The sequence below is a fragment of the Undibacterium sp. TC9W genome (assembly GCF_049339865.1).
GTDB lineage: Bacteria > Pseudomonadota > Gammaproteobacteria > Burkholderiales > Burkholderiaceae_D > Undibacterium.
Map to the genome: position 1 here is coordinate 230008 of NZ_JBMPPJ010000001.1, position 115343 is coordinate 345350.

General features: G+C 49.8%; 101 protein-coding genes and 1 other RNA gene (2 of these 102 only partly in view). 57 read left to right on the top strand and 45 right to left on the bottom strand.

What is annotated here, in order from left to right:
- Both ACO0LN_RS01080 and aceA read left to right on the top strand, forming a co-directional pair.
- Positions 1-1606, top strand: partial view of a capsular biosynthesis protein gene (locus ACO0LN_RS01080; RefSeq protein ID WP_422970555.1) — the 3' portion only. It extends 710 nt beyond the left edge of the window; 1606 of the gene's 2316 nt are visible here — the last part of the coding sequence; its start codon lies beyond the left edge, outside the window; it ends in the stop codon at positions 1604-1606.
- Positions 1607-1994: 388 nt separating this feature from the next.
- Positions 1995-3293 (top strand): isocitrate lyase, encoded by a 1299-nt coding sequence (gene aceA, locus ACO0LN_RS01085; RefSeq protein WP_422970556.1) that lies wholly within the window; start codon positions 1995-1997, stop codon positions 3291-3293.
- Positions 3294-3413: 120 nt separating this feature from the next.
- Here the strand turns inward: aceA and ACO0LN_RS01090 are convergent, their stop codons facing one another.
- A complete protein-coding gene (locus tag ACO0LN_RS01090; RefSeq protein WP_422970557.1) occupies positions 3414-4145 on the bottom strand; it encodes a WecB/TagA/CpsF family glycosyltransferase in 732 nt (243 codons plus the stop codon).
- 287 nt (positions 4146-4432) lie between these two features.
- Between ACO0LN_RS01090 and ACO0LN_RS01095 the strand changes: the two genes are divergently transcribed.
- The 20 genes from ACO0LN_RS01095 to bamC all read left to right on the top strand — a co-directional run bounded on the left by ACO0LN_RS01095 (position 4433) and on the right by bamC (position 24904).
- Complete coding sequence (locus ACO0LN_RS01095) at positions 4433-4702, top strand: hypothetical protein (RefSeq protein WP_422970558.1); 270 nt, start codon at positions 4433-4435, stop codon at positions 4700-4702.
- Between the two features lie 45 nt (positions 4703-4747).
- Positions 4748-5011 carry a hypothetical protein gene (locus ACO0LN_RS01100; protein ID WP_422970559.1) on the top strand — a complete coding sequence of 88 codons (264 nt, stop codon included), beginning with the start codon at positions 4748-4750 and terminating at the stop codon, positions 5009-5011.
- Positions 5012-5099: 88 nt separating this feature from the next.
- Positions 5100-5765, top strand: coding sequence for a phosphoribosylanthranilate isomerase (locus ACO0LN_RS01105; protein WP_422970560.1), 666 nt, complete (start codon positions 5100-5102; stop codon positions 5763-5765).
- A gap of 60 nt (positions 5766-5825) precedes the next feature.
- Positions 5826-7094: a tryptophan synthase subunit beta gene (gene trpB / locus ACO0LN_RS01110; protein ID WP_422970561.1), complete on the top strand. Its 1269-nt coding sequence runs from the start codon at positions 5826-5828 to the stop codon at positions 7092-7094.
- A gap of 138 nt (positions 7095-7232) precedes the next feature.
- The gene (gene trpA, locus ACO0LN_RS01115; protein WP_422970562.1) at positions 7233-8039 is read left to right on the top strand and encodes a tryptophan synthase subunit alpha; all 807 of its coding nucleotides are present in this window, start codon (positions 7233-7235) and stop codon (positions 8037-8039) included.
- Between the two features lie 85 nt (positions 8040-8124).
- Positions 8125-9000, top strand: a complete 876-nt coding sequence (accD, locus tag ACO0LN_RS01120; protein WP_422970563.1) for an acetyl-CoA carboxylase, carboxyltransferase subunit beta — start codon at positions 8125-8127, stop codon at positions 8998-9000.
- Between the two features lie 55 nt (positions 9001-9055).
- Complete coding sequence (folC, locus tag ACO0LN_RS01125) at positions 9056-10345, top strand: bifunctional tetrahydrofolate synthase/dihydrofolate synthase (RefSeq protein WP_422970564.1); 1290 nt, start codon at positions 9056-9058, stop codon at positions 10343-10345.
- 62 nt (positions 10346-10407) lie between these two features.
- The gene (locus ACO0LN_RS01130) at positions 10408-11487 is read left to right on the top strand and encodes an SPOR domain-containing protein (protein ID WP_422970565.1); all 1080 of its coding nucleotides are present in this window, start codon (positions 10408-10410) and stop codon (positions 11485-11487) included.
- Between the two features lie 19 nt (positions 11488-11506).
- Positions 11507-11995 (top strand): CvpA family protein, encoded by a 489-nt coding sequence (locus tag ACO0LN_RS01135; protein ID WP_422970566.1) that lies wholly within the window; start codon positions 11507-11509, stop codon positions 11993-11995.
- 22 nt (positions 11996-12017) lie between these two features.
- A complete protein-coding gene (gene purF / locus ACO0LN_RS01140) occupies positions 12018-13538 on the top strand; it encodes an amidophosphoribosyltransferase (RefSeq protein ID WP_422970567.1) in 1521 nt (506 codons plus the stop codon).
- Positions 13539-13762: 224 nt separating this feature from the next.
- Entirely contained in the window at positions 13763-14710 is a 948-nt protein-coding gene (locus ACO0LN_RS01145; protein WP_422970568.1) for an ABC transporter ATP-binding protein, read from the top strand.
- A gap of 62 nt (positions 14711-14772) precedes the next feature.
- Positions 14773-16137, top strand: coding sequence for an ABC transporter permease (locus ACO0LN_RS01150; protein ID WP_422970569.1), 1365 nt, complete (start codon positions 14773-14775; stop codon positions 16135-16137).
- A gap of 176 nt (positions 16138-16313) precedes the next feature.
- A complete protein-coding gene (locus ACO0LN_RS01155; RefSeq protein WP_422970570.1) occupies positions 16314-18677 on the top strand; it encodes a TonB-dependent receptor plug domain-containing protein in 2364 nt (787 codons plus the stop codon).
- Positions 18678-18858: 181 nt separating this feature from the next.
- Positions 18859-19713: a 3',5'-nucleoside bisphosphate phosphatase gene (locus ACO0LN_RS01160; protein ID WP_422970571.1), complete on the top strand. Its 855-nt coding sequence runs from the start codon at positions 18859-18861 to the stop codon at positions 19711-19713.
- 74 nt (positions 19714-19787) lie between these two features.
- Entirely contained in the window at positions 19788-20663 is an 876-nt protein-coding gene (htpX, locus tag ACO0LN_RS01165) for a protease HtpX (protein ID WP_422970572.1), read from the top strand.
- Between the two features lie 50 nt (positions 20664-20713).
- Positions 20714-21337: an L-threonylcarbamoyladenylate synthase gene (locus ACO0LN_RS01170; RefSeq protein WP_422970573.1), complete on the top strand. Its 624-nt coding sequence runs from the start codon at positions 20714-20716 to the stop codon at positions 21335-21337.
- Positions 21338-21387: 50 nt separating this feature from the next.
- Entirely contained in the window at positions 21388-22083 is a 696-nt protein-coding gene (locus ACO0LN_RS01175) for a site-2 protease family protein (RefSeq protein WP_422970574.1), read from the top strand.
- Between the two features lie 31 nt (positions 22084-22114).
- Complete coding sequence (locus tag ACO0LN_RS01180; protein ID WP_422970575.1) at positions 22115-22672, top strand: class I SAM-dependent methyltransferase; 558 nt, start codon at positions 22115-22117, stop codon at positions 22670-22672.
- 99 nt (positions 22673-22771) lie between these two features.
- Positions 22772-23656 carry a 4-hydroxy-tetrahydrodipicolinate synthase gene (dapA, locus tag ACO0LN_RS01185; protein WP_422970576.1) on the top strand — a complete coding sequence of 295 codons (885 nt, stop codon included), beginning with the start codon at positions 22772-22774 and terminating at the stop codon, positions 23654-23656.
- Positions 23657-23740: 84 nt separating this feature from the next.
- On the top strand, positions 23741-24904 hold the full coding sequence (gene bamC, locus ACO0LN_RS01190; protein ID WP_422970577.1) for an outer membrane protein assembly factor BamC: 1164 nt from the start codon (positions 23741-23743) through the stop codon (positions 24902-24904).
- A 164-nt stretch (positions 24905-25068) separates the two neighbouring features.
- Here bamC and ACO0LN_RS01195 read toward each other — a convergent pair whose 3' ends face one another.
- Positions 25069-25497, bottom strand: coding sequence for a DUF1841 family protein (locus tag ACO0LN_RS01195; RefSeq protein WP_422970578.1), 429 nt, complete (start codon positions 25495-25497; stop codon positions 25069-25071).
- A 109-nt stretch (positions 25498-25606) separates the two neighbouring features.
- On the opposite strand from ACO0LN_RS01195, the gene ACO0LN_RS01200 reads away from it, so the two are divergent.
- Positions 25607-26188 (top strand): malonic semialdehyde reductase, encoded by a 582-nt coding sequence (locus ACO0LN_RS01200; RefSeq protein WP_422970579.1) that lies wholly within the window; start codon positions 25607-25609, stop codon positions 26186-26188.
- 70 nt (positions 26189-26258) lie between these two features.
- Here the strand turns inward: ACO0LN_RS01200 and nth are convergent, their stop codons facing one another.
- From nth to ACO0LN_RS01215, 3 genes are all read right to left on the bottom strand, one after another.
- Positions 26259-26906 (bottom strand): endonuclease III, encoded by a 648-nt coding sequence (gene nth, locus ACO0LN_RS01205; protein WP_422970580.1) that lies wholly within the window; start codon positions 26904-26906, stop codon positions 26259-26261.
- Entirely contained in the window at positions 26906-27607 is a 702-nt protein-coding gene (gene rsxB / locus ACO0LN_RS01210) for an electron transport complex subunit RsxB (RefSeq protein WP_422970581.1), read from the bottom strand. Before rsxB ends, nth begins: the two co-directional genes overlap by 1 nt.
- A 113-nt stretch (positions 27608-27720) precedes the next feature.
- On the bottom strand, positions 27721-28956 hold the full coding sequence (locus ACO0LN_RS01215; RefSeq protein WP_422970582.1) for a polyhydroxyalkanoate depolymerase: 1236 nt from the start codon (positions 28954-28956) through the stop codon (positions 27721-27723).
- Between the two features lie 510 nt (positions 28957-29466).
- Between ACO0LN_RS01215 and ACO0LN_RS01220 the strand changes: the two genes are divergently transcribed.
- Positions 29467-33759 carry a response regulator gene (locus ACO0LN_RS01220; protein WP_422970583.1) on the top strand — a complete coding sequence of 1431 codons (4293 nt, stop codon included), beginning with the start codon at positions 29467-29469 and terminating at the stop codon, positions 33757-33759.
- A gap of 71 nt (positions 33760-33830) precedes the next feature.
- On the top strand, positions 33831-34955 hold the full coding sequence (locus tag ACO0LN_RS01225) for a response regulator (protein WP_422970584.1): 1125 nt from the start codon (positions 33831-33833) through the stop codon (positions 34953-34955).
- Positions 34956-35021: 66 nt separating this feature from the next.
- On the opposite strand, the gene ACO0LN_RS01230 is transcribed toward ACO0LN_RS01225, so the two are convergent.
- Positions 35022-36092 carry an NAD(P)/FAD-dependent oxidoreductase gene (locus ACO0LN_RS01230; protein ID WP_422970585.1) on the bottom strand — a complete coding sequence of 357 codons (1071 nt, stop codon included), beginning with the start codon at positions 36090-36092 and terminating at the stop codon, positions 35022-35024.
- A 74-nt stretch (positions 36093-36166) separates the two neighbouring features.
- Positions 36167-36490 carry a ferredoxin FdxA gene (gene fdxA / locus ACO0LN_RS01235; RefSeq protein ID WP_162041671.1) on the bottom strand — a complete coding sequence of 108 codons (324 nt, stop codon included), beginning with the start codon at positions 36488-36490 and terminating at the stop codon, positions 36167-36169.
- 407 nt (positions 36491-36897) lie between these two features.
- Here fdxA and ACO0LN_RS01240 point away from each other — a divergent pair, with 407 nt between their 5' ends.
- Positions 36898-37869: a 2-hydroxyacid dehydrogenase gene (locus ACO0LN_RS01240; RefSeq protein ID WP_422970586.1), complete on the top strand. Its 972-nt coding sequence runs from the start codon at positions 36898-36900 to the stop codon at positions 37867-37869.
- Between the two features lie 37 nt (positions 37870-37906).
- On the opposite strand, the gene ACO0LN_RS01245 is transcribed toward ACO0LN_RS01240, so the two are convergent.
- Together ACO0LN_RS01245 and ACO0LN_RS01250 are read right to left on the bottom strand one after the other, a co-directional pair.
- The gene (locus tag ACO0LN_RS01245; RefSeq protein WP_422970587.1) at positions 37907-38161 is read right to left on the bottom strand and encodes an acyl-CoA-binding protein; all 255 of its coding nucleotides are present in this window, start codon (positions 38159-38161) and stop codon (positions 37907-37909) included.
- Between the two features lie 100 nt (positions 38162-38261).
- Positions 38262-38966 carry a UPF0149 family protein gene (locus ACO0LN_RS01250; protein ID WP_422970588.1) on the bottom strand — a complete coding sequence of 235 codons (705 nt, stop codon included), beginning with the start codon at positions 38964-38966 and terminating at the stop codon, positions 38262-38264.
- Between the two features lie 113 nt (positions 38967-39079).
- Here ACO0LN_RS01250 and ACO0LN_RS01255 point away from each other — a divergent pair, with 113 nt between their 5' ends.
- The 3 genes from ACO0LN_RS01255 (at position 39080) to ACO0LN_RS01265 (ending at position 41698) form a co-directional block, all read left to right on the top strand.
- On the top strand, positions 39080-40087 hold the full coding sequence (locus tag ACO0LN_RS01255) for a serine/threonine protein kinase (protein WP_422970589.1): 1008 nt from the start codon (positions 39080-39082) through the stop codon (positions 40085-40087).
- A 90-nt stretch (positions 40088-40177) separates the two neighbouring features.
- Complete coding sequence (gene rpiA / locus ACO0LN_RS01260) at positions 40178-40849, top strand: ribose-5-phosphate isomerase RpiA (RefSeq protein WP_422970590.1); 672 nt, start codon at positions 40178-40180, stop codon at positions 40847-40849.
- 96 nt (positions 40850-40945) lie between these two features.
- The gene (locus ACO0LN_RS01265; protein ID WP_422970591.1) at positions 40946-41698 is read left to right on the top strand and encodes a carbonic anhydrase family protein; all 753 of its coding nucleotides are present in this window, start codon (positions 40946-40948) and stop codon (positions 41696-41698) included.
- Positions 41699-41786: 88 nt separating this feature from the next.
- Here the strand turns inward: ACO0LN_RS01265 and ACO0LN_RS01270 are convergent, their stop codons facing one another.
- The 3 genes from ACO0LN_RS01270 to ACO0LN_RS01280 all read right to left on the bottom strand — a co-directional run bounded on the left by ACO0LN_RS01270 (position 41787) and on the right by ACO0LN_RS01280 (position 44775).
- Positions 41787-42059 carry an oxidative damage protection protein gene (locus ACO0LN_RS01270; RefSeq protein ID WP_422970592.1) on the bottom strand — a complete coding sequence of 91 codons (273 nt, stop codon included), beginning with the start codon at positions 42057-42059 and terminating at the stop codon, positions 41787-41789.
- 65 nt (positions 42060-42124) lie between these two features.
- Positions 42125-43435, bottom strand: coding sequence for an amino-acid N-acetyltransferase (gene argA, locus ACO0LN_RS01275; protein WP_422970593.1), 1311 nt, complete (start codon positions 43433-43435; stop codon positions 42125-42127).
- A 185-nt stretch (positions 43436-43620) separates the two neighbouring features.
- Positions 43621-44775 carry a tetratricopeptide repeat protein gene (locus tag ACO0LN_RS01280; RefSeq protein ID WP_422970594.1) on the bottom strand — a complete coding sequence of 385 codons (1155 nt, stop codon included), beginning with the start codon at positions 44773-44775 and terminating at the stop codon, positions 43621-43623.
- 202 nt (positions 44776-44977) lie between these two features.
- On the opposite strand from ACO0LN_RS01280, the gene hrpA reads away from it, so the two are divergent.
- Positions 44978-49144 (top strand): ATP-dependent RNA helicase HrpA, encoded by a 4167-nt coding sequence (hrpA, locus tag ACO0LN_RS01285; RefSeq protein ID WP_422970595.1) that lies wholly within the window; start codon positions 44978-44980, stop codon positions 49142-49144.
- A 120-nt stretch (positions 49145-49264) separates the two neighbouring features.
- A complete protein-coding gene (locus ACO0LN_RS01290; protein ID WP_422970596.1) occupies positions 49265-50161 on the top strand; it encodes a DMT family transporter in 897 nt (298 codons plus the stop codon).
- A gap of 22 nt (positions 50162-50183) precedes the next feature.
- On the opposite strand, the gene ACO0LN_RS01295 is transcribed toward ACO0LN_RS01290, so the two are convergent.
- The 5 genes from ACO0LN_RS01295 to ACO0LN_RS01315 all read right to left on the bottom strand — a co-directional run bounded on the left by ACO0LN_RS01295 (position 50184) and on the right by ACO0LN_RS01315 (position 59760).
- Positions 50184-50783: a hemerythrin domain-containing protein gene (locus tag ACO0LN_RS01295; RefSeq protein WP_422970597.1), complete on the bottom strand. Its 600-nt coding sequence runs from the start codon at positions 50781-50783 to the stop codon at positions 50184-50186.
- A 154-nt stretch (positions 50784-50937) separates the two neighbouring features.
- Entirely contained in the window at positions 50938-52992 is a 2055-nt protein-coding gene (locus ACO0LN_RS01300; protein WP_422970598.1) for a S46 family peptidase, read from the bottom strand.
- A gap of 119 nt (positions 52993-53111) precedes the next feature.
- A complete protein-coding gene (gene pepF / locus ACO0LN_RS01305; RefSeq protein ID WP_422970599.1) occupies positions 53112-54974 on the bottom strand; it encodes an oligoendopeptidase F in 1863 nt (620 codons plus the stop codon).
- A 298-nt stretch (positions 54975-55272) separates the two neighbouring features.
- The gene (locus ACO0LN_RS01310) at positions 55273-58842 is read right to left on the bottom strand and encodes an ABC transporter permease/M1 family aminopeptidase (RefSeq protein ID WP_422970600.1); all 3570 of its coding nucleotides are present in this window, start codon (positions 58840-58842) and stop codon (positions 55273-55275) included.
- 9 nt (positions 58843-58851) lie between these two features.
- A complete protein-coding gene (locus tag ACO0LN_RS01315) occupies positions 58852-59760 on the bottom strand; it encodes an ABC transporter ATP-binding protein (RefSeq protein WP_422970601.1) in 909 nt (302 codons plus the stop codon).
- A gap of 250 nt (positions 59761-60010) precedes the next feature.
- Between ACO0LN_RS01315 and ffs the strand changes: the two genes are divergently transcribed.
- An RNA gene (gene ffs, locus ACO0LN_RS01320) (signal recognition particle sRNA small type) lies at positions 60011-60109 on the top strand.
- Between the two features lie 66 nt (positions 60110-60175).
- Here the strand turns inward: ffs and ACO0LN_RS01325 are convergent.
- From ACO0LN_RS01325 to ACO0LN_RS01355, 7 genes are all read right to left on the bottom strand, one after another.
- The gene (locus ACO0LN_RS01325; RefSeq protein WP_422970602.1) at positions 60176-62449 is read right to left on the bottom strand and encodes an ATP-binding protein; all 2274 of its coding nucleotides are present in this window, start codon (positions 62447-62449) and stop codon (positions 60176-60178) included.
- Between the two features lie 82 nt (positions 62450-62531).
- Entirely contained in the window at positions 62532-63014 is a 483-nt protein-coding gene (locus tag ACO0LN_RS01330; protein ID WP_422970603.1) for a cache domain-containing protein, read from the bottom strand.
- A gap of 279 nt (positions 63015-63293) precedes the next feature.
- Positions 63294-64607, bottom strand: a complete 1314-nt coding sequence (locus tag ACO0LN_RS01335; RefSeq protein ID WP_422970604.1) for an MFS transporter — start codon at positions 64605-64607, stop codon at positions 63294-63296.
- An 11-nt stretch (positions 64608-64618) separates the two neighbouring features.
- Positions 64619-65665 (bottom strand): MerR family transcriptional regulator, encoded by a 1047-nt coding sequence (locus ACO0LN_RS01340; RefSeq protein WP_422970605.1) that lies wholly within the window; start codon positions 65663-65665, stop codon positions 64619-64621.
- 86 nt (positions 65666-65751) lie between these two features.
- Positions 65752-66129 carry a DoxX family protein gene (locus tag ACO0LN_RS01345; protein ID WP_422970606.1) on the bottom strand — a complete coding sequence of 126 codons (378 nt, stop codon included), beginning with the start codon at positions 66127-66129 and terminating at the stop codon, positions 65752-65754.
- Between the two features lie 225 nt (positions 66130-66354).
- A complete protein-coding gene (gene hslO / locus ACO0LN_RS01350) occupies positions 66355-67281 on the bottom strand; it encodes an Hsp33 family molecular chaperone HslO (protein WP_422970607.1) in 927 nt (308 codons plus the stop codon).
- Between the two features lie 13 nt (positions 67282-67294).
- Positions 67295-67819: a gamma carbonic anhydrase family protein gene (locus ACO0LN_RS01355; RefSeq protein ID WP_422970608.1), complete on the bottom strand. Its 525-nt coding sequence runs from the start codon at positions 67817-67819 to the stop codon at positions 67295-67297.
- A gap of 82 nt (positions 67820-67901) precedes the next feature.
- Between ACO0LN_RS01355 and ACO0LN_RS01360 the strand changes: the two genes are divergently transcribed.
- Complete coding sequence (locus ACO0LN_RS01360; RefSeq protein ID WP_422970609.1) at positions 67902-68708, top strand: ferritin-like domain-containing protein; 807 nt, start codon at positions 67902-67904, stop codon at positions 68706-68708.
- Here the strand turns inward: ACO0LN_RS01360 and ACO0LN_RS01365 are convergent.
- Both ACO0LN_RS01365 and ACO0LN_RS01370 read right to left on the bottom strand, forming a co-directional pair.
- Positions 68705-69325, bottom strand: coding sequence for a GIN domain-containing protein (locus ACO0LN_RS01365; protein ID WP_422970610.1), 621 nt, complete (start codon positions 69323-69325; stop codon positions 68705-68707). The two genes, ACO0LN_RS01360 and ACO0LN_RS01365, sit on opposite strands and share 4 nt — an antisense overlap.
- 107 nt (positions 69326-69432) lie before the next feature.
- Positions 69433-69966, bottom strand: coding sequence for a GNAT family N-acetyltransferase (locus ACO0LN_RS01370; protein ID WP_422970611.1), 534 nt, complete (start codon positions 69964-69966; stop codon positions 69433-69435).
- 199 nt (positions 69967-70165) lie between these two features.
- Between ACO0LN_RS01370 and ACO0LN_RS01375 the strand changes: the two genes are divergently transcribed.
- Positions 70166-70720 carry a flagella assembly protein FlgT middle domain-containing protein gene (locus ACO0LN_RS01375; RefSeq protein ID WP_422970612.1) on the top strand — a complete coding sequence of 185 codons (555 nt, stop codon included), beginning with the start codon at positions 70166-70168 and terminating at the stop codon, positions 70718-70720.
- A 19-nt stretch (positions 70721-70739) separates the two neighbouring features.
- Here ACO0LN_RS01375 and ACO0LN_RS01380 read toward each other — a convergent pair whose 3' ends face one another.
- Complete coding sequence (locus ACO0LN_RS01380; RefSeq protein ID WP_422970613.1) at positions 70740-72455, bottom strand: acyl-CoA synthetase; 1716 nt, start codon at positions 72453-72455, stop codon at positions 70740-70742.
- A 145-nt stretch (positions 72456-72600) separates the two neighbouring features.
- Here ACO0LN_RS01380 and ACO0LN_RS01385 point away from each other — a divergent pair, with 145 nt between their 5' ends.
- The 6 genes from ACO0LN_RS01385 (at position 72601) to ACO0LN_RS01410 (ending at position 80114) form a co-directional block, all read left to right on the top strand.
- Complete coding sequence (locus ACO0LN_RS01385) at positions 72601-73494, top strand: alpha/beta fold hydrolase (protein ID WP_422970614.1); 894 nt, start codon at positions 72601-72603, stop codon at positions 73492-73494.
- Between the two features lie 111 nt (positions 73495-73605).
- On the top strand, positions 73606-74859 hold the full coding sequence (locus ACO0LN_RS01390; protein ID WP_422970615.1) for a cystathionine gamma-synthase family protein: 1254 nt from the start codon (positions 73606-73608) through the stop codon (positions 74857-74859).
- Positions 74860-74974: 115 nt separating this feature from the next.
- Entirely contained in the window at positions 74975-77473 is a 2499-nt protein-coding gene (locus tag ACO0LN_RS01395) for an ABC transporter permease (RefSeq protein WP_422970616.1), read from the top strand.
- A 38-nt stretch (positions 77474-77511) separates the two neighbouring features.
- The gene (gene yfcF, locus ACO0LN_RS01400; RefSeq protein ID WP_422970617.1) at positions 77512-78144 is read left to right on the top strand and encodes a glutathione transferase; all 633 of its coding nucleotides are present in this window, start codon (positions 77512-77514) and stop codon (positions 78142-78144) included.
- Between the two features lie 34 nt (positions 78145-78178).
- Positions 78179-78592, top strand: a complete 414-nt coding sequence (locus ACO0LN_RS01405) for a group II truncated hemoglobin (RefSeq protein ID WP_422970618.1) — start codon at positions 78179-78181, stop codon at positions 78590-78592.
- Positions 78593-78635: 43 nt separating this feature from the next.
- A complete protein-coding gene (locus ACO0LN_RS01410) occupies positions 78636-80114 on the top strand; it encodes a DNA recombination protein RmuC (protein ID WP_422970619.1) in 1479 nt (492 codons plus the stop codon).
- 16 nt (positions 80115-80130) lie between these two features.
- Here ACO0LN_RS01410 and soxR read toward each other — a convergent pair whose 3' ends face one another.
- Complete coding sequence (gene soxR, locus ACO0LN_RS01415) at positions 80131-80601, bottom strand: redox-sensitive transcriptional activator SoxR (RefSeq protein ID WP_422970620.1); 471 nt, start codon at positions 80599-80601, stop codon at positions 80131-80133.
- Between the two features lie 91 nt (positions 80602-80692).
- Here soxR and ACO0LN_RS01420 point away from each other — a divergent pair, with 91 nt between their 5' ends.
- On the top strand, positions 80693-81754 hold the full coding sequence (locus tag ACO0LN_RS01420) for a questin oxidase family protein (protein WP_422970621.1): 1062 nt from the start codon (positions 80693-80695) through the stop codon (positions 81752-81754).
- On the opposite strand, the gene ACO0LN_RS01425 is transcribed toward ACO0LN_RS01420, so the two are convergent.
- The 10 genes from ACO0LN_RS01425 to ACO0LN_RS01470 all read right to left on the bottom strand — a co-directional run bounded on the left by ACO0LN_RS01425 (position 81730) and on the right by ACO0LN_RS01470 (position 94260).
- A complete protein-coding gene (locus ACO0LN_RS01425) occupies positions 81730-83382 on the bottom strand; it encodes a diguanylate cyclase domain-containing protein (protein WP_422970622.1) in 1653 nt (550 codons plus the stop codon). The two genes, ACO0LN_RS01420 and ACO0LN_RS01425, sit on opposite strands and share 25 nt — an antisense overlap.
- 11 nt (positions 83383-83393) lie before the next feature.
- Positions 83394-83822 carry a hypothetical protein gene (locus ACO0LN_RS01430; protein WP_422970623.1) on the bottom strand — a complete coding sequence of 143 codons (429 nt, stop codon included), beginning with the start codon at positions 83820-83822 and terminating at the stop codon, positions 83394-83396.
- Between the two features lie 9 nt (positions 83823-83831).
- Positions 83832-85040 carry a hypothetical protein gene (locus ACO0LN_RS01435; protein ID WP_422970624.1) on the bottom strand — a complete coding sequence of 403 codons (1209 nt, stop codon included), beginning with the start codon at positions 85038-85040 and terminating at the stop codon, positions 83832-83834.
- Between the two features lie 159 nt (positions 85041-85199).
- Positions 85200-85565, bottom strand: a complete 366-nt coding sequence (locus ACO0LN_RS01440) for a ComEA family DNA-binding protein (RefSeq protein ID WP_422970625.1) — start codon at positions 85563-85565, stop codon at positions 85200-85202.
- An 88-nt stretch (positions 85566-85653) separates the two neighbouring features.
- Entirely contained in the window at positions 85654-86496 is an 843-nt protein-coding gene (locus ACO0LN_RS01445; protein ID WP_422970626.1) for a peptidylprolyl isomerase, read from the bottom strand.
- A gap of 108 nt (positions 86497-86604) precedes the next feature.
- A complete protein-coding gene (glp, locus tag ACO0LN_RS01450; protein WP_422970627.1) occupies positions 86605-87906 on the bottom strand; it encodes a gephyrin-like molybdotransferase Glp in 1302 nt (433 codons plus the stop codon).
- 1 nt (position 87907) lies between these two features.
- Positions 87908-88531: a molybdenum cofactor guanylyltransferase MobA gene (gene mobA / locus ACO0LN_RS01455; RefSeq protein ID WP_422970628.1), complete on the bottom strand. Its 624-nt coding sequence runs from the start codon at positions 88529-88531 to the stop codon at positions 87908-87910.
- Between the two features lie 43 nt (positions 88532-88574).
- The gene (gene moaA / locus ACO0LN_RS01460) at positions 88575-89702 is read right to left on the bottom strand and encodes a GTP 3',8-cyclase MoaA (protein WP_422970629.1); all 1128 of its coding nucleotides are present in this window, start codon (positions 89700-89702) and stop codon (positions 88575-88577) included.
- Between the two features lie 84 nt (positions 89703-89786).
- Positions 89787-91094 carry a chromate efflux transporter gene (gene chrA / locus ACO0LN_RS01465; protein WP_422970630.1) on the bottom strand — a complete coding sequence of 436 codons (1308 nt, stop codon included), beginning with the start codon at positions 91092-91094 and terminating at the stop codon, positions 89787-89789.
- A gap of 148 nt (positions 91095-91242) precedes the next feature.
- The gene (locus tag ACO0LN_RS01470) at positions 91243-94260 is read right to left on the bottom strand and encodes an Rne/Rng family ribonuclease (protein ID WP_422970631.1); all 3018 of its coding nucleotides are present in this window, start codon (positions 94258-94260) and stop codon (positions 91243-91245) included.
- Positions 94261-94899: 639 nt separating this feature from the next.
- Between ACO0LN_RS01470 and ACO0LN_RS01475 the strand changes: the two genes are divergently transcribed.
- The 7 genes from ACO0LN_RS01475 (at position 94900) to ccoS (ending at position 101208) form a co-directional block, all read left to right on the top strand.
- Positions 94900-95907 carry an RluA family pseudouridine synthase gene (locus ACO0LN_RS01475; protein ID WP_422970632.1) on the top strand — a complete coding sequence of 336 codons (1008 nt, stop codon included), beginning with the start codon at positions 94900-94902 and terminating at the stop codon, positions 95905-95907.
- A 101-nt stretch (positions 95908-96008) separates the two neighbouring features.
- Complete coding sequence (locus ACO0LN_RS01480; RefSeq protein WP_422970633.1) at positions 96009-96668, top strand: HAD-IIIA family hydrolase; 660 nt, start codon at positions 96009-96011, stop codon at positions 96666-96668.
- Between the two features lie 36 nt (positions 96669-96704).
- A complete protein-coding gene (locus ACO0LN_RS01485) occupies positions 96705-97070 on the top strand; it encodes a Rieske (2Fe-2S) protein (RefSeq protein WP_422970634.1) in 366 nt (121 codons plus the stop codon).
- Positions 97070-98068 carry a S49 family peptidase gene (locus ACO0LN_RS01490; protein ID WP_422970770.1) on the top strand — a complete coding sequence of 333 codons (999 nt, stop codon included), beginning with the start codon at positions 97070-97072 and terminating at the stop codon, positions 98066-98068. Before ACO0LN_RS01485 ends, ACO0LN_RS01490 begins: the two co-directional genes overlap by 1 nt.
- Before the next feature lie 467 nt (positions 98069-98535).
- Positions 98536-98778, top strand: a complete 243-nt coding sequence (locus tag ACO0LN_RS01495; protein WP_422970635.1) for a heavy metal translocating P-type ATPase metal-binding domain-containing protein — start codon at positions 98536-98538, stop codon at positions 98776-98778.
- 4 nt (positions 98779-98782) lie between these two features.
- A complete protein-coding gene (locus ACO0LN_RS01500) occupies positions 98783-101029 on the top strand; it encodes a heavy metal translocating P-type ATPase (RefSeq protein ID WP_422970636.1) in 2247 nt (748 codons plus the stop codon).
- A gap of 35 nt (positions 101030-101064) precedes the next feature.
- Positions 101065-101208 (top strand): cbb3-type cytochrome oxidase assembly protein CcoS, encoded by a 144-nt coding sequence (gene ccoS / locus ACO0LN_RS01505; RefSeq protein WP_162041624.1) that lies wholly within the window; start codon positions 101065-101067, stop codon positions 101206-101208.
- Between the two features lie 14 nt (positions 101209-101222).
- Here ccoS and mnmH read toward each other — a convergent pair whose 3' ends face one another.
- Positions 101223-102305, bottom strand: coding sequence for a tRNA 2-selenouridine(34) synthase MnmH (mnmH, locus tag ACO0LN_RS01510; RefSeq protein ID WP_422970637.1), 1083 nt, complete (start codon positions 102303-102305; stop codon positions 101223-101225).
- Positions 102306-102309: 4 nt separating this feature from the next.
- Positions 102310-102915 (bottom strand): arylesterase, encoded by a 606-nt coding sequence (locus tag ACO0LN_RS01515; protein WP_422951106.1) that lies wholly within the window; start codon positions 102913-102915, stop codon positions 102310-102312.
- Between the two features lie 76 nt (positions 102916-102991).
- Here ACO0LN_RS01515 and ACO0LN_RS01520 point away from each other — a divergent pair, with 76 nt between their 5' ends.
- Entirely contained in the window at positions 102992-103684 is a 693-nt protein-coding gene (locus ACO0LN_RS01520) for an ABC transporter ATP-binding protein (RefSeq protein WP_162041622.1), read from the top strand.
- A gap of 35 nt (positions 103685-103719) precedes the next feature.
- Here ACO0LN_RS01520 and ACO0LN_RS01525 read toward each other — a convergent pair whose 3' ends face one another.
- The 5 genes from ACO0LN_RS01525 to ACO0LN_RS01545 are packed head-to-tail and all read right to left on the bottom strand — an operon-like array spanning position 103720 to position 108055.
- Entirely contained in the window at positions 103720-104505 is a 786-nt protein-coding gene (locus ACO0LN_RS01525; RefSeq protein ID WP_422970638.1) for a UDP-2,3-diacylglucosamine diphosphatase, read from the bottom strand.
- A 27-nt stretch (positions 104506-104532) separates the two neighbouring features.
- Positions 104533-105021 carry a peptidylprolyl isomerase gene (locus tag ACO0LN_RS01530; RefSeq protein WP_162041620.1) on the bottom strand — a complete coding sequence of 163 codons (489 nt, stop codon included), beginning with the start codon at positions 105019-105021 and terminating at the stop codon, positions 104533-104535.
- A 35-nt stretch (positions 105022-105056) separates the two neighbouring features.
- Positions 105057-105719, bottom strand: coding sequence for a peptidylprolyl isomerase (locus ACO0LN_RS01535; protein WP_422970639.1), 663 nt, complete (start codon positions 105717-105719; stop codon positions 105057-105059).
- A 45-nt stretch (positions 105720-105764) separates the two neighbouring features.
- The gene (locus ACO0LN_RS01540) at positions 105765-107033 is read right to left on the bottom strand and encodes a L,D-transpeptidase family protein (RefSeq protein WP_422970640.1); all 1269 of its coding nucleotides are present in this window, start codon (positions 107031-107033) and stop codon (positions 105765-105767) included.
- Positions 107033-108055 (bottom strand): L,D-transpeptidase Cds6 family protein, encoded by a 1023-nt coding sequence (locus ACO0LN_RS01545; protein ID WP_422970641.1) that lies wholly within the window; start codon positions 108053-108055, stop codon positions 107033-107035. Before ACO0LN_RS01545 ends, ACO0LN_RS01540 begins: the two co-directional genes overlap by 1 nt.
- Before the next feature lie 490 nt (positions 108056-108545).
- Between ACO0LN_RS01545 and ACO0LN_RS01550 the strand changes: the two genes are divergently transcribed.
- The 8 genes from ACO0LN_RS01550 to motB all read left to right on the top strand — a co-directional run.
- Complete coding sequence (locus tag ACO0LN_RS01550) at positions 108546-109520, top strand: acetyl-CoA carboxylase carboxyltransferase subunit alpha (protein WP_422951067.1); 975 nt, start codon at positions 108546-108548, stop codon at positions 109518-109520.
- Positions 109517-110908: a tRNA lysidine(34) synthetase TilS gene (tilS, locus tag ACO0LN_RS01555; protein WP_422970642.1), complete on the top strand. Its 1392-nt coding sequence runs from the start codon at positions 109517-109519 to the stop codon at positions 110906-110908. Before ACO0LN_RS01550 ends, tilS begins: the two co-directional genes overlap by 4 nt.
- A 33-nt stretch (positions 110909-110941) precedes the next feature.
- Entirely contained in the window at positions 110942-111649 is a 708-nt protein-coding gene (gene dnaQ / locus ACO0LN_RS01560) for a DNA polymerase III subunit epsilon (protein WP_422970643.1), read from the top strand.
- 536 nt (positions 111650-112185) lie between these two features.
- Positions 112186-112503: a flagellar transcriptional regulator FlhD gene (gene flhD, locus ACO0LN_RS01565; RefSeq protein ID WP_110254236.1), complete on the top strand. Its 318-nt coding sequence runs from the start codon at positions 112186-112188 to the stop codon at positions 112501-112503.
- Positions 112504-112541: 38 nt separating this feature from the next.
- Entirely contained in the window at positions 112542-113096 is a 555-nt protein-coding gene (gene flhC, locus ACO0LN_RS01570) for a flagellar transcriptional regulator FlhC (protein ID WP_422970644.1), read from the top strand.
- Positions 113097-113121: 25 nt separating this feature from the next.
- Positions 113122-113928 carry a class I SAM-dependent methyltransferase gene (locus ACO0LN_RS01575; protein ID WP_422970645.1) on the top strand — a complete coding sequence of 269 codons (807 nt, stop codon included), beginning with the start codon at positions 113122-113124 and terminating at the stop codon, positions 113926-113928.
- A 117-nt stretch (positions 113929-114045) separates the two neighbouring features.
- On the top strand, positions 114046-114906 hold the full coding sequence (motA, locus tag ACO0LN_RS01580; RefSeq protein WP_422970646.1) for a flagellar motor stator protein MotA: 861 nt from the start codon (positions 114046-114048) through the stop codon (positions 114904-114906).
- Positions 114907-114923: 17 nt separating this feature from the next.
- Positions 114924-115343 carry the 5' portion of a flagellar motor protein MotB gene (gene motB / locus ACO0LN_RS01585; protein WP_162059160.1) on the top strand. The gene runs 504 nt beyond the window's last position, so 420 of the gene's 924 nt are visible here — the first part of the coding sequence; the start codon lies at positions 114924-114926; its stop codon lies beyond the right edge, outside the window.

The window sequence follows — 115343 nt, forward strand, 5'->3', positions numbered from 1 at the left end:
AGCCTTGCAGCAGCATTGGCAAAAATGGGTACTGCGTCAACATGGGCATGCAGACAACGCCTGCAAGCTATGGGATAGCTGTTCAATGCCGCGCAAAGGCGTGATCAATGTCAAGTCATCCGAGGCCAGCATACTTGAATATGGAGAAGGATGGGTCGCGGGTGTGCAGCGTTTTTCGCGACGCGCAATCAATAAACTGGGTTGGGAAACGCCGGCATCGTTGCAGCAGCAATACCACCCACATCAAAAGGGCAATGGCCGCAGGGTACTCGACTATGTGCGGTTTTTGTCTGATCTTGATCAGCAATATTTGAATCTGATCCGCAAGACTGTAAGGCAGGAAGCAGGGGATTTATTGCCTGTGACTGGTACGCAAATGTATTTCGGTGGAGTAGCACTGGCCGATGCGCAGCAGCAGATGGATTATGTTGATGAACACTTCTATGTAGATCACTATGATTTTCCGCATAAAGAGTGGGACAGGAATGACTGGCGCATACGCAATAATTCCGTCTTGCGCGAGGGTTGGCAATCGCTGTTGCAGCGTGCATATGTGCGCGATGCGCGCAAGCCCTTTGTGGTCAGTGAATTCAATCAGGCTTTTCCAAATCGGCAGTCGGCAGAAATTCTGCCTGTCATGAGTGCGTTTGCCAGCGCCCAGGACTGGGATGGGCTGTTTCTGTTTCATTACATTGATGGTGATGTATGGCGGTCCGTGCCGGACAGTTTTGGGCTTAGTGGCCACAGTGGACAACTCGTGGTCAGCGGCATGGCGGCGGCTCTGTTCAGACAATACCAGGTGCAGCCATTACCAACACAGATGAATATCAACCTGGCACCTGAAGAGCGCACCATGCTGGGCGCTTTGCGTGATGGCGTCAGTGGCGGTGGAATGCCTGCCTGGCTACAGGCGCAATACGGTATTGATTACCGGCATGCTTTTTATACCCGAGTAGCCATGATGTATGGCACGCAAGCCAAACAGGTCGGGCCGGTGCAGCATACTGCCAGGTTATGGCATGAAGATGATATGACCTGGGCCGCAGCCGGGGGACAATTACGTTACGGTGAATCTGGCCCCTGGCTGGCAGCAGAAACTGCTTATACGCGCCTGTTCGCGGGGCACAAAGCGCCGGGCTCTGTCATTATGGAAGCAGATAAATACCTGCCTGTGTTTTCAGAAAAAGGGCGGCAATATGGCGTCATTATGCTGAGCAGCCGCGATGCTTTGCCTTTGAAGCATAGTCGCCACCTGTTGCTGGTATTGAGTGGTGCCACGACGACTACGCAAGCTGGCGTCCAACCTGAACGTCCTAAACAATTGTTGAATTACGAGGGGCAATCTGGATGGTGGACGCTGGAGCCTGACCTGGCAACAGCCAGAAAACCTTCCGGTTCGCTGAAAGGCCTTGCGCCAGTATGGCTGGAGCGTATCCCGGTCAAGTTATTTCATGCCAGCAAAAGCAAAAAGATGACGGTGTATCCGCTGGATGGAAATGGTGTACGCATGAAAGCACTGGCCAGTTCTGCCATCAGGAAAAAGCCAGATGGTTTTGAGCTTGACTTTGACTTTCCGTCGCCCTGGTATGAGATTGTGCTCGAATAAGCCTGCTGCTGCCGTGGGTGGTGATGTCAACAATGACAGCAATATGGACCCATATATGTATCCATATAAGTTCTGCGCAAAAAACTTCCAGTTTCCTCTGGGAATTTGAAACTTAATTTTCTTTGTGTAAAAAACTGAATTGCCAAATTTTATGATGTGAAATCAATTTTTCATATTGTGAAAAATCTCTGTCTCGCCGCACAAATTATTTTTCTCATTCTAAGAAATATAATTTCATATCGCAAAAAATGAATTTTAAGTATTTGATTTTAAACGATTAAATATTTGTCATATGTCTTATATAAGACCTTGTTGCTCCGCAAAAAATACTCTATTATTTCTCTCAACGGATGCACCTTTTCATTTGATTTGCCCACAGGAGAGAAATATGACAACTCGCGCACAACAAGTAGCAGAATTGCAAAAAGACTGGGATACCAATCCACGCTGGAATGGTATCAAGCGTAATTACACGGCAGAAGACGTAGTTCGCCTGCGTGGCTCCATGAAGGTTGAGCACACTATCGCCAAAAATGGCGCGATCAAATTGTGGGATCTGGTCAATAACGAACCTTTCATCAATGCTCTGGGCGCGCTGACTGGTAACCAGGCCATGCAACAGGTTAAAGCTGGCTTGAAAGCCATCTACCTGTCTGGCTGGCAAGTTGCTGGCGACGCTAACGTTGCCGGCGAAATGTATCCTGACCAATCCCTGTACCCAGCCAATTCTGTACCACTGGTTGTCAAACGCATCAACAACACACTGACACGCGCTGACCAGATCCAATGGTCTGAAGGCAAAGATGACATCGACTTCTTCGCCCCTATCGTGGCTGATGCTGAAGCCGGTTTTGGTGGCGTATTGAATGCCTTTGAATTGATGAAAGCCATGATCGAAGCAGGCGCATCAGGCGTTCACTTTGAAGATCAACTGGCTTCTGTTAAAAAATGCGGCCACATGGGCGGCAAGGTTCTGGTTCCTACTCGTGAAGCGATTGAAAAACTGAACGCAGCACGTCTGGCTGCTGACATCATGGGCACATCCACCGTGATTTTGGCTCGTACCGATGCTGAAGCTGCTGATTTGCTGACATCTGACGTTGATCCTAACGACCAGCCTTTCTGCACAGGTGAGCGCACAGTTGAAGGCTTCTACAAAACCAAACCAGGTCTGGATCAAGCGATTTCCCGTGGCCTGGCCTATGCAGAATATGCAGATTTGATCTGGTGTGAAACTGGCAAACCTGACCTGGAATTTGCCAAAGCATTTGCTGACGCTATCCATGCCAAGTTCCCAGGCAAATTGCTGTCCTATAACTGCTCACCCTCTTTCAACTGGAAGAAAAATCTGGACGATGCAACGATCGCCAAATTCCAGAAAGAACTGGGCGCAATGGGCTACAAATTCCAGTTCATCACACTGGCAGGCTTCCATGCATTGAACTACGGCATGTTTAACTTGGCACATGGCTACGCACGTCGCCAGATGTCTGCCTTCGTTGAATTGCAGGAAGCTGAATTCGCAGCGGCAGAAAAAGGCTTTACCGCAGTTAAACATCAACGTGAAGTTGGTACTGGTTACTTTGATGCAGTGACACAAACTATCCAGCAAGGTAAATCTTCTACAACAGCTTTGCATGGCTCTACTGAAGATGAACAATTCTTCGATGCAAAAAAAGTAGCGTAAGTTTGTAAAGATAAGCAGTAGCTAAGCTCCCAAGAAAAAACCGCACAGATTGTTATCTGTGCGGTTTTTTTTATTGTTTTACCTAAACTTAGAGTACAGCTTGCTGGAATTTTTTTGGATTCAGCGCATTTGCTTTTGTATCTTTCTCTCACGCAGCAAGAGTCCAACAAAGCGCCAGGCTTGTGTTGTGTAGCGTTGCCATAAACGGCGTGGCTCGCTGGCAAGACGCCAGAACCATTCCATACCTATCTTTTGCATCCATAGGGGCGCACGTTTTTTCTGGCCCAATGCAAATTCCATGGCTGCACCTACACACAATATTAATGGCACGTTGTCAGTGATGAATTGCGCGCGATAGCGAAATGCCAGTCTTTCCTGTTTGGGCATGCCCAGGCAAATGAAAAGGATATTCGGTTTCGCAGCCTGTATTCGCTGTATTGCCATATCACTTTCTGCACCATCTGCAGTGAGCTGCATGGACGGGCAAAAAATATCGACTTTCAATCCAGGGTAAGTCTTGGCGAATGATTCCAGTAACAGGCTTTCTTGCCCTGGCATGCCACCCAAAACAAAAATCGACAAATCTTTTTCTATGCAGCCTCGACATAGTGATACGAACAGGTCCGCGCCAGTCACTCGTTCCGGCAAGGGCAGGGCGCACATCTTGCTGGCCCAGATAATGGGCATGCCATCGGCGAAAATATAATCTGAAGTCCCATACAAGGTTTTGAACTCAGGCTCATACTCGAGCTTGGTCATATGATCCACATTCGGCGTCACCACCACGCGGCTCGCATGGTCACGGCTGCTGGCAACTTCCAGCAAATGCTGGTTGGCCTCTGCAAAACGCATATTGCAGATGTCCAATCCGAATAGCCGGGTAATGAGTGGTTTTGTCGCAGGTGAATTCATGGCGTCTATGAATGAAATGGTAATCGATTATCGCATGCTTCAATCAAGTATTTGCCTCTATATATGCTCAAGCGCTGGAAGGTTACATGTGTCAATTTTCATTCCCAGTTTTTTTATAAGTGAGCACTTTTCAGAATATCCTGATATTGTGATAATTGATGGGTAACATTCTACTTTGTAGTGTCAATCGCTTGTGCTTGGCTTGTTGATGGCACTAAGGGAGACTTATGGAATATATGCAGGTCAAACAGCGATTAAGTTTGGAAAGAAAACTAATTATCTGTTTGGGAATTATTGGTTTTGTAATTAGCATCTTGGCTGAGCCTTGTGCTGAAACTCATTTGTCTGCAGTTGCAGCGCAAATCCTGAAGATATTCTGTGTGGCGTTTGGATTTACTACTTATGCGGTTGTAATTAACCCAAAAAATAAGAGGAGTCATGTGCTCATACTGTTTGTCGCTACCGTAGTATCGTATCTGGTGTTGGTTTTCAGTTAATGCTTAGTGATGATTTTTAGCCCTTCAACCTAAAGAAGTCTGACCATGTTCGACGATATAAATGCTCTAAATTTCCTGATTGTATTGGCAGTTTTATTTCCTCCGGCTTGGCTAGCATATCGTTCCCGTCAGGGCAGTAACGCTGCTTGGTATATTTTATATGCTTGGCTGGCTGGTTCTGCTATCAATGCCTGCTTAGGTTTGACATATTTTATGGTGGCATTGATAGGGTTTGTTCTTATTGGATTTGTGTACAGACAAAAATTAATGCTGCTTCAATTTTTCAAGAATAATACCGAAGCGAAGTAAGCTGCCACTGTTTGATGCTGGCGATTACGGAGTGCGACAAAAATTTGTATTGGTTTGAATTGGAAAAGTTTTTACATTAGGAAGTGCCATGCTTCACAGAACCAGAATCAAAATTTGCGGTTTAACTCTTACAGAAGATGTTCGCTTTGTTGTTGCGGCTGGCGCTGATGCCCTGGGTTTTGTGTTTTATCCGCCAAGCCCGCGCTATGTCACGCCGGAGCTAGCTGGGGCCTTGCTCCTCGATATTCCTCCCTTTGTCATGTCGGTTGGCCTTTTCGTTAATATCGACGAGGCAGGTTTGCAAGACGTGATCAGTAAGGCTCCTGTGCAACTGTTGCAATTCCACGGCGATGAAACACCTGAGCAATGCGCCAGCCTAGCGGCCAGTGTCAATCGTCCTTTTATTCGTGCTTATCGCGTCAAAGCTGACACAAAGCCTGAGGATTTGTTAGAATGCGAGCAGTCTTATCGTAAGGCTAGTCCTTTATTCAGTGGTTTATTGCTAGATACCCATGTTGATGGGTATGGCGGTAGTGGAAAGGTTTTTGATTGGTCTCTCATTCCAAAAGAGCTCGCGCCTCGGGTCGTTTTAAGTGGTGGCTTGAGCGTACAGAACGCGACTGGCGCAGTTAGTCAGGTTCGCCCGTTTGCGGTCGATATCAGCAGTGGTGTCGAGGCGGCAAAGGGTATCAAGGATGAGGCTAGCGTGCGCGCGTTTATTGCTGCGGTGCGTCTGGCAGACAATCAGGAATAGTGATGTTGTGTGGGGTATATCCCTGGTGCATCGCTTTCAAGCCAGTTTGAAGGAAAGAAAATGAAAGAACTCCAGTCTTTGAATGCTCAGTTCGAGCATCAACCTATCGCCAACCAGGCAATTTACCAGTCAGCCGGATACCATTTACCCGATGTGCGTGGCCATTTTGGTCAGTTCGGTGGTACGTTTGTGTCCGAAACCTTGACACATGCGCTGACAGAACTCAAAGAAGCCTATGCTAAATACCAAAATGATCCTGAGTTTTTGGCCGAGTTTCGTAATGAATTAAAGTATTTCGTTGGTCGCCCATCCCCTGTGTACCACGCCAAACGCTGGTCTGATTTGATGGGTGGGGCACAAATCTATTTTAAGCGTGAAGATCTGAATCACACCGGTGCACACAAGATCAATAATGTCATTGGCCAGGCTTTGCTGGCCAAGCGTATGGGTAAGCCGCGTGTGATTGCAGAAACCGGTGCCGGTCAGCATGGTGTTGCGACTGCTACCATTTGCGCCCGTTTTGGACTCGAATGTATAGTCTACATGGGGTCGGAAGACGTCAAGCGTCAGGCGCAGAATGTGTACCGCATGAAGCTGTTGGGTGCCAGTGTGGTCCCAGTGGAATCTGGTTCGAAAACCCTGAAGGATGCGTTGAACGAAGCCATGCGTGACTGGGTGGCGAATGTGGATAATACGTTTTACATCATAGGCACAGTGGCTGGCCCACACCCGTACCCGATGATGGTCAGGGACTTCCAGTCCGTTATCGGTGAGGAATGCCTATGGCAGATGCCTGAGCAAACCGGACGTCAGCCTGACCATGTCGTGGCTTGCGTAGGTGGTGGCTCAAATGCCATGGGTATTTTTTATCCTTACATTGATCATGAGCAAGTCAGACTCATCGGTGTGGAAGCGGCAGGGGAGGGGCTGGAAAGCGGCAAGCATTCAGCCTCGCTGACAGCAGGTTCACCTGGCGTACTACATGGTAACCGTACTTATTTACTGCAGGATGATAATGGTCAGGTCATAGAAACGCATTCTGTGTCGGCTGGCCTGGATTACCCAGGTGTAGGCCCTGAACATGCATGGTTAAAAGAAAGTGGCCGTGCGCAATATGTGACTATTACCGATGATGAGGCGCTTAAGGCTTTTCATGATTGCTGCCGCATTGAGGGCATCATCCCTGCACTGGAATCCAGTCATGCTTTGGCCTATGCAGCCAAACTGGCAGCGACTTTGCCCAAAGAGCAGATAATCCTCGCAAATCTGTCGGGCCGTGGTGACAAGGACATGCATACCGTGGCCGAACGTGCCGGGTTGAAGTTCTGACCGGCCATTGAGTAAACATGCAGGCGCATGCATATAGGAATGCGGCCTGCATGTCTTCCCTATCAAGAATTGAGACTGATGCCATCGCAGGATTGATGTCCTGGACAGCGCATAGCGCATCAAATAAGGACCAACAAGATGTCAAGAATTCAAAATACCATGGCTGCTTTGGCGGCCAGCAATAAAAAAGGTTTGATCCCTTTCATCACAGCAGGTGACCCAGCGCCTGAATTAACTGTGCCGCTGATGCATGCTTTAGTCGAGGGCGGGGCCGATATTATCGAGCTGGGCGTGCCGTTTTCTGACCCCATGGCAGATGGCCCTGTCATACAGCGTGCTTCTGAAAGAGCGCTGCAATTTGGAGTTGGCTTGCGGGATGTATTACAATTCGTCCGCGAATTCCGGCAAAGTAATCAAAAGACACCAGTTGTGCTCATGGGTTATGCCAACCCTATAGAGCGCATGGGACAGGATGCGTTCATCGCCAAGGCAGCTGAGGTTGGGGTGGATGGTGTGCTGGTAGTGGATTACCCGCCGGAAGAATGTGAAGAATTTGCAAGTAAAATGCAGCAACAGGGGATGGATACCATTTTCTTGCTGGCACCGACATCGACTGATGAGCGCATAGCGCAAGTTGGTAAAATTGCCAGTGGTTATGTATATTATGTGTCACTGAAGGGTGTTACCGGTTCTGGTGCACTGGATCTGGATGCGGTTGCCGCCATGATCCCGCGTATCAAAAAGCATGTCAAAGTACCAGTAGGCGTGGGCTTTGGCATACGTGACGGGGCGACGGCGCGAGCTATTTCTACGGTATCGGATGCCGTGGTAATAGGTTCGCGTATCATCCAGGAACTGGAAAATACCCCGCGTGGAGACGTAATTGCCGCAGTTGCTGCAGTGAAAAGCTTTATTTCTGGTGTCAGACAGGCTTTGGACGAGTAAAATACGCGCCTGACTGGTTCTTTTACCAGAATGAACCTGATGCCGGGTTGTTAAAAAGACAGCCTGGCGGCCATAAGGAGAAAACATGAGTTGGTTAGAAAAACTGTTGCCGCCGCGTATACAACGCTCGGAATCTGCAAATCGTAAGTCGATTCCTGAAGGTTTGTGGGTCAAGTGCCCCTCTTGCGAAGCGGTGCTGTATCGTTCTGATCTGGAAGCCAATATCCATGTTTGCCCAAAATGTAGCCATCATTTGCGTATAGGCGCACGTGAACGTCTGGATGCCTTGCTTGATGCGGGTGGTCGTTATGAAATCGGCCAGGAAGTCTTGCCGATCGATACACTGAAATTCAAAGACAGCAAAAAATACCCTGATCGCCTCAAAGATGCGCTGGAAACTACGGGTGAGACTGATGCCCTGGTTGTCATGGGTGGCTCCATCATGGCTGTGCCTGTCGTTGCTGCTTGTTTCGAGTTTGAATTCATGGGTGGTTCCATGGGTTCTGTCGTTGGTGAGCGGTTCGTGCGTGGTGCGCAAGCGGCACTGGAGCAAAAAGTACCTTTCATTTGCTTTACCGCTACCGGTGGTGCACGTATGCAAGAGGGTTTGTTGTCCCTGATGCAGATGGCAAAAACCACGTCCATGCTGACCAAATTGTCTGAAAAGAAACTGCCTTTCATTTCTGTTTTGACCGACCCTACCATGGGGGGTGTATCTGCTTCCTTCGCCTTCCTCGGTGACGTAGTGATTGCCGAGCCCAAAGCTTTGATCGGTTTTGCTGGCCCGCGCGTGATTGAAAATACCGTGCGTGAAAAATTGCCAGAAGGCTTCCAGCGTTCTGAATTCTTGCTGCAAAAAGGCGCGATCGACATGATCGTCGATCGCCGCAAGATGCGTGAAGAAATCGCGCGTTTGCTGGCTTTGTTGCAAAACCAGCCTGCTGAAGCAGTATCCACCTGATATATATTGAATACCTAATAAGCCCGAAGCATTTTGTTCGGGCTTTTTTTATCTTATGACAAATTTACCTGCCACCCTGGCTGACTGGCTGGCCGTACTTGAAACCCGCCATTCCAAAGAAATCGACATGGGCCTGGACCGCGTTGCTGCGGTCAAGAACAAGCTGGCGATCCACTATGATTGCCCCGTCATCATGGTCGCTGGCACCAATGGCAAGGGTTCTACCTGCGCCATGCTGGAAGCCGTGCTGATGCAGGCTGGTTACCGTGTTGGTCTGTACAGCAAGCCGCATTTCCTCGACTTCAATGAGCGTGCCCGCATCAATGGCGAGATGGTCAAGGACGATGTCTTTGTCTCTACTTTCAATGCTGTTGAAGAGGCTCGTGGCGATATTTCGCTGACCTACTTTGAATTTACTACGCTGGCAATTTGCAAATTGCTGGCTGATGCCAAGCTTGACGTGGTGATTCTCGAAGTTGGTCTCGGAGGTCGCCTGGATGCGGTGAATGTCATTGATGCCGATGTCTCCATCGTCACCAGCATTGATATCGACCATATTGACTACCTTGGTGATACCCGCGAAAAGATAGGCTTTGAAAAAGCTGGCATCTTCCGCCCGGGCAAGGCAGCGATTTGTGGTGATCCTTTACCACCCCAGTCCCTGATAGACCATGCCAATGCCATCGGTGCTGACTTGTGGTTGTTTGGCCGCGATTTCAATTACAACGGTGACAAGCAGCAATGGAATTTTGCGGGCCGCAGCCAGCGCCGTAATTCCCTGGGTTATCCGAGTTTGCGTGGTGCCAACCAGCTCTTGAATGCGTCCGCCGTGCTGGCAGCGCTGGAAGCTTTGAAGCTTGAATTGCCAGTCGGTGCCCAAGAAGTGCGTACTGGTCTGGTCATGGTGGATTTGCCGGGTCGCTTCCAGGTCATGCCAGGTCGCCCGACCGTGGTGCTGGATGTGGCACATAATCCGCACGCCGCCGCTACGTTGGCACAAAATCTCGACAATATGGGTTTTCATGCCTATACCTACGCAGTATTTGGTTCCATGCTCGACAAGGATATTGACGGCGTCATTGCTCAATTGAAAGAAAAAGTCGATCACTGGTGCGTCACGGCCTTGCCTTTGCCGCGAGCGGCCCCAGTTGAGGTATTGAAAGACAAATTGGTCGCCGCTGGCGTGCTGGCAGATACTGAAAAAACCGTCACCAGTTTTGATACGCCAGAGAAGGCATATGCAGACGCCGTCAGCAAGGCGGGCGAAAATGATAGAATAGTGGTCTTTGGATCCTTTCTGACGGTGGCAGGTGTGATGCGCGCCCGTCGTTCTGCTCTCCATTGATGTTTTTTGCAAGCTGGTTTGTTGCTGACGGACCCGCTTGCTAACCAACCAGAAATTTGCACATGGGTTTGCTCTCGCGTTTTACACAGAAGCAAGAAACTTCCGATACTCAGGATAGCGGTGAATTCCGTTCCCGCGCTGAAGAAGAGAGTATCGAAACTCGTTCCAGGACAAAAAAGGCCGAGCCCAGAAGGCGCTCCAAGGTCGATGATCCCATATTGCCTGAGAAAAAACGTGCCAGGCGCCGCCTGATAGGTGCCGTTGCACTGGCACTGGCTGCCATCATAGGCTTGCCTATGATCCTCGATTCTGATCCCAAGCCTTTGCCGGATGATATTAATATCCGCATTCCCTCCAAGGATAAAACGCCGGACATCGCTGCCGATGCTGTCGCGCCAAAATCCAAAAAACAGCTGCCAGATGAGCCGCCTGAAGAAATAATAGAAGTACCAGCGACGCCAAAAAACAAAGTCGCTGCCAATGATGGCGCCGACAGACAGGTCAAGTCCATGACCACTGCGGGCGCTACTACGCTAGCCCAGACTGCGCCAGCCACAGCCAAGCCAGTCAAGCCTGAAGTAAAGACAGAAGCAAAACCCGAAACAAAGACAGAAACCAAACCTGTAGTAAAAGCAGAAAGCAAACCTGAACCAAAAGTTGAGGTAAAGCCAGTTCCAGCTCCAGTCAAAGCGGTGGAGAAGGATGTGGCTACGGCAAAAAATGAGCCTAAAGCTGAAGCCAAGCCTGCTAAGCCTGAAAAAACTGAAAAAACTGATGTCAAACCAGTTGTCGCCAAACCTGGTAATGCCGATGATGATGCCGCCCGTGCGCTGGCCATACTCGAAGGTAAAACTCCACCAGCTACCAAGCCGGTAGTCAGCAAGCCAGAAACCGCGGACAAACCTGCAGAAAAATCATCTTACACGGTGCAGGCAGGCGCCTTTTCTACACAATCCAAAGTGGATGAAGTGCAAGCCAAGCTGAACGCGGCGAATATACGTTCATATACGCAAAAGATCATCACCACGAATGGTGAAGTGACAAGGATCAGGGTGGGCCCCTTTGCTTCCAAAGAAGAGGCAGATAAAATGCGCGCCAAATTAAGCAAGCTGGGCCTGAGCGCCAGCCTGCCACCTAACTAATGAGTAAGGAATATCTGGCGTGACATTGTTTGATTATCTCGTGCTGCTGATCCTGGTTTGTTCTATCGTGATCAGTACGCTGCGCGGTTTAATTAAAGAAATTTTGTCGCTGGTTAGCTGGGTGGTCGCATTTGTGGTTGCCAATGCCTATAGTGATATTTTGGCGACCTGGTTGCCATCCATGGTGCCCGGCCAGATGCTGCGCCTGATCGTTGCCTTTATTGCCCTGTTTATCGGTGTGCGCCTGTTAATGGCGCTGATCATGCTGGCGGTGGATGCCATGATCAAGGCCAGCGGTCTGACATTGGCAGATCGGGGTCTTGGTGGTCTGTTTGGTCTGGCGCGTGGTTGCATACTGGTGTTGGCTGCCGTGTTGGTGTGCGGTATGACATCCATACCGCAGCAGCCGTTCTGGACCCATGCATGGCTTAGTCCTCTTGCAGAAACCGCAGCGCGCACGGTGATCCCGCTGTTGCCAGTCTCGGTTTCGGAGCATGTAAAGTTTTAATTGTTTTTTTTAGGAGTCCACCATGTGTGGCATCGTAGGCGTATTCTCAAATAATCCTGTTAATCAATTGCTTTATGATGCGCTGCTGTTGTTGCAGCACCGCGGTCAGGACGCAGCTGGTATCGCAACAAATCATGGCAATAAATTCGCCATGCATAAAGCGAATGGGCTCGTGCGTGACGTATTCCGTACCCGCAATATGCGTTCTTTGCCTGGTAATGTCGGTATTGGGCAAGTACGTTATCCAACTGCCGGTTCCACCAGCGAAGAAGAAGCGCAACCCTTTTATGTCAATGCACCATTTGGTATCGTGCTGGCGCACAACGGCAACCTGACCAATGCGGTAGAGCTGAAAATAGAGCTGTTCAAAAATGACCGTCGTCATTTGAATACCGATTCTGACTCTGAAGTCTTGCTCAACATCCTGGCGCATCAGATACAGGAAGTCACCAGCGGCTACTCACTCGATCCTGAAGGCTTGTTCCGTGCGGTATCCATGCTGCACAGGCGTGTACGTGGTTCTTACGCCGTTGTTGCACAAATCTCTGGCTATGGCTTGCTGGCTTTCCGTGATCCATTTGGTATTCGCCCTTTGTGTGTCGGTGTTTCACAGACCGAAAGCGGCACTGAATACATGATCGCCAGCGAATCAGTTGCACTCGAAGGCCTGGGCTTCAAGTTCCTGCGTGACGTAGAACCGGGTGAGGCTCTGTTCGTCGATATGGATGGCAAATTGCATACCCAGCAATGTGCTGATAATCCTAGCTTGAACCCATGCGCATTTGAATATGTGTATCTGGCCCGTCCTGATTCCATCATCGATGGTGCCTCGGTGTATCTGACCCGCCTGAAAATGGGTGAGTATCTGGCCGACAAGGTACGTAATCAATTCCGCGATGGTGAAATCGATGTCGTCATGCCTATCCCAGATTCTTCCCGTCCATCGGCAATGGAATTGGCGCAAAAATTGAATCTTGATTATCGCGAAGGCTTTATCAAGAATCGCTATATAGGCCGTACGTTCATGATGCCAGGCCAGGCTGTGCGTCGTAAGTCTGTGCGTCAAAAGTTGAATGCCATTGGTTCGGAATTCAAGGGCAAGAGTGTCTTGCTGGTCGATGATTCCATCGTCCGCGGCACAACCAGCCGTGAAATCGTGCAAATGGCGCGTGAATCTGGTGCAAGGCGTGTGATTTTTGCTTCTGCAGCGCCACCGGTGCAATTCCCTAACGTCTATGGCATCGATATGCCTACCCGCAGCGAATTGATCGCCTATGGCCGTAGTGAAGAAGAAGTCTGCCGTGAAATCACTGCTGACGCCTTGGTGTATCAGGATGTGGCGGCGATGAAGCGTTCGATTTCTGATGTTAACCCGCTGTTGAAAAACATAGAAGCATCCTGCTTTGATGGTTTTTACATCACGGGTGATGTCACGTCTGGTTATCTCGACAAGCTGGAAACAGCGCGTAATAGCCCGCGTCCAGATACTGAAGACTTGCTGCGTTCTCAATTGAACCTGAACCTGGCAGATCGCGCCGACTGATCATGAAGATCAAAGCCCGCCTGAAAACGGCTGGCTGAATTTATAAACCTGCTTACTTCAAATAGGCAGGTTTTTTTTATGTCTTTGGCCTTGGTATTGCCCCATCTGTTGCAAACTCGCGCATAGTCAGGATTCTTGTTTGCTGTAAAAGCATTGTTTGAATTACCATTGCTGACACTGGTTCTTTAAATTGTGTTCAATTGTTCTCCATTAAGGCAAATCCCATGGCTAGCACGCTGCTGGATGTACAGAACTTGACTAAATCATATGGCGCACGCAAGGTCGTTGATGATGTTTCATTTACTATTGAACGCGGGCAAACCCTGGGTTTGCTGGGGCCAAACGGAGCGGGCAAATCAACCACAGTCAGCATGATTTGCGGCTTGTTACAGCCTGAGCAGGGCAAGGTATTGCTGGATGGGCAGACCATGGGGGCGGGTAATAATGCGGTTAAATTCAAGATAGGGCTGGTACCGCAAGACCTGGCGCTGTATGACGAATTACCAGCACGGGAAAACCTCAAGCTGTTTGGTGCCTTGTATGGCCTGTCTGGCAGCAAGTTGCAACAGCGCTGTGATGCGGTGCTGGAGCTGGTCAATCTGGCGGACAGGGCAAATGACAAGCCATCGACTTTCTCTGGTGGTATGAAACGTCGTCTGAATATTGCTGCCGCACTTTTGCATGACCCGGAATTATTGATACTGGATGAGCCTACCGTGGGTGTTGATCCACAAAGCCGCAATGCGATTTTTGACAGTCTGGAAGTGCTCAAGGCACAAGGCCGCACGCTTATCTATACCAGTCACTATATGGAAGAGGTTGAGCGTCTGGCTGACCATATCGTCATTATCGATCATGGCAAAGTCATTGCCAATGAAACCCCGGCAGATTTGTATCGCCGTTTGCCTGCCAAGGCAGCGTTGCAACTGGATTTGAATACGCAGATCACTGAAACAGATGTTGCTGCCCTGAGTGTCTTGCCAGGTGTCGATAGTGTGCACATGTCAGACCAGGGCAAGCATCTGGATGTGACGCTGACTGAGCATGAGGTAGCTTTTGGTTTGCTGAGTTGGCTGGCAAAAAACGGCTACAAGACCAATCACTTTGCGACTGCAAAAACCAATCTTGAAGCGGTATTCCTGACCCTGACCGGGCGTAGTTTGCGCGATTGATTTTGTTTCCGATTTATTCCTGAAGTCTCTCTAATAAGAATACGAAATACTAAGGAACCATAATGACTGCCCTGATCGCACTGATACGAAAAGACCTGATCTTGTTCCTGGCTGACCGCCGCGCTTTATTGCTTAATCTGGTGATGCCCATACTGTTGGGGGCATTCTTTGGATTTGTCACTGGTGGCAGAGAGGCTAAAGATGCGGCCAAGATAGAGATCGCCGTTATCAGTCAGGATGATCATGTGATCAGCCAGAAAATAGTAAAGGGCTTGAAGGAGGAGGCCACTTTGTCGGTCAAGGAATTACCCCTGGAAGAGGCCAAGGCTCTGGTGCTGAAAGGCAAGCTCAATATGGCAGTCCTGATACCTGAGAAATTTGGTGACCAGGCTGGCGGAGCCTTGTTTGGTGGTAAGGAAAAACCAGAGCTGCTTATTTTTTACGACCCCTCGCAAACCGCAGTGCTGGCCATGGTCAAGGGCATGCTGACGCAGCAAGTCATGCAAAGTGTCAGTGCCGAAATGTTTGGTGGCAAGTCAGGCACCAAGTTCATAGACCAGAGCCTGCAAGAGCTGGGAAAGATGGATGAAGCCAATAAAAATAAAGGTGAGCTGCATGACTTTCTTGGTAGCCTGAAAAAATTCCAGCTCAGTCAGCAGAAAACTGAGGTTGCAGATACTGCTGCAACTGCTGATTCATCAAGCGCACTTGCTGCAAAATCAACAGATGCAGCAAAGTCAGCAAATGCCGCAAAGGCCGCAAATACTGGCTTGAGCATGCCGTTTGTTACCAAGGATCAGGCCATGACCGCAGGTGACCCGGTCACCAATAAATACAATGGTTATGCTCATTCATTTGCAGGCATGAGTGTGCAGTTTATTTTATTCATGGCGATAGATGCGGGCATAGGCATACTGCTGGCGAGGCGGCTGGGTTTGTGGAGCCGCTTGCTGGCCGCGCCAGTTGGCTTGAACACGGTGTTAATCGCCAGGGCCTTGTCATGTGCCCTGATTGCCTGTGGCCTCATGTGTTTTATTTTTCTGGTCGCAGTTTTTGTATTTAATGTGCATATAGCGGGAAGTCTGCCTGGCTTTATCGGTGTAGTCATTTCTTTCTCCTTGATGACTGCCAGCTTTGGTTTATTGATTGCTGCCTTTGGCAAAACCCCTGAGGCGGCGCGTGGCATATCGGTGTTTGCGACCCTGATCATGGTCATGCTCAGCGGTGCCTGGATGCCGTCTTTCATGTTTCCGCAATGGTTGCAAAGCCTGACCCTGATCGTACCCACACGCTGGGCTGTGGATGGTCTCGATGCCATGACCTGGCGCGGCCTTGGTTTGGATGCAGCTTTGCCTGCCATAGGTGTGCAACTGGCTTTTGCGGCTGTTTTTGGGGTAATTGCACTATGGCGCTTTCGTAAAAACTGAAAGCCATAGTTTTTGTCTGGTATCACAAAGTAACCATCACCGGCCCACTGTTTCAATTCTATACAAATATGAACCTGTGTTTGCTGGTATTCAAGCTTGCTTAAAAATACAATCTTGGCATGAGAGTACAGGTATGCCTGTGCTCATGCAGTTTTGTATTTTCTTGTTTGACGCCTATGTATCCAAAATTTAGATTGCGTACCCTGACACTGGCGGTTGCCAGTGTTTTCTCAGTGACCACGTTTGCTTATGCGCAAACTACTCCACCAGAAACCGTAAAAAGCACTGAAGAAAATTCTCAGGATGCGAAGGCCAAGGCCAGGACGGGCGACAAAAAAACTGAAGCAGCCAGCAAGGACAATATACAAAAAGTCACCATCAGTGGTGGCCGTACTGACCAGGAAGAGCGCCGCCAATCGACTGCAGCTAAAATTATTTTCGGCAGGGAAGAGCTGGACAGGAATGGTGACAGCAATCTCGGCGAGGTGTTGAAACGCCTGCCCGGCGTCACGGTCGGTGGCAGGCCAGGACGCGGCGGTGATATACGCATGCGCGGCATGGGCAATGGCTATACCCAGATCCTGCTCAATGGTGAACGTGCACCACGTGGGTTTTCCATGGATAGCCTGACGCCTGATCAGGTGGAGCGTATAGAAATCATCCGCGGAACTGTGGCTGAATACAGTACCCAGGCGATTGCCGGCACCATCAACATTGTGTTGCGGGAAGAGTACAAGCAAAAAGATATCGACCTGAAATTATCCATGGGCTATGAACAGGGCAGGCTGGCGCCGAATGTGTCGCTGACGGTGCCAGGAGAAATTGGTAATTTGTCGTACGCATTGAGTGGCTCTGTTTTTCAGAATCGCCAGCATGACGACGGCAGTACTTTTACGAGTTCTTATGATCATGGTCCACAGCGAGATCCTCAGACTTTATCTGAAACTTTAATTCAGAATCAATATGATCAAACTAACCGTAGGACGATAGGCATTCATTTGACGCCGCGTTTTAACTATAGGTTTGAAAATGGTGACACTTTGATGGTGCAGCCATTCCTGATGAATTCGCGCAGTGATTCCAGCACCCGAAGTGACGTTAATTTGATCGATCACTATGTGATTAAATCAAATAACCCGACTGACCCTAATAGCTCGAATAACTTTAAAGAATCTGTCACTAACGGGGATTTCGCAGTAGCAACCGGAACTGCACACGCAGAGACAACATTCTTGCGCGGCTTCGGTAACTGGCAGCATAAGTTTGAAGGTAATTCCAAACTGAACATCAAATTTGGTGGTGGCCTGGGTAAGATGGATAGCAATTCCTTGCGCTATCAGTTTGATAAAAATGGTAACCAGATCGACATGTTCAGCGATGTCAATAACACCCGGGACAGCAGTATCAATACTGGCGGTAAGTTCACCATGCCTTATGGCGAAGGACATACACTGGCGGCAGGTTGGGACATGGAAATGGGCAAGCGCAGCCAGACCCGTATTTCTCTCGATAATGGTAAGCCGCAGTTTGCCGAATCCGGTGACAACCTGGATGCCAATACTCGTCGCCTGGCAGTTTTTGCGCAGGACGAATTTGATATCAATCCACAATTCTCTGCTTATGCAGGTTTGCGTTGGGAAGGCATCAAGACTAGCAGCACGGTGGGTGGTAATGCGATAGAAAATACCAGTAGCGTCTGGAGCCCGGTTTTGCATGGCGTCTGGCGTATTCCTGGTGCTGGCAAGGATCAGATCAGAGCCAGTTTGACTCAAAGTTACCGTGCGCCAGCATTGAGTGATTTGATCGCTGTGACTAGTATTTCCAATCAAAACAGTTTTTATCGCCCTGACCGCACGGGCAATCCATTCTTGAAGCCGGAGTTATCCAAAGGTATTGATCTCGCTTTTGAACATTATTTGACGCGCGCAGGTATTATCAGTGCTAACTTTTTTGTTCGCGATATCAATAATCTGATACGCAGAAGCACAGATCCGGTCCAGGTTTTGGATTTGGCAGATGGTTTGTACAAGACGCGCCAGATTTCCAAGCCTGTGAATATCGGTCACGCAACGACCAAAGGCATAGAATTGGAAGCAAAATTCCAGTTGCAGGAATTCTTCCCTGATGGCCCGGCTATTGATGTGCGCAGCAACTATAGCCATTTCTGGTCCACTGTGGATGATATCAAGGGGCCGAATAATCGCCTTGACCAGCAACCTACACAAACTGCCAATTTTGGCCTTGATTATCGTCCGGCAGGTATCCCGCTGACTGTTGGCGGTAATATCAACTGGACGCCAGCCTATGAAATACAAAGCAGTAACGTCCAGATCAACCAGACGGGTATCAAACGTCAAGTAGATCTGTATGGTTTGTGGAAATTCAATCCAAACTTGCAAGTGCGCCTGTCCGCCAATAATCTGCGGGCGAATGATTATCTGAGTGGCAGCATAGTGAACTCGGACACACTTAACCGTATTGACTACAACACATCCAAAACCTATACCACCTGGACATTGCGTATAGAGATGAAGCTGTAAGTCATGCCATAAAAACAAAGGATCGTGCAGTGCAGCACGATCCTGTCCTGGAGAGTACAATACTTCAGTAGGGCGGTGTAGAGGTGCGCGATGTATAGATGCATACAGAAGTAATTCCTGGCTAAAACAGGCAGTCTGGAAAAAATTAACACCGCCAGCCTGATTTTCCACCGTACTCATCATGTTATCTCCAGAATTGAATGCCGATTTACATAGCCACTCCGTCGTCTCTGATGGTGTGTTGACACCGTCGCAACTGGCGGAGCGCGCCAAGTTAAATGGGGTGGATGTCTGGGCGCTGACTGATCATGATGAGGTGCGTGGCATCCCTGAGGCGCGTGCTGCTGCCCTGGACCTGGGTATGGGATATATTCCCGGGGTAGAAATCTCGATTACCTGGGCTGGCAAGACTATCCACATTGTTGGCCTCAATATTGATGAAACCAACCCTGACCTGGTCAATGGTCTGGCGCAAACACGCTCAGGCCGTGAGCGTCGTGCACGCGACATGGCGGCAGAGCTGCTGAGCAAGGCAGGTATAGCCAATAGCTATGAAGGTGCGCTCAAATATGTCGGCAACCCTGACCTGATTTCGCGTTCGCATTTTGCCCGTTACCTGGTGGAGATAGGTGCCTGTGCCACAGTGTCAGATGTATTCAGGCATTATCTGGCAGATGGCAAGCCGGGTTTTGTTCCTCATCGCTGGGCGACACTGGCAGAAGCAGTGGGCTGGATACGTGGTGCCGGTGGTGTGGCCGTGGTGGCGCACCCGGGGCGCTATGATCTTAGTCCGCTGGCTTACGATGCCTTTTTTACTGAATTCAAGAATCTTGGCGGCCTGGCAATAGAAACTGTGACAGGTAGCCATAAGGTGGATCAGTATGAGGAATACACCAGGATTGCGGCCCATTATGGCTTCTTGTCTTCACGTGGTTCTGATTTTCACTCTCCCCAGGATGCCGAGGTCGATATTGGGCGTTTGCCCCCTTTGCCAAAAATAGCCAGGCCTGTATGGGAGCAATGGTCTCTGGCTTGAAGAAGCTGCCTTGAAAACGCGGGTTTAAGCCATATGTAACAAGGCATGATCGTGTGTTCATTTGGGAGGTGTTCATGAAGCGCATAGTCCTGTTCTTGCTGACAAATCTGGCGGTGATTGCCGTCATGTCGGTTGTGCTATCCGTGTTGGGCGTTAATCGGTTTTTGACGGCAAACGGCCTGCAATTATCGACCTTGCTGGCATTTTCCCTGGTTGTCGGTTTTACCGGAGCTATATTCTCGTTGTTGATCAGCAAGCCCATGGCGAAATGGTCAACGGGTGCCAGGGTCATTGAATCTCCATCTACATCAACCGAGCTCTGGCTGGTCAATACTGTCAAGGCCCTGTCTGAAAAGGCGGGCATCGGTATGCCTGAGGTGGCGATCTATAATGGTGAGGCCAATGCATTTGCAACGGGTGCTTTCAAGAATTCTGCACTGGTTGCTGTTTCCACTGGCTTGCTGGAGGGTATGACGCGGGAAGAGGTAGAAGCCGTACTCGGTCATGAAGTGGCGCATATCGCCAATGGCGACATGGTGACCATGGCGCTGATACAGGGTGTGGTGAATACTTTTGTGGTATTCCTGGCCCGGGTAGTTGGCTACGCGGTGGATAAGGCAGTATTTCGCAATAATGATAATGACAGGCCAGGCATAGGCTATATGATCACGGTATTTGTATGTGAGATACTGTTGGGTATTGCTGCATCCATGATCGTGAACTGGTTTTCGCGCCAGCGTGAATTTCGTGCAGATGCCGGTTCGGCGAACTTGCTGGGTAACCGTCTGCCCATGATGCATGCCTTGGCAAGATTGGGTGGTTTGCAACCGGGTGAGTTGCCAAAATCGATGGCTGCATCTGGCATTAGTGATAAACCTGGCTGGAGTGCTTTATTCTCTTCCCATCCGCCACTAGAGCAACGTATTGCCGCATTGCAGAACGTGCGTTAATTTTATAATTATTTTGCGGCGGTAGCTGAGCTACCGCCTTTCTTCTTTTTATGAGCCAATTTTTTCAAATTCACCCTGATAATCCCCAACTGAGATTGATCAGGCAGGCCGTACAAATTATTGATGATGGCGGCATCGTTGCCTTGCCTACCGATTCTTGCTATGCCCTGGTTTGTCATCTGGATGATAAGGATGCTGTTACGCGACTGCGCAAAATTCGTGGCGTTGATGAAAAACACCATCTGACCTTGCTGTGCCGCGACTTGTCTGAAATTGCGCAATACGCCAAGGTTGATAACAGCCAGTACCGCATGTTGAAGGCAGCGACGCCAGGGCCATATACCTTCATCCTGGAAGCAACCAAGGAAGTGCCTCGCCGCCTGAGCCACCCCTCGCGCAAAACCATAGGCTTGCGCGTACCGGAAAACTCCATCACTCATGCCTTGCTGGAAGAGCTGAAGCAACCCTTGCTGGGTACCACGCTGATCTTGCCTGATGAAGAAGAACCCTTGACTGATCCCGAGCAGGTCAGAGACAGGCTTTCAAAACTCGTCGATCTGGTCATTGATGGCGGGGCTTGCAGCCTGGTACCTACAACCGTGATAGACATGACCGGCGGTGCTCCGGAACTGGTGCGTCAGGGACGTGGTGATGCTGCTTTGTTCGGATTGTGATGGCAGGGGGCAGTTTTCTCCTAAACGACAGACTTAAATAGAAATACTCAATGGACCTGATAATCCAAACAATTAGCATTTATGCGCTACCAGTTATTTTTGCAATTACCTTGCACGAGGCAGCGCATGCCTATGCCGCCAAGTACTTTGGCGATTTAACAGCATATAGCCAGGGGAGGGTAAGCTTAAATCCCATGGTGCATATAGACCCAGTAGGTACCATACTGATTCCTGTTGTTCTGGCCGTCATTTATATTTCTACCGGGACTGGATTTTTATTTGGTTACGCAAAACCGGTGCCAGTAAATTATTCCAATCTGAAAAAACCTAAGCGTGATATGGCATGGGTTGCTTTAGCAGGGCCCTTGGCTAATTTAATCATGGCATTTGGGTGGCTGGTACTTGCTGCGTTGATTCAGGGATTACAGGTGCAGGACGAGCTGTTACTGAGCATGTCTGAGTTTTTCGTGAAAATGGCAAATGCAGGTTTGATTGTTAACCTGATGATGTTTGCCTTCAATCTGTTTCCTGTGCCACCTTTGGATGGCGGACGCATACTTTTTAGTCTGCTGCCACATAATCTGGCCTATAAGTATGCACAGATCGAGCCTTATGGTTTCTTTATCGTCATGGGGCTGGCGATGATGAACATATTGAAATTCTGGATGGTACCAGTCATGCTGGCGGCGAATTTTGTCTTGTCGCTGTGCATGTATCCATTCGCTGTTTTATTTGGCGCAGGTTGATGTTCGCCTTTTGTTACCGGGAGGTTTTCTTTTGACTTTGTCTTCAGCCTGGCTACAGCGCTTCCATCATTTGTTCAACACAGCTTCCGGACAAATACTTGATCTTGCCTGTGGAACAGGCAGAAATAGCTTCTACCTGCACCCCCTTGGTTTGACTTTGCTGGCTCTGGATAAAGATGTTCAGGTTCTGGCTGGCTTGCAGGCTAAGGGCGTAGAAACTAAAGTACACGATCTGGAAGCTGGTGAGTCTGGTTACGACTGGCCTTTTGCCGAACATAGTTTTGCCGCCATCATCGTCTGCAACTACCTGCACCGGCCATTATTCCCGCATATACTCGCCAGCCTGAAACCGGATGGTTTGCTGATTTATGAAACCTTTGCTGCCGGGAATGAGAATTTTGGTAAACCCTCTAATCCTGCATTTTTGTTACGACCAGGCGAACTTCTGGCGCAAATGCAGTCTAATCCCGAAGTGACTATGTCCATCATCGCTTACGAAGATGGCTATGTCGAGCAGCCTAAGCCAGCCATGGTGCAGCGTATTTGCGCCAGGAAAACTGGAAAAATCAGTGTTTTGGATAAGCTTTGAAGCAAATGCTCACAAGTTTAGAGCCTTATTCCAGCTATTTGCGCCCCGTTTAGCAGCGTATCCGCTACAATCAGGGTTTTACTTTTTTCTTGCATTAACATGACAAAGATTCAGGGTAGTCTGGTTGCGATCGTAACCCCCATGCATGCAGATGGCAGTCTTGATTTGCCTTGTTTGCGCAAATTGATAGACTGGCATATCGCCGAAGGCACAGACGGCATCGTCATCGTTGGTACGACAGGTGAGTCTCCCACTGTTTCTGTCGAGGAACATTGCGAATTAATACGTGTGGCGGTTGAGCATGCCAATAAGCGCATCCCTATCATTGCCGGTTCTGGTGGTAACTCGACTGAAGAAGCAATCAACCTGACCAAGTTTGCCAAGCAGGCTGGTGCTGATGCTTCTTTGCAAGTCGTGCCTTATTACAACCGTCCTACTCAGGAAGGCATGTACCAGCATTTCAAAAAGATTGCTGAATCTGTTGATATTCCTATTATCCTGTACAACGTACCTGGCCGTACTGTTGCAGACATGTCGAATGAGACTATACTGCGTCTGGCGCAACTTCCTGGCATTATTGGTGTCAAGGATGCAACAGGCAATATCGCCAGAGGTACAGACCTGATACGTCTGGCCCCAGCTTCTTTCGCTGTATATTCTGGTGATGATGCGACGGCAGTAGCGCTGATGCTTTACGGCGGCAAAGGCAATATCTCGGTGACTGCCAACGTTGCTCCCAAAGCCATGCATGAATTGTGTGCAGCTGCCATGCGCGGCGATGTCAAGGAAGCCGTTGCCATCAATAACCGCATGATTCCTTTGCACAATAAATTGTTTATCGAACCCAATCCTTTGCCCGTGAAATGGGCGATGGTAGAAATGGGATTGATACCAACTGGTATTCGTTTGCCTTTGGTAACGATGGCTGAGCAATATCATGAAACCGTTCGCGCAGCAATGCGTGAGGCGGGTGTATTACAATGACTCCCCCTGAACGGCTTGGAAACTTGCACGTTTGCTTCACGCAGTTTTAATTGATACTCGATACTAATACGTAGGGACTTTCACATGGCAAAAAGCTTTGTTGCTAAAAACGGCATCATAGGCGCGCTGGCGCTGGCAGGTTTGACTGGCTGTAGTTCGATCGGCAATATCCTCGAACCTAACAAGATCGACTATAGAAGTGCCAGTAAGGCAACGACTGCATCCCTGGAGGTGCCACCAGATTTGACGCAAATTCGACGCGATAGTCGTTTTTCCATTCCTGAAGCAAACAAAAGCAGTGCTACAGCATCCAGCTACAACCTGGAAAAAGGAAATAAAGTCGCCACTAATTCCGGCGTAGTTGCGATTAAGCAAGTCCAGAACATGCGTATAGAACGCAATGGCAATGCCCGCTGGCTGGTCGTCAAAGACACGCCTGAAGCCCTGTGGCCACAATTGAAAGATTTTTGGCAAGAACTGGGTTTCCTGATCAATGTGGAAAACCAGGAAGCTGGCGTCATGGAAACCGATTGGGCAGAAAACCGTGCGAAGATTCCTCAGGATATTATTCGCAGTACTCTGGGCAAGGTGCTTGATTCTTTGTACTCCACGGGTGAGCGTGATAAATTCCGTACCCGCATTGAGCGTAGTGCCAATGGTGAAGTAGAGATTTATATCAGCCATCGCGGCGCACAAGAGGTACTGGTTGGTGCGCAAAAAGATGGCACGGTATGGACACCTCGCCCAGCTGATCCTGGCCTGGAAGCCGAGTTCCTGTCACGCCTGATGGTACGTCTGGGTTCTGACGGTGAAAAAGCCAAAACTGCTGTGGCATCACCTGCAGCAACAGGCAAGCCGCATGCTCAATTGCTGAAGGTTGATGGCAAAACTTTTGTTGAAGTGGATGAGGCCTTTGACCGGTCATGGCGCAGGGTAGGTCTGGCGCTGGACCGCATAGGCTTTACAGTGGAAGACCGTGACCGTTCCCAGGGCTTGTACTTTGTCCGTTATGTTGATCAGGACATCGATGCCAAGACCAAGGGTGCCAGCGAAGGCTTCTTCTCACGTCTGTTCTCGTTTGGTTCATCCAGCGATGCAGCCAAGAATGCGCAGAAATACCGCATCCTGGTCAAGAATACGACGACTGGCGAAACCAGCCAGGTATCCGTACATGGCAGCGACGGCAAGGTTGAATCTTCACCAGTGGCAGACAAGATCCTGCAACTCTTGAACGATCAGCTGAAATAATCGTTGGTTTAGTAAAAAAAGCGAGGCTCAGCCTCGCTTTTTTCCTTTGTGTCGACAGAATCTATAGTGCCTATGAGCGGCGCAGTGGACGGTTTAAGATGTGGAGGGAGCTCGCTCGATTAACCGTAAATGAATTTGTGTAGATTCAGTCGATAATAAGCAGCTTAGCTGCAGCGCATCTTCAGCGATTCAATATACGCTTGTCCATCTGGCGGCAAGCCTGTCCTTTGTGAATTCCATATCATCTCCCCCAGACATTCCATGATTTCATGGTGTGCTTCGTGTTCAGACTGATGTTTTCTTGCCAGTATCTGAAACGCCTGTTTGATGCCGGGTGGCTGATCAACCGAGATTTGCTCGGCTATCGATAAATGCATGGACAAGTGCAGGAAGGGATTGGTCTGACCCTGATCCACACTGTAGTTGGCTTCAAGGGCTTGCTCTATATCTGCAAGCTCAGTGTCGTACTCGGGATGCTGCCTGATCCAGTCAGAGGCAATGATTTCTATTGGTGTCAGTATCAGGTTTTCGCGGGTTTTTCTGTAGGTTTCACAAAAAAAACGGCGTACGTCGTGCTGGCTAGGTGTGAACATGGCTGGTCCAAATTAAAAAGTGCGCCTATTGTAAAAGGTATTTTCTTTTGCTGCCCTGAAGCTTTTGGCGACTTGGGTTATTATCCTCCGATTATTTGAAAGGACGCCCATGTTATCCAAAGAAGCTCTCGACACCCTGTTTACCAATGCACGTACTCATAATGCCTGGTTGGACAAGCCGGTGACTGATGCACAATTGCAAGAAATATATGATCTGATGAAGTGGGGTTCCACTTCTGCCAATTGTTCGCCAGCCCGTATCGTATTTGTCAGGTCTGATGCCGAAAAACAAAAATTACTGGGCTGTGTTTCCCAGGGCAATTTTGAAAAAACCAAAGCGGCACCAGTGACCGCCATCATAGGCATGGACATGGAGTTTTTTGAAAAACTGCCGCAATTATTCCCGCATGCAGATGCTCGCTCATGGTTCGTTGGCAACCAGGCCAACATCGATGCAACGGCTTTCCGTAACTCATCGCTGCAAGGGGCTTACTTCATGCTCGCCGCCCGCGCTGTGGGCCTGGATTGTGGTCCTATGTCGGGTTTTGATGCAGACAAGCTCAATGCGGCCTTTTTTGCCGGCACTACGGTTAAAGTCAATTTCATCTGCAATCTTGGTTATGGCGATGCACAGCAATTGTTCCCACGTTCCCCGCGTCTGAGTTTTGATGAGGCGTGCAAGATAGTCTGAATCTTTTGATGCTCCGTTAAAGAATGAAAGCCTGCACAATTGCAGGCTTTTGTTTTTGCGTGAATGCTTTTTAAACTGAATCCGGCAAGGGCGTCTTTTGCTTGAATTCACACAAGTCGGCGATCATGCAGTTCCAGCACTTGGGTTTTCTGGCGATACAGGTGTAACGGCCATGCAGTATCAGCCAGTGATGTGCATCCTGTTTGAATTCTGCCGGTACGAATTTCATGAGTTTTTGCTCGACGATATCGACATTTTTGCCTGGTGCAATGCCAGTGCGGTTCGATACCCGGAAGATATGCGTATCCACCGCGATAGTCGGTTCACCAAAAGCGGTATTCATGACGACATTGGCAGTTTTTCTGCCTACACCGGGCAATGCTTCCAGTGCTTCGCGCTGACGTGGTACTTCACCACCATGCTCAGCCATCAGGATGCGGCAAGTTTCGATCACATTCTTTGCCTTGGTGCGGAACAGACCTATGGTTTGTATGTAGGGGATCAAGCCATCAACACCCAAAGCATGGAGTTTCTTGGGTGTATTCGCGACCGGATAAAGTAATCTAGTAGCTTTATTGACTGACACATCCGTGGCCTGCGCTGATAGCAGGACTGCGATCAGTAACTCAAAGGGCGTGGTGTATTCGAGCTCTGTAGTCGGATGTGGATTTTGTTCTCGCAAGCGTTCAAAAATGGCCTGGCGTTTTGCTGCATTCATTACTTGTCACCTTTTGCTGAGTCTTTTTGTGCTTGCAGTTTTTTGATGCGCGCTCTTTCTATGGCTGCCGTAATGATGGTTTTCTTGCGTTCCTTGCTGGCAATTTCTTCTGCGCTGAGTGCTGGCTCTGCTTCGAGTGCGACGAGTTTGGCCGCTGCCTTGGCCGCGAGTCGCTCATCATTCTCCTGTTTTTCGCGTATCAGGCGCTGATTGCGCAAAGTATAGAGTTGGCGCGATTTATCCGCTTGGGACTGACTCCAGGCATCCCAGCCGGTTTGCCCTTTCGTGACAGGCAACATGCTGATGCAATCGACAGGGCAGGGGGCAACGCAGAGGTCACAGCCTGTGCATAGCTCGCTGATGATGCTGTGCATTTGCTTGGGGGCACCGATAATCGCATCGACCGGGCAGGCTTGTATACACAGGGTGCAGCCTATGCAATAGGCCTCTTCTATCTTCGCTACCGGTCTTTCGCGCTCAAGCCCGTGACTGATGTCCAGTGGAATGACAGTCTTGCCGAGTATGCTGGCAAGCCGCACTACACCTTCCTGCCCACCTGGCGGGCATTGATTATAGTTGGCCGTGCCGTTGGCAATGGCTTCAGCATAAGGGCGGCAAGCAGGGTAACCGCACTTGGTGCACTGGGTTTGCGGCAAGGCGTTTTCAAGCTGATCTGCTAGAGATTGTGACACGGTGATCATAAAAGACAATGGAGAGCCGTGATTATCCCCCTAAACATCAACGCCCACAAACAAAAAAGCCACGAGGCCTTGAGCGTCGTGGCTTTTGTTGGAGCTGAATTGATCTGTATGGATCAGGAGTGCTGTTTGATGAATTCGCCGATTTTTGGGCAAATGATATCGCGCCAGCGACGGCCAGAGAAAATGCCGTAATGGCCTGCACCCGGCGCCACATAATCCTGCTTCATATTGGCAGGGATGCCGCTGCATAGGTCATGGGCTGCCTGAGTCTGGCCAGGGCCTGAAATATCATCGAGTTCGCCTTCGACCGTGAACAGGGCAACATTCTTGATATCTTGCGGCCTGACCAGTTTGCCTTCAACTTCCCAGGTGCCGGTTGGAAGGCGGAATTCCTGGAACACGGACTTGATGGTTTCGAGGTAGTACTCGGCTGGCATGTCCAGTACTGCATTGTATTCATTATAGAATTTGCGATGCTGTTCTGCGGACTCATCATCACCCTGTATCAGGTGCTGGTAAAAGTCCCAGTGGCTTTGCGCATGACGGTCAGGATTCATGGCAACAAAGCCGGTGTGCTGCAAGAAGCCTGGATAAACCTTGCGGCCATAGCCTGGATAATTTGCCGGCACGCTGTAGATCACGGTATTTTCAAACCACGAGAATTTCTTTTCCGTCGCCAGGTTGTTGACTTGTGTTGGCGATTTGCGTGGATCTATCGGGCCACCCATGAGCGTCATGGTCTTGGGCAGCAAAGGATCCTTGGCTGTCGCCATCAGGGAAATCGCCGCCAGTACCGGCACAGTTGGTTGGCATACGGAGATGACATGCGTACCTGCACCCAGGAAATGGATGAAATCCTGCACGTAATAAATATAATCATGCAGATGGAAAGGGCCAGCAGACAAAGGCACCATACGCGCATCTGTCCAGTCGGTGATATACACATCATGCTTGGGCAACAAGCCGCGCACGGTATCGCGCAGCAAGGTCGCATGGTGACCAGACAGAGGGGCGACCAGCAATACTTTGGGCTGGTTCAGTTTTGCCAGCTCTTTGTCACTCAAGACTTTTTTGAAGTGCAGCAATTTGCAGAAGGGCTTGATGACAGCCGTGCTTTGGGCAATTTCCACTTCCTGTTTGTCTATGGTGGTAGAGGTAATGCCAAATTCTGGTTTTTCGTAATCTTTGCCCAGGCGGAACAGTAGTTCATAGCCTGCAGCAATGCGTTGCGAATAAGGTGTGTGCGCCAGGGGGGAAACTGGATTGGTGAACAGTTTTGAAGATGCTTCTGCCCATTGAGTCAGGGGATTCAGAAAGGCGCGATTGAGCTCATGAAATTGATAAAGCATAGTGAATCTTTCAAATAGGGGGCCACGCATTCACTCGGTCAAAACAGGATGGCCGGGACCAAATGACACAGGGCGAAACAAGCTTAGAAAAAACACTTAATCAAACTGTTGCGAACTGTTGCAATGCATCATAAACCAGTTTTAAAAATTTTTGGCTGAGCAAAAGACTTGCGCAACTTGTTGGTGTGAATTAATGTTAAATTATTGATTTATATGCAATGATTTCTTGTGGAAATGTTGAAATTTAAGTTATTTTTCAAGAATTCGCTGTTTCGCGCTGTTTCGTTTACTGTCGCGAAACTTAAAACCACCTGATTCGCGTATTTATTCAGGTAAAAGACACAGTTTCAGGCAATGTTCATCCATTGGCAGGTCACTCGCATTAATATTGCGGTATGTGCAGTGTCTGATACAAGGATTATGAATTTGAGCCGGTACTTGAGTGTGGATATGGCTCAGGTTCAATTAGATTTTTCATCGCATCATTTCTTTTCTGAAGAGCCGAGCAGAATGAGTAAAGATAGTTCTCTAGCAGAAATCCACTGGCGTGAGCTTTGTCTCGATGCACTGGACTTGATGCGCGATAACCCGGCAGATGGCCGCAAGGTAGCCGTCGCCATGCGTCTGCAGGATGCCGTTAAAGCCAATCCGACTGCCTTGATCGCTGCGGATCTGATCGATGCTTTTGCTGATTATTTTGATGATCACATGGAGCAGGCAGCCCCCGTATTTGACCGCGCAGCAACGCTGTTTGAATCAGTAGATGAGCATGAGGGCATGGCATTTGCCCTGTTTGGCACTGTTGCAGTATGGCGCCGCCGGGGGCAAGTGCAGGATGCGTATGCCTTATGTCATTCACGCATCGTGCCAGCCTTGCGCATGAAAGTGAGCCGGATTTCTGTGGTGGTCTATAACACCCTGGGCATCCTGTCCCAGGAGCTGGGCTATACCGAAGAAGCCATACGCCATTTCTATACTGCATTGAATGATGCGCGGGCCTTGCAGATACCTAACCGTGTCGCACAAGTGACGGCCAACCTCGGTGAAATTTTTTACGTCAGCGGTAATGCTGAAGATGCCGAAGTCTTGTTGCAGGAGGCAAGAGATATTGCTGTTAATTCCAGTGAGCGCTGGCTGGCACCTTTTGTATCGACCATGCTGGCACTATGCAAAGTATCGCTGGATAAATATGAAGAGGCCTACCAGGCCATCGCCTCGTACATAGGCGGTATCAAGAGTGGTGAGAATGCAGACAATTCCAGCCGGGCATTCTGTCTCTCGGTAGCTGCTTATACGCTGGCCATGCGTGGCCAGGTAGAAGAGGCAGACAAGCTAAGTGAAGCAGCGATGAACCTGCTGGACAGTTTTGAAGACAAACACTTGAAACCCTATAGCTGGTGGGTCAGTGGTCATCTGCACCGCAGCCATAAACGCTACCCGGAAGCCATACGTGATTTGCGCCGTGCGGTAGATGAGGTCGGCGGTAACGGCTACATCTACATGCCTCTGCGGGCAATCAAGGAATTGTCCGAAATATTTACCGAAATGGGGGAGTGGAAAGAGGCTTACAACGAGCAAAAACGTTATCTCGACCTGTTTGCCAAGGCGCAGGGACTGGCAACTCGTGTTCATGTGCAGACACTCCACATCAGGAATGAACTCAAGGAAGCCGAGCTGGCACGCCGCATGGCTGAACGTGCCATGGTGGAACGCCGCCAGCTGGAAGATGAGCTCAAGCGTATGCTGGCCGAGCGCGAAACCATCCTGGAAAACTCCATCGTCGGCATGGTTTTCCTGAATAACCAGGGACGGGTGCAATGGGTCAATACGCCTCTGTGCCAGATTTTCGGTGTTGACCGCGACAATGTCCTTGGTGCTTCGCTCGAGCCTTTTTACGCTTCGCGTGAGGCCTATCTGGAGTCAGGTGCGCAGGTTAATGCATCTGTCCTCAAGGGCGAAGCTTACGAGACTGAATTGAAAATGCGGCGTAGTGATGGCACGCTGTTCTGGGTGCATTTTTCGGGCCGCGCGGTGGATAAAACCAACCTGACCCATGGCACAGTCTGGGTGGTTATGGATATCTCGGCCCGTCGCCAGCTCGAAGAGGATTTGAGCAAGTCCGAGCAGCATTACCGGCAACTTATCAATAACGTGACTGAGGGCATACTGGTTGTGCAGGACGGGCGCATCGTTTTTGCCAATCCGCGCGTGCAGAGCCTGACCGGGTACAAGGCTGACGAGCTGGCGCAGATGTCTTTTATCACCGCCATTTATCCTGACGACAGGCCCATGGTGATTGATCATCATACGCGCCGCCTGCGTGGTGAAGACGTTGAGCAGTATTATCATTTTCGCATAGAAAATAATCAAAGCCGTTCCATCATCTGGGTGGAATTATCTGCTGTCATGATAGATTGGGAAGGCCGCCCGGCCACCCTGTCTTTTGTCTCGGATATCACTCAGAGAAAGCTGCTCGAATCCCAGCTCAAGGAAAGCATGGCTGAACAGATACGTCTGCAAACCCTGCAAATGCAAAATGAATTGAAGGAAGCCGAAATGGCGCGCCGTCATGCAGAAGAGACGACGGAAGCCAAATCCATGTTCCTGGCGAATATGAGCCATGAAATCCGCACGCCCATGAATGCCATCATAGGCATGGCTCACCTGGCGCTAAGGACTGAGCTCAATTCCAAGCAAAAAGATTATGTAGAGAAAATCCACAAGGCGGGTATTTCCTTATTGGGCATCATCAACGATATCCTGGATTTTTCCAAGATAGAAGCAGGCAAGCTCAATATTGAGCAAGTCGATTTCAATCTTGATGATGTGCTCAATAATATTTCTGCAGTGACCACCGACAAGGCCGATGAAAAGGGGTTGGAATTCCTGTTTCGTGCGCCCCCGGACATACCGCGTTACCTCAATGGCGATCCCTTGAGATTGGGGCAGGTTCTGATCAATCTCATTAACAATGCCATCAAGTTTACCGAGAAGGGTGAAATCTATGTGACTTGCCAGACACTGGAAATGGCGGGTGGCAAGGTCAAGCTCAAGTTTGAAGTACGCGATACCGGCATAGGCATGTCGGAAGAGCAGTCAGAAAAACTATTCCGCCCCTTCAGCCAGGCCGATGAATCAACGACACGCAAGTTTGGTGGCACAGGCTTGGGCTTGTCAATTTCCAAGGGCATGGTTGAGTTGATGGGCGGCGAAATTGCCCTGAGCAGCGAAGTGGGGCGCGGCACTTGCGTGTATTTCACGGGCTGGTTCGGTATCGCCCAGCCTGTGGTGCAGCGTCAGGTGATACCTGGTGCCATCAATGGCATGCGTTTGCTTATCGTGGATGACAATCCTGCCGCTGCCGAGATTTTGCAGGAGATACTCTCTGAATTACCGGTCGATATTGATGTGGTAGACAGTGGTGCAGCCGCTTTGCAGGCAGTCAGGGAAAGTAATCGGAGGTATCCCTACGGTGTGATATTCACAGACCTGCGCATGCCGGAAATGGATGGACTGGAGCTCATCACCTACCTCAAGCGCGATGGTTCCCTGCAGCCCACGCCCCTGATGGTATTGGTCAGTGCACATGGCCGTGAAGAAGTCAGCTACCGCGAGGATATTGCCTTGCCTGACGGCTTCCTGACCAAACCAGTCAATGCCTCTACCTTGGTCGATTGCCTGGTTGAGCTGTTTTCCAGCACCAATTACGCTATCCCTGTCAGCCATGGTGTGCTGATGCCAAAATATGCCGATTTGCGCGTATTGCTGGTCGAGGACAATGAAATCAATCAGCAAATCGCCCGTGAACTGATGGAGGCTGCTGGTGTTGCCGTTGATATTGCCGGTAATGGAAAAATCGCGATCGATATGGTGCGCAGGGCTGATCCAGGGTTTTACGGCGTGGTGTTCATGGATGTGCAGATGCCAGAAATGGATGGGCACGAGGCAACCCGCCTGATCCGCGCAGATGCCCGCTTTGATGACCTGCCCATCGTCGCCATGACAGCGCATGCGATGGTAGAAGAGCGTGAGCTCTGCTTTGCCTCTGGCATGAATGCTCACCTCGCCAAGCCTATTAATCCCAAGGAGTTGTATCACGCTATTTCTCACTGGTGCCCGGAGCACGTAACTGGCAGCAATTTTGATAATGTGCAAATGCCGATACAGGATATCAGTAACAGTCTGTTGATTGATGGCATTGATGTCGAGGAGGGGCTGAGCCGTACTCTTGGTAACCGCTCATTTTATATGGAGCTGTTATCGCGGTTCTGCGATGATCAGCGTCATGTCGTCGAGCATATTCGCAAGGCACTGGAGGCAGGTGATAATCTGCTGGCAGAACGGCTGGCTCATACCCTCAAGGGAGTGGCTGGTCTCATAGGCGCTAAAACCATACAGCCCTATGCTTCAGCGCTGGAATTGAAACTGCATGACAATGCCAGTCTGGCAGAATTGACACCGGTACTCGATGAATGCGCGCAAACAATGTTGGCCACCATCAACGCGATAGATCAGGTATTGGCGCTGGAAAAATCCTCAGGTAAGGCGGATGTGAAGGTAGCGGAACTGGTGCCTGTCGATCACGAGCTCATGCAAAATTTACTTGTAAAATGCTGTAACTTGTTGCGCGATTACGATGGCGAAGCAGTTGACTTGCTGTTAGAGTCAGGAGAAATGATCGCCAATGCATTTGGTGTTGATGTGCAAAAACAGATCATGCGAGCGGTCAGGCAATTTGACTATGATGTAGCCCTGAATTTATTGAGCAATAGTGCGAAAAACCTCGGTTATGAAATACTTTGATGCGATGGTATCCAGTTTGATGTATGGCGTTCACGGGAATGAGGGGCAATTACTTCTTATCGGGGTGATGTATGAATGAAGTATTCGATCAAAATGCCAAGCAGGTAGTCCTGATCGTTGATGACACTCCTGACAATATCTCGCTCTTGTCGGGTTTGCTGAAAGACCAGTACAAGATCAAGATCGCCACCAATGGTCTGAAAGCCTTGCAAATTGCTTCCAGCCTGCCTGGCCCGGATCTGATACTGCTGGATGTCATGATGCCTGAGATGGATGGCTATGAAACCTGCCGCCGCCTCAAGGCCGATCCTGCCACGGCGGATATTCCCATTATTTTTCTGACCGCGAAAAGCCAGGTACAGGATGAAGAAATGGGCTTGCGTCTGGGAGCAGTGGATTACATCAGCAAACCTATCAGTCCGCCTATCGTGCTGGCAAGAGTGGCTACGCAATTAAATCTCGTCAGGGCGCGCCATTTATTGCAAGACCAGAACAAGCACCTGGAAAGTCTGGTGCAGGACAGAACCCGCAAGCTGGGCAAGATGCAGGACGCCATCATCATGGCCATGGCATCGCTGGCCGAGACCCGTGATAATGAAACAGGTAACCACATTCGCCGTACCCAGAATTATGTCGCTGCACTGGCACGCAAACTCAAAAGCCATGCGCGTTTCAGTAATGAACTGACAGACGAAAACATCGATTTGCTCTATAAGTCCGCTCCTTTGCACGACATCGGCAAAGTCGGTATTCCCGATAACATTTTGCTCAAACCTGACAAGCTGACTTCTGAAGAATTTGAAGTCATGAAACTGCACACCGTTTACGGGCGTGAAACCATACTGTCAGTAGAAAAATATCTGGGTGAGAGTAATGAATTTTTGCGCTTCGCCCGTGAGATTACCTATTCGCATCAAGAGAAGTGGGATGGCTCAGGTTATCCGGAAAATTTGATGGGTGATGCTATCCCCCTGTCTGCGCGTCTGATGGCCGTGGCTGACGTGTATGATGCCCTGATCTCGCGTCGTGTCTATAAGCCCGCATTTTCGCATGAAGAAGCGATCAGCATTATGCGCAAGGGGCATGGAACGCATTTTGATCCGGATATACTGGATGCTTTCCTGCAGATTACAGATGAATTCAGGCAGATCGCCAATCAATTCAAAGAATCGGACTCTCACGTGCCAGCAAATTGATAGTCTGATTTCAGGCAAAAAAAGCGCAAAGAAATCTTTGCGCTTTTTTTGTCATGGCTTTCGCGATTAATCGAAAACCGGTGTTTCAACGCCCAGGATTTTGTGCAGTTTTGGCGATGTCGTGGTGTATTGCATGTGGATTTTCTTGTCAGGGAAAATATACGGTGCAGCACCAAACGCAGCCAGTGCAGCTTCATGGAAGCCGGACAGGATGAGTTTTTTCTTGCCAGGGTAGGTGTTGATATCACCTACGGCAAAAATACCGGGAACATTCGTCTCAAACTTCTCAGTATTAACGACTTTCAATTGCTTGCGTTCTATGTCCAGACCCCATTCGGCGATAGGACCGAGTTTTGGTGACAGGCCAAAGAAGACCAGCAGGGTGTCCAGCGGCATGCGGCGGGTAACACCATCAGCACCGGTGACCTTGATTTCAGACAATACATCATCTTTGGTCTCTATACCTGTTACCTGGCCGATAGTGAGTTGCATCTCATAGTTGTCGCAAAGCTCTTTCATCTTGGCGACTGAGGCAGGCGCAGCGCGGAAATCTTCGCGACGGTGCAACAGTACGACAGATTCAGCCTTGCCCACGAGGTTCAAAGCCCAGTCCAGCGCAGAGTCGCCGCCGCCGCAGATCACCAGGTTTTTGCCGTGGAACTGGCTAGGGTCTTTGACGCGGTAGAACACTTGCGAGCCTTCGAATGCTTCTATGCCTTCGACTTTCAACGTACGTGGCTGAAAGGAGCCAACACCGGCAGCGATGAAAATGGTTTTGGTGATGAAGCGTGTGCCTGTCGATGTTTCCAGGTCAAAGCGGCCATCTTCACGGCGCTCGACCAGGGTCACTTCCTGACCCAGATGGAAGGTCGGTTCGAACGGCTCTATTTGCTTCAACAGATTGTCTGTTAATTCCTGGCCTGTGCAGACTGGCACAGCAGGGATGTCATAGATAGGTTTGTCTGGGTACAGTTCTACGCATTGGCCGCCGACAACTGCCAGTGAGTCAATAACGTGTGCTTTGATTTCGAGTAAGCCGAGTTCGAATACCTGGAACAGGCCAACTGGGCCCGCACCGATGATGACGGCATCTGCTTCAATGGCGGCGTTGGCCGCGGTAGTTTGTTTATTTTCCATACGACGAGATGATTCCTGATATTGCGGATTTGTTTGAGCCGATTAAGCAAAGCCCATATTGCTGTCCCAGATACTTATTTTTCCAGATATTGCAATTTGTCTTTGACGTCTTTCCAGTCGTCAGCGTCTGGCAAAGGAGCAACTGTCTTGGTAATCGACGGCCATTTGCGGGTCAGGTCGGCATTGATCTTGATAAACTGCTGCTGATCTGCTGGCACATCTTCTTCAGCAAAAATGGCGTTAGCCGGGCACTCTGCAACGCACACGGCGCAATCGATGCATTCGTCTGGATCAATGATCAGGAAATTCGGGCCAGCACGGAAGCAGTCCACCGGGCACACATCCACGCAATCGGTATAGCGGCAGCGGATGCAGGATTCGGTCACAACGTGGGTCATAACAGTCCAATCTAAACTAAAAATTCGGGATTTAGGCGCAGCCTAGGCGCAAAAATAGGCTCAGGGCTGCAAAGCCTTGTATTTTAAGGCAATTTAGCAGTTCTCACAAATCAGGCTTATATAGTTTGCGCATAAGCAAATACAGGCGAATCAAGGCGCTTTGCTCCTGAAGGCTGCCTGAAGTGAATAATTGTAAGCCACTTGTCAATGAACTGGCTTGATTTGCATCACTTGCATGAATTTTCTTGCAGCAATGATAGTCGGGATGAAAGTTGTTGAACTGCTATAAGGCCGTCGGAAAATTCGGCACAGAAACGGTATTATGCAGTATCCGCCCTGTCCATCATCAGATGGCTGGGCATTTCAAGCATTTGCTAATTTAGATATCATTTTAATTAAGGCCAGACATGAAGCCTGCAATCCTGGTTACACGCGCCATTTTTCCTGAAGTCCTGACTAAACTCGAACAGTATTTTGAAGTCGAGTCGAATCAGGACGATATTATTTTTGCACCCACAGAACTCGCTGCCAGACTCAAGGGTAAGGCCGGTACTCTGGCGACAGCCAGTGCCAGAATCAATGCCGAGCTGTTGCAGCAAGTGCCGGGCTTGAAAATGATCGCCAGCATGGCAGTTGGCTATGACAATATTGATGTTTCGGCATGTACAGCACACGGCGTCATGGCCAGCAACACGCCAGAGGTCTTGAATGAAACCACGGCCGATTTTGGCTGGGCCTTGCTGATGGCAACAGCCAGGAGGGTGACAGAGTCTGAGCATTGGCTGCGTGCAGGTCACTGGACCAAATGGCGCTATGACTCTTTCCTCGGGGCAGATGTGCATGGTGCCACTCTGGGTATCATCGGCATGGGCAGGATAGGGCAGGCCATAGCGCGGCGTTCTACAGGCTTTGATATGAAGGTTGTGTACCACAACCGTTCACGCATCAGTGCCGAGCAGGAAGCCTACGCAAATAATGCACAATACGTCAGCAAAGAAGAATTACTGCAGCAAGCTGACCATGTCGTGCTGGTACTGCCTTACTCAGCCGCCTCGCATCACACCATAGGCGCGACAGAATTGAAGATGATGAAGCCGGGTGCAACCCTGGTGAATCTGGCGCGTGGCGGTATTGTCGATGACCAGGCGCTGATTGCGGTCTTGCGTGAAAAGCGGATTGCAGCGGCAGGCCTGGATGTGTTTGAGAATGAGCCCAAATTCCATCCAGACTTTTTAAGTTTGAGCAATGTCGTACTGACGCCGCATATCGCCAGTGCCTCAGAAGCAACCCGGCGGGCAATGGCAAATCGTGCGGCAGATAACCTGATTGCCGGTCTGACTGAGGGCAAGCCGAGGGATTGGCTCAACCCTCCAGCTTAAGATGGCAACTTAATGGTGGTGACTTAATGAAGGCGACTTAATCCTTGAGCGAAGTGATCAGATCTACATATTGCTGCATTGCTGCTTCCTGTGTTGTGCCTTTCAGGCCAGCCCAGGCATCAAACTTGGCGCGGCCGACAAAGTCGGTCATGCCAGGACGGTCACCCGTGGCATCACCAGCACTGCCTTGTTTGAACAGGCCATAAATCTTGAGCAAAGTCATATTGTCCGGACGCTCGGACAGGTTTTTGGAATCGGCTTGTGCCTGGGTGAATTGTTCTTGCAAGCTCATGACGGTCTCCAGCATGTTATTAAGAAGCGCAAAAATAGCATGAAGACATGCAGGCAGGGCAGTTTTGCGCTAGAGGTTTCCCTCCAGCGCAAGATTGCAATTAGTGCAGGGTGGTAGGCTCAGCGCCGCAGCAGACTTTGTATTTTTTACCGCTGCCGCAAGGACAAGGGTCATTTCTGCCTACCTTGGGCGTTTCACGCTTGACGGTAGTGACGCCAGATTTGCGTAAAGGTGCCCAAAAACGGCGTATGGCAGGGATGGAGGCTTCCAGGGTCAGTGCCAGCTCATGGCATTTTTCTGGCGTATCGACGAATTTCAGTTCATCTTCTTCTATTTCTTCTGCACCCAGCAGGTAAATCGGTTGCAGCAATGGGCCGATTTCTTCCGATTCCCAGGCGGCTTCCCAGGCTTCTTCGCGCAATTGCATGCCTTCCCAAAAGCCCCAGGCCCAGGTTTCGCCATCGATTAATTCCTTGCCATTTTGCTCCATGACGCAAAACAGGGGCTCATATTCTTGTGGTGCGACTTCAAAGGTAATCTGTATTTCATTCATGAAGCGAGCCACCAGACCTGTCACGCGCTGCATTTCCTTGTCGTTCTTGAACTTGGGTTCGCCCTGGTCAGGCAAGCCCCATACCAGTGGCAACCATTCAGCCATAGGGATGATTTCTGGCCCCAGGGCAATGGCTGTCAGGTAGCCGTGCAGGGCATCCATGGTCATGCCATCGTCGCCGACTTTGTCCGACATCAGAAATTTGTCGAGTTCATTGAATTCTTTGTCGCTTAGTGGTTCGTCGAGATGCATGGTGTGACTCTTGAAAAAGATAAGTATGAAAATACCGGAAGTTTAGCGCTTTGTGTGCTGGCTGTGCAGGAGTTTTATAGTCGAACCTGCTGACAGCCACGTACAATAGCGGGATGACAGATTTTACTCCACCAGATTCCTTCGCCGGGCTGACACCCGAATTCGTCCTCGATGCTGTGGAAAGCAGTGGCTTGCGCAGCGATGGCCGCATGTTGGCCTTGAACAGCTATGAAAACCGTGTTTACCAGATAGGCATAGAAGATGCACCTCCGGTGATTGCCAAGTTTTACCGGCCCTTGCGCTGGTCGGATGAGGCCATACAGGAAGAGCATGATTTCGTGCGCGAATTACAGGGGCAGGAGATTCCTGTGTTGGCCGCTTTGCAAACTGAGGATGGTAATAGCCTGCGACATTATCAGGGCTTCCGATTTTCCCTGTTCAAGCGTCAGAGTGGCCGTGCGCCTGAAACCGGTGATCCCGCCACGCTGGAATGGCTGGGACGTTTCATAGGCCGCATACATGCGGTCGGTGCTATTGCCAGCTATACGAGCAGGCCAGCGCTTGACCTGCACAGTTTTGGCGTCATGCCCCGTACCTGGTTGCTGGAACATGATTTCATCCCGCGTGATTTGCTCGCTGCTTATACCAGTGTCAGCCAGCAGGCCCTGGATGGCATCCGGGCTTGCTATGACAGGGCAAGTGAAGTGCAGCAACTGCGCCTGCATGGTGATTGCCATCTGGGGAATGTTTTGTGGCTGGAATCGGGACCTGAGGCTGGTCCGCATTTCGTCGATTTTGATGACAGCCGCATGGGGCCAGGCATACAGGATTTATGGATGCTGCTATCTGGCGATCGTAGCGATATGCAAAGCCAGTTGACCGACATTCTGGTAGGTTACGAAGATTTTTTTGAGTTTGAGCCGCGCCAGCTGTATCTGATTGAAGCCTTGCGAACCCTGAGGCTGATCCATTATTCCGCCTGGCTGGCGCAACGCTGGACTGACCCGGCTTTTCCTGCGGCCTTTCCCTGGTTTAATAGCCAGCGTTACTGGCAAGACCGCATACTTGAACTGCGGGAGCAGGTTGCTCTGATGGATGAGGCACCATTGTGGCAAATTTGATACTTTTTTGCTATGTTTTGATCAAATAGCGAATAAGTCCACCCATGTTGTAAAATCCCGGCAATTTTTAAACTATGATGGAAATGCGCCATGACTCAAGATGAATTGAAACTTGCCGTTGCCCGGGCGGCAATTGCTTATGTAGTAGAAGGTGAAATTGTTGGCGTAGGCACGGGTTCTACGGCCAATTTTTTTATCGATGAGCTGGGCAAGGTCAAGCACAAAATCAAGGCCGCAGTTGCGTCTTCAGAGGTGACCGCAGCGCGTCTGCGTTCGCATGGCATTACCGTGCTGGATTTGAATGAAGTGACGTCCATGCCAGTGTATATCGATGGGGCAGATGAAATAACGCCGCAAGGGGCGATGATCAAGGGGGGCGGTGCGGCATTGACGCGCGAAAAGATCGTTGCATCCGTTGCTGAAAAATTTATCTGTATCGCCGATGGTTCCAAGCTGGTAGATGTGCTGGGCAAGTTTCCTTTGCCGGTAGAGGTTATTCCCATGTCGCATGCGGTGGTTGCGCGCAAGCTCAATGCACTGGGTGGTGAGGCGCGTTTGCGTATCAAGGATGGGCAGCCATTGCTGACGGATAACGGCAACATGATTTTGGATGTCTATGGTTTGCAAATCCAGGACCCCGTGGCCATGGAAGCAGAGATCAACAATATCGTGGGTGTGGTGACGGTAGGTTTGTTCGCGCGTCAGGGGGCAAATGTTTGTCTGCTGGGGACTGGCGAAGGTGTCAGGACATTGCAATTCTGACCGTAGTAAGGAAGGATTTCGGGCTGCTGTAAATCTGTGCAAATGCAGATGAATGAGAAGTCATACGTTGTTCAATTTTATGAGGAGATGAGACAAATGAATACAAGCATGAATACCTATAAAAAAGCATCCAAATCCCTGAGCTTTCTTGCTGCGTTGACGACGGCCTTGCTGGTGACAGCCTGCGCCTCGCAGTCTCCAACTGCGAGCCAGCCTCCCATTAGCGTTGCGATGACACAGTCCATGCAAAGCAAGATCAGCCCTGACTCTGCCATCGCAATGTTAAAAGAAGGTAACCAGCGCTTTGTGTCGGGCAATATGCTTAAACGCGATTTGCCGGGCCAGGTGAAAACCAGTGGCAGGGATGGGCAATTTCCCTTCGCCAGCATAGTCAGTTGTATAGATTCACGCTCTGAGCCAGCGCTGGTGTTTGATCAGGGTATAGGTGACTTGTTTACCGCCCGGGTGGCTGGAAATGTCGTCAATGAAGACATACTTGGCAGCCTGGAATATGCCGCCAAGGTGGCAGGTTCCAAAACCATCGTTATTCTTGGCCATTCGCATTGCGGTGCCGTCAAGGGGGCCTGTGATAATGCCAATCTGGGGAATCTGACGCAACTGGTGGCCAAGATCATGCCAGCCGTCAAAGCTACGCCAGACACTCACGGTAGCGACCGTACTTCAGCAAATCATCATTTTGTTGATGCCGTGGCAGAGATGAATGTCAAGATGACGGTTAAGGCAGTCACAGAAAAGAGTGTTGTACTGAAAGAAATGGCTGACAAGGGTCAGATCAAGATCATTGGCGCGATGCTGGATGTTGAAACTGGCAAGATAGAGTTTTATTGAAACAGTTCAGGCAGAAACAAGAAAGCCCGCTTTAGCGGGCTTTCTTGTTTGTGTGCAGCTAATCTACGTGCAAAATATTGCGCAGTGCTTATTCTGTTGGCGGAACATAGCCGGTAGCAGCATCTGCACCATCGCCGAAGAAATGTTTTTCCATCTGGGTAGCCAGATACTTGCGCGCGCGCGTATCAGCCAGATTCAGGCGGTTCTCATTGACCAGCATGGTCTGGTGCTTCAGCCAGGCGGCCCAGGCTTCTTTGGAAACACTTTCGTAAATTCGCTTGCCCAATTCACCTGGATACGGTGGAAGGTCCAGGCCTTCGGCTTCTTTGTCTAATTTAATGCAGTGGACCGTACGGGCCATGTTGGTACTCCTTAATATGAATCTTGGTCAATCTTGAAAACAATGTGAATTATACGGTCAATGCTCTAGAGTTGCTTGATCAAAACCAGGGACTTGCGTTGCCAGTTATACATTTTTTGTCTGTCTTTTGGTAAATCATCGACTGATGCACTGACAAAACCACGCTTCAGGAACCAGTGTGCCGTGCGCGTCGTTAATACAAACAGGCTGTGGAAACCAGCGCGGCGCGCACGTTTTTCCATATGCTTGAGTATGCGTTCGCCATCGCCCTGGCTTTGTACATCCGGGTTGACCGTCAGGCAAGCCATCTCGGCCATTTTTTCGAACGGGAAGGGGTACAGGGCCGCGCAACCGAAGATGACACCATCATGCTCAATGACTGAGAAGTAATTGATTTCCCTTTCTATCAGCTCGCGACCACGCTTGACCAGGGTACCATCGGCTTCCAGCGGTTCTATCAACTTGATGATGCCGCCTACGTCTTCAATGGTGGCTTCACGCAGGCTTTCCAGGTTCTCTGACGACACCATGGTGCCCACACCATCATGGGTAAATAATTCCAGTAGGGCAGAGCCGTCCATCTTGTAAGGGACGATATGGATACGTGGTACACCACCGCGCGAGGCCTTGATGGCATGTTCCAGGTAAAACGCTGAGTCCAGCGGCAAGTAAGCGGCTTTTAATTCCAGCTCTGCTTGCATGAAAGACAATTCACGGATTTCATCATTGTCCTGATCCACCATCATCGGTGTTTCAGAAATAAAAATCAGTTTGTCCGCACGCAAGGCAGTGGCAGCAGAAACGGCCACGTCTTCCATGGTCAGGTTGAAAGCTTCGCCAGTCGGGGAGAAACCCAGCGGGCCCAGCAGTACCAGGTTGCCTGCATCAAGAATGCGGTGGATGGTGTCATATGCCACTTTACGGGCGATACCCGTGAGCTGGAAATCAACCCCTCCAACAATACCGATAGGTTTGGCCGTAACAAAATTGCCAGAAATGATGCGGATGGCGGAATGCGCCATCGGTGTATTTGGCAAGCCCTGGCTGAATGCGGCTTCTATATCTAGACGCAATTCACCGGCAGCTTCTTTCGAGCATTCCAGTGCAGCTGTATCGGTAATGCGTATGCCATTATGAAATTTGCCTTCAACATTACGCAAGGCCAGTTGCTCGGCTACCTGTGGTCGCGAGCCATGGACAATGACAACTTTAATGCCAAGTGCATGCAAAAGTGATAAATCTTGCGCCAGAACCGGCAGCGCACCTGCCATAACCAGTTCACCGGGAAAGGCGACGACAAAGGTCTTTCCACGGAAGGCATGAATATAGGGCGCGACTGAGCGCAACCATTGAACGAATTGAAAGGGATTTTCCATTCGCCAATTATAATCTGAGACGCAAAAATGCATGAGGCAACAACGTGGTCGAATTTCCACATTGTTGACATCGTAGTCAGGAGATAGGGGTGAATACCCCTCATATTACCCCTCATCATAGGTCCTGAACCGTCTGAAACCATCCCAAATCAATTTCAAATCAATTCAAATAGCGCGCAATGCCCTTAATTGTGCGAGTACGTTGCCTTGATTTTCTCCAGTTTGCTGGCATACAGGTTTTGCGCCTTGCGCGTTGTGCTATTGGCCTTGGCCAGTGTCAGTTCATCGACAGCATCCCGGGTTTCGCCCAGTCTTAAATGTGCCAGTGCCAGCCATAAATGGAATTCATCATAATTCGGGTCGCGCCTGAGTTCGCGTTTGAACAGGTTTTTTGCTTCGGCATAGTCGCCGCGTTCCATGGCAGCCAGCCCTCGGTTAAAGAAATGGAAAGGTGGGTAAGGTTGCAAGCTTTCCAGGCGGCTCATGTATATTTGCGCTTCAGCCCGGCGCTCGCTCTTGCGTAACACTTCCACCAGATTGCTGAGTGCCATGACGTTCTCAGCCTCTTTGCCCAGAATTTGCCTGAACACATTTTCAGCCAGCGCCAGGTCACCATGCTGCCTGTAAACCACGCCCAGGGTATTGTAAGCCGCAGTAAAATCCGGATCACTCATCAGGGCAGAGCGGGCGAACCAGTAGGCATCGTCCAGCTGTTGCAAAGCCAGAGATTCGGCTGCGCGGTTATTGAAATACATGGCGATGACGGTTTCTTCCTTGATCATTTCCGAGCGCTGACCACGAAGATCTTTTGGTGGCAGGAAATCGATCACCATGGATTGCGAATACTCCTGAGTGAAGCCCTTGAATGCAGATTTGTGGCCCAGTACGATATTGACATGTCCTGCAGCAAAATAGATATCATTATTGCGGCTCCATGACTCATCGACGAGGACGTTTTGATATTGCACATCCATCCCCAGTTCTTTTGCCAGTGCTGCAGTCATCAGGACCAGTGACAGGCAATTGCCCGATCGCGCCTTGAATGCCTGTGCTGCATTGCGTGTAATTTCGGCATCATATTCCAGCCTGATCTGGCCTTTACTGGATAGAGCATCAAACAGGGCCTTCTGCGGGGATTTGAGTCTTAATTGCGAGTTGATATCATTCTTGATGTAAGAACGCATTTCATCGCTGAGCGCCATGACATCATCAGTGCTGATGGTTTTAGCGGGAGGTGTAAAACCTGCGTCATGAAATTGCAGGTGGCTGATTCTCTGGCTCGGTTGGCTGGCGCAGGCCGTAAGCAAAATACTGATCAGCAATGTGATCCAGGTTTTCATTTTTTGTCTCCCCGTGTAACCAGGTTTTGAAGCTCGCATGCCTCGGTATAGTTTGACTGCTTGCTTGGCCTCTGGTTCATTATAGGATAAATAAAGACGGGTCTGATTTATATGAATTTTCACTTGTTGTTCAGCAGGATGGCATGGCAAGCAATGCAACATTTCCTGCTCGGCGCAAAAATCTGGGATAATGCGCAGCGCTATGTCTTCAAATCAAACACCTAAAAACTCCCCCAAGAAAGCAACGCCCGGTGCGATAGATGGTTTATCGGGATTGCGAGAGCTTCGACAACAATTGCGTGAGACCACCGCGAAGTCTGAAGTGCCTGAAAACAAACCACGCAATCTCAATGAAGCTGGCGCGGAACAAGTGCGCCCTGCACGAGCGCAGCAAGCAAGGGCGCCAGGATCTCGTCAGCAGTCAAGACCTCAGCCTGGACGCGTAGCCGGCACAGAAGTTGGCCGGAATAGCAGCAAAGACAATAACAAACAAAAAACAGCTGTGCCAGCGAGGGAAGAGCCAGCTCTGCCTTTTCGCAATGCCTTGCCACCGATTACCTTCCCCGAAGAGTTGCCGGTATCTGGCAAGCGGGCAGAAATTGCCGAGGCTTTGCAAAAGCATCAAGTCATTATTGTTTGCGGTGAAACTGGCTCAGGCAAGACTACGCAGTTACCAAAAATCTGCCTGGAGCTGGGACGCGGGCAAAAAGGCCTGATAGGTCATACCCAGCCGCGCCGTATTGCCGCTTCTTCCACTGCCAAGCGTATTGCACAGGAATTGAATTCTCCACTCGGCGAAAACGTAGGTTTTAAAGTGCGCTTTACCGATACCCTGAGCAAGGGTGCATCGGTCAAGCTGATGACGGACGGTATCTTGCTGGCAGAAACCCAGACAGACCCACTGCTCAAACAATATGACACCATCATCATCGATGAGGCGCATGAGCGCAGCCTGAATATTGATTTCCTGCTCGGCTACCTGAAGCAACTGCTGCCCAAGCGCCGTGACCTGAAGATCATCATCACTTCAGCGACGATAGATGCGCAGCGCTTTGCCAATCATTTTGCTGATTCTCGTTCTGGAGAGCCCAAGCCCGCTCCTGTGATCGAAGTATCAGGCCGCTTGTACCCTGTAGAAGTGCGGTATCGCCCTATACAAGATACAGAAAAAGATAAAGAGCGTGATTTGATGACGGCGATTACCGATGCCGTTGATGAATTGTGCCGCGTAGGTTCTGGCGATGTACTCGTATTCTTGCCAGGCGAGCGTGAAATCCGTGATGCTGCCGAGGCCTTGCGAAAACACCATCCACCGCATGTAGAGATTTTACCGCTGTTCGCCCGCCTGTCGGCGCAGGAGCAGGAGAGGGTATTCAAGACCTCAAATGCGCGTCGCATCGTGCTGGCCACGAACGTGGCAGAAACTTCGCTGACCGTACCTGGCATACGTTATGTCGTCGATGCTGGCCTGGCGCGTGTCAAGCGTTACAGCTACCGGAATAAAGTCGAACAATTGCAGATAGAGGCGGTTGCCCAGTCTGCTGCGAATCAGCGTGCCGGTCGTTGCGGGCGTGTTGCGGCTGGTGTTTGCATACGTTTGTACGATGAGCAGGATTATCTGCAAAGGCCAAAATTTACAGAGCCTGAGATTTTGCGCTCGTCACTGGCTGCTGTCATCTTGCGTATGAAATCTCTGCGCCTGACCGATGTAGAAACTTTCCCATTCATAGAGCCGCCGCCTGGCAGGGCGATTGCTGACGGTTATCAGCTCTTGCAGGAACTGGGGGCCATGGACGAAGTCAATCAATTGACACCAGTAGGCCGACAGCTCGCCAAACTGCCGCTGGACCCGCGTGTGGGCCGCATGATTTTGGCTGCGCGTGACAACCAGGCCTTGCAGGAAGTGTTGATCATTGCTGCCGCCTTGTCGGTGCAAGATCCGCGTGACCGTCCCATGGATGCGCAAGCCGCTGCCGACATGGCGCACAAGAAATTTGCCGATGAAAAATCTGAATTCCAGTCTTACCTGAAAATCTGGGCGTGGTTTGAAGATGCCATCGAGCACAAGAAAACCAATAGACAGTTGCAAGATAACTGCCGCTCTAATTTTCTGAGCCAGATGCGCTTGCGCGAATGGCGTGAGGTGCATTCTCAATTGCTGACGATAGTAAAAGAGCAGGGCTGGCGCTTGAATGAGGCACCTGCCACCTACGAGCAATTGCATCTCTCCTTGCTGACGGGTTTGCTGGGTAATATAGGCTATAAGTCAGATGAAGAAGCACATTACCTGGGGGCGCGTGGTATCAAATTTTATATCTGGCCGGGTTCCACTCTCGCTAAAAAAGCCGGGCGCTGGATCATGGCGGCTGAGCTGGTCGATACAACACGTTTATATGGACGCTGCATCGCCCAGATCAATCCGGAATGGCTGGAGAAGATAGGCGAACATCTGCTTAAAAAATCCTATGGCGAGCCACGCTGGGAAAAACGTGCGGGTCAGGTATCTGCCTTTGAACGCGCCACGCTGTACGGCCTGGTGGTGTATAGCCAGCGCCGCACGCAATATGGCTTGACACATCCGGCAGAAGCACGCGAGATGTTCATCCGTGATGCCCTGGTCGAAGGCGAGTTTGATACCCGTGCACCTTTCTTCGCTTATAACCAGAAATTGGTACGCGAGATAGAAAATCTCGAACACAAATCACGCCGCCTGGATGTGCTGGTAGATGAAGAACTGATCGTGGCTTTTTATGATCAGCATTTGCCAGCCGACGTCTGGAACGCAGTCTTGTTTGAGCAGTGGCACAAGGAAGCGACCAAGGCCAATCCCAAGCTCTTGTACCTGAACAAAGACGAGCTGATGCGTCACGAGGCAGCAGGCGTAACAACGGATTTGTTCCCCAAGACCATGCAGGTTTCAGGTGTGGCTTTGCAGCTCAGTTATCACTTTGAACCAGGTAGCCCACGCGATGGTGTGACGCTGACTGTGCCTTTGTTTTCATTAAATCAAGTGTCGGCTGACCGATGTGAGTGGTTGGTGCCCGGCATGTTGAAAGAAAAAGTGCATTTGCTGATCAAGTCCTTGCCGCAAAAGATACGCCGCCATTGCGTGCCTATCCCTGAATATGCAGCAGGTTTTTGTGAGCGTAATGATTTTGGTAAGGGCAATTTCCTTGATGCGGTGATTGCCGATATACGCGAACAAAAAGGCTTGCTGTGCAAGACTACGGATTTCAAATTCGAGACCGTGCCCGTGCATTTGACGATGAATTTCAAAGTCGTTGATGAACATGGCCGTCAACTGGAAATGGGACGTAACCTGGCCAGTTTGCGCGCTGAGTTTGGTGGGCAGGCACGCGAGAGTTTTCAGCGTATTGCCAGTGCAGAGAAACTGGCGCTGCTGGATACCAATCCTGTTGCCGCCAAATCGGCTGTTGTCGCAGAAGAAAAGTCGATCCGTAGTACTGGAAAACCTGTAACTGCGAATGTCCTGACCAGTGCTCCGGTACCGGCATTCAAACAGGAAAATCTGACAGCCTGGACTTTTGACAGTCTGCCAGAATTGCTGGAAGTCCAGCAAGGCAAGCAAACTTTGATTGGCTATCCTGCACTGGTGGACAAACTCATACATTGCCATATTGAAGTGTTTGATGACCCGGATGAGGCTGCGCGTGTACATCGCATAGGCTTGCGCCGCCTGTTTGCCTTGCAATTAAAAGAGCAGATCAAGTTTCTGGAAAAAAATATCCCAGGCTTGCAGCAAATGGGTATGCAGTTCATGGCGCTGGGTTCGCAGGAAGAGTTGCGGGATCAGATTATCCAGGTCGCGATAGAGAGTGCTTTCCTGCAAAACCCTTTGCCTGCCAATTCGGGTGAGTTCAATAAGCGTCGGGATGAAGGTAAAGCGCGATTGAATTTGCTGGCGAATGAAATCGCCCGTACTGCTGCGCAAATACTGGCTGAATACCACGGCTTGCCCAAGAAGCTGCAAGGCATCAAGGCGCATGCGCAAGCTGCAGCAGATATGCAGACGCAATTGCAGATGCTGGTGACCAAGCATTTTATTTCGGAAAATGATTTCACCCAGTTGTCGCATTTCCCGCGTTACCTGAAAGCGATCACGGTGCGCATGGACAAGCTGCGTGCTGATCCTGCTCGTGACCAGAAGTTGCTGGCAGAGTGGAATTGTGTGGCCCAGGCCTGGCAACGTCACCCGCGCAAGACCGGGCCGGACGCTGATCCAAAACTGCTGGAATTCCGTTGGTTACTGGAAGAACTCAGGGTATCTTTGTTTGCCCAGGAGTTGCGTACGCCCATGCCTGTGTCCGTCAAGCGCTTGCAAAAAGTGTGGGAGAGTTTGCAGCGATAGTTCGCATTTGAGATGGATTAGCATGGCTGCAGGCAAAGCTTGGTTGCTTGTTGTATGCTGAGGGCAGGCTTCAGGCTAATCAAGCTGAAGCCTGCTTTTTTTATCGACAGCCAGAAATCCATGAATCACAAACTGAACCCTGCAACCATATTTTTGCTTGTTATCCCACCTTTGCTATGGGCTGGCAATGCTGTCGTCGGGCGCATGATACATGAGCTGGTGCCACCGATTACCCTGAATTTCATACGCTGGGTGCTGGCCTTTTTAATACTCTTGCCCATGGCTGCCCACATTTATCGCCGCGACAGTATGCTATGGCGCAACTGGCGGCGCTATGCCTTATTGGGTTTGCTGGGCGTGGGCCTATACAATGCCTTGCAATACCTGGCCTTGCAAAGCTCTACTCCTATTAATGTCACCCTGGTTGCAGCCAGCATGCCGGTGTGGATGCTCATCGTGGGTCGCTTGTTTTTTCAAGCCAAAGTTACGCGTTGGCAGCTGGCAGGTGCGCTACTGTCTATTGCTGGCGTGCTGATAGTCCTGAGTCGTGGCGAATATGCGCAATTACTGGCTTTGCGTCTGGTGCCCGGCGATATCTTCATGATCATCGCTACCATTACCTGGTCAATCTATAGTTGGTTGCTGACGCGGGGGAATGATGATGAATTGCGTAACCATTGGGCTGATTTTCTGCTGGCGCAAGTCAGCTTCGGTGTATTGTGGTCAGGCGTGTTTTCTGCTGCTGAATGGGCCATCACCACGCCGACGATACACTGGAGACCTGCATTGTTTGCCGCCCTGGCCTTTGTTGCGGTTGGCCCTGCGGTGATTGCCTTTCGTTGCTGGGGGCTGGGTGTGCAAAGAGTAGGGCCGAATGTTGCTGCTTTTTTCAGCAATCTGACACCCTTATTTGCTGCTTTGATGTCATCCACATTCCTGGGGGAATTGCCGCACCTGTTTCATGCGATGGCTTTCATGTGCATAGTTGGCGGCATTGTCCTGTCATCAAGACGCTAGTTCTTTCTCTTAAGCTCTTTTTTTAAACCGGATCGGCAACACCTATAGGGGCTGGTGCAATATTGACGATCAGTGAGAATAGCTGCTCGTATTTGTAGCGTTCACCAGCGTCATCAAGCATTTTGCGATTTTCCAGAAACGCCGCATCGACTTGCTTCCAGTCCTGGTCATTCAGCACTTGCCTGGCAATCGGCATGATGCGTTCTTCTTCTGTACGCATGTGGGAAAAATAAAAATGTGCATATTGCTCCACCAGATCGCGGAACACAGGGAAGGCAGTTTTACCTCCAAACTCATAATCGAGCAAGGCTTGAAATAGCCTGTGCACCATCAGCTCACCTTTGCCGTGCTGTTCGCTTAAGGCATCCAGTTCATTGTCAAGTTGGTGTGTTCTTTCCTTGATCTTGGCAAACAGGTATTGATCTTCCTTGGGGTGATGGACTTTCTCCGGATACTCCATGATGTAGTAAAGCATGGCACGGAAAACTTTCAGATCAGGCGCATTGCCACCATTTTCTACTTGCCGGACGAAATAGCGCATGCCTTGTATGACCGAAGACAAGTGTTCGTGTTCATCCTGGATGATGCGCAGCGAAGCAGGGTAAATATTTCTGACTGACATGGTGGGCCTCCTTGCTGTTCTTTTTTGTTACTTTACTTTGACAAGAGTAGTGAGCTGTTGATCAAGATCAAAAGTGAGGGGCAGTGATAGGCTGATTAATAAAAAAGCCACGCGAGCTGATGCTGGCGTGGCTACAGGGATTTCCAGGATTGCCTTATTTGCCGCTCAACTCCTTCAGCAAGTCCTGGGCGTGGTAAATTTTATCCATGGCTTCCAGTATGCCACCGCTATGCACGGCGACACTGCGGTTGCTGCGTTCATCAAACCAGAACGCTCCGCCTAGGGAATGGATATTGCCATCAAAGACCAGACCGACAATTTCGCCATTTTTGTTAATGACAGGGCTGCCTGAATTGCCGCCTATGATGTCATTATTGGTTACGAAATTGTAAGACTGTTGAAGGTTCAACTTGTTTTTCGCTGCATGCCAGGATGTTGGCAGGGCAAAAGGGTAGGCTCCGGTTTCGTGTTCGAAAGCACCAGCAAAATTGGTGAAGGGTTTAATGGCCTGCTCACCGGCTTGCCAGCTTTTTACCTCGCCATAAGACAGGCGCAGGGTGCCTGTGGCGTCCGGGTAAACGCTGGTGCCTGTCTGCAAAAAGCGAGCTTGTGCAATCAGTTCAGCATTTTTTTGCACGACGGATTGCACTTCCTCTTCCATGCGCTTGCGTGCGCTACGAGAATCCGCATCGACGGCCAGCGCCAGTTTGATGAACGGGTCATCAGACTGGATGATGGCTTCCTTGCCGCCATTCCATAAAGTCTTGCGGTATTCAATATCAGCCAGACGGGTTTTACTGACCAGTTTTTCTGTCAGTTGTTCAGGCGAGAGTTTCCCCAGTACCTGTTTGACGAAGGCATGATTGCTACCCAGGTCTTCACGCATCTTGGTCAGCGAATGCGCAAGTTTGACTTTTTCAAACTCGGGATAAATTGGTGCTTTTGAAAATACCATTTGCTGGATACCAGGCAAACGGTTTTCGGTAAATTCCGGCAGGCGCTCGGCATTGCTTTTGATCTTCTCATCTGCCGTGCGGACAAGATAGCGGGCTATGCGGAAATAATCACTGGAAAACGCTTCGGCACCTTCGGTCATGCTGGAGATTCTGTGTAGTTGGCGATAGTTCTCCTGCGCCTTGGCGATGGCATCCCAGGCGCCACCGACTTTTGCCTTGAGTTCAGGCCTGGCATCGACAAACTGACGCAATGCGGTTTCTTCAGCTTGTTTGCGGGCGGTGAATTCCGGGTCCAGCAGGGTTTTTAATCTGCCCACGCCAGCTTTGTAGCTGTTTTCTGTACCGAATAACAGATGATCGGCAGTGCGCGCTGCTTCCGGACTGGTTTTACGGTATTGCGTGAGCACACCGCGCAATTCTGCCAGATGCTGCAGTCTGTCGATCAAACCAATATCGCGCAGGCTGTTCAGTTGCGCCATTGTCAGTTGGCGCTGCGTAGAACCAGGATGACCCGTGATAAATGTCATTTCACCTTCTTGTGGCCCGGTTTTACTGAAGGGGAAAAAATTTTTGATTTCAACAGGTTTGCCATTTTCATACACCCGCAACATGGTGATATCGAGGTCATAGCGCGGGAAATTGAAATTGTCCGGGTCGCCACCAAAAAAAGCGATGGATTTTTCTGGTGCCCATACCAGGCGGGTATCGGCATAGCGGTGGTATTTATACAGATGGTAGCGGCCACCATGATAAAGATCGACGATGTCGCAACGGGTTTTTTCCTTGTCTTCACCCACGCAGGCGGAAGTCAATTTGGCGTGTATGGCATTTTGTGCCTGTTTGAATTCTGTGCCTTCCAGGCCTGCAGTGGCTTTTTTGACGTCGTCTGTCACATCACTGATATCTTCCAGGCGGTTTAATTCCAGCGCTGGGCATACTTGTTCTTCTTCCCGTTTTTTTGCCAGGAAGCCGTTTTCTACATAATTTTGTTTGGCAGTCGATAATTGCTCTATGCAGCCTGAGGCACAATGATGATTGGTCATGACCAGACCATCTTTGGAGACGAAAGAGCCAGAGCAACCGGGTAGTTTGACTGAGCTCAGCATGGTATTCCTGACCCATTCTGCCGTAGGTTTGAAACCATATTCCGCTTGCAGTCTGGTGCCGGGTAAATTGTCCAGTGTCCACATGCCTTCTGCGGCCATCGACAGCGCCGGCAATGCCAGGCTCAGCAACAAGAATTTCTTTTGCATCTTTTTTCCATTACTTTGAAAATAAATTGCCTCTCGCCAGGGGGGCGGGAGGCAGGGTTTTTTCATGTTCAGAAACTCATTCATTGTTGAATCAGCTTCTGATAGATTTGCTTATTGTATTAGCGTTTTGCCTGTATTGCTTCAATCTGATCCATGATTTTATTCATGCGTGCAAACACCGCCTGATATGGGGCAGGTGAGGCCAGATCCACACCCGCGCTCTTGACCAGTTCATAAGGATAGGCAGAGCCGCCCGCTTTCAATATGTTCAGGTATTTATCCCTGGCACCAGTTTGGCCCTTGAGGATTTCGTCAGCAAACATCGAACCTGCAGCGATGGATGTAGCGTACTGGAATACATAGAAGCGGTTATAGAAATGCGGGATATATGCCCATTCCACAGCATAGGTATCGTCTATCTTCATGACACCTTCTTTGTCGCCATGATAGCTTTTCAGGATGTCGCCATAGATTTTCGACAGTGCTTCACCCGTCAGGGATTCGCCTTTATCGACCTTGGCATGTACTTCACGTTCAAAGTCTGCAAACATGGCCTGACGGAAGAAAGTGCCGCGCAGGTTTTCCAGCGCCGAGCCCAGGTAGAGCAGGCGCTCGTCATCGCTTTTGGCGATTTTCAGCATATGGTCAAGCAGGAAGACTTCATTAGTGGTCGAAGCAATTTCTGCCGTGAAGGTAGGGTAGTCCGCACTGATGAATGGCTGATGTTTATTGGCCAGATAAGAATGCATGGCATGACCCCATTCATGGCCCAGGGTCGAGACAGACTCATAATCATCGTTGTAGTTCAACAGCAGGTAAGGATGAATATCATAGGCAGCGCCATTCATATAGGCACCCGAGCGTTTGCGTGGACGCGGGTAAACATCCATCCAGCGTTCAGTCGTGGCTTTTGCCATGGCCTTGGCATAGTCATCACCCAGCGGCTTGACTGACTCCAGCATCAGTCTGACGCCATCCTTGATAGGATATTTAAAATCGCCAGACACCAGCGGCGGATAAATGTCGAAATAACGCAGGTCTTTTACACCGAGCAGTTTGGCGCGCAGTTTGAAATAGCGGTGCAGGGTAGGGAGGTTGGCACGAGTTTGCGTTACCAGTGTGTCATACACTTCGCGTGGCAACTTATTGTTATCCAGCGCCTGTGTTAGCGAATCCGGATAATTGCGTATCTTGGCGTAGGCCGAGTCACGTTTTAACTGTTCGTAGAAGGTCACGCCATAGCTGCGTTCAAACTCTTTCCATTTGCCCCAGAATGCATCAAACACCAGTTGGCGGTCAGCACGGTTGGGTGCAGCACGGTATTTGGTATAGGCAGCCTGGTCTATGCGTACTTCTTCACCTGTCGATAGTTTGACTTTGGGCCAGGGCATTTCTGCGTTGGATAAAGTCGAATAGACAGCGCTGGCAGTGTTGGTCGCCATGCCAAAAGTGGCGATAAGTTCTTCGCCCTTTTTGTCCAGGGTGTGAGCACCTGAGCGCAAGATGTCATCAAGCTGGTGGGCATAAATCTTCAAGCCTTTCTCTTTGGCCTGGAATGCCTGGATTTTTTTTGCGCCTATGCTCAGAATTTCCGGGCGCAGGAAAGAGGTGGCTTCTTCAACCTTGCTACCCAGAATATCTGAGCGTTGGCCCAGGTCCATGCCAGCATTGTCACCCGTATCCTGATCGCGGAACTGGAATGCATAGCTGGCCAGTTTTGCATAGCGTTTGGATAAATCAGCGTTCAAATCCAGGCAAGTCTTGAAGCGGGCGATATTGTCAGCCAGATGACCACTACAGGTTTGAAACTGTTTTAGCTGCACTTCCAGCATGACGGCATCCTTGTCCCAGTCTGCCTTGCTCTGATACATATCATTTAAATTCCAGCGGTCTGCTTCGGTCTCGCTGGGATGAGCAGCAAAGGCGAAGCTGGGTAAGGTCAATGCAACAGCGAACAAGTTGCGAACAAGATGTTTATGCATGGTTAATGGTCCAGTGTGGATTTTTTTGGATTAATAGATGTGCAACAAATGCAGGGTGGCGGCTTATTGTTTATTTGACATTAGTACTTTTCAGTATGGTCATATTAGCCCTGCACTTGAGGCCATATTCTGGTCTGAAAGTTCACAATTGAAAAGCAAAATTGGAAATATATTTACCATAAGTCCAATATTTAATTATTAAATTATTACTTTTATTCCGGACGACAAGAAATCATGTGATACACGCACGCACGGGAAGGCGAACTCTGGCTCGCCTTCCCGTGCAGATGAGTGGAAATTATTTGCTCACTAACTCTACCTTGATCAGATTGTCATCTGGTTTGCGATCTACATATTTAATGTCTGGATCTATGCCTGCCTTGGCGGGCAAGTCCTTGACGACGAGCTTGAACACCATTTCTTTTTGATTGATGAGCTGACGCTGACGCAGCAAGGGTTTGCCGTCTTTGTCATCTATGCCTATATCCATCCAGTCTTTCAAGGGAACTTCTTTTTCCACACCCAGTTCATCTGCCTTGAGTTTATTGCTGGTGACTTTGAGCGTCACTTCATACTGCCCGTCAGGCAAGGTATGGGCAACAGCTGAAATCGCGCGGTTTTCATACAGGGTGATGGAGTCAAACAGGTCATCAATCACATATTGCTGCTCAGTCGGTGTGACTTCGCGCAATGCCCTGGTCAGTGCCGTGCTGCTAGGGTAAGGCGCACCCTTGTTGGCATGGCGTGCAATGACCAGCCGCAGGGCCTGATTGACTTTGTCCTCACCGATCTGGTCTTGCAGCAAATACATGGCCAGGCTGCCTTTGGCATAGTGGATATAGTCTTGATTTTCATTGCGTGCCAGCGGCAATTCTTTTTTCCTCTCCTGACTGCGACCCTGTAGATACCTGTCCAGCTCAAACTGCAGGAAGCGGCGCATGGTTGCATCACCATAGGTATGCTTCATGACCATCAATGCGGAATACTGCGCCAGGGTTTCTACCAGCACTGTGCCACCCTTGCTGTTACCCGAGATGACCTGATGTGCCCACCATTGATGGGAGACTTCATGTGCGGTCACATAGAAGGGGTAATCCACTTCTTTGGGATTATTGTCATCGACGCGGGCAATGAAACCTATGCTTTCTGAAAATGGTATGGTGTTAGGGAAAGCCTGGGCAAATCTCGCATATCGGGGAAACTCAATGATACGGACCAGTTTATGCTGGTAAGGGCCAAAATTCTGGGTGTAGTAGTCCAGCGATTTTTGTACGCCCTTTACCATGCGGTCCAGATTGTATTCATGCCCTTTGTGGTAATCGATTTCTATAGGAATGTCATGCCATTGCGCTTTTTTTACTTCATAACGACCTGACAGGAACGCATAAAAATTCAAGATAGGTTGTTCAGGCACGTATTGATAATAATTACGCCCATGTTCTTGCCACTGGCGCTTTAAGGTGCCAGGCGCAACGGCCATCTGATCTGCCGAGGTTGACACCACCGCATCAAAGTTGATCCAGTCAGCGTCATTGGCGATATAGCTGTTTTCCAATGCCTTGGGATCATCGGTTTCAGCCATTCTTTCTTTTTCAGGCAAGCCCTGCTCGCGCCTGGCTTTATCTTCCTGCAGTTCCAGCGCAGCCTGATAGCCTATATGGGGTAAGAGTGTGCTATTGAAGAAGCTGCCATTGTAATAAAGGTAGCTGCCCTGGCTCATGCCCAGGAAGTTTTTGGGTTTGATGTTGAGCTCAAAATTGAGCGTCAGTTTCTCGCCCTCTGCCAGCGGTTTTTTCAATTTGTAGCTATGGAACCCTAGCTTGCCATCGGCGATATTTTTTTCACTGGCAAGATCAAACTCCATCTTGATAATATCGATATCTTCTTTTTGCGTGATAAATATTTCCTGTATCGCCTGCTTGCTGCGGTTGATTAATTGATAGTTGCCTTTGATATGGGCGCTACGGGTTTCAGGATAAAGATCAACGTTCAGTTTGACGTCACTGATACGTGGCTGTGCCTGGCTGGCATATTGTTTATAGCGTTTTTCATACTGGGCATTGTCAGTCTGTTGTGCAAACTGGTTTTGGTAAGTATTGAGAACGTTAGTGAAATAAAAGATCGCGGCGCCAGTCAACACAAAGATGCAACTGCCAGACGCGAGCAAAATGACATTGCCGCCTTTGAAAGCCTGTTTCGCAGAACGCAAACGCAGGCGGAAATTAGTAGTCGTGCCGCGTACCCACATCATCAGTGACAGGCTGACCAGTATCAGGGCGGCCCCTGTCCAATAAGCCAGATACCAGCGCGAAAGAGCCAGCATGTGACCATAGCCATTCATGTCTGAATAGGTGAATGCTGTCGTGATTCCATAGCGGAACATCGGATGTTCGATACCCAGTGCAGGCAGGGCTATTGTGGCTGCGTAATACAGTACGATCAAAAAGTAAGCCAGGTATTTGTGATTGACAATGGCTTGCAAGGAAATCGCAAGCACTGCCAGCAAGGCATAGTCCGGCCACTGCATCAGGAACAATTGTTGCAGATACTGGGTCAGCTCATAATTGGTGTAGCCCTTTACCGTCTGTATCAGGATGCCGCACGCCATCAGCACAAACAGCATGATGTCTTGCAAAACGATCAGTGCAATCAGTTTTGCAGTGAAAGGCAGGTAATTGGGTATGGGCAGTGCATCAAGCAATTGCGCAATACGTGCATCCCGTTCGCGCCATACCAGTTCACCAGCGTAAAAAGTGGTAATGGCAAGCATGAATATCCCAAAGCTGCCACTGAGAATTTCGAGTACAGCATACGTCACGGGATAAGTGGGCGTGCCAAACATCTTGGTGATGGAACTGGAAACCGCGAACATGAACAAGACGCCTGCCAATAGCATGACGATGAAATACACGTTTTTGACTGACTCGCGCAAATTCAGCATGCTTTCGGCGTACAGCAGTTTCCAGTTGCGGCTGTTGGCGAAATTCGGCGTGACTTTTTGCGGCTGGATAATGACAAGGGTAGCTGTGGCCTGATCCTTCTTTTGTTTGCCAGCCGTATTGACGGTAGCGAATTGAAAGCGCCAGTAGCATAGCGCCAGACTGGCGAAGCCAAGAACCAGCCAGATCAGGCGGTTAATCAGGAATACACCATCCAGCGTAATCTGCCGGGTATTCTTGTCGGCGATGCTCCAGTATTCAGTCACCATGCTGATGGCAGAAGATCCGAAAGGATCAAGCAGGGCGGCCATGGTCTTGTTATCCAGATCAGCCCGCAATGAGCGGGCGACCAGGTAGCCGATAATCAACAGCACGCTGGATACATACACCGGCATCATGCGGCGGGTGAGTGCCCCCAGGGTAAAAAAAATGCCACCAAAAATAATAAAGTTTGGCAAGATCGCATACAGATACGGCATCAGATAAGACAGGGCTTGTACTGGCCCCAGTCTGACGGCCTCCAGACCCGGCAGATAGCAACCCAGCCATGCGCCCAGGCCAAGACCAGAAAAGATGATGATGGAAGTCAGCAAGGCACCTGAAAAGCGGCCCGCAAGATATTGGAATTTGCTGATGGGCGCACTATAGAAAAAATGCCAGGTATGATGTTCTATGTCCTGATGCGTCGCCTGTCCCATCAAGGCCGCGACTGTGCTGATGCCAAGATAACCAAGAAAGGTGATGCTCTGGAAAACTGCCACCGGTGCATTGACATTGACCTTGCCGCCAAAGCCTATGGAAACACCGGGAAAGACGCCACCGGCAGCCGCCATCCATAGCAGGGCCAGACTGAAAAAAACCAGAAAATAAACGTAAGTAGAAAGACTACGCGACTTCTGGCGCAGCTCGAACATGAGTATCGCTAACATGATGACTCCTCAGGCTGTGCGTTGAACTGGCGATGTCGCTTGGCTCGCCAGCAAACCGGCCATCGCAGAGAAATAGACATCTTCCAGGTTGCCAGCAGCCGCTTCAAATTCATGGCCCGGTTTTTCATCTGCATATACATGGATGAGTGTGCGGCCTGAGGTCAGGCGGCTGGAGATTAGTTGGTATTTTTTCTGGCAGTCGGCGAGTTCGCGTTTTTCTATAAAGCGTTTCCAGATTTTTCCCTGTATCTGTGCTACCAGGGAAAGTGGCTGTCCGGTCAGTATGACTCGCCCCTTGTTGATAACAGCCATGTTATTGCATAGGTCTGCAACGTCTTCGACGATGTGGGTAGAAAGGATGACGATTTTTTCTGTGCCTATGTCAGCTAGCAAATTGTGGAAACGTACCCGTTCTTCTGGATCCAGGCCTGCAGTGGGTTCATCGACGATGATCAGTTTAGGATCGCCAAGCAGGGCCTGGGCTATGCCAAAACGCTGGCGCATGCCACCAGAAAATCCGCCGAGGTGCTTGCTCCTGACATTGTAGAGATTGGTTTGATGCAATAAGGCCTCGACTGCCTCTTTACGCTGCTTGCGCTGATCAAGTCCCTTGAGGACGGCGAAGTGATCCAGCAAGTCATAGGCGCTGACCTTGGGATAGAGCCCGAAATCCTGCGGCAGGTAACCCAGCAGGCGGCGGATATGATCTTTTTGTTCATGTATATTGATATTGTCCAGCATTGCAGTACCCGCATCGGCATCCTGCAAGGTCGCCAATGTGCGCATCAGGGTTGATTTGCCTGCGCCGTTTGGCCCTAGTAAACCAAACATGCCAGCAGGTATGGTCAGGTTGATATCATTAAGTGCTTGGACACCATTACTGTATTGTTTTGATAGCTGCTGTATGCGAAGTTCCATGCTTTTGTCCTTGGTGTAATTGAACTAATCCATGCGCAACGGGCGCGGGCACAGATATCTTATGTAAATGGAATGGGCAAATGGAAGGATGCGATGAAACGGGGCCAGCCGGGGATGGAAATGAAGAATTGCGGCTTGAATCATTTAATCATTGAAACAGGGCAGGGGAGTTTGCCCACTGGTTCGGCCGCTTAAGTCAAAATGAACCTGGGTGCTGCAAGTTTGCGCTTGATGCGATATAATATGGGTTGGCGGGCCCCTGCGCATTGCGGCATGGCCAATCTGGTCAGGTCGGGAACGAAGCAGCCACAGTCATTTCCCGCAAGTGCCGCAGATCAGGCTCGCCAACTTCCAGTTTTACATCCCCCATCTTATTTTCGTCACCATGAGTTTTGCATCCATGGATTTTTGCTGTTCATGCCGCAAATCGGTCTGTTTGCTTGACAGGCGCAATTAATGGAAGCAACAAGTTCAAGCTTGTTCCCTGGCCAGGCACGCTTTGAAGTTCGATTTTCCCTCCCAGCACATCAGTCACCAGGTTATAGACGATGTGCATGCCCAGACCTGAGCCACCTTTCCCTAGTTTTGTCGTAAAGAAGGGATCAAATACACGCGCCAAATGTTCCGCTGAAATACCCGCACCGTCATCGCTGAAGATGATTTCTACCTGATTGGCTCCGGCCAGGCGGGTCTTCAGGTACATATTGCCATGCTCGCAGTGTTCAAAGGCGTGTGTCAGTGAGTTCGTGATAGAGTTGGTCAGAATTTGCGCCAGTGCGCCTGGGTAGCTTTCCATAGTGACTTCCGGTGCCAGGTCTATGTGCAATTGATGCTTGCTCCTGCTATACATGGGTTCCAGAGTGGTCAGGATTTCGCTGAGTGTGTTACTCAGGTCAAAACGCCGTCTTTGATTACCGGACTGATCTACTGCAACCTGCTTGAAGCTGAGTATCAACTGTGCAGCACGGTCGAGACTGCGTACCAGGATATTGGCGCCTTTGATGGTTTCCTGCGTCAATTGTGTGAGGATGGAGCGGCGTGGCTGGCTGTTGGATAATTCGTTCTCCATGCTGGCCGCATGGTCTTGCATGGTGGAGGCGACGGTAACGCTATTGCCTATAGGTGTATTCAGCTCGTGAGCTATGCCTGCCACCAGTGAGCCCAGCGCAGCCATTTTTTCAGAGCGTATCAACTCATCCTGCATGGTAGTCAGACTGTCGAGCGCATTTCCCAATTCTTCATTGGTTTTTTCCAGACTGTAGGTGCGTTGCCTGACGCGTTCTTCAAGTTCAGCATTCAACTGTCGCATGTCATTTTCCATGGCGCGCATGCGGCTGATATCGATGGGCGTAAAAATAACCATCCTGTCGCCATCAGATTCCAGCAAGCGTGAAGACAACAGGCAAGTCGCTACACTGCCGTCCTTGTAGCGAAAGCGCATTTCAAATTGATCGACAAAACCCTGTTCATTGAGTAATTTCAGGTAGGTAGATCGTAAGGAAATATCTTCCCACAGTTGCAATTCTTGTGGCGTTTTGCCGAGGATTTCGCTGAGGCTATAGCCAGCCTGTCTGACGAGGCTGTCGTTGATTTCTACAAACCTGTCATTGCTGAGACTGATCAGGGCGAGCGGGACCGGGGAATACTTGAATAAATTGACGAATTTGTTTTCGCTCATGCGCAGCGACATCTCCGATTTTTTCAATGAATCTTCGGAGCGGTGCAGGCGGCGTATGTGCAGCCATAGTAAAAATGTCAGCGTACTCAATAATAATATTGTGGCCCCTGAAAACACGATACGGTCACGGGTGCGGTCACGCCAGGCAGCCAGAATGGAATCACTGTCACGTGCAAACACAGAAACGATAGGGAAGCCAGCAATTTTGCGATAAGTATAAAGGCGCTCTATTTGGTTTTTTTCGTCAAGAAACTGGCTGTCCATAAAATTACCTTCAACAGCCTGCCTGAGCATGTCCTTGATCAGCGGCGATTGCCCGACTTCTTTACCCACATATTCTTTATCAAATGGGAAGCGGACAATGACAGTGCCATCTTCAGTAAATAAAGAGACCATGGCCTTGCTGTCTTTGGCAACCCTGGCATACACAGAGCTGAAATAGGACACACTGATGTCGGTACTGATAATGCCAAGATGCTTGCCATTGTCTGCAAACAGGTTGCGGGCAATGGGGACGACGAGTTCGGTATCGTAAAAACGCTGAAAAGGATGGCCGATCACGGCATGCCGGATTTCAGGATGTTTCAGCAATACGGGAATGTAAGTTCTCTCGTCAGCGTCAACCTGAAAGGCTGGATAGTCTATGGTGCTGACAAAAGCTTTGCCCGAAGGATTAACGTACTGCAATGCTTTCAATACCTTGTTGAAGGGCTGTGCCTTGGTAATCAATTCACGGATGATGTCGTCATTAAGCTCTTGTTCGCGGCTCATGGATTGTATGGCACTGATGACCGTGCTCAGGTTGCCATCTGCCTCGCGCAAGGTCTGGGTAGCATGTTCTTCCAGCAAACGGACAGTCACCAGACCATTTTCATATTCAGATTTGAATGTGACATTGCGGTCTTGCGAGATGGCCCACCAGGTTTGCATAATAATTGCAACAATTGCCAAACCTGCAAGCAACAGGAAAATGACACCAGCAAACCTGGATCGTTCAGCCGGTACTGCCATATCTGTCCTTGTCTCTGTATAAATATTCTTTGATTGTTTCGCAGGCACCGTTGCATCTGACAAGCTATTGGTGTCACGTACATCAATAGTATACCCCGGTCCCCAGGCAAAAATCCTGTCCGGGAACTCTTTCAACATAGCCTTTTTTCTTTTCCAGATCCCTGGTGACAGGATTGGGCCAGCGATAATTCACCCATCCTTTCCCTTTGGAGAAACATTTCTCTACCATTTCCCTGATCAGGAAAACACCATCCTGGTCACGCATGTCGAGCATGACTTTGCCAACAATCTTGGGGTTTTTGCCATGCACAGACTGATATCCCTTCTGGTCCAGGGTGTAAAGGTAAAGGTCACCTTTTTTATTGATTTCACTGACAGAGTTGAAGGGGCTGTCCAGCCGGTTAAATTCGATAACGGCCTTATCTACGCCGTAAGTCTTGATATATTCCTGCGCTTTTTGTATCAGGGCCAGAGCTTCAGCTTCTGTGCTTCTCTCTACAGCTATCGCCTGAAGTGGGACGCTGATAAGTAAACTCAGAACCAAAGCGTAGCAAGTTCTTTTCATGCTGGTCTCCTTGTTCTGGCAGCATCTGAAGAGATATAACTGGTATCCGATTTTGTATCATAGGGTTAAAGCGGGCAAGCATAGTTCAAATAAAAGTTAATTGTTGCTTAAATTAACTCGATTTAACAGTGAAATCGTTGTTTTTCAGAAAGTGCATGCAGGCCAGGATAAGGGGTCATGCATGAGCGGGATTTGATTGCTATTTTGCCAGCGTCGAGGCGACCGGGCGCGCATGATGATATGCGCGCCAGTGCCGGACTGCCTGGTGTTGGTGATGTACTAGGCAGCAGCCCTTTTGTCAGTTACGGTGGCGATAGGGCTGAACTGTGTTGCAGTAATGACGATCAGGATCAGCAAGCCGCCACTGCCCATGAACAATTGCGGAATCGTGATGCCACGCAGCAGCCAGCCTGTGAAAGCAGCCGAGACCGGCCCTATGCCCATGAAGATAAACATGAACATGCTCATGGCGCGGCCTATCATATGAGGCGGTACCTGTTTTTGTACCCAGGTAAATACGGCCACATGCAGGAAACCACCGAGTATACCCACGCTTAACAAAATCAGGGCCCCTTGCCAGCTTGCGCTGATCAGGCCCATGGGGGCAAACAGAATGCCGACCAGAAAATCGACCAGCAGAATAGTGCGGCCAAGGTTGCCAAAGCGCAGATTGGGCTTCATGCCTGCCAGTGCCATTCCCAATAAGGTGCCCGCACCGTGTGAGCCTGCCAGTAAGCCCAGTGCGCTGGCACTATTGCTGAGCTGGTTTGCCATCACCGGTAGGGCAATCTGTATCGGCCCCATGATAAAGAAAGCGATTGCCGCCCAATAGATAAAGCAGCTACGCAGTTGTTTCTCATTCCAGCAATAACGCAAACCTTCTGCGAGAGACTTAAGCAGTGCCGGTTTTTGTGCTGCAGGTGTTGCGCCAGGTGATTTTGGCATGCCTTCATTCATCCTGACCTTGCTCAGCGTCCAGGCTGAAAAAGCATAGGTAAAACAGTCAAAGAAAAATGCTGCTGCCAGGCCTTGCGCATCATGGACCATGCCACTTTCTTGCGTACCAAACAGGGCGATCAACAGGCCCGCCAGTACCGGGCCGATGAACATGGTCAACTGACGCATGCCCAGCATGATGCCATTTGCTGGCTGCAATTGCGATGGCTGTACGACACGCGGCAACATCGATGTACCTGAAGGTATGCTGAAGGCTGTCGATATACCCAAACCCAGGGCCAGCGCATAGACCATCCATAATTCCAGCTTGCCGTAAAAAATCAGGGCACTTAATATTCCCAGCAGCAGCGTATTGATGTATTTGGTTTGCATCATCACAGTCTTGGGCGAGTAGCGATCGACCACTGCTCCACCTAGTAATATCAATAACGCGCGCGGCACGCTGATCAATGCCAGCACGATGCCGAGTATCAGGGTGTCACCAGTCATCTTCAGGACAAGCCAGGGCAGGGCGATTAAAGTAAATTGGTCACCCAGCATGGAGATCGCGCCGCCGCCTATCATCCAGAGGAAATTGCTGTCCTTGAATATGCCCTTGGGCTTGCTGTCGGCTGTATTCTTGTTTATTTCGTTCATACTGTTTTCCTTCATTTCTGCTTCATGGGGTAATTCTTTTCGAGAATTGCCAATCCCTGGCGAGCGTAGGCAATGATGGATGGCGTCAATCCGCCTCCTATACTTAGCTCGGGCTCTTTTTCATGGATGCTCCTGACCTTGAGCATGGTGGGCAGATGGTTACCCCAGGCGTCCATGAACAGGGTGCGCCACTTGATTAAAATGGCTTGCACGTCCGGGTGTTCGGGTGGCAGGTTCAGGGCCATTTTCTGTCTCACTTCAGAAAAGACCCGGGTCCAGGATTCGGCATTTTTAAAAAAGGAGTGACGGAAATACTTCAGTTCTTCTTCACTCAGGTGTTTCCTGTAAATGTCGTACCTGACCTCTACTGATGCCTGGGTGATAAAGTCCATCATCTCATCATCGACACCGCTTAATGACTGCAGTGAAGGTTCTTTTCTGTGCATCAAAGTGAATTTGCTGAGTAATCTGGGATCAGGCATGATCTGGCTCATGGCTAGCACCCATTCCCTGGCCAATTGCTTGGCCAAAGGATCAAGCGGTGAGGTTTTTTGATCCAGCAAGCTCCTGGCTGCCTGGATAAGGGGCGACATATGCGTTTCAAGCTTGCTTTTTGCCTGTAGCTCTAGTTCACGCATGTGCAAAATCTCATCTCGGCTGAAGTACTTGCCTATCAAACTCATCATTTCCAGCGTCGAAAGCCAATATTCCAGATTGGGTTCGCTTTTGGCTTTCAGCACGCCAGACAATTGTTGCAGTCTGTCGCGTAACTCCATGCTCTGGGCTATCTGCTGATCCAGGCCAGAAATCTGTTCGTCTATGACATAGTGCAAATCACTACCAGCTCCGTTGATGACATCGCCCACTTCTGCCAGCGATAAATCCAGGCGACGCAGGGCTTGTATGTGATGCAGGCGTTTAATATCTGATCTGTCGTAGAGGCGATACCCTGCCTCTGAGCGCGCAGATGGCTTGAGCAAGCCAATTTTGTCGTAGTGATGCAGTGTGCGTATGGTCAGGCCAGTGCGGCTGGCCAGTTCACCGATTTTCAATAACATACCTGATCTCCTTCAATGAGGGAGACTATAAAGCCTCACCTAATGTCAGGGTCAAAGGTTTTTTGAAAATATTTTTATTACCTGATTTATTTGTCTTTTTTGTATTGTTGTGGCCAATATGCCCACATGACACCCAGCAAACTGGTCAGCAGGATAAAGCCCCATTCCATGCCACCTTGACCAGGGCCGACAACATACCAGCCATATTGGGAGTGAACATGGAGCAATCCAAAGCAAACAACAATGATGTGGCCGATGCACGCAGGGACGACCAAACGATTAGCCAGCAATGCCAGGCTGCTGGCAGTTTGCACCAGCAAGACCAGCCATGCCAGGGCAGTGCCAAAAGGGTAGCCAAGTTCAGCCAGGAACTCGCCAAATTTGGGAATATTTGCCAGGTGGGTGTAGCCATGCAGTGGGTGCATCAAAATAATCAGTGCGACACCTATTCGTACGATATCCATGCCGCGGTGCTGGTTTGCTGGATTTGCTTGATTAAATTTATACCATTGTTGAATCATGGAAAGTCTCCGAAATAATGAGCTTTCGACAATGGCAGAAAATCAAATTGGAAATTGGCTTATGTGATCAAACACTCATGCAGAGTGATGAATTCAAGCTGGGATTGAGATGGAGATAGTCTGGCGACGCGCCGTCACCAGACCAATGGATCAATAGACCAATACACATTAATGCTTGATTTCAGGCGCGGTGAGCGTACCTTCAGTCAGTGTGCTGGCAACGAACAACTGCGCGCAATCCACCTTGTCGAAGCCATAGTGCTTGCCGCAGAAATCGCAATTGATATCCAGCGTGCCAAGATCCGCTATGGCAGACTGGATTTCTTCTTCACCCAGCATTCTGAGCATGTCGCCGACTTTTTCACGGGTGCAGTTGCACTGGAACTGCGGATGCAGAGGATCGAATACGCGTATGGTTTCTTCCCAGAACAGGCGGTGCAAGAGTATGTCTATGCCTGTGCTGAGCAATTCAGGGCGTTTTAAAGTGTCACCCAGCATGACGGCGTGGTTCCAGGCTTCGGTTTCATCTTCCACCTGGGCTTCAGCACCACCGGTTTTTGGCAGCTTTTGCAGCAGCATGCCACGTGCGACCTGATCGTCTGCTGCCAGCCACAGCTTGGTGTCGAGTTGCTCAGAGCGCTGCATATAGTTTTCTATGACAGTTGCAATGCTGTCACCATCCAGCGGCACGATGCCCTGGTAAGCTTGCTGGCCTGGCAATTTATTGTTAGGGTCGAGCGTAATCACAAAACGACCTTTACCATGGGAATGGATCAGGTCAGCCAGGCTGGCGTCATCTGCGATATCGGCATGCTCGCTGAGTTTGGCAGTGGCACGCATTTTCAGTTCTGCATCACATTCCACGACCAGCAATTTGACCGGGCCATCGCCATGGATTTGCATGATCATGGTGCCGTCAAACTTCAGGTTGGCGGACAGCAGGGCAGACGCGGCCATCAATTCACCAAGTATGGTTTGTACCGCAGCCGGATAAGTCTTGCGTGCCAGAGTTTGTTGCCAGGTGTGGGTCAGTTCGACCATTTCGCCACGTACACCAGCATGTTCGAACATGAATTTTTGTAGGGTATCAGTCATTGTTATCGTTAAATCAGTCTATGCGTTTCAGTTGTGTTTTAAAGGCTTGTCCGCGTTTTACGTAAGTGTCGGCATTGCGCTGAAGACCTACAATATCGGCTTCGCCCAGTGTCCTGACTACTTTGGCGGGCGAGCCTATGATGAGGGAGTTGTCTGGGAATTCCTTGCCTTCCGTGACCAGTGCACCGGCACCAACCAGACAGTTTTTGCCTATCTTTGCACCATTCAGCACTACCGCCTGTATGCCTATCAATGAGCCATCACCAACAGTGCAGCCATGTAGCATGGCCTGATGGCCGACAGTCACATTTTTGCCTATCACCATGGGATAGCCAGGATCAGTATGTAAAATGCTGCCTTCCTGTACATTGCTGTTTTCACTGATGGTAATCAATTCATTGTCGCCGCGTATGGTGACGTCAAACCAGATGCTGGCATTGGCTTCTATTTTGACTTTGCCTATGATGTTGGCACTGTCGGCAATATAGGCGGATGCATCAATTTCAGGTACTAGGTCACCGAATTGGTAAATGGGCATGGTTATTCCGTAAAATGACGCTTTTTTAGCTAAAGCAGTATTGTAAACCCCTGCGGGCTTACTTGCCTGGCTTCACAAGTATATGAAAGATAAAGTTATTAATGAGTTAAGAGCATGCGCATTGGCTGCGGTACTGGAACCAGATCCTCAACGTAAATGTGAGGCTATTCATGCAATTCTCAAGGAGGCGTTACTCGATGTCTCCTCAGTTTTTGCTGAGCCAGAAGGAATACCTGGTCGCCTGAACAGGCCAGAACTGGTGCCGCCGGGTAAGGTAGGCCGTCGTGCCATGAATACAGTAGAAGGCAGGGCGGTGCTGATTCACGCACTGGCGCACATAGAATTGAATGCAGTTAATCTGGCGGCAGACATCATCTGGCGTTTTGCCGGCATGCCCGTGCAGTTTTACCTGGACTGGCTGAAAGTGGCCAAGGAAGAGGCCTATCACTTCCAGTTACTGGTCGGGCATCTGCATACCCAGGGTTTTGCTTATGGCGACTTCCCCGCGCATAACAGCATGTGGGAAATGGCAGAGAAAACCAAGGGTGATCTATTGGCTCGCCTTGCCCTGGTGCCGCGCACGCTGGAAGCACGCGGCCTGGATGCGACGCCTGCCGTCATGGCCAAGCTGGCACAGGCAGGTGACCAGGCTGCTGCCGATATTCTGGCGATTATCCTGCATGATGAAATTGGCCACGTTGCCATCGGCAATTTCTGGTACAAGAAGCTGTGTGCTGAGCAGGGTCTGGATATCATTTCGACATATGCCGAGATGACCCGAAAATACAAGGCCCCGCCAGTGCGGGGGCCTTTTAACCTGGAAGGCAGGAGAGCAGCAGGGTTTGATGAAGATGAATTGCGTGCCCTGCAGGCAGCGGCAAATATTTAATCCCCGGCACGCACCGAGCCTATACCTTCCACAGATTTGCTGACATTGCGTGGGTGGCCATAATAAGTCAGGCTGCCTATGCCTTGTACTGATGCATTCAGGCTCTCGCGTGCATTGACTGATACCGAGCCTATGCCTTCTATGTGAGCATCTACCTGCTCAGCAATTAAGTCTTTGGTTTCTACCAGGCCTACACCTTCGGCACGCAGGATAAATGATTTGACCTTGCCATTCGCCACCAGCATGCCTGCACCTTCGTAATACAAGGCAAAGTGGGGTCCAGAAAGATTGTTCAAGATGGTCTTACCTGCACCTTCCATCTTGAACCGGCTCATCTCAGGGATGCTGATAATGACCTGGGAATTGTCACTGACCTTAAAGGAATTTTTTTCTTTGTAAGAAATGACCAGTTCGTCACCAATGACTTCAGTAATGACGTTATTGACAAACCTTTCATTGCCCTTGACTTGTACCGACTGGGGTTTGCCAACTTCCACCACCAGGCTGAAGGCACTGCGGGTCTTGATGGACTTGAAGGCGGGCAGGTTACGGGTTTGCTCATCGGCAAAAGCAGTAGAACTCAGCAGCAGGGCAGCTATCAACAAGATGTGGCGCATGGTTTTCTCCAATGAAAGGTGTTTGCATTGGTGCCAGTATTGCCAATTTTGTTCTTGCCTGCCCACGCTTTGCGATGAACTGCAAAATTCTGGGGATGAGCCGTCATTCAGGCCGGGCGCACCGTGTTCAGCTTTTCATAGTGCAGCATATCCAGCCATACACCATTGCGAAAGACCGAAGCATGCGAGTGACCATACTCGCTGAAGCCACATTTGCGCATGATGGCCTGGGATGGCAGGTTGTCGATGATGACGGTCGCTTCAATCCGGTTGAGTTTGAGTTCTTCAAATGCCTGCTTGACGACGGCATTGACTGCAGCAGTCGCGTAGCCATGGCCTCCATGCCGTTTGCTGAAGCGGTAACCCAGGAAAGCCTTGTGGTATTGATCTTGTTCAACGCCACGCAGGGTGATGCGGCCAACGACTTCATTCTCTATCCATGCCAGATAGTGATATTCACGATTGGCGCTGGCCAGGTATTGTGCCTGCTCCAGGCTGGAGCGCACTTCTGGCAGACAATAAAAGTCATTGCCACGGCTGGCTATCCATTCTTCAAAATGGTCGCGGTTTTCTTTTTCAAATGCGAGTACGGCAGCTGCATCGTCGGATTTGACTAGCGTAATGATCAGAGATGAACTCATGGAGATGGTGTCAAAGCTGGTTGGTGAATGAAGGATTGTAATGGATGCTTAAAGTTGTTGCTGTTACTGTCGTAATCAAGATAAACCACTTGCATTGAAGAATGTCATGACAGCACTCATAAGATCAATCGGCTCAATGGTAAACCGGATCGCGTTAATTTTCCTCGGCGTATTCTTTTCTACGCACTCCATCGCACAAATGACCGATCCCGGTTTGCCGCCTAATTTGCCGTCCAATAAGGCCCTGGTATTGACAGGCTTTGCGGTTAACAAGCCTGTGCAGGTGCTCGATATTGATGATGCTTCACAGGGCTTCCCTAAAGCGATTGCTCGCAGGCTCATGCGTGAACGACAAGTGCAGGTACGCACCTCACCTGATTTATTGTCGTTTGACTGGCAGCAGGATGTGCCGCCAGTGAATCTTTTGCAGCAACTGGGGCGCACTTATGCCAGCCGTTACATCGTATCGGGTGAGATACGCAATGCCGGTACCAAGATAGATACCAACCTGTTTGGTCTGACGCAAAAAAGAACCCGTGCCATAGAATTGGATGTGCGCATTTATGACGCAAGTACTGGCCAACTGCTGGCTCAGCAGGAATTCTCAAATGCCGTTGCGGGTAATGTGAGTATAGGACGTGAGCATGTCTTCGATGGTTTAGCCTTCAATAGCACCCTGTATGGCAAGACTATCAGCGACATGCTGGACCAGGTTGCGAGTCTGGTCAGTGCCACGGTGATGGCGCAGCACTGATCACTAATTCTTGGCAAACCTATTTTTCTGCACGCTCTTCTTCACGCAGCCGTAATATGCGTCGCTGTATTTTACCGGTCGTAGTCATAGGCAAGGCGTCGATAAATTCTATCTCTTTTGGATATTCATAGGGTGCGAGTTTGCCGCGCACGTGTTCTTGCAATTCCTTGATCAGTGCATTGTCACCCTGAAACCCCTGGCTCAACACCACATACGCCTTGACCAGGTTGCCACGTTCTTTGTCCGGCTTCGGCACGACAGCGACGTTTGCCACTGCTGCGTGCTTGACCAGACAATTCTCGATTTCTGAAGGGCCTATGCGATAACCTGCGGCCTTGAACATATCGTCTGCCCGGCCCTGATACCAAAGGTAGCCATCGGCATCGCGGGTGGCCAGATCGCCAGTCCTGCACCAGTCACCAGTGAATTTATTGCGGGTAGCCGTGTCGTTTTTCCAGTAACCCATGAAGAACACAGGGTCAAGATGGCCATAGGCATCATAGCGGCTCATGGCAACTTCACCTGTTTCACCGTCCGTCACTTCATTGCCGTCGTCATCAATGACAGCTACCCTGTGTCCGGGATAAGGTCGCCCCATACTGCCAGGTTTGGCTGGCCACAATTGATGGCTATTGCCGACGATGTAGTTCATTTCAGTCTGGCCAAACATTTCATTTGGTGTGATATGCAGTGCTTTTTCACACCAGTTAAAGACTGCGTCACCCACAGCCTCGCCCGCAGTCATGATGGCGCGCAGGGCTAGTTTGTATTTCTTCCTGGGCTTGGGCTCTGCCCTCATCATCATCTTCAAGGCGGTAGGGAACAGGAAAGTGTTCGTGACCTGGTATTTTTCCAGTAAGTAGTAGGCAGTCTCTGCAGTAAAACGACCCTGATAACCGACAATGGGTTTGCCAAAATACAGGGTGGGTAACAAGGCATCCATCAAACCGCCAGTCCAGGCCCAGTCAGCCGGTGACCAGAATACATCTTCGTCTTGCGGGAACCAGTTTTGCGATGCCACAAAGCCGGTCAGGTTACCGATAATGGCAGAATGCGGTAGCAGCGCGCCTTTGGGCGCACCGGTAGTGCCGCTGGTGTAAATCAGTATGGCCGGATCGCTGGAGCGGGTGTCGGCAATGCGGGCAGTGACAGGCATGTTGGGTACATGGGTTTCCCAGTCTATACACGGGGGCATGTCGTCGCTGGTATCGCAATCCACGGTAATGACGGTTTTCAGGTCGGGACAGCGGCTGCGGATTTCTTCAAATGCCTTGATGCCGCTGCCGTCCAGAATGACGGCGATAGACTGGCTATGTTGCAGCCGGTATTCCAGCGCCTCTGGCCCGAACAGGAAAGACAAAGGCATGACGATGGCGCCAATTTGCAGGCAAGCAATGATGGTAATGGCGGTTTCTGGCCTTTGAGGCAAGATGCAGGCTATCACATCACCACGCTGTATGCCTTCCTGCAACAACAGATTGGCAAGCTGGTTGGCTTGTTCGTGTAGTTGCTGATAAGTCAGGCGGCGGCTATTGCCTTCGCTATCTTCATACAGGATGGCAGTTTTCTTTGCATGCTTGTGCTTTACTGCCCAGCGGTGACAACAGGCTTCTGCGATATTGAAATTGCTGGGTACATCCCATCTGAATTCCTGATAAAGCTGATCATAATGATCTACATGACCTACTTTTGTATCGTTTACTGTCTTGTCTTTGAGTTTGTTCAACTGCTTCATCCTGTCTCCGTTATAATAATCGAACGGTCGTGCTATTATGTGCTTGTGCTGCAAGTGCCCTCGGGCATTAGTATCATGCTACTTGATAATGCGCTGTACAGGCTGGCGTTTGCCCGTATTTCCAGATGAAAAATATTAAATTCTTATGAATACTCTATTCAAGCCTTCACGTACGTCCTTTCTTGATATCCGTGGCCTGCAATACCATGTGCGCAGTTGGGGGCGAGAAGATGCACCCAAGATCATCATGTTGCATGGCTGGATGGATGTGTCTGCGTCTTTCCAGTTTGTCGTCGATTGCCTGAAACAAGACTGGCAAGTGATTGCACCTGACTGGCGCGGCTTTGGATTGACTGAGTCACCGAAGGTAGATACGTACTGGTTCCCGGATTATCTGGGTGACCTTGATGCACTGCTGAGGCATATCTCGCCGGATGAACCCGTGAACCTGCTGGGCCATAGCATGGGCGCGAATGTCGCTGGCCTGTATGCAGGTGTGCGGCCAGAGCGCGTGCGCAAGTTTATTAATCTGGAAGGCTTTGGCATGCCAGTGACGCATCCCAAACAGGCACCTGGCCGCTACAGGAAATGGCTGGATGAGCTGGAGAACCAGGCTGGCCTGCGCACTTATGCTTCGCAGGCAGAAGTAGCCGCCCGTTTGCAAAAAACCAACCCTCGTCTGTCGGACGAAAGAGCGGCATTTCTTTCCGCCCATTGGGCCAGGGAAACCAGCTCCGGTTGTTGGGAGATTTTGGGTGACCCTGCCCACAAGCAAACCAGTCCGCTCTTATACAGAGTGGAAGAGGTCATGGCTTGTTGGCAAAAAATCACTGCGCCAGTATTGTGGATGGAGGCAGATGACACCAATGTCTGGCACTGGATGGGGCCAAAAGAAGAAGCGCGCCTGGAAATAGACAGGCGCCTGGAGCATATACCGCAGCTGCAAAAAGAGATGATTTTCGATGCCGGGCACATGCTGCACCATGACCAGCCAGAGAAATTGGCAGAATTGATAGAAGCTTTCTTGCTGAATGACTGATTGAAGGAGTGATTTAACCAGCCTTGCTGCCTAGCTACAAGAATGAAAAAGCGAGTTCTGGGTTAAACTCCCAGAACTCGCTTTTTATTTTCTATTCTTATTTCCGGCACTATGAGCACGACACCTCAATCACCCAAATACGGTTTCACCACCACCATTCTGCACAGCGACAGACAAAAAGAGATAGAGCACGGCTCTGTTCATAAGCCTATTCATACCTCGGTCATGTATGGCTACAGCGATGCGCGTGATCTGGCAGCTGTGTTCCAGAATAAACAATCTGGCTACCGCTATGGTCGCCAGGGCAATCCAACCGTCTCTGCGCTGGAAGAAAAAATCAGCAAGATGGAAGGCGGGCTGGCGACTATTGCATTTGCGACCGGCATGGCTGCTATAGGTGCGGTGTTCCAGGCATTGTTGCGCAAGGGTGATCATGTCGTGTCGTCTTCATTCTTGTTTGGTAATACCAACAGCCTGTGGCAAACCGTGGGCGGGCAGGGTGTCGATGTGTCACTGGTAGATGCCACCGATGTCAGCCATGTTGTAGCAGCACTGAAATCAGCAACCCGCATGGTGTTCGTCGAGACCATCGCCAATCCACGTACGCAAATAGCTGATTTGAAAAAAATAGGTGAGCTATGTCGTGAAAAAGGCATCCTGTTTGTAGTCGATAACACGATGACTTCGCCTTATCTGTTCCAGCCCAAGGCTGTACATGCAGGTCTCGTGATCAATTCGCTTACCAAGTCCATCGCTGGACATGGCAATGTACTGGGTGGTGCCTTGACGGATACTGGCTTGTTCGACTGGAGCGAATTTCCAAATATTGCCGCCAACTTCCGCAAACAGCCTGCACAAGTGCAGGGTCTGGCACAAATCAGGGCCAAGGCTTTGCGTGATTTTGGTGCCTCGCTGTCGCCAGAAGCTGCACATCAGGTTGCCGTAGGTGCAGAAACCATTGCCCTGCGTATGGACAGGGAATGTACCAATGCGATGGCTCTGGCAAAAATGCTGGCTGCCGACCCGCGTGTCGCAGCGGTGCATTATCCTGGCTTGTCAGATCATCCACAGCATGCCCTGGCAACTGAGTTGTTTGCGGCCTATGGTGCCTTGTTCAGTTTTGAGTTAAAACCAGAGATTGATTGCTTTGATTACCTGAATCGCCTGAAGCTGGCGATCAACGCAACGCATCTTGGGGATACCCGCACCCTTGTTATTCCGGTTGCACACACCATTTTCTTTGAGATGGGGGCAGAACGTCGTGCCGAGATGGGGATAGCGGACTCTTTGATACGCGTTTCTGTCGGCATAGAAGATACCCAGGATTTGTTGGCTGATTTTGCGAATGCCTTGGTATCTGAGTAAAAAGATAACGCAAGTTTTGAACTAAGGCCTGTTTTGTAGCACTACTGTCAGAGGTGTCAGATAGTGCTGCATTTGGCGTGTATTCGATTTTAATTTCTGTATTGGCAAGGTAATTATGTTCAAACTCTCTCTCAGTATGACTATGCGTGACTGGCGTGCTGGTGAGCTGCGCTTTTTGCTGATTGCCTTGATGATCGCCGTGGCCTCCCTGGCCTCGGTCGGTTTTTTTACCGACAGGATGCGCAGTGGCCTCAACCGCGATGCGCACCAGTTGCTAGGCGCTGACTTGCTGGTCGCGGCTGATCAGCCTATCAAGCCAGAGTGGCGACAAGAAGCAGAAAAACGCGGTTTCAGGACGGCAGAAACTCTGGTCTTCCCCAGCATGGCTTTGGCAGGCGAGGGCGATGAAGCGATATCCCGCCTGGTCTCGTTAAAAGCCGTGAGTGCCGATTACCCTTTACGTGGCAAGCTGAAGCTGAACAAAGGTGAAACAGAAGTTACCACCGATGTCGTCCCTCAATCAGGCACAGTCTGGGTAGATCCAGCCTTGCTGTCAGCCCTGAATTTGAATGTAGGCCAAAAAATCAAGCTGGGTGAGCTGCAATTGACGGTGACCCAGACTATAGGTACGGAACCCGACCGTGGTGCAGGTTTCATGAATTTTGCGCCACGTGCCATGATATCGCTAGCGGACATACCCGCTAGCAAGCTGATACAAAACGGGTCGCGCGTAACTTATCGTTTGCTCATGGCGGGCGATGCCAAATTGATCGCTGCCTATCAAAAAGAATTGCAGGGCAAGATAGAAAGTGAAAAACTCAAAGGCATACGCCTGGAATCGCTGGAATCTGGCAGGCCAGAAATGCGCGCCACGCTGGACAGGGCAGATCAATTCCTGTCGCTGGTGAGTCTGTTGTCAGCCATGCTGGCCGCAGTTGCCATCGCCATGGCAGCGCGCCGTTTCATGCTGCGTCATCTGGATGCCTGCGCCATGTTGCGTTGCCTGGGTTTGACACAAAACCAGGTCATGTCCATGTATCTGATTGAATTCCTGATCCTGGGTTTGCTGGGCAGTATCGCTGGTGTGTTGCTGGGTTATGCAGGCCATTATGTCTTGCTCGAATGGTTGGGCAGGCTGGTCGCCAAGGATTTGCCAGATGCGAATTTCTTGCCTGCGGTGCAGGGCATCGCCACTGGCTTGCTGCTGCTGGTAGGCTTTGCCTTGCCACCGATTTTGCAATTGCGTAATGTTCCACATAACCGCGTCATACGCCGCGAGCAAGATGCGCCCAAGGCCATGACACTGGTGACGTATGCCTGCGGCCTTGGCATGTTCGTGGCCTTGTTGCTGTGGCAAACAGCTGATATCAAGCTGGGCCTGATGACGGCGGCAGGTTTTCTGCTTGGTTTGCTGGTGTTCGCGCTGGTGGCATGGCTGGGTATGTTCGCTCTCAAGCGCATGCGTACCTTATTTGCGCATTCTGCCTGGCGTTTTGCCATTACTGCTCTGCAAAGACGGCCTGGCGCGACTATCGTACAAGTCGTCTCGCTGGCCCTGGGTTTGATGGCCTTGCTATTGTTGACTGTCGTGCGTGGTGACCTCATCACTGCGTGGAAAAAAGCCACGCCAGCAGATGCACCAAATCAGTTTGTCATCAATATACAGCCAGATCAAAAAACAGATATTGCCAAACAACTTGATGCCTTTGGCAAGCCCTTGTTGTATCCCATGATACGCGGCCGCTTGATCGCCTTGAATGACAAGCCTGTTACTGGTGACACTTATGCAGAAGACCAGGCCAAGCGCATGGTGGATCGCGAATTCAATTTATCGACCATGGCTGATATGCCTGCACTGAATAAAATCACCGCCGGTCGCTGGTATGATGATGGCAACGCAACCGAGGCTGAGGCTTCAGTGGAAGAGGGAATAGCCAAGACCCTGAAGCTCAAGCTGGGTGACAAGATGACTTTTGATGTCGCAGGTCAACAGGTGACTTCGACCATCACCAGCCTGCGCAAGCTGGACTGGGGTTCTATGCGGGTGAACTTCTTTGTCATCATCAACCCTAAAGCCATGGTCGATATGCCACAGACCTGGATCACGGCTTTCCGTTTACCTGAAACAGATAAAAATTTCGTCAACCGCTTCATGCGTGACTTCCCTAACCTGACCGTGGTGGATGTTGGTGCCATGATCAAGCAAATGCAGGATGTGCTGGATCAGGTGATTACGGCTGTCGAATTCCTGTTCCTGTTCACGCTTGCTTCTGGTGTGCTGGTGTTATACGCAGCGCTGGCGGGCTCGCAAGATGTACGCATGCGTGAAGCAGCACTCTTGCGCGCACTCGGTGCAACCCGCAAGCAACTCTCGCAGGCACAGTGGATAGAATTCTTGCTGATAGGTGGCTTGTCTGGAGTATTGGCAGCTTCTGGTGCATCAGCCATAGGTTGGGCACTGGCACGCTTCAGTTTCAATTTTGAATGGACTTTCTCGCCGCTGGTCTGGTTGGCAGGCTTGGTTGTTGGTGCTACTTGCGCCGTGGTAGGCGGCTGGCTGGGTTTGCGCAATGTCCTGAATCAGCCGCCTCTGCAAAGCCTGCGTGAGGTTTGATAGCAGCGCGCTACTGAATTAATTTAAAAGGACATATCTTGCAAAAACAAGACATCAAACTGTATGTAGATTCACAATTTACCAGCCCGTATGCGATGTCGGTCTTCGTCGCCCTGCATGAAAAAGGCCTGGACTTTGAGTTGTTGACAGTAGATCTGGAAGCAGATGCCCAGCATGCACCAGATTATGCCGCCACGTCCCTTACGCAGCGTGTGCCTACGCTGGTGCACAATGGTTTTGCATTGTCTGAATCTTCAGCGATCACTGAATATCTGGAAGAAGTATTTCCACAGCACGCAGTTTATCCCAAAGACACGCACGCTCGCGCCAGGGCAAGGCAGGTACAGGCCTGGATACGCAGTGCCCTGATGCCTATACGGGTAGAGCGTAATACCCAGGTCATCTTCTATGGCAAGAAGCTGGAACCCCTGTCTGATGCTGCCAAAGCAGCAGCGGCGCAATTGTTCCTGGTGGGCGAATCATTGATACCAGATAATGCTGGAAACCTCTTCGGTGACTGGTCTGTCGCCGATCTTGATCTCGCCTTGATGATTAACCGTCTGGCCCTGCATGGCGATCAGGTGCCTGAAAAGTTGGCGAGGTTCGCAGCTCAGCAATGGCAAAGACCTGCAGTGCAATTGTGGGTGAATCAGGCAAGGCCAGCACTCTGAATGGTTTTAAGAGCGGTTTTAAATTAGCGATGACATGAATACTGAAGTTGAAAATAATGAAGAATCCCAAGTCAATTTATATGAATTGTTGGGTGGTGCAGAAAAACTGCGTGAAATGGTCGATCGCTTTTATGACTTGATGGAACTTGAGCCAGAATTTGCTGGCATACGTGCACTGCATCCCACTCCCATGGATGGATCACGCGACAAGTTGTTCTGGTTCTTGTCTGGCTGGATGGGCGGCCCTAACCTTTATATAGAGCAGTTTGGTCATCCACGCCTGCGTGCGCGTCACCTGCCTTATGCCATCGCCAGCAGCGAACGTGATCAATGGCTGCGCTGTATGGCCTGGGCCATGCAGGATGTCGGCGTCAGTGAAGATTTGCAGCAGCACTTGATGCAATCGTTTTATCAGACCGCTGACTGGATGCGTAACCGTCCCGGTTAAGCTTCGCAGTTTGAAATCCCCTTTTTCACCTGAATATTTTTCTATGAGCCTGTTTGAGGTACTGATACTTTTGCTGGCTGCGCTGGCCGTTGTCCTGAATATTTTGCTTTTACTGCGTAAGTCTGGCACGCAGGATGCAAGTGGCATACTCGCCATACAGGAGCAACTGCGCCAGACTCAACAACAATCATTGCAGTCACAAATGACGCAGGAACGCAGTGAGCGAGCATTGAGAGAGCAGGTGCAATTGACAGCCCAGACTGGCCGCCAGGAACTGGCTGGCAGCTTTGGTCAGTTACAGCAAAACCTGGCCGCCCAGTTGACCAGCGTGGCAACGCTGCAAAATAACCAGATAGATGCATTCTCCCAGCAACTGGTGAAACTCAATGAAACCAATGCCCAGCAACTGGAGCAATTCAGGCAGGCTTTCATCCTGCAAGGACAGGTCGCCCGTGACGAGCAAGGTCAAAGCCTGAAGCGCTTTGGTGACAGCCTGAATCAAACTTTGCTTGCATTGACAGAATCAAATGCCCAGCGCATGAATGAAATACGCGCAACGCTGGAGCAAAAGATTCAGCAATTGCAGGCAGACAATGCAGGCAAGCTCGAAGAAATGCGCAAGACTGTCGATGAAAAACTGCATGCGACGCTGGAACAGCGACTTGGAGAGTCATTCAAGCTGGTCTCTGACCGTCTAGAAAAAGTGCATCAGGGCCTGGGCGAGATGCAACAGCTCGCGATAGGTGTCGGTGACCTCAAACGCGTGTTGACGAATGTGAAAACCCGTGGCACCTGGGGCGAAGTGCAGCTGGAAATGGTGCTGGAACAAATGCTGACGCCAGATCAATATGCCAAGAATGTAGAGACCATCCCAGGCTCAGGCGAGCGCGTCGAATTCGCCATCAAGCTGCCAGGCAAGGAAGAAAACAGGGCGCCGGTATGGATGCCCATCGATGCGAAATTCCCCAAAGAACAGTATGAGCGCCTGATCGATGCAGCCGAACGTGCCGATGCAGAAGGGGTGGCACAGGCAGGCAAAGAACTGGAGCGGGCGATACGTCTGGAGGCCAAAACCATTTCTGAGAAATACCTGTCACCACCACTGACGACAGATTTCGCCATCCTGTTTCTGCCGACTGAGGGCTTGTATGCTGAAGTCATGCGCAGACCTGGCCTGGCTGATGAATTGCAGCGCACTTGCCGTGTCTCCATTTCTGGCCCATCTACTTTGTCAGCCTTGCTGAACAGCTTGCAAATGGGTTTCCGCAGTCTGGTGCTGGAGCAGCGCTCATCCGAGGTCTGGCAGGTACTCGGAGCAGTCAAGACAGAGTTTGGCAAATTTGCTGATGTATTGACCGCTACCAAAGTCGCGCTGGAAAAAGCAGCAAAAAATATCGATCAGGCAGAAGTCAGAACCCGGCAAATGACACGCAAACTCAAAAGCGTTGAAGCTCTGCCCGCTGATACTGCGCAAAGCCTGCTGGGCACCAGTATTGATGCAGGTGACGCAGATACTGAATAAATATGCTTTGTCCTGATCAAACCAGGTCAGAAGATTTATCACCCATCAAATAACGCGGTCCAGTACCTTTGGTATTGGCAACGTCTTGCGGATTGTATAGTGCGCAGGATTTGAGCGACAGGCAGCCGCAGCCTATGCAGGAGCTTAACTGGTCACGCAAGGCCGTCAATGCCTTGATGCGTTCTTCTATCATGGTATGCCATGATCTTGATAGTTTTTCCCAATCCTGCTTTGTCGGTGTGCGCTGGCCGGGCAGGGTGGCCAGACTACTTTCTATTTCTTCCAGTGTCAGCCCTGCAGTTTGTGCGGCCTTGATAAAGGCAACGCGACGCAATACCTCACGTGGAAACTGGCGTCGCTGCGCAGGATTGCGCACGCTGGTAATCAAACCACGGCTTTCATAAAAGCGCAAAGCACTGGCCGCGATGCCTGATCGTTTGGCAAGTTCACCTATGCTGATCAGATTTGTATTGTTTGTATCAGCCATCATTTCACCTCAATACATAAAAAAAGTATTTGACTTCAAGTTAACTTTAACTTTCATACTACAACACATCAACTACCGATGGAGAGTGCAAATGAGCGCTTCAACAACAGCGATGTGCAGCAACGTGATTCTTAAGGACTTGCTGGACAAAAACAGGGAGTTCGCCCTGAATGGCAAGGGAACCACCAATCACTGCCCCATGGCCTTGTGTGCATTTGCCGGCATGGGGGCGAGTGACAGACGTTTGCAGGAATTCTTTGCACATTGGCGCGATACTTATGCCTTGCCAGCCTTGGCTCCCGCTGTAGCGATCAGGTATGAAGATTTTCAGGCTTATCTTGGCAAGAGAGACAATTTTGCTGACCTGCAATTCTGTTTTGCCACACGCATTGCTGAGCGAGGAAAAGGTGAAGTCATCAGGGATGTATTGGCCCGTGTCCCATTCGCTCCTGCAACGACAGCCTTTCATGCACTGATAAGACTGGCTTATGGTTTGCAAGCTGAGCATGATGGGGAAATATCTGCCGGTCTCGCTGCATTGGTTGCCGCGAACTTTGATATCAGCATCGATATCAATGCGCAACCACCAGCCAGCTCGGTTACATCTGGTTTTTATCAGTTATCGCAAGGCATGAGAGGAAAAACCTATCCAGGCAGGATGATTGCAGAGAAAATGCGGGCAGTCGTCAATGATGAACAATTTTTGCAAAATTTGCCGGGCATGCCTGTCACTGAAAATTTGCTGGATGAACTGGCGCTCTGGGCGATTTCGGCCTATGGGCAAACCAGGGACTTTACGATCTTGCACATAGTCACAGGTGTCAATGCGGCAAGGCAGGTCTTGCCTTATTTCGATCAAAAAACACTGTTCAGCAGCCTGCAAGATTTATGGGTAGCGCTATGCGCAGCTTACGTCTCTGTTAGCGCACCAATGCTCGTGTCTGATTCTGTGTTTGAAAGCCGTATGCGCGCAAAACATCGACAACTCTGCTCCTGGTCGGATTTGTTTGATAGGGCAATAGAAAGCAATGACGACCATGTGATTAAGCTGACTTATACCTGCGCCCTGGAAATCAGCTTGCAGCCCAATCTGCTTTACCAGATGGTGGTGATGGAAATGCTGGAAGATCAAATAGTATCATTTGCCTGTTGATGCTTGCCACTATCAAGATGGACAACACGGTAGGCATTTTTACCACTGCGTTTGACTTCATACATGGCGGCATCGGCTTGATTGAGTAACTCATTTGCATCAAATTCATTTGGGCCAGTATAACTGATCCCTATGCTGGCACCGATTTGCACACATAGTGTTTCGTTGATGACGATAGGCTGGCTGGACAGGGTAATGATTTTTTGAGCGATTTCTTCTGCTTTTTCCGGATGTGTCAGGTCTTTTAACAGGATGATGAATTCATCGCCGCCGAGGCGGGCAATGAAATCTGATCTTCTGACCGTATTGCTGACCAGGCGTGAAAAGTGTACGAGTACCTGATCACCAACCGTATGGCCGTGGCTGTCATTGACGTGTTTGAATTTGTCCAGATCTATCATGAGCAGGAAAAAGCCCTGCGCATTGCCATTGGCATATTCCCTGGACAGGCGGCTGATTTCTTTTTCAAAGCCCAGGCGGTTGTTGATCCCAGTTAAATGATCGGTCACCGCCAGTTGATTGGCACTTTCTTCCTGCGATTTGCGTTCAGTAATGTCATTTACCAGGCCTTGCAGTATGCCGTCTTCGGCCGGGCTGATGACGAGATTGATCCACTTCTTGCTGCTTGAACTTGCCAGTTGTATGTAAAAGTCGTCAGACATGATCCTGGCTTCATTGATGGCCGCATCTATCATCAGGTGCAAGCGTAATTCCTGGCCTTCCAGCAATGAAGTCAGGGCATTCGCAATAATGTCTTTGCCGCCGTGATCGTCAAGACTGAACATGCGCAGGAAGGCGGGGTTGTAAGAGAGCAGTTCACCAGAAAAATTGAGCTGGAAGATGCCGGTTTCTGCATTTTCAAAAATGGTCTGGAATTTTTTCTCACCTATTGCATGCTGCATGCGCAGGGTCCGTTCTTCATTGAGTGTCTTGAGCAGGCTGGCGACCAGGGTGTTGACGTCGCGTACCAACTGACCGATTTCGTCTTTTTCATTGCCATCTGGCAGGCCCAGCTTGTCACCGGATTCTGGTGCCAGGGTATGCAGGCGGTCTGATATATTTTTAATCGGCCTGGTAATCATGGTCAGTACGACATACACCACTGCAGAAGCCATGGCCAGCGCCTGCAATAACAAGAGATAGACGATGAAGCGCGCCTTGGCTGTGCTCTGGTCCCTGATGAAATCAATGTTGGGGTCCAGGTGAATTTCACAGACTTTTTCTTTTGGGTTGAACGGAGAATAAACTTCATGCACCAGTTGATTGGATGGGCTGATACCGGGCAGTATGGCAAGCGCGGATTGATCGCTGCCTTTGACCGGTTTCTTGCCAGCCTGGGCAAGGACTTTACCTTCTGAAATGATTTGCACCCGGCTGATATCGCCATTCTTTAATAAGCCGCGTGCGAGCTCTGCTGCCAGATTCTGATCCAGTACAAAGCAAGCTATGCTGGCGGTATTTTCAACCGTGCTCAACGATGCCTGCATGCGCTGGCGGGCCTGTTCCTGTTCAGATTGTGCAGAGAAATGATAGCTGAGCAGTGCGAAAAATATACCTACAAGCAGGGCAATACCAAGCACAATGAATGCGCTGCGATAAACGATGCTGGTACGTAGTAGTCTTAACATGCAGGAATCACTTATTGTGTGGGGTCATAGATCATTCGGACCCGCTTGTCCAGCTTCTTGCGTTCTATATAGCCTATGGCCGCCTTGTTGCTGCTGACGATATCCATTACCTCATCCGCAGATTCTACCTGCATGGGTGGCGAGCCCTGGCCGGAAAACATCAACCTCGCCCAATAGGAATTGATTTCAGGCAGGTTTTTATTGACCAGCAATGCATAAAACTTCGCTTTTTCGGTGTTGGCTGCCGTCATGTCCAGCGGCATGGCATTCATGCCAGATGCCAGCTTGCGGTTTCTGCCCATATACAGGTTGATGACTTCATCCTTGCTCAATTTTTCTATTCCACTTTGTGGATTGGCAATCACCACCAGGTCTGCCTGTGCTGCATGACAGCAGCCCCAGAAACCAAGACACAAGAGAAGATGGTAAAGAACTTTCATCATTTTCTCTTAAAAAATGAAATTGTAGGCAATGCTGATCAGCCTGGCTTTGCCATTCCATCCGGGCTGATTATTCCTGACCAAAAAATAGTCATCGGTCTTGATGTTGTCTACTTGCAATTTCACATTGCTTTTCTCCGTCAGGTCATAACGCACCCCGAGAGAAAAAGTGGTCTGGCGATTGTATTGATTACTGATCGCGTCATTGAAGGCTACCGCCAGCATATCGATATCGGGGTTAACGCCCAGCGGCAGGCGACTGGCAGTGCTCTTGTTAACGGGCCTTGATGCCGAGTAAGTAAAGTAAGGTGTCCATTGATCGATGCGATAGCCGACAGTCAGGTAGGCGGCCCTGTTGGTGGGGAAGAACAGGGATGCCGAGCTCAGTTGATTGAGCATGAGCTGAGCTTGCAAGGGTCCCTCGTCATAGGCAATACCTGCCGACAGATAAGTGAATTTTTTGTTAGTCAGTGACAGCTCATTCGCCAGACCGGCTGCGCTGGGAATAAAGGTGTTCAGGTAAGGTGAACGCAGGCTGTCCAGCAATGGCTGCAGAGGCGGGAACTCATTTTTGAATGTAAGCTCGCTGTAGCCCAGACGATATATCCAGTTTGAAGTCTGGTATTCAAGATGTCCGCCGAGCAGGCGCGAACGGTTCAGGGACAAGAATTCATCCGGGCTGCCTGTTAAAGTTTTTTCCCTGGCGACACCTGCAAAGACTTTGGCTCGCAATATGCCGCTACCCAATGGTGTAGAGAGCACCATGTCACCGCCATCGAAATAGGAAATGATCAGGCTGCCAAAGAAATCAATGGGAGGTCTTACCCATTGATAGGTATAACCTACATTGCGTGAATCGGCCAGCGGATAGACATCAAATCCAAGGCGGCCTGCACGCAATTGCAGATTGTCGTTGGGTACATAGCGGGCATATGCCCAGGTGACTTCAGGCTGGAATTTGTTTGCAGATCTGCGGCTGACAACTTGCAGGGCTGTGTCGATATTGTCACTGATGCTCTTGTTGAGCTGGAGGCCGAAATTGGAGTCCATGCCAAAATCAGTTTGTCTGGTGTAACCAACGCCGTCATTCTGCGTCAGATCCCTGACGATATCTACATTGCGGGTGTTACTATGAACGACACCCAGTGTGCCAAAACCACTGATGGTAAATGGCTTGCTGTCATCTGCAGCATGCACCTGTGTTGCCAGGCTGAGCATGCTGATGCATGGGATAAGATGTAAAAACCTGCTTGACATAGAACCTCACTGTCACGGCAAAGTGCTAGACGATCAAAGGCAAGCTGTTCAGTGCTATTGAGTGCTAATTTATGCAGTGTCTGTGAACAGATTTTACAGACACTGCATGGCACTACATGATTATTTTTTCTCGGCAGGTTTTTGTTTGGCAATCACCAAATCTTTTATACCGTTATAAGCATCTTCGGTTAATATTTTTTTGCTAAGCAATTCATCCTTACCTTTGTAAGGACGCCCCTTGATAATCGCATCTGAGCGTACATCGCCAATTTTAGGCAAGGTTGCCAATTCTTTTTTTGTCGCGCTGTTCAAATCCAGAAGTTCGGTTTTGGCCGATGCTGGAGCCGATGCAGCCGCAGATGCTGACGTTGCCGCAACAGCAGCGCTAGCTGATGCTTTCTTGGATGCGTCGGCGGCAGAAACGCTGCCGATAGCCATGGTTGTCAGCGTGGTCGCCAACAAAATTGCCTGCCATTGTTTTTTCATCTTTACTCCATCCCAAAAAGTGAAACAGGAGCACGAGGCTCCTGTTTTTTACAAAGTTCATGAGCGCTGCTGAGTGCAGCATAGCATGTTATTGTGTTTGTACCATCGAATTAATGAAGACTGGTGATACAGGTACATCAGACATGCCACCAGCTGTTGTAGTTGGCACGACATTGATCTTGTCCATGATATCCAGACCAGTCACAATTTTGCCAAATACTGCATAACCAGTGCCTGCTGTCAGCCCGTCAAAACCGGTATTGTCGGCTGCATTCAGGTAAAACTGTGCTGTTGCAGAGTTTGCATCACTGGTACGCGCCATGGCAATAGTGCCGCGCAGATTGCTCAAACCATTTGGCGTTTCCAGTTTGATGGCTGGCAGTGTTGTCGGTTGCTGCAAATCAGATGTGAAGCCGCCGCCCTGAACGATAGCGCTCTTGATGACGCGGTGGAAAATTTTATTTACATAAAAGCCATTTTCGACATAGTTCAGGAAATTATCGACAGTAACAGGTGCTCTTCCAGGATTGAGCTCGATGACTATCGTGCCCATGCTGGTTGTCATCGTGACTTGTGGCTGTGCAGCCAGTGTCAGGTTGACCAGGCCTGAGAACAGTGTCGTGCCATTTGCCGCCGTAATGGAGTAAGTCGTTGAGCCAACGCCAACCAGTTTGCAGGACAATACGCGCTGGGTAGCCGTGCCACCTGGCAATTCTGTAATGGTCAGGCAGGCGGGGATGCTGGCGTTATAGCCCTTGTCCAGATTTTGGCCAGTAATCGTAAAGTTGGTTACCTTGCGATAAACGACCTGATCCGTTGTGACTTTTGTCACGGATGGTACGACGGCAGCCGTATCTGACTTGGAACCGCCGCAGCCGCTAAGTAATACGATAGATGCACAGGCACCCAAGAGCCATGATGTCGCTTTCAAACTGTTCTCCAAAAGTAAGTAAATGGCAGTATTTTACTTTGCTTATCCCTATTTTTATCGTCAAGCTGGAAGCTGTTACGATTTCTATACAATTGTGACTGTGTTTTCTTAGATAAGGCCTGCAAATGGAAGCACGCTGAGCTTTTCGCCAGCTGCAATATTGCCTTGTTCATCATGCAGAATAATCATGCAATTGGCTTCTGACATGGAGCGCAAAATGCCGGATCCCTGTGAACCTGTAATACTGACGCCAAGCTCGCTATCTGCGCGTATTGACAATATGCCGCGCTGGTATTCTGTGCGCCCTGGCCGTTTGCGTATGTCTGCATTCGATTTGACACTGAATATGGGTAAGGGTGTTATTTCTGCTCCGCCCATTTGCTGCAAAGCCTGGCGCGCAAAAAAATAAAAAGAAACCATGACGGCAACCGGGTTACCCGGCAGGCCAAACAGATAAGCAGTTTTGCCTGCTGACGCAATTTTGCCAAAAGCCATGGGACGGCCAGGTCGCATGGCGATGCTCCAGAAGGCAACTTCGCCCATCCTGTCCATCAACTGACGGGTATGGTCAGCATCGCCAACAGAGACACCTCCTGAAGTGATGATGGCATCGGCATTTTCACAGGCGCTGCGCATCGCTGCTTCAAGTGCGTCGGGATTGTCCTGCACCACGCCCATATCCAGTACCTCACAACCCATGCGCATCAGCATGCCATACAGAGTGTAGCGATTACTGTCATACACACAACCGCTTTCCAGTGTTTCGCCCAAAGAGCGCAATTCATCACCGGTAGAAAATATGGCGACCCGCAGCCGTCTTTGTACGCTGACTTCGGGCATGCCCAGGGAGGCAAGCAAGCCAAGGTCGGCTGGTGTCAGTATCTTGCCTTTGTGCAGGGCGATTGTGCCCATGGCCAAGTCTTCACCTTTGAGGCGGCGATTGTCGCCTGCGCGCAAACTGCCTGCGCTTATTCTGATTTCTTCATCGCTGATTTTTGTCGTGAATTCCTGCGGGACTACCGTATCGCAAGCCGCAGGCATGAGCGCGCCTGTCATGATGCGCACACATTCTCCGGGCCCGACTGTACCGGTAAACTGTGCGCCTGCCAGGACAGTAGCTGTGACCTTCAGTTTCAGTTCTTCGTCGTCTGCTATATCTTGGCCCCGCAAGGCATAGCCATCCATTGCAGAGTTGTCGTGGGCTGGCACGTTAATGGGGGAAATGATGTCAGCAGCCAATACGCGCCCCAGGGCTTGTCTTACGGTGAGTTTTTCCATTCCGCAGACGGGCTGGACATAAGCACGCATGATATCTTGCGCCTGTTGGACTGTAAGGGCATTGGGATTGTAATCAGACATGCTTGCGGTGATATCTTGCAGCTTGCTGGCTACTCCTGGGACGGTATTCATATCAGTTTTCAAGTTCCTGTAATTCTTCCAGTGTATTGATATTCCTGAATGCTGCATTATCCTCAAACAAGACTTCGCTTATTTGCAGGCAGGCATGCCAGGCTTGCATTTTGCGTCCGCCATTCTCAAGATATGCTGTCAATCTGGGCAACACGCCGGTTTTCATGAGTGCAAACACAGGATGAATTTGTTTTTGCAAAATTCCGTCGCGGTTTTCCAAAGTCGTGGCCACGGCCAGGTCGGCATTGTGGTGCAGCAATGCAGACGACAGGCGCTCAGCCAGATCGGCTGGCAAAAATGGCGAATCGCAGGGCACGCAAAGCAAATAGGGTGTAGTGCAATGTAACAGGCCAGTCTGTATTCCCGCCAGCGGGCCAGCAAAACCTTGCATATGATCCGCATGGACTGGAAAGCCAAACTCCTTATAGGTGTCAGGATTCTGGTTGGCACTGATGATGACAGTTGCCGTTTGTGCTGCCAGTCTTTGCAGTACATGTACAGCCATGGGCTTGTCGTGCAGGCATTGCAAGCCTTTATCTATTTCACCCATGCGCGTGCCGCGACCACCTGCCAGTACCAGGCCGGTGATGAGTTTTCTGTCCTGAGTGAGGCTAGAATTTGGCACGGAAATCGACTTGCTGAAATCTAAAGTACTTATGATACTGTTATCAACCACCTATGTAAGACATTTCTATCTTCTTTCGTTGTTGGCCAGCAGTATTCTGGCTGCGCAATTCGGAGTAGCGGTCAGTGCGTTGTTGCCATATCCGGCCAATGACATTCGCAATTGCCAGATCCGGCAGTTGCTGAGGGTCACGCAACAGGGTGCGCAAATCATGTCCGTGGCTGGCAAACAGACAGGTGTAAAGCTTGCCTTCAGTTGAGAGTCTGGCCCTGCTGCAGTCGCGGCAAAAAGCCCCGGTTACGCTGGAAATGAATCCCAGTTCACCCTGGCCATCCTGACTTTTCGCATGACGCCAGCGTGTGGCTGTTTCACCCGTATAGTTGGCATCCAGGGCAAGCAAGGGCATGCCCGCATCCTGTATGCGTTGTACGACTTGCGAGGAAGGGATGACTTCATCGAGTTTCCAGCCGTTGGAGGCTCCTACGTCCATATATTCTATGAACCTGAGGATATGCGGCTTGTCCTTGAAGTATCGGGCCATGGAGACGATTTCATGATCGTTCAAGCCTGCCTTGACGACCATATTGACCTTTACTGGCCCTAGCCCGGCAGCTTCAGCTGCGGCTATGCCTTCCAGCACTTCATTCACCGAAAAATCGACATCATTCATGCGCTGGAAAATGGCATTGTCCAATGCGTCCAGTGACACCGTCACCCGCGTCAGACCTGCATCTTTCAAGCTTTGCGCCTTGCGTGCCAGTAATGAACCATTGGTTGTCAGCGTCAGATCAAGCGGCTTGCTATCGACAGTGCGTAACCTGGCCAGCATTTCTATCAGGCGCTCCAGATGCTTGCGCAATAGGGGTTCACCGCCGGTCAGACGTATTTTCCTGACTCCGTGCGCAACAAATATACTGGCGACACGGGTAATTTCTTCAAAACTCAGCAGAGATTTATGCGGCAGGTACTGGTAGTCTTTATCGAAGACCTCTTTGGGCATGCAATATACACAGCGGAAGTTGCAGCGGTCTGTGACGGAAATGCGCAGATCATGCAAGGGGCGTGACAAGGCATCCTGCAATTGACCATCGGGTGTTGTTAATACTTCTGGAACAGACAATGCAGGGCGAAAGCGTGTTAGTGCTGATAGCGGAATAAATTTTTCCGTCATGGCTGGAGCTGGTAATTTTTATGCTTAATAGTGAACAATAGCACGACTTGGAATCTCATGTGATTGTGCAGGTTTTTATTGAATTTAAACCAACAGAGATAGAATGTATCCCGCACAGGCGCAAGCTGCCAGCAGCTTGACGGTGGATAGCTTGAATTTGAAAACTGCAATACTGGCAAGAACAGTGAGTATGATGGCTTGAATATCCAGGCTTGCCGCATCTTTGAAAAAGACATGGCTGGCAAATAACCAGGCCAGGCTGGTTATGACGCCAACTACTGCTGCTGAAATGGCATTCAGAGGCGCATTCAAATGCAAATTATTCCGGCTGGATTCAACCAGTGGGCCACCTGCCAGAATGAAAATAAAAGAAGGCAGAAAAGTAAAAAAACAGGCAATGCTGGCTGCCAGACTTGCCGCCAATAATAGATGATCTCCTCCTAAAAATGCCTGGCTCCAGCCGCCAATAAAACCAACAAAAGCAACTATCATGATCAAGGGGCCTGGCGTGGTTTCACCCAGTGCCAGGCCATCCATCATTTGTGCGGTGCTCAACCAATGATATTGCTCAACTGCTGCCTGCATCATATAAGGCAACACTGCATAGGCACCGCCAAAACTGAACATGGCAGCCTTGGTAAAAAAACTGGCCATATCAGTCAAGGGATGAGGCAGGCCAAAACTGAATGCCAGCAACAGCCACATTGCGATAGCTAACAGTACGCCCAGGCTTAAGGTGACGAGTAGTTTTAACCAGGAAAAGCGGGCGTGCACGGGTGTGGGTGTGTCGTCATCAATGATGGCCGGCAGATGCGGATGTGTAGTGTGATCATGGGTTGATTTTATGGGATTGCAGTGTTTGCGAAATAACACGCCGGTACATGCAGCCGCTATGATCACGAGAGGAAAGGGTAGATGCAACCAGGCGATGGCAACAAAGGCTGCCATCGCAAAGGCAATCAATACACTGGTCTTCAAGGTACGCTGCGCGATGCGCCAGGCGGCAGCCAAAACTATCGCGACTACGGCAGGCTTGATGCCACTCATGATTGCTTGGACTGCAGTATTGTCACCAGCAGCCATATATATCCAGGATAGCAGGATCAATATCAAAAGTCCTGGTAAGACAAAGAGCAGTCCAGCCATGATGCCGCCCCTGGTCTTGTGCATGAGCCAGCCTATGTAAATGGCCAACTGCGTCGCCTCAGGCCCAGGCAAGAGCATGCAGTAATTCAAGGCATGTAAAAAACGTGCTTCAGATATCCAGCGACGCTTTTCCACAAGTTCTGCATGCATCAATGCAATTTGCCCTGCTGGTCCACCAAAGCTGATGAATCCCAGCTTGAGCCAGTACAGGAACGCAGCTTTCAGTGAGATTTCGTGATCAGGCAAGGGTAATACTTTCTATATCTTGCGAACGAATAATCTGCCAGTAATGACCATTTATCGAATGTAGCTCATAAAAAAACCGGCAATCAAAAAGAAAGCCGGTTTTTTCTTAAACCCGTACAAAAGAATTGCTACTGGTCATTTGCTCATATCATGAGTGACGTGTTTCCACCATCACCAATGGTTCATCCGCAACAACTGGCAGTGGTTTGCGTTCGCGAGGAATACGTGCCGGTGCAACCAGTTTTTCTGCTTCTGCTTTGGCTGCTTGCAGCTTCACAGGGTCGGTGCTGGCCAATTCCAGTCCGGCATCTTTAAGCATGCTATGCAAGGATTCCAAAGGCATGGTTGCATCCAGCGGTTTTGCTGCTGGCGTATTGACTGCCGGTGCGGCAACTACCTGAGCTGGCGCTACTTCAACCGCTGCAGCTTGAGGAATGACTTCCGCTGGAGCAGAGATGCTTGCCTCAGGAGCTGGTGCTGGCTCAGCAGTGATGACTACAGGTGCAGTTGCCGCTACAGGAGCAGCAGCTGTGCTTGCTTCTGCTGGAGCAGTCACTACAGGGGCTTCATGAATTTCAGCGGCGGCAGCAACTGCTGGTGCGCTGATGACTTCTTGCGGTGTAACAACTGCTACGGGAGACGTAATAGCAGGTGCCGCAGGTGTAACAGCTGTATCAACTACTGCATCAGCCACATAAACCGGCGCGCCTGTCACTGGAGTTGGCGCAGATGCTGCTGCACTCACCGTTTCGGTAAAGCTCGCAGGCTGGATGGCTTCAGCAACAGGGTTTACCGTGTTGTCAGGCGCTGCTGGCGTTGCAACTGCAGGCGTGGCCACTGTGTTCACCGCGGCTACATCATTGCCAGTATTGGCGTCGATTGCTTCGCTGCCATCAATTGGCAATTCGCCTTGCTCATTGACTTGCTCGTTACCATCACGGTCGCGGCGGTTACGGTTGCGGCCACCACGACGGCGACGGCGACGGCGCTCTTCGCCTTGCTCGCTATTGTCGTTTTCTGCACCGGACTCCAGTGCTTCCAGCTGTGGTGCAGCAGGCATGACATCAACAGGCACTGGATCTACATGCTTGTGGATAGGTTCTTCCTTGCTGTCCTGAGCCTGGTTTTCCTTACGTTCGTCGCGTTGACGCTGTTGACGTTCGCGGCGGGTTTCCTGGGATTCACGTTCTTCACGTGGTGGCTTAGGTGCTTTTGGTGGGCGTGGATTTTCCGCTGCTACCGGTTTGGCTGTTTCCTGCTCTGGTCTTTCAGCTTTTTCTGCCTTATCTGTCTTCACCGGACGGTCTTCGCGTTCGTCACGGTCACGGTTGCGGCGATTGCGGTTGCGCTGGCTGTTGCTATTGCCATTGCGCGGACCACGTGTATTGCGGTCACGCTCAGCTGATTTTTCTTCTGCTGGTTTTGGTGCTTCTACCTGCGCTGCTGGCTCGGATTTGCCGAACAGGAAGCCAAACAGTTTGCCAAAGAAGCCAGGTTCTGCCGGGGCTGCAACTGGCGCAACAACCACTGGTGCCGCTTCTTTGCGTTCAACGATAGGTGCAGTTTCAGGTGTGATGCTCTTGACTACGGCTTCCTGACGTGGCTTGACGTCTTCTTTCTGACGTTTGCTATAGCCGATGTCGGTATCAGCCTGTTCAGCCATGGCATAGCTGGCGTGGTGGTCTTCGAGGCGTGGGTCATCTGTTTTCAGACGATCCAGCTTGTAATGCGGGGTTTCCAGATGTTTGTTCGGGATCAGGATGACAGTCACGCGATGGCGCGTTTCTATCTTCAGGATTTCACCACGTTTTTCATTCAGCAGGAATGCAGCAACATCGACAGGTACCTGTACGTGGATCGCTGCTGAGTTTTCCTTCATGGCCTCTTCCTGGATAATACGCAGGACTTGCAGGGCAGAAGATTCTGTATCACGGATATGGCCAGTGCCGTTGCAGCGTGGGCAAGTCACATGACTGCCTTCGGACAGCGAAGGGCGCAGACGCTGGCGTGACAATTCCATCAGGCCAAAGCGGGAGATCTTGCCCATCTGTACACGTGCGCGGTCATAGCGCAGGGCATCTTTGAGGCGGGTTTCAACTTCGCGCTGGTTCTTGGCGTTTTCCATGTCGATAAAATCGATCACGATCAAACCACCCAAGTCACGCAAGCGCAATTGACGGGCTACTTCTTCAGCTGCTTCTAGATTGGTATTGAATGCGGTTGTCTCGATATCGCCACCACGGGTGGAACGGGCCGAATTGACGTCCACAGATACCAGGGCTTCCGTATGATCAATAACGATCGCGCCCCCAGATGGCAGAGGTACTGTGCGGGAATACGCAGTTTCGATCTGGTGTTCGATCTGGAAACGTGAGAACAGCGGGACATCATCGCTATAACGTTTAACGCGATGCACCATGTCTGGCATCACGTGGCTCATGAATTGCTGAGCCTGTTCGTAGATTTCATCGGTATCGATGAGGATTTCACCAATGTCAGGCTGGAAATAATCGCGGATGGCGCGGATGACCAGCGAAGATTCTTGATAAATCAGGAAGGCGCCAGGAGAAGATTTGCCAGCGCCTTCAATCGCACGCCAGAGTTGCATCAGGTAATTCAGATCCCATTGCAATTCATCAACATTGCGGCCTATGCCAGCAGTGCGGGCAATCACAGACATGCCGCCGGGCAAGTCCAGTTTGTCCATGGTTTCGCGCAATTCCTGGCGATCTTCACCTTCAACGCGGCGGGAAACACCACCACCACGTGGGTTGTTAGGCATCAATACCAGATAGCGGCCAGCCAGGGAGATGAACGAGGTCAGGGCTGCGCCCTTGTTGCCACGTTCTTCTTTTTCAACCTGGACCATGATTTCCTGGCCTTCACGCAGCGCCTCTTTAATAGAAGCATTGCGTACATCAACACCCTCTTTAAAGTAGGTGCGGGCAACTTCTTTGAAGGGGAGGAAACCGTGACGTTCTTCGCCGTAGTTGACGAAACAGGCTTCAAGGGAAGGCTCGATACGAGTGATCACGCCTTTGTAGATATTCGATTTGCGCAATTCGCGACCGGCAGTCTCGATATCAATGTCAATGAGTTTTTGCCCATTGACAATGGCAACGCGCAACTCTTCTTGCTGCGTCGCGTTGAACAGCATACGTTTCATGTTTTTACTCCGTGACCTGTTGGTCATCTTGTGTTGCCATCCATTGAAGGGGCAACTGTGCTGATACGGGATGTACGCGGGAACGGAGTGTTTGAGGGGGAGGGAAATGCCTGAAACAAAACAGGGCGGAGTCTATATGGCCATGAAAAGCCAAATAGAGCTGATGATATGGCGATACTGCCATCTGTTTTGCGTTGGGCGCGGACAATCAAGATAAATCAAGTTCGAGTGCACATGTCCCCCGCGTTGACTGACTTGCTTATTGATTGAACAAGCAAGTCCAACGCCAGGCGATGCGCAACTTTGGTGCCAGACCATCTTATTGTGTTGTGTCTGGCGGAATCGACCCTATTACCTCAACCATCAACCAGCAAGCTCACAGATTCATATTTAAACCCGCGCCTCTTGCCAGACTAATATCCTTACAATTCAAACTCTCTGATCCAACTTCATTTGTCTATGCCCGATAACAACAATTGGCTGCTACCTTGACCTGCAAATGACGCTGCATACACATCTTTTCCATCAAATTTGCAAACAGGCGAGGCTTATGGACATGCCCCTGTGTAAAATAGGCGTTTATTCCTCTTACACTGCTAAAGCACAAAATGCTGAAGCGAAAATGATTATATATTCAAAATGAAGGACTTAGCGACAATTAATAGGGGAGCACATCAAATTCAGATGGAAAAGACTCCCCCTCAGCAGCCTTCGGCCTCCCAACCCAAAGTTCAGATGCTCACGATCTCGGAAGAAGAGGCGGGTCAGCGCATCGATAATTTCTTGCTGCGTATTTGTAAAGGCGTGCCAAAAAGCCATGTTTACCGGGTGTTACGGTCCGGCGAGGTGCGTGTCAATAAAGGCCGCATAGACCAGTTGTACCGCCTGGTGGAAGGCGATGTTGTCCGTATCCCGCCAATCCGCATGGCAGAAGTCAGCGAACAGGTCGTGCCCAAGCATGAATTTCCCATCTTGTTTGAAGATAATCATTTATTGATTATTAATAAGCCGGCAGGTGTAGCAGTACATGGTGGCTCTGGTGTCAGTTATGGCGTGATTGAGCAATTGCGCGCATCCAGGCCAGATGCCAAGTTCCTGGAGCTGGTGCACAGGCTCGACCGGGAAACCTCAGGAATACTCTTGCTGGCAAAAAAACGCAGCGCATTAACAAATTTGCATGAACAAATGCGTGATGGTGGTACGGACAAGCGTTACCTGACCCTGGTGCATGGCGACTGGAAGAATGCCCGCCAGCATGTCAAACTGGCTTTGCATAAATACACAACGGCTGAAGGTGAGCGCCGTGTTCGGGTGCAGGCGGACGGCATGGCTTCGCATACGGTATTTACTTTGCAAAAAAAATATCGCGATTTTGCCTTGCTCGAAGCTGAGCTGAAAACCGGGCGTACCCACCAAATCCGAGTGCATCTGTCTGCCAGTGGTTTTGCTATTGCTGGCGATGACAAATATGGCGATTTTTCTTTAAACCGTGCTTTGTTAAAGCCGGGCGAGGGGCGTGGCGCACTGAAACGCATGTTCCTGCATGCACACCAGATCAGCTTTGTTCATCCAGAAACGGGCAAGACCTTGACGGTGAATGCAGGCTTGCCAAAAGAATGTGAAGATTTCCTGAAAAGCCTGGCTTAGTGATCCGGTCAGGAAAAGTCTTAATGCTTTAGTAATGGTATGATGCCGTTATTGATGAGAAACATGTCGCGCATGCACATGCATGCGCGTTTATTGAATATATGGCAAAAAAGCAATTCGATTTAATTGTATTTGACTGGGACGGAACCTTGATGGACAGCACTGCTGCCATCGTCAAATGCATGCAGTCCGCAGCAAAAGACCTTGGTTTGCCGGTTCCCAAAGAAGATATCGCTTCTTATGTCATCGGCCTCGCCTTGCCTGAAGCAATACAGGTGGCCATGCCGGGAATAGACCCAAAACTCTATCCCAGGGTGGTTGAGCGTTTCCGCCATCACTTTCTGACCAAGGACCACGAGTTGCCCCTGTTTAAGGGCGTCAGGGAAATGTTGGCCGAATTAGCACAAGAGGGCTATTTTTTGGCAGTGGCAACTGGTGCCAGCCGGGTTGGCCTGAGCCGCGCCTTGCATACAGCCAAGCTGACCTCGTTATTTGATGCGACTCGTTGTTCCGACGAGACATTTTCCAAGCCGCACCCTGCCATGTTGCAAGAATTGACGCGTGAACTGGGTCAGGATATGCGCCGCACTGTCATGATAGGTGACACCACCCATGATTTACAGATGGCCAATAATGCTGGTGCCGCAGCGATCGCGGTTGAGTATGGCGCACATGATGTACTGGCCCTGCAAAACATGCAGCCTCTGTTTTCTGCAAAAGATGTGGCGCAGTTGCATGAATGGCTGCGTGAAAACGCCTGATCACATTGGTAGATAAGCAGTAAAGAAGAGATAAAGATGAAGTCAATTTCTGTATGTAAGTCAGATGAGTTGATAGAAGGTGGCAAGGGCGTGCGCTTTCCGGTCACTGCCGGCAGTGATGACGCTGTTGGCTTTGTGATTCGCTATGACGGCGCAGTCCATGGTTATTTAAACCGCTGTGCTCATGTGCCGGTGGAACTGGACTGGAACCCGGGCGAATTCTTGGAATCCAGCGGTCTTTACATCATGTGCGCAACCCATGGCGCAATTTACCAGCCAGATACTGGCTATTGCACGGGCGGCCCTTGTCGCGGTGGCCGTCTGCGAAAAATTAATGTCAGTGAAGAAGGAGGGCAGATTTACTGGCATCCCGATGATTATATACAAGCTGTCATTGCCTGATTTCTGGAAAAATTATGAATGAGCAATTTCCGAGTTCGCCAGTCAGCGAAAGCGATAAAAAAGAAGCTGGCTGGGAACGACAGCTTTTAGAAAAACTGGCAACAGATTCCTTACGTGAACAGCGCCTGCGCCGACGCTGGAGTATCTTTTTCAGGTTCGCATTTCTGTCGGTAGTGATATTCGCATTTTACTATTTCAGCGATTATGCAACGGGTGAAATGGAAAACCTCGGACATCATACTGCCCTGATAGAAATTGAAGGTACCATAGAGTCTGAAGGCTCGGGCAGCGCGCATACCGTGATACCCGCGTTGAACCGGGCATTTGCTGATCCGGGCTCGGTGGCAGTTGTTATTCGCATCAATAGCCCCGGCGGCAGCCCTGTGCAGGCTGGCATGATCAATGATGAAATGGGCAGGTTGCGCAAAGAATACCCAGAGAAAAAATTGTATGTTGTGGTGGATGAGATTTGCGCATCGGGCGGCTATTACATTGCCGTTGCAGCCGATAAGATTTTCGTCAATAAGGCCAGCGTCGTTGGTTCTATTGGTGTGCTCATGGATGGTTTTGGCTTTACCGGCCTGATGGATAAGCTGGGTGTTGAGCGCCGTCTCATGACTGCAGGTGAAAACAAGGGTTTCATGGACCCATTCTCACCGCAGACAGAAAAACAAAAAGCATTTTCCCAAACCATGCTCAATGAAATCCACCAGCAATTCATTGATACCGTGCGTGCGGGCCGTGGTCAGCGCCTGAAAGAAACGCCAGAAATGTTTTCTGGCCTGTTCTGGATAGGCAGCAAGGCCGTGCAAATGGGCCTGGCAGACGATTTTGGTTCTGTGGATTCTGTCGCACGCGATATAGTCAAGGTGGAAAATATCGTTGATTACACCCAAAAAGAAGGTCTGCCTGAGCGTGTCTTGAAGAAATTTGGTGCCTCTATAGGTGCCAGTGCAGCAACCACCTTATTAAAGGGAAATACTCCTAGCATGCGCTAAATTCGCTATTTAGTTTGGTTGATTTTGTTAATCTTGTTGGCTGCATGCATAGTTATTTTTTTCTTCCACTCGTTATTGAGTTGGCATATATTAGGGGCGTAACTGGTTCAAAAGAAGGAGGTCGATATACAAAATATTTTTTGTATCCAAGGCGGAATGAATTTGAGCTCCGGTGTCTTGTGTGCCGGTTATTAATGAAGTGGATAGACCTACAATTTGTGAAGCACCCATCCGTTTATTACGGACCTGAGGTTTCTAAGAACCCTCGCCAAATTAGTGGCATTAGCTATAGTAGTAGTCAAACAGCATCCATGAAGTAAAAGAAACGGTAGTGCAACGCTACCGTTTTTTTATATCTGTTTCCTTTCTCCTATTTGATTTTAATCAAGTGTCTTGGTTCTCTCTCATGTAGCATTAAAGCGTTTTCATTCTTCGTTTTCGTCCTTTTCCTGGTTTGATCATTCACCATGGCATTTGCATTTTCATCGCTAGTTGAGGCTTTGCTGTTCACTTTCAAAGATGGTGAAAAGACAGACTGTTTTCATTGCGGTAAAAAAATGCGCAAAAGCAATGCATTGACGGCCCATTTTAATGGCCACACGCAACCAGTGTGTTGCCACGGCTGTCTCGCGGTGTTGCGCGCAGTGGAGCACAATAATCTGGTGGATGAGTATATGAAGAATAAAACGAACCAGACGCTGGTCGCTTGATGCCATGGTAAATACAGATGACGTGATACCAGACTTTCATGGTACTGCTCCGCAGCAACAATTTGTCAGTGAGAAATTAAACCTCTCTGGTATGCGTTGTGCCGCCTGCGTGCAATTGATAGAATTTCGCATCAGACAACTGGCGGGAGTCATCTCCTTCAAAATCAATCCTGCAAGCCATCGTGCCGATATTTCCTGGGACAGTAATTTACTGACACTCAAACGTATTCTGGCAGCCATCACAGACCTTGGCTATGGTGCTTTGCCAGCCAGCCAGTCTCCAGATGAACTGGAGCAAAAAGAAAACAGGCGCGCCCTGTGGCGTTTGTTCATTGCCGGTTTCGCCATGATGCAGGTGATGATGTATGCCTTTCCAGCCTACATGGTGCCCGTACCTCAGATCGATGGTGACTTGACACCGGATGTCGATAAGCTGCTGAAGCTAGCCAGCATGATCATTGCAGTACCCGTGATAGGATTCTCCGCCTTGCCTTTCTTTTCTTCTGCCTGGCGCGATCTGAAAAACCATCATATAGGCATGGATGTACCAGTTTCCCTGGGGATACTGCTGACTTTCCTGGCCAGTATCTGGGCTACTTTTCATGGTGGTGCCGTCTATTTTGATTCGGCCATCATGTTTGTCTTTCTCTTGTTGGGCGCGCGTCTGATCGAGTCAAAAGTGCAAAAGCGCACGACAGCTGCATTGCGGATTTTGACACAATTGTCGCCTGCAATGGCGCAACGATTCCTGGCCTATCCGCAGCAGTCTCTTGAGACTGTCGATGCGTCTGCCTTGCAGGCAGGTGATTATTTGATGGTCGCTGCTGGCGAACATATTCCTGCAGATGGCATGGTGATCAGCGGTGACAGCAGTTGTGATGAAGCCTTGATGACGGGTGAGTCTTTGCCAGTCCCTAAAACCACGGGCAGCCATGTGCTGGCGGGCTCAGTGAACATTCACGGTGCTCTGGTGATGCAGGCAAAAGAAGTGGGTGGAGCGACACAATTGTCTGCACTGATAGGCATGATGGAATCTGCATCACTTGAAAAACCACCACTGGTTTTGCTGGCTGACAAACATGCCAGCCGCTTTTTGATCATCATCCTTTTGCTGGCGTTTGTCAGTGGCATAGTCTGGTGGCAGATAGATGCTGGACGTGCCTTATGGATAGCCATCAGCATCATCGTCTTGACCTGCCCCTGCGCCTTGTCCCTCGCAACGCCCGGTGTCATGTCGGCTGCCATCGGTATTCTGGCAAAAAATGGTGTATTGATGGCGAAATCAAAAGCCATACAAGCCATGGCAAATGCCACGCATATCGTCTTTGATAAAACTGGTACATTGACCATGGGTAAATTGCAGGTCATGGAAATGCTAAGTACAGATGAAGAGGGCAGCAACGTCGCAATTGCGATGGCATTGTCCTGCCAGTCTGCGCATCCTGTAGCCAGGGCGATAGCTGACTACCTTGCGCAAAATGCCGTGCCTCAGGATATTGTTGACTTGGTCAAAGTCAGGGAAGTCCCCGGTGGTGGCATAGAAGCTGAATTTGAAAATGAAGTATATCGCCTCGGTAGTGTGGAGTTTGCCAGTGGCGTACATGATCATGATAGCTGTGTTCCTGAGTGCTTTACCGGGCGCACGTTGAGCGTGCTGGCGAGCCGGCGAGGTAATCTCATCTGGTTTGCACTCGATGACATTTTGCGTGAAGACGCGGCGGAAGCGATCAGGAACCTGAAAGGCAAGGGCAAGAAAATCCTGCTCCTGTCTGGTGACAGGAAAGATGTGGTCAATAAAATTGCTGAGCAATGCGATATTCAGGAAGCATACTCAGGGCTGAGTCCTTCGGGTAAATATGAGATAGTACAAAAACTCCAGGCCAACGGCGCGACAGTAATCATGGTTGGTGATGGCATGAATGATGGGCCTGTGCTGGCGCTGGCAGACGTGTCGGTGGCGATGGGACAGGGCGCACCCATTTCCCAATCACGCAGCGATGTATTGCTGATGTCGAATCGTCTGCTGGACCTGGATTTTGGCATGACTGTGGCCAGCAAAGCGTATAGGTTAATACGTGAAAATCTCGCCTGGGCCATACTTTATAATTTACTGGCGATACCCGCAGCGATGTGCGGCTGGCTAGAGCCCTGGCATGCAGCTCTGGGCATGTCGCTGAGTTCGTTGATCGTGGTATTGAATGCCCTGCGTCTGTATTTATTGCCGCAACCCGTCTATCTGATGCAGGGCTGATGTAGGGCTGATTAAAAAGGCTGACGCAGGAAATTATGGATATACTTTATTTGCTGATACCCTTGAGTCTGGTACTGGTGTTCGCCATCGGTGCGGTATTCTGGTGGGCGGTCAATCACCGTCAATTCGATGGCCTGGAAGATGAAGGACAAAGAATCGTCGATGATGTTGATGGCTGAATCTGCGGCCACGCTTAAACGTCATTCATGCCTGGATTCGTCAGAGGCAATATATGGTGTGCAGATTCAAGAAAATCTGATTCGTTTATATCGTTTTGAACTATTCGCCTTGCGTTCGCATATCCCGCAAAATTTCTTGCAATTGACTTGCTATAGGCAGGGTCATAATGTTGTCCAAGCAGTTCTTTGACCAGCTCAGTGAGTTTGCCGCATTCTGCCATTTGCCTCCAGCGGGAAATTTTTTCCTTGCCGTGCAAAGGAGTGAGAAAGTCCAGTTGTTGCCCCAGGCTTTCTGCATTGCTTATGAAGTGCGCATATTCTTCTACCAATAGCCCTACACGTTTTTCCATGGGCAGGCAAAGTTGCACGCAGGGCGAGGCGCGCATGGCATGCATGAGGCTGTCCGGCACCCTCAGTTTGCCGATTTTCTTGCTTTCTGCTTCAACGAAAATCATTTTTTGCTGATCAAATCGCTGTAGCTGCTCAAAAATCAGACTCTCGAATTGTTTCTGTGAAGCTTGCGTACGCCCGGGAATATCACCCAATACAGAGCCGCGATGATTCGCGAGTTGTTCCAGATCCAGAACTTGCGCGCCCAGACCAGCCAGAGTGTTCAGACAGCGGCTTTTGCCACTGCCGGTTGGCCCACATAGAACCTGCCATTTGAGCTCCGATGGCTTTGTACTGATACTTTGATTAACAAACTGCCGGTAGGCTTTGTAGCCACCATTCAGTTGCGTTACTGGCCAGCCTATTTTGGCAAAGATATGTGCCATTGCGCCGCTGCGGTTGCCGCCGCGCCAGCAATAAATCAATGGTTTCCAGTCGCGGGGTCTGTCCTGGAACAGGTTTTCTATATGCAGGCCTATGTTTTTTGCTACCAGGGCCGCTCCCAGGCGCTTGGCTTCAAATGAACCTACTTGCTTGTACCTGGTGCCAACAACTATGCGCTCTTCATTGTTGAGTACCGGACAATTGATGGCGCCAGCAATATGGTCTTCGGCAAACTCAGCCGGGCTGCGGACGTCGATAATAGTGTCAAACCTTGACCTTTGCTGGAAGACCTCTGGAAAATCCAGTAATTCAGGATATTTCATGGTGTCATTTGCCGAGCAATGGCAGCAAATGCGGCCAGACATTATTGAGTATGGCCGGGTGTGCTTCTGCAATCGGGTGAATACGGTCAGACTGGAACAGGTTTTCTTTTTCTGCTATGCCTTCCAGCAGAAATGGGACTAAGGCAATCTTGTTGGCTTTCGCGAGTTTTCCATACATGGAAAAGAAGCGCTCAGAATAATCTGGCCCATAATTGGGCGGTATCCTCATTCCTGCCAACAAAACTTTACTATGCTGCGCCTTCACCATGTCGATCATGGCCTTGAAATTATCTTCAGAGGCCTTAAGTGATAGACCACGAAGGGCATCATTGCCACCAAGTTCTATAATGACGACATCTGGATGATGCTTTTCCAGCAGAGTGCCTAATCTGGCTTTGCCGCCACTGGTGGTGTCACCACTGATGCTGGCGTTGATGACTGTGGCAGGTATTTTTTTTTGCTGCAATCCTTGTTCCAGCAGTGTTACCCAGCCTTTGCCGCGTGCCAGGCCATATTCGGCTGATAAACTGTCGCCGAGCACGAGTATGGTTTTTGATGCAGAATAAGCAGGTAAAGTAGTGAATGTAAATACAGCAAAGACGGCAAACATCACAAACATCAGGGCTTGTTTTGATAGCCTGCTGACGTGACCTGATAATTGAGAAAATAGCATACGCAAAGACCTTATGGAATCAAACAAAGCGGCAATAGAAGTAAAGCACCTGAGCAAGCGTGTAGCAGACGCCACGGGCGAGCTCAGTATCCTGAATGGTATAGATTTTACCGCGCAAGCCGGGCAGACGCTTGCAATTGTTGGCGCTTCTGGTTCCGGTAAATCGACCCTGCTGGGCATCCTGGCTGGTCTGGATACGCCAACAGAAGGCAAGGTCTTGCTAGATGGCGTGGATATTTTTGATTTGACCGAGGATGGCAGGGCACAATTTCGCAAGGAAAACCTGGGTTTTGTATTCCAGTCCTTTCAGTTATTGATGCACCTGAATGCGCTGGAAAATGTCATGCTGCCACTTGAATTGCGTGGTGACAAGCAGGCACGTGCCAAGGCAGAAAAAATGCTGGAGCATGTCGGACTGGGTTCCAGACTCAGGCATTATCCCAAGTTTTTGTCGGGCGGCGAACAGCAACGGGTAGCACTGGCGCGCGCTTTTGTGACCGAGCCACCTCTGTTGTTTGCCGATGAGCCGACTGGCAGCCTGGATGCTGCCACTGGTGAAGCGATTATCAACCTGATGTTTACGTTGAATCGTGAGCGTGGCTCAACCCTGGTGCTGGTCACGCATGATCTTTCGATTGCAGCGAGATGCGGCAGAGTCCTGACCATCAGTGCGGGTCATTTGCGCTCGGACACTTTAAACGCCTGATGGCTTAGGATTTATCTAAGCATTTATGTAAAGATTTATTTCAGGGTTCCATCCCAGCTATAAGTCTTGATGCTGCCATCGCTGTAAGCTGCGAGCCAGCCGCCTCGCTTGTCCTGGTCTTCACAATCCCAGTCCGGCAATACATATCGGGTTTTTTCACCGTTACTATGTATGGCTGGCCTGTGGGTGTGGCCATGTATCATGGTGCTGGTGCCAGATTGCTGGAACAGTGCTGCGATCGCATCTGCATTCACATCCATGATGGCGACAGATTTCTGTTTTTGTTCCATCTTGCTTTCGGTGCGTAAGCCTTCAATGATTTTTTTGCGCTGATCAAGCGGCATGGCCAGGAAAGTCTTTTGCCACTCCGCTTGCCGCACTTGCGCACGAAATTTCATGTAAGCGTGGTCATCTGTGCATTGTGCATCGCCATGAGCAATCACTACTTTTTTTCCAGCCAAATCAATGACAGTGGGGTCTTCCAATAGCACTGCACCTGTCGCTGCAGAAAAATCGTGACCTATCAAAAAGTCACGGTTACCTGCTATCCAGTACAGTTGTACGCCCTGATCATGGACTTTGCGCAGGGCATGGACTATGGATGCATTATAGGGATCGTCGATATTGTCGTCGCCCACCCAGTATTCAAACAAGTCGCCGAGCAAATACAGGGCCTTGGCTTGCACCGCCTGTTTTTCAAGAAAACTCAGGAACGCCACTGTGGTGAGGGGCAGGGCAGGGTTTAAGTGTGTGTCAGAAACAAAAAGCGCAACCGGTTCAGGTTGCGCTTTTGTCTGATTCGCGTTGTGGTCTGCGATCATGAAGTAGGGTAGTGAGAGCGTATGCGATTAAACGATCTGTGTTTTTTCGATCACGACGTTTTCTACCGGTACGTCCTGGAACATGCCAGTGCGAGTAGTTTTCACGCCTTTGATCTTATCAACAACATCCGTGCCTTCTACGACTTTGCCAAATACGCAGTAGCCCCAGCCGTCCTGACCTGGATAATCAAGGAAGCTATTGTTAGCCGTGTTGATGAAGAACTGTGCAGAAGCAGAGTGTGGATCACCAGTACGTGCCATGGCCAATGCATAACGCTCGTTTTTCAAACCATTCTTGGCTTCATTTTCGATAGGTGCATTGGTGGATTTTTGGTTCATGCCTGGCTCAAAACCGCCGCCTTGTATCATGAAACCGTCAATCACGCGGTGGAAAATCGTGCCGTTGTAGTGACCAGATTCAACATAGGCCAGGAAATTGGCAACAGTTTTTGGAGCTTTTTCTTCGTTCAGTTCAATCTTGATATCACCGAAGTTGGTGGTCAGAATAACGGCCATGATAGTCCTTCATTTTAAAAAGTTTAGTGATTTGTTTATTTTAACAAGGTAGCGGATTGGATGATAACTGGTTTGTTTGGCACATTTTGCATCATTTTAGCCTCACCAGTTTCTACCACTTTAATTTTTTCTACGACTTCCATGCCCTTGATGACTTTGCCAAAGGGGGTATAGCCAGCAGTCATCGCCAATGCGCGGGCGCGTCTTTCGGTTACTGTATTGCCACGGTACTGGAATTCGACCGGATCACCGTCAGGCAAGACCTGGTGATTCAGGAAGTCATTATCTTTGACATTGATGAAAAACTGCGCGCTGGCAGAGTTAGGGTCTTGCGTACGGGCCATGGCAACCACACCCAGATCATTTTTCAAGCCATGTTCCAGTGCTTCGCGAGCTTCCAGCGGTACAGGTTTATTCGTCGGTTTTTCCTTCATGTCCTTGTCGTAACCGCCACCCTGTATCATGAAATTATCAATGACACGATGAAAGATCGTTCCTTTGTAATGCCCGCTTTTGACATACTTGAGAAAATTATCCACTGTTTTTGGGGCTGCTTCCGGGTAAAGCTCAATGACGATTTCACCCATATTGGTCTTCAGTGAAACTTTAGGTTGCCCTTCGGCAAAACTAAAGGCGCTTGCCATCATCAGGCAGGTGCCCATCAATACACTATGTAGTCCGGATTTTGAAATTTTCATATTCAGCATACGTTATTGGTTGGTGAATTAAGGGTACGCAAAGGTTCAGACAGTGGTTTCGTAAATTATGCGCCATCTGGCAGCTTCTTTCAGCCAGTATTGGCGCTTACGAATGGCCGCTTTGTTTTTCCCATTGGTGGTTTCCTGGGTAAAGGTGCTGACTATCAGCTCGTCTTTACCGGGGTAGCGGAAATGGGTCACATCTTTTAGCTTGATAGCAGGATTATGCCAGTTATCCCAGCTTTGCTGCTGTTTGGGAAACCAGGTATTCAAATTGTCGCCCTGGGTAGTCTTAAAGTTGCGAGAATAATTTGTCAGAATGCGGTTGGCATTTTGACTTTGCATGTCCAGTCGCCAGTCATCCAGCAATTTTTCGGCAAAGTTTCTTTCCAGTATCCATTTATTGCGGCTGACGAATTCCACTTGCTCACTGATGATGACGGGCGTTTTACCTATATCGATCATGGATGAGATTTTTAAAAAGTCCGGATTCGTCAAGACCACGCAGCCATCTGACGCCAGCGGGGGGCGGCTGAAACTCTCAGGTGGCATGCCATGCAACCAGATGCCTGAGCCATTGCGGCCATTGAACTTGTCCCATTCATTTGGATAATTCAAGGGCAGGGCGCCGGGACCATAAAAGCTTGGCAGTTTGGTGCCAGCCAGGCGGCTGGTAATGTAATACACGCCTATAGGCGTTTTTTGATCACCTTCCTTGAGCTTGTTGATGCCAAACTTGCCCTGGCTGATGTAGAAGTCGTTGATCAGACGGGGCTGCCCTGCGGCATTCTCATACACATATAAGCGCGATTTTTTCGCATCGACGACGATGGCCTGTTTCTGGTCATCCCGTAACTGGAGTATGGCCTTCGGTATCAGGTCAGGGGCCGGGCGTTCGCGGTAAGAGCGTATGCGCGCCGCTGCCTCATCCCTCAGGTCTTTCAGTTTATCTGGCTGGGTCAGTGCACCGACACCAAAACTGCGTACCGGGCGGGTGTGCATCAGCAGCAGGTCGCCCTGTATCAGGTGCGCCAACTGAAAGTGCGGGTAGGCTTCTACCAGCGCATCAATCTTGGTTTGCGCCTGTTGCAGATTATTTGCTGCCAGGTTTTTGTAAACCTCGATTAACAGGGCATCTGGATCAGGGGCATTTGGATTGATTTCGGCCGGAGCAACTTTATTGGGGCGTGACTTGGCAATGACTTGCAGCGGCGTAACCAGGTACGCCAGGCATGTCAGTGCAAGAACAGCAAAAATGCGTGATTTTCCGGCTGTGTATGTGGCCGGAGCATCAGAATTGACAGCGAAAAACATTAGCTACCCGCACGCTCCTGTTTGATCTGCCATTTGCCATCTTGCTTCACCATGTGCAAGGTTTTGCGGCTATTGGCAGTCAGCTGGTCAGATGTATATATCTGGCGGAATTTGACCGTCGCAGTATTGCCGTCGACATCAATTTTGGTAGATTCAATTTTGACATTGATGCGGCCTTTGCCTTCTATCCTGTTACGGCGTTCGTCAGCCCACGCTTTGTAGGATTCACCTTTTGGTGTCTGAAAGTCTTTTGCGTAATGCCCCAGATAGGCATTGGTGTCTTTGCTGCTCCAGGCCTTGGCCCAGTTTTCTACCGCTTTGAGCACATCGTCCTCTGACTTGTCGCCAGAAGCTGTGGTCGCAGGTGCCGGTTTGGATTTTGGTTCGGGTTTAGCTGTTTCTGCCTCAGGTTTTGCAGCCGCAACTGTGGCAGCGCTGGCCTTGGCCGGGGTGGCTGTGCCCGCAGCAGCCTGGGATGCCATGGCAGTTTTAGGATTAGTGCCACCGGTGGTATTGCCCACCAGATTTTTGACCAGTGTCAGTTTTAACTTTGCAGTATTGTTGCCAGCATCAAGTTGCAAGGCCTTGTCATAGGCCTGGCTCGCCAGTTTTGCATACACGTCACCGAGATTTTCGTGTGCCGTGCCATAAGTCGGGTTGGTCCTGATGGCCATTTCCAGGGCCGCGCGGGCCTTGTCATATTGGCCGGACGAGGCATACAGGACTGCCAGGTTGTTGTAGGGCTCGGGCAATTCCGGGTAATCGTCAGTCAGCTTCGAGAAAACGGTGATGGCTTCAGCGGATTTGTTCTGTTCCGTCAGTATCAATCCCTTCAGAAAACGCATCTGCGCATCCTTGGGGCGTTGCGCCAGGGCAGCCTCGACTTTTTGCAAGGCTTCGCTTACCTGACCAGATCTGAGTAATTTGCCAACGTCAGCAGCATCATCTGCCCTGACATGCGCGGACATCAACAGCAATGACAGGCTGGATAGGGTAAGAACATTCTTTAAAATCTGGCGCATGGTGTTCGGTCTTGGATTTATAGGAGTTTGGCAGAACATGTAAGCTGCAATGGTATACTGACTATTAAGCAAAGCGCCATCTTATCAAATAAGTTGCTGACTATGGGTGTTTGACAATTACTTTGACAAGTAAGCTGCACTTTGGCTCCTGTTTATTTTCCAGTTGCAACAAATTCTATGATGTTCTGCTGCGGGGCGCTTGAATATTGCCAGTGTATTTGCTCGCTGCAGCAGATTATCGAGGATGATTTTGGCAGCCCTGGCCGGGACAAAAAGTGCTGAACACTGGACAGCGAGACCAGTTTTGATATCTAATCTGCTCCGTCAGGACAATATGTCCAATATGCAGGCTTATGAATTTTGCAAAAAAATCATCTAAATGGTTCTTTTGTACGCTTGGCAAAGCGACACTTTATTCAATTAAACATTGCGCCCGCGCCAGAATGAAATTGGATTTTTTTATCAACTCGTGTGATGTTAAGGAGGCACGATGACTAAAACGACATTTTTAAATTTTGAACAATCAATTGCAGAGCTGGAAACAAAAATAGAAGAACTGCGTTTTGTTCAGGATGATTCCGCAGTCGATATTTCTGAGGAAATAGATAGACTGTCGAAAAAAAGCCAGATGTTAACAAAGGATATTTATGCCAAGTTGACCCCATGGCAGGTGTCGCAGATTTCCCGTCATCCCCAGCGTCCATACACCATGGACTACGTGAACCAAATGTTTACGGATTTCCATGAGTTGCATGGTGACCGCAGTTTCTCTGACGATCAGTCCATTGTAGGTGGTCTGGCACGATTTAATGGTCAGGCCTGCATGGTCATGGGCCATCAAAAAGGCCGGGATACCAAAGAACGTGCCCTGCGTAATTTTGGTATGCCCAAGCCAGAAGGCTACCGCAAGGCCATGCGCCTGATGAAGCTGGCTGAAAAATTTGATATTCCAGTGTTCACCTTTGTGGACACTACCGGTGCCTGGCCTGGTATAGATGCTGAAGAGCGCGGCCAGTCAGAAGCCATTGGGCATAACCTATATGTGATGGCTGAGCTGAAAGTGCCACTGATCACTACCATTATTGGTGAGGGCGGTTCTGGTGGCGCTTTGGCGCTGGCGGTTGGTGATGCCGTATTGATGTTGCAATATGCGACTTATTCCGTCATTTCCCCAGAAGGTTGCGCCTCCATCCTGTGGAAGACCTCTGACCGTGCATCCGATGCCGCAGAAGCGCTTGGTTTGACAGCTCACCGGCTCAAGGCCATGGGTCTGATCGACAAGATCATTAATGAGCCCCTGGGTGGTGCCCACAGGGACCCAAAACAGATGTGTGCTCTGGTAAAACGTGCCTTGGCAGATACCCTGCGTCAATTCCAGGGTGTCAAAACCAAGGACTTGCTGGCTGCCCGCCATGAAAAATTAATGAGCTATGGCAAGTTTAAGGAAACGAAACTTGCTGAATGAGGCCAGATCAACATTGCTCCAGTCTTGAGCAAACATTCTCAAAAAAACTCGATGCCATTATTGCTGATTGCTGTGAAGGAAATCTGCAAAATGGCCTCGCAGTAGGCTATAGCGGCGGTCTGGATTCTACGGTCTTGCTCGACCTGGCAATCAATTATTGCCGTCGCACCAAAATCTCACTGCATGCTTTTCACGTACATCACGGCCTGAGCCCGAATGCGGATGCCTGGCTTGATCATTGCCAGGCCTTATGCGTTACAGGCGCAGTGAGTTTTCATGCCGAACGTATCCAGGTGTCCCGCGACAGTGGTGACGGTGTCGAGGCGTCTGCCCGTAAGGGGCGCTATGAAGCTTTGGGGCGAATGGCGAAAGATACAGGCATTCCCTTGATTCTGGCAGCCCATCATCAGGATGATCAGGCAGAAACCCTGTTATTGCAATTGCTGCGTGGTAGTGGAGTCGCCGGGATGTCAGGCATGGATGTTTGTCATCGTGCACCTAATCTGTTTGGTCATGATCAAGTCATGCTGGGGCGGCCATTGTTGTCTGAAAAGCGGGCAACGCTGGAAGCCTATGCAAGTCAGCGAGGCCTGCGTTATATAGAAGATGAGTCAAATACTGACCAGCGCTATCTGCGCAATGCCATACGCCATAGCGTCATGCCGGTACTTGAGACCCTGTCACCGGGTTACTCGGAGCGTATAGCCCGTTCGGCTACGCATTTCCAGGCTGCACAAGATTTGATGCTTGAAGTTGCCCAGCAGGATTTTGCCGGTTGCTCAGTTGATACAGGGCTGGGTATTTTGGCCATGCGTGAATTGAGCCCCGCCCGCAGGGATAATTTGTTTCGTCACTGGTTTTCAAGGGCAGGCGTACGCATGCCTACGACTTCTCGTCTGAAGGAAATGCAAAGCCAGCTATTTGAGGGACGCGAAGATGCGCGTATTACGGTGCACCACGATACTGTTGCCATACATCGCTATAAAAACATCGTCTATCTGTCTGCGCAAAATGCAGGAATGGCAGAACAAGACCAGTTGCAGGAGTTTGTCTGGGAGGGGCAGGATCATATTCACTTCCCAGAGTTTGCCGGTCGCCTGTATTTTGATGTGGCTGAGCATGGGCTGGATGCCTCCTGGTTAAAGCAGCAGGCGCTAACCATGCATTTGCGCAGGGGAGGTGAGCGCCTCAAGTTAGCAGAAAACCGGCCTACCCGTGACATGAAGAGTCATTACCAGTCCTTGCAGATACCTTTCTGGCAAAGAGAGCGCCTGCCCTATATCTCTGTTGGTCGGGATTTATTATTTGCCGCGGGAGTTGGTATGCAGAGCCGGTTTTGCCAGAGTGAGCTGGCTGTTGGCATTTCCCTGCGCTGGGTTTTTGATTAAATTAAGTGTTGTAGCTTTATAGGAATAGTGAACATGCGTAGGCAATTGGTCCTTGATACCGAAACCACGGGTTTGAATGCGCGTAATGGCGACCGCATTATAGAAATTGGTTGCGTAGAATTAATTAACCGCAAGCTGACGGGTAATAATTTTCATCGTTATATCAACCCAGAGCGTGACTCTGAAGAGGGGGCGTTGGCAGTCCACGGGCTGACCACCGAGTTTTTAAGTGACAAGCCCAAGTTCGCCCAGGTAGCGGAAGAGTTTTGTGAATATATCAAAGATGCAGAAATCATTATTCATAACGCACCTTTTGACGTTGGCTTTTTGAATGCTGAACTCGCGCGTCTGAACTTGCCGGTATTGACCGAGTATTGCCCTAACGTCATTGACACCCTGGTGCAGGCAAAAGAATTGCATCCAGGGAAGCGTAACTCGCTGGATGCCCTTTGTACCCGTTATGAAATTTCCAACTCCCACCGTAAACTGCATGGCGCTTTGCTGGATGCTGAATTGCTGGCAGATGTTTTCCTGGCAATGTCACGCGGGCAGAACAGCTTTGAAATTGATATCGAAGAAGACGACACCCCAAAAGTGCAAGAAGTCGTGGCCTTTGATGCGCCCGTTGGAGAAATCGCGGTCTTAATGGCGACGGAAGAGGAAATGGGCGAGCATGAGACATTACTGACAGGTTTGGATAAGCAAATCAAAGATAAGTGCATCTGGCATACGGCTGCGTAGGAAATATACTGAGGCAGTTTTGTTTTATATTGTTTTAAATACAATAAATGTGAAAAGTAGTAGCTAAAAAAGCCACATAAAAGCATCAAAAAGGATCACCTGTTGCGAACAGGTGATTTTTTTTTGTTTTTTTTTGAGCTCAACCCTAAAGATTTCACAATTTGTTGCCGTTAGAAAAGTATGAAAATAATTCGAAAATATTTTTAAATTTTCCCTAAAGTTTTCTAAAGTGCTGCCGTTAATGATTATAAGACGTTGCGGTAAAAGATCTAATTTTGCTCAAGTCTTTGTTTTCATTGATGTTTTTTGAATTGGCTGATTTTGCTGATCCGAAAAAATAAAAATCTGTTTTCTACAAAATTTCATTTTGTAGATGTCTAAATATGCCTGTAGGATATTTTCCTACGGAATGTCTTCGTTTTATTCTTGGTTTAAATACGGAATTACGCTTATACAGCCGCTTTTAACCAGCCTGCACAATGTATCTCACTGGCAACGCAAACATGCCGCTGATAACAAAACTGGAGGGTGGGAAAATGACGCAGAACGATATGATGGCCGAGATTCGGGATGCCAATTTGAGTTATTTGATGTTGGCACAACAAATGATCCGCGCTGATAAAGCGACCGCTATTTTCCGTTTGGGTATAGGCAAAGAAATTGCGGACCTGATAGAAGGTTTGAATAATGCCCAGATCTTGAAGCTGGCTGGCTCCAATATGATGTTGGCGCGCTTCCGCTTCGAAGACAGCTCGATTTTGTGTATGTTGACAAATTACAACAAGGAGCGTGCGCTTGCGCATTCCCATGCTGCGATTTTGATGGCTGGTCAGCCGGTTGAAGAAATCCATTAATTTGTCGGGCATTGAATCAAAGCGGACGGAGAAATATCATGGCAAGCAAAAGCGTAGTAAACGAGGCTCACGAAATTCAACTGGCAATTGAATTGGTCAATCTGGGCGCCAGATTGCAATTGCTGGAATCCGAGACTTCCTTGTCGCGTGAGCGTCTGCTGAAGATATATAAGGAGTTGAAGGGTGTATCTCCGCCAAAAGGCATGTTGCCTTTTTCTGCCGACTGGTTTATCACATGGCAGCCAAATATCCATTCTTCCCTGTTCATGAATATTCATAAATATCTGCGTGAGCATGCTGGCGTGGATGGTATTGATGCAATCATCAAGGCATATCGCCTGTATCTGGAGCAAGTGCCTGTTCCTCCAGGTGAGGAACCTGTTCTGTCTCTGACACGCGCCTGGACATTGGTGCGCTTCTTTGAAGGCAAAATGCTCAGTTTTGCAAAATGTTGCAAATGCAGCGGGCATTTTGTTGCGCATAGCCTGGATTTGCATGATGATTATGCTTGTGGTTTATGCCACGTCCCGTCAAGGGCAGGTAAAACAAAAAAAGCAAAAGATGCGGAGGCCGCGCTGGAAATGGTGGCATAAGGTGGCATAAAATTCAGGAGGAGCCTTGGAGGTAGCATCATCAAAAACCCGTAAAGGCAAACTCCTACCGGATGGCGGAGTGTTTTCTTCGCCTGTTATCCTTGCAGTGCTTGTCCAGTTATTCGCTCTGCTCCTGTCTTATTTGCTATATGCCACCGACAGGTGGCAATTCGGTAGTAGATTTTCTCCCTTCTTACTGCTTTTCATTCACGCCAGCCTTGCTTCTGCATGCAGTTATTTGCTGCGCATGAACTGGTGGTGGTGGTTGATACAATTCATCTTTCCCTTTGCGGTTGTCGCTTCGCTGGTCTTTCAGCTGCACCCTGGCGTCAGTCTGGGTATTTTTGTGTTGATGGTATTGTTGTTTTGGTCAACGTACCGCACCCAAGTTCCATATTTTCCTTCCAAATCCAGTTTGTTGCCGTGTATTCTTGAGCAACTACCTGTGCATGATGATTTGTCTTTTATTGATATAGGCAGCGGTTTTGGTGGCGTCTCAGTTAGTCTTGCCAGATTGCGGCCCCAGCAGTCTTTTTTTGGAGTAGAAGTCGCGCCTTTCCCCTGGCTGGTCAGCTGGTTAAGGGCTAAATGGGCGGGCCCTAAGGTTCGTTTCTATTTAAAAGATTATTTGCAACTGGATTTCGCTGAATTCGATGTGGTCTTTGCATACCTGTCGCCTGCGGCCATGCCAGACTTGTGGGAAAAGGTCAGTGCCGAGATGCGGCCGGGTACTCAATTCATGAGTTATGAATTCAAAGTGCCGGGTGTTGAGGCGGATTTAACTATAAAAAGCAATGCGAATGACCCCGTTCTGTATGTCTGGCGCATATAATGCATATAGTGAAATGTATTCCTGAAGCAATATTTAACCTTCCATTTCTGGTGAATGCGTCCGGTCTGAGGTAGTGTAGTCGATATTATAAAAATTCCCTCTAAGGAGTAAAAGCTCGTGTTAGTTATCGTCGGCTATCTCGTCGTGTTGGGCTCAGTGTTCGGTGGCTTTGTCATGTCCGGTGGACATTTGGCAGTGTTGTTCCAACCGCTGGAGTTATTGATGATAGGTGGCGCCGCACTTGGCGCTTCACTGGTTGGTAACAATGCGAAAACCCTGAAAGCTACTGTCAAGGCTTTGCCCAGCGTATTAAAAGGTTCCAAATATACAAAAGCCTTGTATATGGAATTGATGACCATGCTGTTCGACGTCCTGACCAAGGTACGCAAAGAAGGCCTGATGTCTATTGAGGGTGATATTGAAAAGCCTGAAGACAGTCCCTTGTTCAGCAAATATCCTTCTATTGTTCATGACCATCATATGATGGAATTCATAGGGGATTACCTGCGCCTGATGGTTTCGGGGAATATGGACGCCTTCCAGATTGAAAACCTGATGGACAATGAATTGGAAACGCATCATCACGAAGGTGCAGTTCCTGCCCACTTCATTGCCAAGCTGGGTGATGGCCTGCCAGCGTTCGGTATCGTGGCTGCGGTGATGGGGGTGGTACATACGATGGAGTCTGTGGGTATCCCGCCATCAGAGCTTGGTATCCTGATTGCGCATGCCCTGGTAGGTACTTTCCTTGGTATTTTGCTGGCATATGGATTTGTCGGTCCTTTGTCGAGTTTGATGGAGCAACAGTTGGATGAGTCATCCAAGACCTTCCAGTGTATCAAGGTCACTTTGCTGGCCAGTCTGAATGGTTATGCGCCGGCATTGGCTGTAGAGTTTGGCAGGAAGGTGTTGTATTCCACGGAAAGACCGACTTTCAGCGAGCTGGAAGAACATATTAAGCAATCGAAATCTAAATAATAAAAACTGGATTGATGATGGCAAGCGAAGAACTACGACCAATTATTGTAAAGCGCATCAAGAAGGTGGCCGGTGGTCACCATGGTGGTGCCTGGAAAATCGCCTATGCTGACTTTGTGACGGCGATGATGGCGTTTTTCTTGCTCATGTGGTTGCTGGGCTCTACTGCGAAAGGTAATTTGAATGGTATCGCTGAGTATTTTCAAACTCCTTTAAAAGTGGCAATGGCTGGTGGCGATGGTAGTGGTGACAGTTCCAGTGTGATCAAGGGTGGTGGCAAGGATTTGAGTGCGCGTGAAGGGCAAAGCCGTAAAGGTGAGATTGACACGCAAAAGAAAACTTATAACCTGCAAGCTGCCGAGGCTGCTCTGGCAAAGGTTGAGGCTGAGCGCTTAAAGGGCCTGAAGTCCAAGATTGAAGCGGCCATAGAATCCAAC

Coding starts and splice junctions, on each gene's coding strand:
- trpB (WP_422970561.1), top strand. CDS start 5,826: ATGAAAGAACTCCAGTCTTTGAATGCTCAGTTCGAGCATCAACCTATC.
- purF (WP_422970567.1), top strand. CDS start 12,018: ATGTGTGGCATCGTAGGCGTATTCTCAAATAATCCTGTTAATCAATTG.
- ACO0LN_RS01090 (WP_422970557.1), bottom strand. CDS start 4,145: ATGCGTTTTGCAGAGGCCAACCAGCATTTGCTGGAAGTTGCCAGCAGC.
- ACO0LN_RS01325 (WP_422970602.1), bottom strand. CDS start 62,449: ATGGCAGTACCGGCTGAACGATCCAGGTTTGCTGGTGTCATTTTCCTG.
- ACO0LN_RS01535 (WP_422970639.1), bottom strand. CDS start 105,719: ATGAAAATTTCAAAATCCGGACTACATAGTGTATTGATGGGCACCTGC.
- ACO0LN_RS01525 (WP_422970638.1), bottom strand. CDS start 104,505: ATGATCGCAGACCACAACGCGAATCAGACAAAAGCGCAACCTGAACCG.
- glp (WP_422970627.1), bottom strand. CDS start 87,906: ATGAATACCGTCCCAGGAGTAGCCAGCAAGCTGCAAGATATCACCGCA.
- ACO0LN_RS01230 (WP_422970585.1), bottom strand. CDS start 36,092: ATGGAAAATAAACAAACTACCGCGGCCAACGCCGCCATTGAAGCAGAT.
- ACO0LN_RS01130 (WP_422970565.1), top strand. CDS start 10,408: ATGGGTTTGCTCTCGCGTTTTACACAGAAGCAAGAAACTTCCGATACT.
- ccoS (WP_162041624.1), top strand. CDS start 101,065: ATGGATATACTTTATTTGCTGATACCCTTGAGTCTGGTACTGGTGTTC.
- pepF (WP_422970599.1), bottom strand. CDS start 54,974: ATGCATAAACATCTTGTTCGCAACTTGTTCGCTGTTGCATTGACCTTA.
- ACO0LN_RS01375 (WP_422970612.1), top strand. CDS start 70,166: ATGACCGATCCCGGTTTGCCGCCTAATTTGCCGTCCAATAAGGCCCTG.
- ACO0LN_RS01500 (WP_422970636.1), top strand. CDS start 98,783: ATGGTAAATACAGATGACGTGATACCAGACTTTCATGGTACTGCTCCG.
- ACO0LN_RS01425 (WP_422970622.1), bottom strand. CDS start 83,382: ATGTTAAGACTACTACGTACCAGCATCGTTTATCGCAGCGCATTCATT.
- fdxA (WP_162041671.1), bottom strand. CDS start 36,490: ATGACCCACGTTGTGACCGAATCCTGCATCCGCTGCCGCTATACCGAT.
- ACO0LN_RS01240 (WP_422970586.1), top strand. CDS start 36,898: ATGAAGCCTGCAATCCTGGTTACACGCGCCATTTTTCCTGAAGTCCTG.
- ACO0LN_RS01540 (WP_422970640.1), bottom strand. CDS start 107,033: ATGTTTTTCGCTGTCAATTCTGATGCTCCGGCCACATACACAGCCGGA.
- ACO0LN_RS01300 (WP_422970598.1), bottom strand. CDS start 52,992: ATGCAAAAGAAATTCTTGTTGCTGAGCCTGGCATTGCCGGCGCTGTCG.
- ACO0LN_RS01470 (WP_422970631.1), bottom strand. CDS start 94,260: ATGAAACGTATGCTGTTCAACGCGACGCAGCAAGAAGAGTTGCGCGTT.
- aceA (WP_422970556.1), top strand. CDS start 1,995: ATGACAACTCGCGCACAACAAGTAGCAGAATTGCAAAAAGACTGGGAT.
- htpX (WP_422970572.1), top strand. CDS start 19,788: ATGAAGCGCATAGTCCTGTTCTTGCTGACAAATCTGGCGGTGATTGCC.
- ACO0LN_RS01380 (WP_422970613.1), bottom strand. CDS start 72,455: ATGAAGCAGTTGAACAAACTCAAAGACAAGACAGTAAACGATACAAAA.
- argA (WP_422970593.1), bottom strand. CDS start 43,435: ATGGAAAATCCCTTTCAATTCGTTCAATGGTTGCGCTCAGTCGCGCCC.
- dapA (WP_422970576.1), top strand. CDS start 22,772: ATGACAAAGATTCAGGGTAGTCTGGTTGCGATCGTAACCCCCATGCAT.
- ACO0LN_RS01475 (WP_422970632.1), top strand. CDS start 94,900: ATGAAGGACTTAGCGACAATTAATAGGGGAGCACATCAAATTCAGATG.
- ACO0LN_RS01170 (WP_422970573.1), top strand. CDS start 20,714: ATGAGCCAATTTTTTCAAATTCACCCTGATAATCCCCAACTGAGATTG.
- ACO0LN_RS01360 (WP_422970609.1), top strand. CDS start 67,902: ATGAAAGATAAAGTTATTAATGAGTTAAGAGCATGCGCATTGGCTGCG.
- ACO0LN_RS01495 (WP_422970635.1), top strand. CDS start 98,536: ATGGCATTTGCATTTTCATCGCTAGTTGAGGCTTTGCTGTTCACTTTC.
- ACO0LN_RS01420 (WP_422970621.1), top strand. CDS start 80,693: ATGAGCGCTTCAACAACAGCGATGTGCAGCAACGTGATTCTTAAGGAC.
- flhD (WP_110254236.1), top strand. CDS start 112,186: ATGACGCAGAACGATATGATGGCCGAGATTCGGGATGCCAATTTGAGT.
- ACO0LN_RS01145 (WP_422970568.1), top strand. CDS start 13,763: ATGGCTAGCACGCTGCTGGATGTACAGAACTTGACTAAATCATATGGC.
- rpiA (WP_422970590.1), top strand. CDS start 40,178: ATGACTCAAGATGAATTGAAACTTGCCGTTGCCCGGGCGGCAATTGCT.
- ACO0LN_RS01270 (WP_422970592.1), bottom strand. CDS start 42,059: ATGGCCCGTACGGTCCACTGCATTAAATTAGACAAAGAAGCCGAAGGC.
- ACO0LN_RS01430 (WP_422970623.1), bottom strand. CDS start 83,822: ATGAAAGTTCTTTACCATCTTCTCTTGTGTCTTGGTTTCTGGGGCTGC.
- flhC (WP_422970644.1), top strand. CDS start 112,542: ATGGCAAGCAAAAGCGTAGTAAACGAGGCTCACGAAATTCAACTGGCA.
- ACO0LN_RS01530 (WP_162041620.1), bottom strand. CDS start 105,021: ATGGCCGTTATTCTGACCACCAACTTCGGTGATATCAAGATTGAACTG.
- ACO0LN_RS01365 (WP_422970610.1), bottom strand. CDS start 69,325: ATGCGCCACATCTTGTTGATAGCTGCCCTGCTGCTGAGTTCTACTGCT.
- dnaQ (WP_422970643.1), top strand. CDS start 110,942: ATGCGTAGGCAATTGGTCCTTGATACCGAAACCACGGGTTTGAATGCG.
- hslO (WP_422970607.1), bottom strand. CDS start 67,281: ATGACTGATACCCTACAAAAATTCATGTTCGAACATGCTGGTGTACGT.
- ACO0LN_RS01520 (WP_162041622.1), top strand. CDS start 102,992: ATGGAATCAAACAAAGCGGCAATAGAAGTAAAGCACCTGAGCAAGCGT.
- ACO0LN_RS01545 (WP_422970641.1), bottom strand. CDS start 108,055: ATGCGCCAGATTTTAAAGAATGTTCTTACCCTATCCAGCCTGTCATTG.
- mnmH (WP_422970637.1), bottom strand. CDS start 102,305: ATGAAATATCCTGAATTACTGGATTTTCCAGAGGTCTTCCAGCAAAGG.
- ACO0LN_RS01405 (WP_422970618.1), top strand. CDS start 78,179: ATGAATACTGAAGTTGAAAATAATGAAGAATCCCAAGTCAATTTATAT.
- trpA (WP_422970562.1), top strand. CDS start 7,233: ATGTCAAGAATTCAAAATACCATGGCTGCTTTGGCGGCCAGCAATAAA.
- ACO0LN_RS01330 (WP_422970603.1), bottom strand. CDS start 63,014: ATGAAAAGAACTTGCTACGCTTTGGTTCTGAGTTTACTTATCAGCGTC.
- ACO0LN_RS01395 (WP_422970616.1), top strand. CDS start 74,975: ATGTTCAAACTCTCTCTCAGTATGACTATGCGTGACTGGCGTGCTGGT.
- ACO0LN_RS01515 (WP_422951106.1), bottom strand. CDS start 102,915: ATGTTTGCCGTCTTTGCTGTATTTACATTCACTACTTTACCTGCTTAT.
- ACO0LN_RS01255 (WP_422970589.1), top strand. CDS start 39,080: ATGACAGATTTTACTCCACCAGATTCCTTCGCCGGGCTGACACCCGAA.
- ACO0LN_RS01200 (WP_422970579.1), top strand. CDS start 25,607: ATGTTATCCAAAGAAGCTCTCGACACCCTGTTTACCAATGCACGTACT.
- ACO0LN_RS01280 (WP_422970594.1), bottom strand. CDS start 44,775: ATGAAAACCTGGATCACATTGCTGATCAGTATTTTGCTTACGGCCTGC.
- ACO0LN_RS01160 (WP_422970571.1), top strand. CDS start 18,859: ATGTTATCTCCAGAATTGAATGCCGATTTACATAGCCACTCCGTCGTC.
- ACO0LN_RS01095 (WP_422970558.1), top strand. CDS start 4,433: ATGGAATATATGCAGGTCAAACAGCGATTAAGTTTGGAAAGAAAACTA.
- hrpA (WP_422970595.1), top strand. CDS start 44,978: ATGTCTTCAAATCAAACACCTAAAAACTCCCCCAAGAAAGCAACGCCC.
- ACO0LN_RS01265 (WP_422970591.1), top strand. CDS start 40,946: ATGAATACAAGCATGAATACCTATAAAAAAGCATCCAAATCCCTGAGC.
- ACO0LN_RS01225 (WP_422970584.1), top strand. CDS start 33,831: ATGAATGAAGTATTCGATCAAAATGCCAAGCAGGTAGTCCTGATCGTT.
- ACO0LN_RS01550 (WP_422951067.1), top strand. CDS start 108,546: ATGACTAAAACGACATTTTTAAATTTTGAACAATCAATTGCAGAGCTG.
- tilS (WP_422970642.1), top strand. CDS start 109,517: ATGAGGCCAGATCAACATTGCTCCAGTCTTGAGCAAACATTCTCAAAA.
- ACO0LN_RS01195 (WP_422970578.1), bottom strand. CDS start 25,497: ATGTTCACACCTAGCCAGCACGACGTACGCCGTTTTTTTTGTGAAACC.
- ACO0LN_RS01100 (WP_422970559.1), top strand. CDS start 4,748: ATGTTCGACGATATAAATGCTCTAAATTTCCTGATTGTATTGGCAGTT.
- ACO0LN_RS01295 (WP_422970597.1), bottom strand. CDS start 50,783: ATGTCAGTCAGAAATATTTACCCTGCTTCGCTGCGCATCATCCAGGAT.
- bamC (WP_422970577.1), top strand. CDS start 23,741: ATGGCAAAAAGCTTTGTTGCTAAAAACGGCATCATAGGCGCGCTGGCG.
- ACO0LN_RS01150 (WP_422970569.1), top strand. CDS start 14,773: ATGACTGCCCTGATCGCACTGATACGAAAAGACCTGATCTTGTTCCTG.
- ACO0LN_RS01355 (WP_422970608.1), bottom strand. CDS start 67,819: ATGCCCATTTACCAATTCGGTGACCTAGTACCTGAAATTGATGCATCC.
- ACO0LN_RS01485 (WP_422970634.1), top strand. CDS start 96,705: ATGAAGTCAATTTCTGTATGTAAGTCAGATGAGTTGATAGAAGGTGGC.
- accD (WP_422970563.1), top strand. CDS start 8,125: ATGAGTTGGTTAGAAAAACTGTTGCCGCCGCGTATACAACGCTCGGAA.
- ACO0LN_RS01385 (WP_422970614.1), top strand. CDS start 72,601: ATGAATACTCTATTCAAGCCTTCACGTACGTCCTTTCTTGATATCCGT.
- folC (WP_422970564.1), top strand. CDS start 9,056: ATGACAAATTTACCTGCCACCCTGGCTGACTGGCTGGCCGTACTTGAA.
- ACO0LN_RS01340 (WP_422970605.1), bottom strand. CDS start 65,665: ATGTTATTGAAAATCGGTGAACTGGCCAGCCGCACTGGCCTGACCATA.
- ACO0LN_RS01315 (WP_422970601.1), bottom strand. CDS start 59,760: ATGGAACTTCGCATACAGCAGCTATCAAAACAATACAGTAATGGTGTC.
- ACO0LN_RS01250 (WP_422970588.1), bottom strand. CDS start 38,966: ATGCATCTCGACGAACCACTAAGCGACAAAGAATTCAATGAACTCGAC.
- ACO0LN_RS01480 (WP_422970633.1), top strand. CDS start 96,009: ATGGCAAAAAAGCAATTCGATTTAATTGTATTTGACTGGGACGGAACC.
- moaA (WP_422970629.1), bottom strand. CDS start 89,702: ATGACGGAAAAATTTATTCCGCTATCAGCACTAACACGCTTTCGCCCT.
- ACO0LN_RS01220 (WP_422970583.1), top strand. CDS start 29,467: ATGAGTAAAGATAGTTCTCTAGCAGAAATCCACTGGCGTGAGCTTTGT.
- ACO0LN_RS01345 (WP_422970606.1), bottom strand. CDS start 66,129: ATGGATATCGTACGAATAGGTGTCGCACTGATTATTTTGATGCACCCA.
- ACO0LN_RS01410 (WP_422970619.1), top strand. CDS start 78,636: ATGAGCCTGTTTGAGGTACTGATACTTTTGCTGGCTGCGCTGGCCGTT.
- ACO0LN_RS01310 (WP_422970600.1), bottom strand. CDS start 58,842: ATGTTAGCGATACTCATGTTCGAGCTGCGCCAGAAGTCGCGTAGTCTT.
- ACO0LN_RS01435 (WP_422970624.1), bottom strand. CDS start 85,040: ATGCTCAGCCTGGCAACACAGGTGCATGCTGCAGATGACAGCAAGCCA.
- ACO0LN_RS01370 (WP_422970611.1), bottom strand. CDS start 69,966: ATGAGTTCATCTCTGATCATTACGCTAGTCAAATCCGACGATGCAGCT.
- ACO0LN_RS01175 (WP_422970574.1), top strand. CDS start 21,388: ATGGACCTGATAATCCAAACAATTAGCATTTATGCGCTACCAGTTATT.
- ACO0LN_RS01440 (WP_422970625.1), bottom strand. CDS start 85,565: ATGAAAAAACAATGGCAGGCAATTTTGTTGGCGACCACGCTGACAACC.
- ACO0LN_RS01215 (WP_422970582.1), bottom strand. CDS start 28,956: ATGCTTTATCAATTTCATGAGCTCAATCGCGCCTTTCTGAATCCCCTG.
- ACO0LN_RS01335 (WP_422970604.1), bottom strand. CDS start 64,607: ATGAACGAAATAAACAAGAATACAGCCGACAGCAAGCCCAAGGGCATA.
- ACO0LN_RS01105 (WP_422970560.1), top strand. CDS start 5,100: ATGCTTCACAGAACCAGAATCAAAATTTGCGGTTTAACTCTTACAGAA.
- nth (WP_422970580.1), bottom strand. CDS start 26,906: ATGAATGCAGCAAAACGCCAGGCCATTTTTGAACGCTTGCGAGAACAA.
- ACO0LN_RS01390 (WP_422970615.1), top strand. CDS start 73,606: ATGAGCACGACACCTCAATCACCCAAATACGGTTTCACCACCACCATT.
- ACO0LN_RS01245 (WP_422970587.1), bottom strand. CDS start 38,161: ATGAGCTTGCAAGAACAATTCACCCAGGCACAAGCCGATTCCAAAAAC.
- ACO0LN_RS01290 (WP_422970596.1), top strand. CDS start 49,265: ATGAATCACAAACTGAACCCTGCAACCATATTTTTGCTTGTTATCCCA.
- rsxB (WP_422970581.1), bottom strand. CDS start 27,607: ATGATCACCGTGTCACAATCTCTAGCAGATCAGCTTGAAAACGCCTTG.
- ACO0LN_RS01155 (WP_422970570.1), top strand. CDS start 16,314: ATGTATCCAAAATTTAGATTGCGTACCCTGACACTGGCGGTTGCCAGT.
- soxR (WP_422970620.1), bottom strand. CDS start 80,601: ATGGCTGATACAAACAATACAAATCTGATCAGCATAGGTGAACTTGCC.